103 protein-coding genes and 1 pseudogene (2 of these 104 cut by a window edge) are annotated in these 114,610 nt (G+C 70.1%); 38 read left to right on the top strand and 66 right to left on the bottom strand.

Annotated elements, in window-relative coordinates; genetic code table 11:
• Positions 1-209, top strand: partial view of a BTAD domain-containing putative transcriptional regulator gene (locus HDA39_RS40460; RefSeq protein ID WP_184804718.1) — the end only. Its footprint begins 1,144 nt before the window's first position; the window shows 209 of its 1,353 coding nt (coding positions 1,145-1,353); its start codon lies off the left edge, out of view; its stop codon occupies positions 207-209.
• Here the strand turns inward: HDA39_RS40460 and HDA39_RS40455 are convergent.
• From HDA39_RS40455 to HDA39_RS40440, 4 genes are all read right to left on the bottom strand, one after another.
• A complete protein-coding gene (locus tag HDA39_RS40455; protein WP_184804715.1) occupies positions 206-2,590 on the bottom strand; it encodes a glycosyl hydrolase in 2,385 nt (794 codons plus the stop codon). The two genes, HDA39_RS40460 and HDA39_RS40455, sit on opposite strands and share 4 nt — an antisense overlap.
• A 138-nt stretch (positions 2,591-2,728) precedes the next feature.
• Positions 2,729-5,203, bottom strand: coding sequence for a X2-like carbohydrate binding domain-containing protein (locus HDA39_RS40450; RefSeq protein WP_184804712.1), 2,475 nt, complete (start codon positions 5,201-5,203; stop codon positions 2,729-2,731).
• A 126-nt stretch (positions 5,204-5,329) separates the two neighbouring features.
• Positions 5,330-5,803 (bottom strand): DinB family protein, encoded by a 474-nt coding sequence (locus HDA39_RS40445; protein WP_184804709.1) that lies wholly within the window; start codon positions 5,801-5,803, stop codon positions 5,330-5,332.
• Positions 5,800-6,426 (bottom strand): class I SAM-dependent methyltransferase, encoded by a 627-nt coding sequence (locus tag HDA39_RS40440; protein WP_184804707.1) that lies wholly within the window; start codon positions 6,424-6,426, stop codon positions 5,800-5,802. The genes HDA39_RS40445 and HDA39_RS40440 overlap by 4 nt, the downstream gene beginning before the upstream one ends.
• 66 nt (positions 6,427-6,492) lie before the next feature.
• On the opposite strand from HDA39_RS40440, the gene HDA39_RS40435 reads away from it, so the two are divergent.
• Positions 6,493-7,068 (top strand): helix-turn-helix domain-containing protein, encoded by a 576-nt coding sequence (locus HDA39_RS40435; protein ID WP_184804705.1) that lies wholly within the window; start codon positions 6,493-6,495, stop codon positions 7,066-7,068.
• Here HDA39_RS40435 and HDA39_RS40430 read toward each other — a convergent pair.
• From HDA39_RS40430 to HDA39_RS40420, 3 genes are all read right to left on the bottom strand, one after another.
• The gene (locus HDA39_RS40430) at positions 7,016-8,047 is read right to left on the bottom strand and encodes an acyltransferase domain-containing protein (RefSeq protein WP_184804702.1); all 1,032 of its coding nucleotides are present in this window, start codon (positions 8,045-8,047) and stop codon (positions 7,016-7,018) included. The two genes, HDA39_RS40435 and HDA39_RS40430, sit on opposite strands and share 53 nt — an antisense overlap.
• An 80-nt stretch (positions 8,048-8,127) precedes the next feature.
• Positions 8,128-8,775, bottom strand: a complete 648-nt coding sequence (locus HDA39_RS42900; RefSeq protein ID WP_202893270.1) for a transglycosylase SLT domain-containing protein — start codon at positions 8,773-8,775, stop codon at positions 8,128-8,130.
• 159 nt (positions 8,776-8,934) lie between these two features.
• The gene (locus tag HDA39_RS40420) at positions 8,935-10,275 is read right to left on the bottom strand and encodes an FAD-dependent oxidoreductase (protein ID WP_184804696.1); all 1,341 of its coding nucleotides are present in this window, start codon (positions 10,273-10,275) and stop codon (positions 8,935-8,937) included.
• A gap of 260 nt (positions 10,276-10,535) precedes the next feature.
• On the opposite strand from HDA39_RS40420, the gene HDA39_RS40415 reads away from it, so the two are divergent.
• On the top strand, positions 10,536-11,396 hold the full coding sequence (locus HDA39_RS40415) for a TolB family protein (protein WP_184804693.1): 861 nt from the start codon (positions 10,536-10,538) through the stop codon (positions 11,394-11,396).
• A gap of 49 nt (positions 11,397-11,445) precedes the next feature.
• On the opposite strand, the gene HDA39_RS40410 is transcribed toward HDA39_RS40415, so the two are convergent.
• Positions 11,446-12,306 (bottom strand): LysR family transcriptional regulator, encoded by an 861-nt coding sequence (locus HDA39_RS40410; RefSeq protein ID WP_184804691.1) that lies wholly within the window; start codon positions 12,304-12,306, stop codon positions 11,446-11,448.
• A gap of 74 nt (positions 12,307-12,380) precedes the next feature.
• Between HDA39_RS40410 and HDA39_RS40405 the strand changes: the two genes are divergently transcribed.
• A complete protein-coding gene (locus HDA39_RS40405; protein WP_184804689.1) occupies positions 12,381-13,010 on the top strand; it encodes a LysE family translocator in 630 nt (209 codons plus the stop codon).
• Between the two features lie 31 nt (positions 13,011-13,041).
• Positions 13,042-13,554, top strand: a complete 513-nt coding sequence (locus tag HDA39_RS40400) for a GNAT family N-acetyltransferase (protein WP_184804687.1) — start codon at positions 13,042-13,044, stop codon at positions 13,552-13,554.
• Here the strand turns inward: HDA39_RS40400 and HDA39_RS40395 are convergent.
• From HDA39_RS40395 to HDA39_RS40380, 4 genes are read right to left on the bottom strand one after another with little or no spacing between them, the layout of a single operon-like run.
• Positions 13,534-14,124: a hypothetical protein gene (locus HDA39_RS40395; protein WP_184804685.1), complete on the bottom strand. Its 591-nt coding sequence runs from the start codon at positions 14,122-14,124 to the stop codon at positions 13,534-13,536. The two genes, HDA39_RS40400 and HDA39_RS40395, sit on opposite strands and share 21 nt — an antisense overlap.
• Positions 14,124-14,729: an RdgB/HAM1 family non-canonical purine NTP pyrophosphatase gene (rdgB, locus tag HDA39_RS40390; RefSeq protein WP_184804683.1), complete on the bottom strand. Its 606-nt coding sequence runs from the start codon at positions 14,727-14,729 to the stop codon at positions 14,124-14,126. The genes HDA39_RS40395 and rdgB overlap by 1 nt, the downstream gene beginning before the upstream one ends.
• A complete protein-coding gene (gene rph / locus HDA39_RS40385) occupies positions 14,726-15,442 on the bottom strand; it encodes a ribonuclease PH (RefSeq protein WP_184804680.1) in 717 nt (238 codons plus the stop codon). The genes rdgB and rph overlap by 4 nt, the downstream gene beginning before the upstream one ends.
• A 10-nt stretch (positions 15,443-15,452) precedes the next feature.
• A complete protein-coding gene (locus HDA39_RS40380) occupies positions 15,453-16,277 on the bottom strand; it encodes a GDSL-type esterase/lipase family protein (protein ID WP_184804677.1) in 825 nt (274 codons plus the stop codon).
• A gap of 146 nt (positions 16,278-16,423) precedes the next feature.
• On the opposite strand from HDA39_RS40380, the gene HDA39_RS40375 reads away from it, so the two are divergent.
• Entirely contained in the window at positions 16,424-17,596 is a 1,173-nt protein-coding gene (locus HDA39_RS40375) for a Gfo/Idh/MocA family protein (protein WP_184804675.1), read from the top strand.
• Positions 17,597-17,662: 66 nt separating this feature from the next.
• Here HDA39_RS40375 and HDA39_RS40370 read toward each other — a convergent pair whose 3' ends face one another.
• Both HDA39_RS40370 and murI read right to left on the bottom strand, forming a co-directional pair.
• Positions 17,663-18,409, bottom strand: coding sequence for an MBL fold metallo-hydrolase (locus tag HDA39_RS40370; RefSeq protein WP_184804672.1), 747 nt, complete (start codon positions 18,407-18,409; stop codon positions 17,663-17,665).
• A 135-nt stretch (positions 18,410-18,544) separates the two neighbouring features.
• Positions 18,545-19,348 (bottom strand): glutamate racemase, encoded by an 804-nt coding sequence (gene murI / locus HDA39_RS40365; protein ID WP_184804669.1) that lies wholly within the window; start codon positions 19,346-19,348, stop codon positions 18,545-18,547.
• Between the two features lie 180 nt (positions 19,349-19,528).
• Here murI and HDA39_RS40360 point away from each other — a divergent pair, with 180 nt between their 5' ends.
• Together HDA39_RS40360 and HDA39_RS40355 are read left to right on the top strand one after the other, a co-directional pair.
• The gene (locus HDA39_RS40360) at positions 19,529-19,885 is read left to right on the top strand and encodes a hypothetical protein (RefSeq protein WP_184804666.1); all 357 of its coding nucleotides are present in this window, start codon (positions 19,529-19,531) and stop codon (positions 19,883-19,885) included.
• A gap of 101 nt (positions 19,886-19,986) precedes the next feature.
• Entirely contained in the window at positions 19,987-22,230 is a 2,244-nt protein-coding gene (locus HDA39_RS40355; protein ID WP_184804663.1) for an ATP-binding cassette domain-containing protein, read from the top strand.
• 15 nt (positions 22,231-22,245) lie between these two features.
• Here the strand turns inward: HDA39_RS40355 and HDA39_RS40350 are convergent, their stop codons facing one another.
• Together HDA39_RS40350 and HDA39_RS40345 are read right to left on the bottom strand one after the other, a co-directional pair.
• On the bottom strand, positions 22,246-23,295 hold the full coding sequence (locus HDA39_RS40350; RefSeq protein ID WP_184804660.1) for a dihydrodipicolinate synthase family protein: 1,050 nt from the start codon (positions 23,293-23,295) through the stop codon (positions 22,246-22,248).
• Entirely contained in the window at positions 23,295-24,311 is a 1,017-nt protein-coding gene (locus HDA39_RS40345) for an NAD-dependent epimerase/dehydratase family protein (RefSeq protein ID WP_184804657.1), read from the bottom strand. The genes HDA39_RS40350 and HDA39_RS40345 overlap by 1 nt, the downstream gene beginning before the upstream one ends.
• A gap of 191 nt (positions 24,312-24,502) precedes the next feature.
• Between HDA39_RS40345 and HDA39_RS40340 the strand changes: the two genes are divergently transcribed.
• Both HDA39_RS40340 and HDA39_RS40335 read left to right on the top strand, forming a co-directional pair.
• A complete protein-coding gene (locus HDA39_RS40340; protein WP_184804653.1) occupies positions 24,503-25,822 on the top strand; it encodes a helix-turn-helix domain-containing protein in 1,320 nt (439 codons plus the stop codon).
• Between the two features lie 93 nt (positions 25,823-25,915).
• Positions 25,916-27,733, top strand: coding sequence for a polysaccharide deacetylase family protein (locus HDA39_RS40335; protein ID WP_184804652.1), 1,818 nt, complete (start codon positions 25,916-25,918; stop codon positions 27,731-27,733).
• Positions 27,734-27,778: 45 nt separating this feature from the next.
• Here HDA39_RS40335 and HDA39_RS40330 read toward each other — a convergent pair whose 3' ends face one another.
• A complete protein-coding gene (locus HDA39_RS40330) occupies positions 27,779-29,029 on the bottom strand; it encodes an aminotransferase class V-fold PLP-dependent enzyme (protein WP_184804649.1) in 1,251 nt (416 codons plus the stop codon).
• 104 nt (positions 29,030-29,133) lie between these two features.
• On the opposite strand from HDA39_RS40330, the gene HDA39_RS40325 reads away from it, so the two are divergent.
• Genes HDA39_RS40325 through HDA39_RS40315 form a run of 3 tightly spaced genes read left to right on the top strand, consistent with a single transcriptional unit; the run spans position 29,134 to position 32,375 of the window.
• A complete protein-coding gene (locus HDA39_RS40325; protein WP_184804645.1) occupies positions 29,134-30,372 on the top strand; it encodes a DegT/DnrJ/EryC1/StrS family aminotransferase in 1,239 nt (412 codons plus the stop codon).
• Positions 30,373-31,401: a Gfo/Idh/MocA family protein gene (locus tag HDA39_RS40320; RefSeq protein ID WP_184804642.1), complete on the top strand. Its 1,029-nt coding sequence runs from the start codon at positions 30,373-30,375 to the stop codon at positions 31,399-31,401. It begins immediately after the preceding gene.
• Positions 31,398-32,375 (top strand): Gfo/Idh/MocA family protein, encoded by a 978-nt coding sequence (locus tag HDA39_RS40315; protein ID WP_184804640.1) that lies wholly within the window; start codon positions 31,398-31,400, stop codon positions 32,373-32,375. Before HDA39_RS40320 ends, HDA39_RS40315 begins: the two co-directional genes overlap by 4 nt.
• A gap of 1 nt (position 32,376) precedes the next feature.
• Here HDA39_RS40315 and HDA39_RS40310 read toward each other — a convergent pair whose 3' ends face one another.
• The 5 genes from HDA39_RS40310 to HDA39_RS40290 are packed head-to-tail and all read right to left on the bottom strand — an operon-like array spanning position 32,377 to position 37,839.
• Positions 32,377-33,171, bottom strand: coding sequence for an ATP-binding cassette domain-containing protein (locus HDA39_RS40310; RefSeq protein ID WP_184804637.1), 795 nt, complete (start codon positions 33,169-33,171; stop codon positions 32,377-32,379).
• Positions 33,164-34,147, bottom strand: coding sequence for an ABC transporter ATP-binding protein (locus HDA39_RS40305; RefSeq protein WP_184804634.1), 984 nt, complete (start codon positions 34,145-34,147; stop codon positions 33,164-33,166). The genes HDA39_RS40310 and HDA39_RS40305 overlap by 8 nt, the downstream gene beginning before the upstream one ends.
• Positions 34,144-35,097 (bottom strand): ABC transporter permease, encoded by a 954-nt coding sequence (locus HDA39_RS44015; protein WP_337926103.1) that lies wholly within the window; start codon positions 35,095-35,097, stop codon positions 34,144-34,146. Before HDA39_RS44015 ends, HDA39_RS40305 begins: the two co-directional genes overlap by 4 nt.
• Positions 35,075-36,052 (bottom strand): ABC transporter permease, encoded by a 978-nt coding sequence (locus HDA39_RS40295; protein WP_337926102.1) that lies wholly within the window; start codon positions 36,050-36,052, stop codon positions 35,075-35,077. Before HDA39_RS40295 ends, HDA39_RS44015 begins: the two co-directional genes overlap by 23 nt.
• Positions 36,053-36,054: 2 nt before the next feature.
• A complete protein-coding gene (locus HDA39_RS40290; protein WP_184804632.1) occupies positions 36,055-37,839 on the bottom strand; it encodes an ABC transporter substrate-binding protein in 1,785 nt (594 codons plus the stop codon).
• Positions 37,840-38,004: 165 nt separating this feature from the next.
• Between HDA39_RS40290 and HDA39_RS40285 the strand changes: the two genes are divergently transcribed.
• Positions 38,005-38,922, top strand: a complete 918-nt coding sequence (locus HDA39_RS40285) for a Gfo/Idh/MocA family oxidoreductase (protein ID WP_184804629.1) — start codon at positions 38,005-38,007, stop codon at positions 38,920-38,922.
• On the opposite strand, the gene HDA39_RS40280 is transcribed toward HDA39_RS40285, so the two are convergent.
• From HDA39_RS40280 to clpS, 6 genes are all read right to left on the bottom strand, one after another.
• Complete coding sequence (locus HDA39_RS40280; RefSeq protein WP_184804626.1) at positions 38,919-39,866, bottom strand: PLP-dependent cysteine synthase family protein; 948 nt, start codon at positions 39,864-39,866, stop codon at positions 38,919-38,921. The two genes, HDA39_RS40285 and HDA39_RS40280, sit on opposite strands and share 4 nt — an antisense overlap.
• A gap of 5 nt (positions 39,867-39,871) precedes the next feature.
• Complete coding sequence (locus HDA39_RS40275; protein WP_184804623.1) at positions 39,872-40,150, bottom strand: MoaD/ThiS family protein; 279 nt, start codon at positions 40,148-40,150, stop codon at positions 39,872-39,874.
• A gap of 1 nt (position 40,151) precedes the next feature.
• Positions 40,152-40,604 carry a Mov34/MPN/PAD-1 family protein gene (locus HDA39_RS40270; RefSeq protein ID WP_184804621.1) on the bottom strand — a complete coding sequence of 151 codons (453 nt, stop codon included), beginning with the start codon at positions 40,602-40,604 and terminating at the stop codon, positions 40,152-40,154.
• A gap of 64 nt (positions 40,605-40,668) precedes the next feature.
• Positions 40,669-41,646 carry an aldo/keto reductase gene (locus tag HDA39_RS40265; protein WP_184804617.1) on the bottom strand — a complete coding sequence of 326 codons (978 nt, stop codon included), beginning with the start codon at positions 41,644-41,646 and terminating at the stop codon, positions 40,669-40,671.
• Between the two features lie 399 nt (positions 41,647-42,045).
• Positions 42,046-42,603 carry a DUF2017 family protein gene (locus tag HDA39_RS40260; protein ID WP_184804613.1) on the bottom strand — a complete coding sequence of 186 codons (558 nt, stop codon included), beginning with the start codon at positions 42,601-42,603 and terminating at the stop codon, positions 42,046-42,048.
• A complete protein-coding gene (clpS, locus tag HDA39_RS40255; protein WP_184804610.1) occupies positions 42,600-42,887 on the bottom strand; it encodes an ATP-dependent Clp protease adapter ClpS in 288 nt (95 codons plus the stop codon). The genes HDA39_RS40260 and clpS overlap by 4 nt, the downstream gene beginning before the upstream one ends.
• Positions 42,888-43,005: 118 nt before the next feature.
• Here clpS and HDA39_RS40250 point away from each other — a divergent pair, with 118 nt between their 5' ends.
• Entirely contained in the window at positions 43,006-44,295 is a 1,290-nt protein-coding gene (locus tag HDA39_RS40250; RefSeq protein ID WP_238357327.1) for a nicotinate phosphoribosyltransferase, read from the top strand.
• A gap of 154 nt (positions 44,296-44,449) precedes the next feature.
• Complete coding sequence (locus HDA39_RS40245; protein WP_184807020.1) at positions 44,450-45,481, top strand: substrate-binding domain-containing protein; 1,032 nt, start codon at positions 44,450-44,452, stop codon at positions 45,479-45,481.
• Here HDA39_RS40245 and HDA39_RS40240 read toward each other — a convergent pair.
• From HDA39_RS40240 to HDA39_RS40225, 4 genes are read right to left on the bottom strand one after another with little or no spacing between them, the layout of a single operon-like run.
• Complete coding sequence (locus HDA39_RS40240) at positions 45,457-47,406, bottom strand: beta-galactosidase (RefSeq protein ID WP_184804604.1); 1,950 nt, start codon at positions 47,404-47,406, stop codon at positions 45,457-45,459. The genes HDA39_RS40245 and HDA39_RS40240 overlap by 25 nt on opposite strands.
• A 52-nt stretch (positions 47,407-47,458) precedes the next feature.
• Positions 47,459-48,406: a carbohydrate ABC transporter permease gene (locus HDA39_RS40235; protein ID WP_184804601.1), complete on the bottom strand. Its 948-nt coding sequence runs from the start codon at positions 48,404-48,406 to the stop codon at positions 47,459-47,461.
• Positions 48,403-49,386, bottom strand: coding sequence for an ABC transporter permease subunit (locus tag HDA39_RS40230; protein WP_184804598.1), 984 nt, complete (start codon positions 49,384-49,386; stop codon positions 48,403-48,405). Before HDA39_RS40230 ends, HDA39_RS40235 begins: the two co-directional genes overlap by 4 nt.
• Complete coding sequence (locus HDA39_RS40225) at positions 49,370-51,037, bottom strand: extracellular solute-binding protein (RefSeq protein WP_184804595.1); 1,668 nt, start codon at positions 51,035-51,037, stop codon at positions 49,370-49,372. Before HDA39_RS40225 ends, HDA39_RS40230 begins: the two co-directional genes overlap by 17 nt.
• 157 nt (positions 51,038-51,194) lie before the next feature.
• Here HDA39_RS40225 and HDA39_RS40220 point away from each other — a divergent pair, with 157 nt between their 5' ends.
• Positions 51,195-52,409 carry an ROK family protein gene (locus tag HDA39_RS40220; protein ID WP_184804592.1) on the top strand — a complete coding sequence of 405 codons (1,215 nt, stop codon included), beginning with the start codon at positions 51,195-51,197 and terminating at the stop codon, positions 52,407-52,409.
• 267 nt (positions 52,410-52,676) lie between these two features.
• Positions 52,677-55,529, top strand: coding sequence for a glycoside hydrolase family 3 protein (locus tag HDA39_RS40215; protein WP_184804589.1), 2,853 nt, complete (start codon positions 52,677-52,679; stop codon positions 55,527-55,529).
• Here HDA39_RS40215 and yicI read toward each other — a convergent pair.
• A pseudogene (gene yicI / locus HDA39_RS40210) lies at positions 55,526-57,747 on the bottom strand (alpha-xylosidase). The gene HDA39_RS40215 and the pseudogene yicI sit on opposite strands and share 4 nt — an antisense overlap.
• Before the next feature lie 126 nt (positions 57,748-57,873).
• A complete protein-coding gene (locus HDA39_RS40205) occupies positions 57,874-59,106 on the bottom strand; it encodes a D-arabinono-1,4-lactone oxidase (RefSeq protein WP_184804587.1) in 1,233 nt (410 codons plus the stop codon).
• 151 nt (positions 59,107-59,257) lie between these two features.
• Here HDA39_RS40205 and HDA39_RS40200 point away from each other — a divergent pair, with 151 nt between their 5' ends.
• From HDA39_RS40200 to HDA39_RS40190, 3 genes are read left to right on the top strand one after another with little or no spacing between them, the layout of a single operon-like run.
• Positions 59,258-60,166 carry a phosphatase PAP2 family protein gene (locus HDA39_RS40200; RefSeq protein WP_184804584.1) on the top strand — a complete coding sequence of 303 codons (909 nt, stop codon included), beginning with the start codon at positions 59,258-59,260 and terminating at the stop codon, positions 60,164-60,166.
• On the top strand, positions 60,163-61,161 hold the full coding sequence (locus HDA39_RS40195) for a YdcF family protein (protein ID WP_184804582.1): 999 nt from the start codon (positions 60,163-60,165) through the stop codon (positions 61,159-61,161). The genes HDA39_RS40200 and HDA39_RS40195 overlap by 4 nt, the downstream gene beginning before the upstream one ends.
• Before the next feature lie 18 nt (positions 61,162-61,179).
• A complete protein-coding gene (locus tag HDA39_RS40190) occupies positions 61,180-61,941 on the top strand; it encodes a hypothetical protein (protein WP_184804580.1) in 762 nt (253 codons plus the stop codon).
• On the opposite strand, the gene HDA39_RS40185 is transcribed toward HDA39_RS40190, so the two are convergent.
• Together HDA39_RS40185 and HDA39_RS40180 are read right to left on the bottom strand one after the other, a co-directional pair.
• Positions 61,934-62,695 (bottom strand): TSUP family transporter, encoded by a 762-nt coding sequence (locus HDA39_RS40185; RefSeq protein WP_184804578.1) that lies wholly within the window; start codon positions 62,693-62,695, stop codon positions 61,934-61,936. The genes HDA39_RS40190 and HDA39_RS40185 overlap by 8 nt on opposite strands.
• The gene (locus HDA39_RS40180) at positions 62,692-63,429 is read right to left on the bottom strand and encodes a FadR/GntR family transcriptional regulator (protein ID WP_184804577.1); all 738 of its coding nucleotides are present in this window, start codon (positions 63,427-63,429) and stop codon (positions 62,692-62,694) included. The genes HDA39_RS40185 and HDA39_RS40180 overlap by 4 nt, the downstream gene beginning before the upstream one ends.
• Positions 63,430-63,530: 101 nt before the next feature.
• On the opposite strand from HDA39_RS40180, the gene HDA39_RS40175 reads away from it, so the two are divergent.
• From HDA39_RS40175 to HDA39_RS44010, 3 genes are read left to right on the top strand one after another with little or no spacing between them, the layout of a single operon-like run.
• Positions 63,531-64,847 carry an SLC13 family permease gene (locus HDA39_RS40175; protein WP_184804575.1) on the top strand — a complete coding sequence of 439 codons (1,317 nt, stop codon included), beginning with the start codon at positions 63,531-63,533 and terminating at the stop codon, positions 64,845-64,847.
• A gap of 4 nt (positions 64,848-64,851) precedes the next feature.
• Positions 64,852-65,997 (top strand): CaiB/BaiF CoA transferase family protein, encoded by a 1,146-nt coding sequence (locus HDA39_RS40170; RefSeq protein WP_184804573.1) that lies wholly within the window; start codon positions 64,852-64,854, stop codon positions 65,995-65,997.
• Positions 65,985-67,415: a carboxyl transferase domain-containing protein gene (locus tag HDA39_RS44010; RefSeq protein WP_337926101.1), complete on the top strand. Its 1,431-nt coding sequence runs from the start codon at positions 65,985-65,987 to the stop codon at positions 67,413-67,415. The genes HDA39_RS40170 and HDA39_RS44010 overlap by 13 nt, the downstream gene beginning before the upstream one ends.
• On the opposite strand, the gene HDA39_RS40160 is transcribed toward HDA39_RS44010, so the two are convergent.
• The 4 genes from HDA39_RS40160 to HDA39_RS40145 form a co-directional block, all read right to left on the bottom strand.
• The gene (locus tag HDA39_RS40160; RefSeq protein WP_184804570.1) at positions 67,412-69,334 is read right to left on the bottom strand and encodes a protein-arginine deiminase family protein; all 1,923 of its coding nucleotides are present in this window, start codon (positions 69,332-69,334) and stop codon (positions 67,412-67,414) included. The two genes, HDA39_RS44010 and HDA39_RS40160, sit on opposite strands and share 4 nt — an antisense overlap.
• Positions 69,335-69,424: 90 nt before the next feature.
• The gene (locus tag HDA39_RS40155; RefSeq protein WP_184804567.1) at positions 69,425-70,369 is read right to left on the bottom strand and encodes a ring-cleaving dioxygenase; all 945 of its coding nucleotides are present in this window, start codon (positions 70,367-70,369) and stop codon (positions 69,425-69,427) included.
• 14 nt (positions 70,370-70,383) lie between these two features.
• On the bottom strand, positions 70,384-70,860 hold the full coding sequence (locus HDA39_RS40150) for a copper resistance protein CopC (protein ID WP_184804564.1): 477 nt from the start codon (positions 70,858-70,860) through the stop codon (positions 70,384-70,386).
• A 14-nt stretch (positions 70,861-70,874) separates the two neighbouring features.
• A complete protein-coding gene (locus HDA39_RS40145) occupies positions 70,875-71,609 on the bottom strand; it encodes an SDR family oxidoreductase (RefSeq protein WP_184804560.1) in 735 nt (244 codons plus the stop codon).
• Between the two features lie 295 nt (positions 71,610-71,904).
• Between HDA39_RS40145 and HDA39_RS40140 the strand changes: the two genes are divergently transcribed.
• Positions 71,905-72,378 carry a hypothetical protein gene (locus HDA39_RS40140; protein WP_184804558.1) on the top strand — a complete coding sequence of 158 codons (474 nt, stop codon included), beginning with the start codon at positions 71,905-71,907 and terminating at the stop codon, positions 72,376-72,378.
• Positions 72,332-72,907: a nicotinamidase gene (locus tag HDA39_RS40135; protein WP_184804555.1), complete on the top strand. Its 576-nt coding sequence runs from the start codon at positions 72,332-72,334 to the stop codon at positions 72,905-72,907. The genes HDA39_RS40140 and HDA39_RS40135 overlap by 47 nt, the downstream gene beginning before the upstream one ends.
• Before the next feature lie 7 nt (positions 72,908-72,914).
• On the opposite strand, the gene HDA39_RS40130 is transcribed toward HDA39_RS40135, so the two are convergent.
• From HDA39_RS40130 to HDA39_RS40115, 4 genes are all read right to left on the bottom strand, one after another.
• Positions 72,915-74,450, bottom strand: a complete 1,536-nt coding sequence (locus tag HDA39_RS40130; protein WP_184804552.1) for an AbgT family transporter — start codon at positions 74,448-74,450, stop codon at positions 72,915-72,917.
• Between the two features lies 1 nt (position 74,451).
• Positions 74,452-75,423, bottom strand: coding sequence for a CE1 family esterase (locus HDA39_RS40125; RefSeq protein ID WP_184804550.1), 972 nt, complete (start codon positions 75,421-75,423; stop codon positions 74,452-74,454).
• 126 nt (positions 75,424-75,549) lie between these two features.
• Complete coding sequence (locus tag HDA39_RS40120; RefSeq protein WP_184804547.1) at positions 75,550-76,299, bottom strand: creatininase family protein; 750 nt, start codon at positions 76,297-76,299, stop codon at positions 75,550-75,552.
• The gene (locus tag HDA39_RS40115) at positions 76,299-76,991 is read right to left on the bottom strand and encodes a FadR/GntR family transcriptional regulator (protein ID WP_337926100.1); all 693 of its coding nucleotides are present in this window, start codon (positions 76,989-76,991) and stop codon (positions 76,299-76,301) included. Before HDA39_RS40115 ends, HDA39_RS40120 begins: the two co-directional genes overlap by 1 nt.
• Positions 76,992-77,114: 123 nt before the next feature.
• On the opposite strand from HDA39_RS40115, the gene HDA39_RS40110 reads away from it, so the two are divergent.
• Together HDA39_RS40110 and HDA39_RS40105 are read left to right on the top strand one after the other, a co-directional pair.
• Positions 77,115-78,593 carry a M1 family metallopeptidase gene (locus tag HDA39_RS40110; RefSeq protein WP_184804543.1) on the top strand — a complete coding sequence of 493 codons (1,479 nt, stop codon included), beginning with the start codon at positions 77,115-77,117 and terminating at the stop codon, positions 78,591-78,593.
• Complete coding sequence (locus tag HDA39_RS40105; RefSeq protein WP_184804540.1) at positions 78,593-78,820, top strand: PLD nuclease N-terminal domain-containing protein; 228 nt, start codon at positions 78,593-78,595, stop codon at positions 78,818-78,820. The genes HDA39_RS40110 and HDA39_RS40105 overlap by 1 nt, the downstream gene beginning before the upstream one ends.
• 39 nt (positions 78,821-78,859) lie before the next feature.
• On the opposite strand, the gene HDA39_RS40100 is transcribed toward HDA39_RS40105, so the two are convergent.
• Positions 78,860-80,716 carry a bifunctional metallophosphatase/5'-nucleotidase gene (locus HDA39_RS40100; protein ID WP_184804537.1) on the bottom strand — a complete coding sequence of 619 codons (1,857 nt, stop codon included), beginning with the start codon at positions 80,714-80,716 and terminating at the stop codon, positions 78,860-78,862.
• A 103-nt stretch (positions 80,717-80,819) separates the two neighbouring features.
• Here HDA39_RS40100 and HDA39_RS40095 point away from each other — a divergent pair, with 103 nt between their 5' ends.
• Positions 80,820-81,599, top strand: coding sequence for a polysaccharide deacetylase family protein (locus HDA39_RS40095; RefSeq protein ID WP_202893266.1), 780 nt, complete (start codon positions 80,820-80,822; stop codon positions 81,597-81,599).
• Here HDA39_RS40095 and HDA39_RS40090 read toward each other — a convergent pair.
• The 4 genes from HDA39_RS40090 to HDA39_RS40075 all read right to left on the bottom strand — a co-directional run bounded on the left by HDA39_RS40090 (position 81,596) and on the right by HDA39_RS40075 (position 85,586).
• On the bottom strand, positions 81,596-82,222 hold the full coding sequence (locus tag HDA39_RS40090; RefSeq protein WP_184804534.1) for a hypothetical protein: 627 nt from the start codon (positions 82,220-82,222) through the stop codon (positions 81,596-81,598). The two genes, HDA39_RS40095 and HDA39_RS40090, sit on opposite strands and share 4 nt — an antisense overlap.
• A gap of 279 nt (positions 82,223-82,501) precedes the next feature.
• A complete protein-coding gene (locus HDA39_RS40085; protein WP_184804531.1) occupies positions 82,502-83,323 on the bottom strand; it encodes an SCO6745 family protein in 822 nt (273 codons plus the stop codon).
• A 97-nt stretch (positions 83,324-83,420) separates the two neighbouring features.
• A complete protein-coding gene (locus HDA39_RS40080) occupies positions 83,421-84,308 on the bottom strand; it encodes a phosphotransferase family protein (RefSeq protein ID WP_184804528.1) in 888 nt (295 codons plus the stop codon).
• Between the two features lie 87 nt (positions 84,309-84,395).
• Entirely contained in the window at positions 84,396-85,586 is a 1,191-nt protein-coding gene (locus HDA39_RS40075; protein WP_184804525.1) for a homogentisate 1,2-dioxygenase, read from the bottom strand.
• A gap of 74 nt (positions 85,587-85,660) precedes the next feature.
• Between HDA39_RS40075 and HDA39_RS40070 the strand changes: the two genes are divergently transcribed.
• Positions 85,661-86,509, top strand: a complete 849-nt coding sequence (locus tag HDA39_RS40070; protein WP_184804522.1) for a hypothetical protein — start codon at positions 85,661-85,663, stop codon at positions 86,507-86,509.
• A 14-nt stretch (positions 86,510-86,523) separates the two neighbouring features.
• Positions 86,524-87,726: a fumarylacetoacetase gene (gene fahA, locus HDA39_RS40065; RefSeq protein ID WP_184804519.1), complete on the top strand. Its 1,203-nt coding sequence runs from the start codon at positions 86,524-86,526 to the stop codon at positions 87,724-87,726.
• Here fahA and HDA39_RS40060 read toward each other — a convergent pair.
• From HDA39_RS40060 to HDA39_RS40050, 3 genes are all read right to left on the bottom strand, one after another.
• Entirely contained in the window at positions 87,719-89,008 is a 1,290-nt protein-coding gene (locus HDA39_RS40060; protein WP_184804516.1) for a lanthionine synthetase C family protein, read from the bottom strand. The two genes, fahA and HDA39_RS40060, sit on opposite strands and share 8 nt — an antisense overlap.
• Positions 89,005-91,827: a thiopeptide-type bacteriocin biosynthesis protein gene (locus HDA39_RS40055; RefSeq protein ID WP_184804513.1), complete on the bottom strand. Its 2,823-nt coding sequence runs from the start codon at positions 91,825-91,827 to the stop codon at positions 89,005-89,007. Before HDA39_RS40055 ends, HDA39_RS40060 begins: the two co-directional genes overlap by 4 nt.
• A gap of 103 nt (positions 91,828-91,930) precedes the next feature.
• A complete protein-coding gene (locus tag HDA39_RS40050) occupies positions 91,931-92,107 on the bottom strand; it encodes a hypothetical protein (protein ID WP_184804510.1) in 177 nt (58 codons plus the stop codon).
• 221 nt (positions 92,108-92,328) lie between these two features.
• Between HDA39_RS40050 and HDA39_RS40045 the strand changes: the two genes are divergently transcribed.
• Positions 92,329-96,114, top strand: a complete 3,786-nt coding sequence (locus tag HDA39_RS40045; protein ID WP_337926099.1) for an endo-alpha-N-acetylgalactosaminidase family protein — start codon at positions 92,329-92,331, stop codon at positions 96,112-96,114.
• Positions 96,115-96,167: 53 nt separating this feature from the next.
• Here the strand turns inward: HDA39_RS40045 and HDA39_RS40040 are convergent, their stop codons facing one another.
• From HDA39_RS40040 to hppD, 7 genes are all read right to left on the bottom strand, one after another.
• A complete protein-coding gene (locus HDA39_RS40040) occupies positions 96,168-96,590 on the bottom strand; it encodes a hypothetical protein (RefSeq protein ID WP_184804504.1) in 423 nt (140 codons plus the stop codon).
• Between the two features lie 83 nt (positions 96,591-96,673).
• The gene (locus tag HDA39_RS40035) at positions 96,674-97,942 is read right to left on the bottom strand and encodes an ATP-binding protein (protein WP_184804501.1); all 1,269 of its coding nucleotides are present in this window, start codon (positions 97,940-97,942) and stop codon (positions 96,674-96,676) included.
• Positions 97,943-98,014: 72 nt separating this feature from the next.
• Entirely contained in the window at positions 98,015-98,713 is a 699-nt protein-coding gene (gene cseB / locus HDA39_RS40030; protein WP_337926098.1) for a two-component system response regulator CseB, read from the bottom strand.
• 6 nt (positions 98,714-98,719) lie between these two features.
• Positions 98,720-99,337, bottom strand: coding sequence for a hypothetical protein (locus HDA39_RS40025; RefSeq protein WP_184804498.1), 618 nt, complete (start codon positions 99,335-99,337; stop codon positions 98,720-98,722).
• 166 nt (positions 99,338-99,503) lie between these two features.
• Complete coding sequence (locus HDA39_RS40020; RefSeq protein ID WP_184804495.1) at positions 99,504-100,880, bottom strand: FAD-binding oxidoreductase; 1,377 nt, start codon at positions 100,878-100,880, stop codon at positions 99,504-99,506.
• 225 nt (positions 100,881-101,105) lie between these two features.
• On the bottom strand, positions 101,106-101,576 hold the full coding sequence (locus HDA39_RS40015) for a DUF2690 domain-containing protein (RefSeq protein WP_184804492.1): 471 nt from the start codon (positions 101,574-101,576) through the stop codon (positions 101,106-101,108).
• Positions 101,577-101,720: 144 nt separating this feature from the next.
• Complete coding sequence (gene hppD, locus HDA39_RS40010; RefSeq protein ID WP_184804489.1) at positions 101,721-102,923, bottom strand: 4-hydroxyphenylpyruvate dioxygenase; 1,203 nt, start codon at positions 102,921-102,923, stop codon at positions 101,721-101,723.
• A 155-nt stretch (positions 102,924-103,078) separates the two neighbouring features.
• Between hppD and HDA39_RS40005 the strand changes: the two genes are divergently transcribed.
• Complete coding sequence (locus HDA39_RS40005; RefSeq protein WP_184804486.1) at positions 103,079-103,549, top strand: Lrp/AsnC ligand binding domain-containing protein; 471 nt, start codon at positions 103,079-103,081, stop codon at positions 103,547-103,549.
• Between the two features lie 64 nt (positions 103,550-103,613).
• Here HDA39_RS40005 and HDA39_RS40000 read toward each other — a convergent pair whose 3' ends face one another.
• Entirely contained in the window at positions 103,614-104,258 is a 645-nt protein-coding gene (locus HDA39_RS40000) for an IclR family transcriptional regulator (RefSeq protein ID WP_133977902.1), read from the bottom strand.
• A gap of 55 nt (positions 104,259-104,313) precedes the next feature.
• Here HDA39_RS40000 and HDA39_RS39995 point away from each other — a divergent pair, with 55 nt between their 5' ends.
• On the top strand, positions 104,314-105,063 hold the full coding sequence (locus HDA39_RS39995; protein ID WP_337926097.1) for a hypothetical protein: 750 nt from the start codon (positions 104,314-104,316) through the stop codon (positions 105,061-105,063).
• A gap of 3 nt (positions 105,064-105,066) precedes the next feature.
• On the opposite strand, the gene HDA39_RS39990 is transcribed toward HDA39_RS39995, so the two are convergent.
• Positions 105,067-106,302 (bottom strand): MFS transporter, encoded by a 1,236-nt coding sequence (locus tag HDA39_RS39990; RefSeq protein ID WP_337926096.1) that lies wholly within the window; start codon positions 106,300-106,302, stop codon positions 105,067-105,069.
• 82 nt (positions 106,303-106,384) lie between these two features.
• Here HDA39_RS39990 and HDA39_RS39985 point away from each other — a divergent pair, with 82 nt between their 5' ends.
• Positions 106,385-106,567, top strand: a complete 183-nt coding sequence (locus HDA39_RS39985; protein ID WP_184804481.1) for a hypothetical protein — start codon at positions 106,385-106,387, stop codon at positions 106,565-106,567.
• Here the strand turns inward: HDA39_RS39985 and HDA39_RS39980 are convergent, their stop codons facing one another.
• Positions 106,568-107,296 carry an SDR family NAD(P)-dependent oxidoreductase gene (locus HDA39_RS39980; RefSeq protein WP_184804478.1) on the bottom strand — a complete coding sequence of 243 codons (729 nt, stop codon included), beginning with the start codon at positions 107,294-107,296 and terminating at the stop codon, positions 106,568-106,570.
• Positions 107,297-107,616: 320 nt separating this feature from the next.
• Here HDA39_RS39980 and HDA39_RS39975 point away from each other — a divergent pair, with 320 nt between their 5' ends.
• Positions 107,617-108,462: an MmyB family transcriptional regulator gene (locus tag HDA39_RS39975; RefSeq protein WP_184804475.1), complete on the top strand. Its 846-nt coding sequence runs from the start codon at positions 107,617-107,619 to the stop codon at positions 108,460-108,462.
• Positions 108,463-108,774: 312 nt separating this feature from the next.
• Positions 108,775-109,773, top strand: coding sequence for an IS481 family transposase (locus HDA39_RS39970; RefSeq protein ID WP_184804472.1), 999 nt, complete (start codon positions 108,775-108,777; stop codon positions 109,771-109,773).
• A gap of 1,312 nt (positions 109,774-111,085) precedes the next feature.
• On the opposite strand, the gene HDA39_RS39965 is transcribed toward HDA39_RS39970, so the two are convergent.
• Both HDA39_RS39965 and HDA39_RS39960 read right to left on the bottom strand, forming a co-directional pair.
• Positions 111,086-112,885 carry a DEAD/DEAH box helicase gene (locus HDA39_RS39965; protein WP_184804469.1) on the bottom strand — a complete coding sequence of 600 codons (1,800 nt, stop codon included), beginning with the start codon at positions 112,883-112,885 and terminating at the stop codon, positions 111,086-111,088.
• Between the two features lie 51 nt (positions 112,886-112,936).
• Positions 112,937-113,521 (bottom strand): Uma2 family endonuclease, encoded by a 585-nt coding sequence (locus HDA39_RS39960; protein WP_184804466.1) that lies wholly within the window; start codon positions 113,519-113,521, stop codon positions 112,937-112,939.
• A 129-nt stretch (positions 113,522-113,650) separates the two neighbouring features.
• On the opposite strand from HDA39_RS39960, the gene HDA39_RS39955 reads away from it, so the two are divergent.
• Positions 113,651-113,920, top strand: coding sequence for a DUF3039 domain-containing protein (locus HDA39_RS39955; protein WP_184804463.1), 270 nt, complete (start codon positions 113,651-113,653; stop codon positions 113,918-113,920).
• A 24-nt stretch (positions 113,921-113,944) separates the two neighbouring features.
• Here the strand turns inward: HDA39_RS39955 and HDA39_RS39950 are convergent, their stop codons facing one another.
• The gene (locus HDA39_RS39950; RefSeq protein ID WP_184804460.1) at positions 113,945-114,502 is read right to left on the bottom strand and encodes a YqgE/AlgH family protein; all 558 of its coding nucleotides are present in this window, start codon (positions 114,500-114,502) and stop codon (positions 113,945-113,947) included.
• 7 nt (positions 114,503-114,509) lie between these two features.
• Positions 114,510-114,610, bottom strand: the 3' portion of a protein-coding gene (locus tag HDA39_RS39945; protein WP_337926095.1) for a VanZ family protein. 253 nt of this gene lie beyond the right edge of the window; only the last 101 of its 354 coding nucleotides appear in the window; its start codon lies beyond the right edge, outside the window — the gene reads right to left on this strand; it ends in the stop codon at positions 114,510-114,512.

Here is a 114,610-nt window from a genome sequence, read left to right as displayed (position 1 = left end):
TCGAGGAACTCTTCTCGGCCGTTGCCCTAGGCCCCGACATCACCATCGTCCCGAGCGCCTGCCGCGAGCTGTACCCGCGCCCCGACCTCACCTACATCGAGGTCCTCGACATGGAGCCCATCGTCGTCGCCCTCGCCTGGCTCCCCGGCCCCGAACGCCCCGCTCTGAACGCCCTGGTCGACCAAGCCCGCAGGATGCGCGGGGCTTAACCCAGCTGTAGCACCACGGGTGGGCTGAGCAGGCCGGAGTGCAGGAAGTCGGCGGCGTGCTCGATGTCCTGCAGGGCGAAGCGGTTGCCGTACTCGGCGGTGACGGACTCCACCAGCGGCGCGAGGTGTTCATCGCCGGCCAGGGCGTTCGCGCCCGTGTTGTGGACGACGACGCGCAAGGTGTTCCGGCCGGCTCGGGCGGCCTCAGTCACCTCCACCCGGTACGGCGGCGCCCACAGGCTGCCGCAGCGAACGTCGTTGAGCCAGACCTCGGCGGCTGCCCCGACAGGCGGGACCAAGCGGGCATGGAACGAGTTCGACGGCAGGTACTCCTCGGAGTCGGCCACCTCGCCCGGACCGAAGTCCAGGAAAGTCCGCGCGGCCTCAGGCAGGTCGACCTCCGTCAGGTAGGAAGCCGATCCCGAGTACGTCGGCCGGCGATCCTCCCACCGGTCCGGCAGCTCGACCGGCTCCGGACCGTCGCCGAAGTCCACCCGCCACGGTCCTGCGACCGGACCCAGGACCTCGGGTTCAGCCGCGGACTCGGCCTCGGCGTCGACTGGCACCAGCACGACAGCTTCGTACGGATGCAACGTCACGTCCTGGCCGACGACCGTCGTCGCGCCGGTGGCGGCATCCCAACGCTCGAAGGCGGATGAGACCTCGAAGCGAAAGCTGCGCGCCTGGGGGCCGGTGTTCGCCAGGAAGTACACGTCACCGTCGTCGAGCCGCCGATGCACGATCCCGACGTCCTGCACCCAAGGCTCCGGCAACCGCCGAGCCAACTGCTCCAAGTCGGTCACCACCTCAGCGGCGTCCAGCCACTCCTGAGTCCGCGCGGGAACGATCGCCCCGTCCGGTACGACGACCAGCCCGCCCGGCTCCAGTACGTCGACCGCGTCGTCGTCGACCAGGTCGAAGTCCAGCCCCGACTCGCGAATCACCCGCGGAATCTCCTCACCGATCCGGTCTCGCACGGCCCGGTACAGGTTCACCGAACCCCGCGCGGCGGCGTACACGTCGGACGCCGGCACGTACACCTTGACCGTCCGGACCGGTGTCCCCTGCTGCAGCAACCAGGACAGCCGGTGCAACGACCCGAACAGCTCCCGCGCGACCGGCCACCACGGATTGCGGTCGTCCAACGCCCCGGCGGCGTAGAAGATCCAGCCGACCCCGGGACCACCCGACGGCGAGTACGGCCAGCCGTGGCCGATCAACTGGTTCACTCCCGACAGGAAGTGCTCGTGCGCCTCGCCCTGGAGATCGAGCGGTGTCGCGCGGAACGACGGCGAGTGCACCCACGTCCACACCTCGGCCGACACGACCTGCTGCCCGTACGCCGCCGCGGCCGACGCCGCCCACCGCGTCTCCGGCAGGCGCGTCCAGCCCCAGCCCTCGCCCTCGAACAGGTCGGCGTGCCGATAGCTGCTCACCGTCGCGCCCGGTTCGCCGTAGCTCTGGATCCGGAACGGCACGCCGTGCCCGGCCGCCCAGCGCTGGAAGACCGCCACGAAGTTCTGCTCGTACAACTCCGCCAGCGTCCGCTGGACGTCGATCCGCACCTGCGCCGACCCGGCCGTGTCGACCAGCAACCCGGACAGCAACGACCGCAGCGCATAACCCCGTCTCGCCGCGAACTCCTCCACCAGGCGAGGCGTCCAGTCCGCGTCGTAGACCTCGACGCTGTCGCAGAACACCGACCCGACCAGCTCCGGCCCGGCCGCCCGCAGCAACGGAGCGGCGACCGCCGCGATGTGCTGCTCCGCCGCCGCCTCGGAGTAGTGGTCGAGCACCGGCCCCTCGGCGCCCGCCGCGGCCCGCTTCACGTTCTGACCGGTCAACCGCGAGGTCGCGATCAGCACCTCCCGCGGCCCCTGGCCCGCCGGCACGTGAATCGTCCCGTCGCTCACCACGAGTTCCTCGTACGCCGTCGGCGCGGCTCCCTCGCCGACGAACGCGGCGACGAACTCGTCCCCCGGCCAGGCCTCGACCACCGGTACGTCGTACGCCGCAGCGCCGATCTCCCGCCGGTCCCAGCTCAGCCCGCGCGCGGCGTGCTCCGGCCCGATGTGCCCACCGCCGTACGACCAGCCGCTGCCCAGCGTCAGATCGAAGCGCAGCCCGAGGTCACGCGCGGTCCGCGCGGCGAACCCCAGATCCTTGAGGAACTCGTCCGAGCCGAACCGCGCGGTCGGCGGGCCCATCGGGTAGACGAAGGCGACCTCGACCCCGCCCAGCCCGGCCGCGGCCATCGCGCGCAGCTGCCGTTCGAGCTCGGGCCGTTCGACCGAGGGGCCGAACCACCACCACCGCATCATCGGCCGGCCCTCCGCTGGCGGGGTCCGGAACTGGCGTCGTACGTCGTCCAGGGTCGCCATCGAGTCGGCCTTCCCAGTCGCCCACGGTGCTCGTACTCCCACCCCATCCCGCGGGGCCGGTCGCAGTCAACGAAGGTGTCCGGGATCGGTCACCACGACAATGGGGGCCCGGGCGACCCCGGGCCCCCATTGCTGTCGTTACTTGGCGATCGTGTAGCGGAGCTGGTCGGAGCGGAGGACGTCTCCGGAGACCTTCACGATGCGCAGGGTGTGGTTGGCGTCCTTCAGGTCCGACTTCGCGAAGACCCGCTGGAGCGTGGTGCGCTCCGCGTTCTGCAGGTTCACCCGCTGGACGAGCTTGCCGTCGACGAAGATGTCGGCGTTGCCCTGGTCGGGCGCCTTGGCGGTGATCCACTCGACCGACGTACCGCGGAAGGTGAAGCTGACCGAGGCGCCGTTGGCGGTGGTGGAGTGGATGTCGTCGCGGTAGTCGCCGCGGAAGGTGAAGTCCAGGGCGCTGTCACCGGTCGCGAGCTTGGCCAGGTACTCCTTCTTCAGCGTGATGTTGCGTCCGGCAACGGTGTAGTCGGTGCCCTTGACCAGCGCCGTACCGGCCTTGGCGATCGACGCCAGCTCGCTGGAGTCGCGGGCCATCTCGACCGTGACGTCGGCCGGGGACAACTTGTCGAAGGCCACCGCACTCGGGTTCAGCAGGCTGATCTGCCGGACGTCGAGCTTGTCGACCAGCATGAACTGACCCGACTTCTTCACACCCCGGATCGTGTGGGTGCCGTTCGGCAGGTCGGAGATGCTGAACACCTTCTGCTGCACGCCGCGTCCCTCGGCCTGGTGGGTGTCGACGGTCTGCTTGAGCTCGCCGTCGATGTAGATCTCCACCTCGCCCTGCGACTCGTGCGTCTCGGTGTAGTAGTCGACGCCGGTGCCGACGAACGTGTGCGTGAACGCGTCGCCGTTGGCCTCCGTGTACTGGACGTCGTCCTGGTAGTCGCCCATCCCGCGCCCGGTACTGCGGCTCCACGAGCCGGTGTAGTTGATCTGCGCGTCGTCGTTGTTCAGCGTCACGGTCCGGACACCGGCGTTGTTCGCCGGCGGCGGCGTGGCCGTCCCGGTGTCGGTCACCTTGACGGTCAGCGGCTCGGAGACCGCGGCGACCTCCTTGTTGCCGTTGCGCTGCCACTCGCCGTCGTACTGCGCGCGCAGGTCGTCGTCGTTGACCCGGATCGAGGCCTTCTTCTGCGGCGTCACCTTGAACAGCCGGGCGCCGTGCGGCGGCACGACCTGCGCGGTGTAGCCGGTCTTGAAGTCGCCCAGGTTCTTGTTCGCCCACAGGTCGCGCACCGAGGCGCTGCCGTCCAGTCCGAGGTCGGCGAAGTTCGCCGTCATGTTCGCCTCGGTGGTGCCGAGGTTGAACAGGGCCACGGTGTACGAGCTGTCCGCGTTCAGCGAGTACCAGACCTGGCGGTTGGTCTTCGTCGACACCGGCTGCGCGGGCCGGCCGGCCTGGTTCACCGCGATCACCTCGCGGTTGGTCAGCAGGTCCAGGCCGTACTGGTCGAGCTTGGTCATGTCGTTGCCGACGTAGAACGGCGCGGCCGAGACCGCCCACAGCGTGGCCGCCGTACGGCGCTCGTCCTTGGTCAGGCCGTCCATCGTGCCGTTACCGACGTTGAGCGAGTCGAGGTCGTTCCAGCCGCCGGGCCCACCGTGGCGCCACCAGTCGGCCACCTTGGGGAACAGCCGGGAGATGTTCGGCCACGCGGTCAGGGCCTCGTTGGTGCAGTAGCACTCGACGTCCCAGTCGACGCGCCAGCCGTTCGCGACCGACTTCCAGTAGTCGGCGTACCGGATGTCGAGCGCCCAGGAGAGCTCGAACCAGATCTTGTGCCGGGTCAGCGCCTTCGACCAGCCCGCGACCTCGTCCCGCGCGTCGAGCGACAGGTCGTTCTTGCCCGAGCCCGGCGTGACGCTGTCGAACTTGAGGAAGTCGATGCCCCAGCTCGCGAACAGGTCCGCGATCGAGTCGATGTACTTCTGCGCGCACGGGTTGTCCATGTCGATCCGCCAGCCGAAGCCCCAGTAGTCGCCCTGCTGCTTCGGCTCCTTGGCCAGGTTGCCGGTGGTGCAGCCGGGGGCGCCGTAGATCGGCAGGTTCGCCTTCAGCACGGCGTCGGAGATGCCCGGGATGCTGTAGATCCCGATCTTCTGGCCGTTCTTGTGCACGTGGTCGATGACTTCCTGGAAGCCGTTCGGGTACAGCGTCTTGCTCGGCGTCGGCCGGCCGTACGCGTCGATCCCGTCGTTCCAGGCGGCGTCGATGTTGATGTACTCGTAGCCGAACGGCTGCAGCTTCTTGTGCATCGCGTCGGACTGGGCCTTGATCTGGGCCGCGGTGATCCACTTGCCGCCGAGCGGAGAGTAGACCTCCATGCTGTAGCTGCTCCAGCCCATGTAGGGCTTGGCCGCGACGGCGCCCGCCGGCGCGAGCGGATCGGCGGCCGGCGGGGTGGTGGTCGTCGTCAGGTCGGCCTGGCCCACCGCGGTGGTCGTGCCCGGCGTGATCGGGGCGGCCGACGCCCCCAGCGGCAGCAGGACGGAGACGGCAAGCCCCGTGATCAGGCCTCGAATAGCCCGCGCTCGACGGGATCTGGTCATGAGCAGTGACCTCTCTGTGGACTTCGAAGGAGGCCTATCGATCAGACGGATCAAATAGGATATTGGAACCCTGAAGGCTGCTCCCAGCGATGTCAAGACTTAGTGTCCTGTGGAAAGAAATTAGCGTCAGCGCCCGGTCGTGCCGTCGAGCTGTTCCCGGAGGATGTCGGCGTGCCCGGCGTGCCGGCCGGTCTCCTCGATCAGATGCACCAGCACCCACCGCCGCGACGGCTTCGCTCCCTTGCGCGGCGGCCCGGGCGCGGGTGACTCCAGGTCCGCCCAGCCCGCGATCGTCTCGTTCGCCCGCTCGACGACCTCGCGATAGCTCGCCAGCACCCCGTCGACGGTCTCCTGAGTCGTCGGCCGAAACGTCTGCTGCCAGTTCCGGACCGGCTCTCCCAACAGGTAGAAGCGCTCGACCGCCGTCACATGCTTGACCAGCCCGAGCAGGTTGGTCCCCGACTCGACTCCCGCGGTCCTCACCTGCGGCTCGGGGACACCGACGACCTTGCCCGCGATCGCCGCCCGCAGGTAGTCGAGGAACCCTTGGAGCGTCGCCTTCTCGTCCGCCCCGGTCCGCGGCAGCCCGACGTCCTTCATCGGTCGGCCCGCTGGATGACCAGCACGGTGTCCGTTACCGTCGCGGTCTCGCCGCCCGGACCGACGGCCTCGCGTTGCGGGCTGTCGGCCCGGCGTACGGGCCACTGCTCGGGGTCGAGGTCGAGCTCGGCCGCGAGGTCGCCGGCGGTGGGGAACTGGGCGTTCTTGTCCTGGTTCCACGACCAGGGCGCGATGGAGCCGTGGTCGACGAGCAACAGGAGACCGCCGGGGCGCAGGGCTTGCGCGGCGGTTCGGAGGACTGTGCTGCGAGGGAAGTCGAAGCGAGTCTGCAGGTACTGCGCGGAGACGAGATCGAAGGTTCCGTCGGGGAAGGTGTTGGACAGGTCGTGCTGTACGGCGGTGACGCTGCCCCGCAGCCCAGCGGCTTCGAGCTCTCGCGCGAGCGCGCCGACCTTCGCGACGGCGGTGCTGGAGATGTCCACCGCGGTGACCTGCCAGCCGCGGCGCGCGAGCCAGATGGTGTCGCCGCCGGCGCCGCAGCCCAGATCGAGTGCGGCGCCGGCGGGCAGCGGCTCGGCGGTCTCCATCAGCAAGGGGTTCACGCGGTCGCCCCAGGTCGGGTGGTCGTCGTACTGGGTGTTCCAGAAGGTCTCTGCGGTCATGTTCGCCAGCATCGGCCGAGGACTTCCGGTCTTGCAAGGAATGTTGCGGATCCGCATGATGTGGCTATGGGCAACATGGAGAACGACGTACTGGCCGGCGTCGGTGGGCGGTTGCGCGGGTTGCGCCGGGCACGCGGGACGACCTTGGCCGCACTGGCGACGGAGACCGGGCTGACGGCGAGCACGTTGTCGCGGCTGGAGAACGGGAAGCTGCGGCCGACGCTGGAGCAGCTGCTGCCGCTGGCCCGGGCGCACGGCGTACCGCTCGACGATCTGGTCGCGGCGCCGCCGACCGGTGATCCGCGGATTCATCTCCGGCCGGTACGCCGGTCCGGGTTGACCATCGTGCCGCTGACTCGGAGGGCGGGCGGAGTGCAGGCGTACAAGGTCGTCTACCCGCCCGCCGGCCGGGCCTCGACGACGAAGCGGCAGACGCACGAGGGGTACGAGTGGTTCTACGTGCTCACCGGGAAGGTCCGGTTCGTGCTCGGCGACGAGGAGTACCTGCTCGGCGAAGGCGAGGCCGCCGAGTTCGACACCCGGGTGCCGCACTGGATCGGCAGCGCGGACAAGCGATCGGCGGAACTGCTCACGCTGTTCGGGCCGCAGGGCGAGCGGGCGCATCTGGCGCCACGCACCTGAGGCCGGTGCGCTTCTGCCAGTGGCGGCCGGAGCGCAGGTGGGTGACGAAAGCGCGTTGCAGCGTGGTCTTCTGGGGCACGCGAGCGAGGTCCTCGGCCAGCACGGGACCGTCCGGTGCGAAGACGCTCAGGCCGGTCCGCATCATGTCGCGGTCGTCGTCGTGCGGATCCTCGGACGCGACCGCGGGGAGCAGCGTGAAGCGGCGCTGGAAGCGCAGGATGTTGGAGTCCTCCGGCAGGTACTCGGCCAGCTGCGGATCGAGCAGCCACGACCGGCAGATGAACGACGAGACCGGTTCCTCCGGGTAGCAGCGCTCGAACATCCGCGCGGCCTCGGCGATCGACTGCTCGGAGGTCTCGGGGTCGAGCGGGCCGATCGGCGGTACGTGGACCATCAGCACGTGCCCGGCGACACCGTCGCCGAGGCCGAGCTGCGTCCGCGTGAACGAGTGCCGGCCGATCTCGAAGTCCGCACCGCGGAACCGCAACGGCGGCCCCCACAGCGGGATCAGCCCGACGCCCGGCCGCCCGGCGATGTGCCGGTGCGAGCCCATCACGCCGCCGAGCGCGGAGACGGTCGCACGCGTGACCGTCTCGGGCACTCCCCGTCGTCCGTGGACGTCGACCAGCCGCGGCAGGCTCGAGAGCAAGGCCCAGGCGCCGGCGAACATCCCCACCGGCGACGAGTCCGTCGGCACCATCGGCCACCCCTGGAAGCCTGTCGACGGGACTGGTTGCTCGAGGTCCCGCTCGAGACTGCCCGCCAGCGCGGACACGATCGTCCACCACTCGGGGTCCTTGTCCGGGTCCGGTCGCGCGGCGAGCATCGCCCGCCGATCGTCGTCCACCACCCCGCAGTACTCCATCAGGCTTTCGGGATCGTCCGGAAGCTGTACGCCGTCACGGGCCGGCAGTTGCCGCACCCACTGACGTCCCACGGTCGAGAACCCCACGTGCTGGGCGGCTCGGTCCAGGTCCATCGTTCGCGTCCCCTCGTCGAAGCTGTCGCTTCGACCACACCACGGGCCGTGCGGCCCGCGCACGACCTACATGACGCAGGTCACACGCGAACGGCGTCGCCGGACTTGTCCCAGTTGTCGCGCAACCGGTCGAGGTACGACTGCGCCTGCGACCCGGGCTTGCGGCCGTTGGCGAACAGCCGCATGTTGCCCCGGCCGGCGTTGTAGCCGAGGGCAACCAACTCGTCCTTGGTGAGCTTCGTCCGGAGGCGGTCCGGCAGTCCCCTCGCGAGATCGCTCAGGTGCCAGGCGGCGGCTTCGATGGCCAGCTCGGGGTGGTCGGGCAGCTCGTTCCAGGTCCGGCCGGGCATCCGGCGTCCGCGCTGGGTGTCTTCGAACGCGGCCTCGTGCATGTTGGCGATGCCGAGCGCCGGGTTGGAGTCGATTTTCTGCCAGGAGCGCTCGAACTCCGGGTCGTGCGGTTTGTACGACTCGTTGTAGAGGATCGCCATCAGCAACTGCGGATTGACCTTCGCCGCGGCCGCCGACTTCCGGACCTGGACGGCGAAGTGCGCGGGGTCGTAGTCCGTCCACCAGTCGGTGGAGGTCGGCGTCGGCTTCGGCGCGGGTTTGGTTGCCGACGACACCGGAGCACTGGGCTTGGCGTCACCGTCCGGCTCCGGACCGCGCGCGACACACGCCGCGACGCCCACCGCGCCGACGACGATCAACCACCAGCCCTTGTTCACCCACACCCCTCATCCCCGTGGCGTCAGGCCACCAACCCTACCGACCGGGCAGCCCCGCGGACCTCCAGCACTCAGTAACCCCACCGAAACCAGCCGAACCAAGCGAGTCCGCGCTCAGCTCGGACCGGAACGCGAGGTTACTGAGTGCTGCAGGTTCGCTCAGCCCTGGGAAGCCTTCAGCATCTCGTCGCGGTCGACGACCTTGATCCGCTCGCGGCCCGCCGCCTCGCCGAGGGACTGCTCGTGGGCGTCGAGGCGGGTCCAGCCCTCGGCGTCGACGACCGTCGCACCGCGACCGGTCAGGTGGGCGACGATCGCGTCGGGGTCGGTGATCTCCGGCCGCGGCAGGCTCTCGACGTCCTCCAGCAGGCAGGCGATCGTCTCGGCCGCATCGGACTTCGTGTGCCCGATCAGCCCGATCGGGCCGCGCTTGATCCAGCCGGTCACGTACAGACCGGGCAGCGGCACCTCGTCGATGTCGAGCACGCGGCCGCGCTCGTTCGTCATCACGCCGGCCTGGTGGTCGAACGGCAGCTCGGGCAGGTGCGACGACAGATAACCAACAGCGCGGTACACCGCCTGCACCGGCGTATCGACGTACTCGCCAGTGCCCCGAACCGTCCCGTCGCCCTGCAGCTCGGTCTTCTCGGTCCGCAGCCCCTCGACGCGATCCGTGCCGAGCACCTCGACCGGCGCGTGGCACAGGTGGATGTGAATGCGATGCGCGGCGCCGGTCGGCTCGGCCTCGAGGTACTTGAGCAGCGTGTCGACGACCAGCCGGGTGCCCTTGCTGGCGTTGATCGCCTTCTGGCTCGCCTCGTCGATCTCGAAGCCCTCGGGGTGCACGATCACGTCCACGTCCGGCGAGTGCGACAGCTCGCGCAGCTCCATCGGCGTGAACTTGATCTGCGCCGGGCCGCGGCGCGCGAACACGTGCACGTCGGTGGCCCGGTTCGCCTTCAGGCCCTGGTACACGTTGCCGGCGATCTCGGTGGTGAGCTGCTCGTCGGCCGGCTTGGCCAGCATCCGCGCGACGTCGAGCGCGACGTTGCCGGCGCCGATCACCGCCACGTGCTCGGCCTCGAGCGGCCACTCCCGCGGTACGTCGGGATGCCCGGCGTACCAGCTGACGAAGTCGGCGGCGCCGTGACTGCCCGGCAGATCGACGCCCGGGATCGCGAGCTCGCGGTCCGCCATCGCCCCGGTCGAGAAGATCACCGCGTCGTAGTACCGGCGCAGGTCCTCGAGCTTGAGGTCGACACCGAACTCGACGTTGCCGAAGAAGCGGATCCGCTCGCGGCCGACGACCCGGTGCAGCGCCTTGATGATCTCCTTGATCCGCGGGTGGTCCGGCGCGACGCCGTACCGGACCAGGCCGAACGGCGCGGGCAGCCGTTCGATCAGGTCGACGTGAGCCCCCTCGTACTCCTTGGTCAGAATGTCGGCGGCGTAAATACCGGCCGGTCCAGCACCGACAACGGCGACTCGGAGCTCTCGCACGATCTCCCCAGACAATAGGTAAGGCTAACCTAAGCAACTTTACCGGCCCGAGACGGCGATCCCAACTTTCGAGACCCACTTCACACGCCCCGGCCGGCCCCGAAATCATCGCCGGGATCGCCGCCGGCGCCCACCACTGCCCGCCGTACGAGACACGTCGGAGACAGCCGTTCAGCCTTCTATACTGCGGATCCCGCAACCTTCGCCTCGGCGTCGGCATCAAGCTCTGTGACGCCCGCCGAACCCTGGGGAGAGCACCGATGAAGGCGAAGAAGACCCTGCTGACCACCATTCTCGCACTCGCCCTGCTGGGCGGATCAGGGACGGTGGCCGACGCCGTTCCGCCGCCCGGTGGACGGTTGCTCTACCTCGAGTTCCCCACCACGACGGTCGATCCCGGCCTGCTGAAGAGCGCCCGGCCGAACGGTCAGGGCGTCCAGGACTTCGGCAAGACCTTGACCTGGTACGCCGGCCCGGACTACTCGCCGGACGGCACGAAGATCGTGTACGCCGACGGCTGGTCGGTGAAGACCGCCGACGCCGACGGCACCGACGAGCAGTGGTTCGTCGACGGGCCGTCCGTACCGGCCTTCCCCCGCTGGTCGCCCGACGGCCAGTGGATCGCCTACGAGGCCGGCGGCATCTTCGCCCGGCGTACGGACGGCTCGGTCACCACGCAGCCGACGTCCGGCTTCGAGGACATCGCAATGGCCTGGGCTCCCGGCGGCCAGCGCATCGCGACCGTCACGAACACCGACCAGGTCCGCATCTTCCAGCTCGGCACCACCGAACCGGTGAAGTCGTTCCCGCTCGCCGCCCCCCGCCAGGTCGACTGGAGCCCCGACGGCAAGACGCTCGCCGTCCAGGCGTCCGGCGACCTGTTCCTGATCACCGTGCGGACGGGCGCGATCAAGCGGGTCACCAACACCCCGGACCTGTACGAGAGCAGCCCGGTCTGGTCACCGGACGGCCGCTGGATCGCCTACGGCAGCGGCACAACCGGCTCCGACGAGTTCGGCAACCCGCACACCGTGGCTCCGGTCGTGCACCTGATGACGAGGACCGGCACCAACCAGCACGCCACTTCGATCGCAGGCGTCCCGACGAGCTGGCGACGCTGACTTTCGCCGGGGATCGACGCCCAGCCGTCACCACGGGAGGACCGGAGCGCTAGTACGCCGCACTGAGTGCTTCGACTACGGCGGCCACCGCGGGTGGGTCGGGCGGGTCGCCGTACGTCGCCGCGTGGATCTGGCGGTGCAGGCCTTTGAGTTCGGTGGTGTGGACGTCCGTACGCCGATGCGCCTGCAACGCCAGCCCGGGCAGCAACGCGACGCCCAAGCCTGCGGCGACCAGCGCCTGGACGACGATGATGTCGTCGCTGTGCGAACCGATCGTCGGCGTGAAGCCGGCCCGTTGGCACACCGCGAGCAGCTCGGCCTCGCAGCGGGTGCACCCGCCGATCCACGCGGCGTCGCGACGGTTCGCGAGACTGTCGTCGGGCTGCTGGCTGATCAGGTGGATCGGGTCGTCGCCGAGGTGGACCAGGCGGAACTCGTCCCGCTCGGCCGGCGCGTTGGCGTACTGGAAGACCAGCGCGACATCGATCTCGCCGTGCCGCAGGAGTTGGAGCGACTCGACCGGGTGGTGGTCGGTCAGGCTCAGCTCGATGCCCGGGTACTGATGGGCGAGCGCGGCGGCGGCTTTCGGCACGATCGTGCTGAGCGCGGACGCGTTGGCGGCCAGCCGGACGCGGCCTGACTGCAGGCCGACCTGGGCCGCGAGTTCATTGCTGGCCGCGTCGACGCGACCGAGGATCTCGGCCGCCCGGTTGGCCAGGAGCTGCCCTTCAGGCGTGAGCCGGATCCCGCGGCCCACGCGCTGGATGAGCTTCACGCCGGTGGCCGCTTCGAGGCGCGAGAGGTGATGGCTGACCGACGGCTGCGAGTAGTGCAGCTCGTGGGCCGCCTCGGTCACCGATCCGTGCCGGGCGACCGCGGCCAGGACGCTGAGCTGGGTCAGGTTGAGCATGCATCAACTTTATCAATGCGTTGGCGCCGATATTGGCATTAGACGTCATACGACTTTCGCCTGATGCTCGAAGCATGAACCCACAACTCTTCGCCGCATTCCTGCTGGCCGCACTGATCATCAACCTCACGCCCGGACCCGGGATGCTGTTCATTCTGGCCCAGGGCCTCACCGGCGGCCGCCGAGCCGGCCGCGCCGCGGCCACCGGTACCGCGACCGGACTGCTCGTGCACACGAGCGCCGTCGCCCTAGGCCTGGCCGCCGTCCTCCGAGCCGCCCCGATCGCCATGGACGGCCTCCGCTTCGCCGGCGCCGCCTACCTGCTGTGGATGGCGTTCCAGTCCCTCCGCAAGTCCGAGCTCACGCCGGTCGTCGCCGGCGAGCCCGTGCCGGACCGGTTCGGCCCGGTCTACCTCCGAGGCGTCGTCAACAGCCTCACCAACCCGAAGATCCTGCTGTTCTACTTGGCCTTCCTGCCCCAGTTCGTCGACCCGACCCTCGGCCGCCAGGCCTTGCAGCTCTTCGTCCTCGGCCTCACCATGCTGCTGATCGGCCTCGCCGTCGACCTCACCGTCGGCAGCGGCGCCGTCCGCGTCGGCCGCTTCCTCCGCCGGCACCGTGCCGCCAACCAGTGGCTCCCCCGCGCCGCCGGTACGGCGTACGGCGTACTGGCCGCCGGCCTCATCCTCGGCGCCGCCTCCTGAACTGTCGGCGCGATCTCCTACGGTCGAACCCATGATCGAGGTACGCCGAGCAACCCCCGCCGACGGCACCGCGGTAGGCGAGATCCACGCCGCCTCCTGGGCCGCCGCCTACGCCCCCTTCTTCACCGAGGCCTTCTCAGCCGGACAGATCCAAAGCCGCCGCACCCGCTGGCACGACCGCCTGCTCAACCCCCAAGGCACCGTCCTCCTGGCCCTCGTCGACACCCACCCCGCAGCCATGACCTGGCTCAACGAATCCGAGACCCGCCCCGGCGTCGCCGAGATCCTCAGCTTCTACGCCCACCCCAACGCCTGGGGCACCGGCGCAGCCCCCACCTTGATGACCCAAACCCTGCAAACCCTCAGATCCCAAGGCTTCCCCAAGGCCCACCTCTGGACCCTGCAAGCCACTCCCCAGTCCCGCCGCTTCTACACGAGATCAGGCTTCACCGAAACCGGCCGAACCCAGTCCCGCGACTTCGGCGACGGCAACCCGTTGGCCCAGGTGGAGTACGAACGCCAGTTAGTTGCCCAGGGCGTCTAGATACGCCTTGCCGCGCGGGCTGAGTTCGTAGCCGACTTCCAGGCTGTGGGTGAGGCCGAGGTTCTTGAGTTTGCGGACGTCGATCTTGAAGCCGGGGGTGTCGCGGTCGAGGGTCGGGGCGAGGTCGCCGGCGCGGGTGGCGGGCTTGGACTGGATGAGTTCGAGGGTCTGGCGGGTCCAGGCGCCGTGGCGGCTCAGCTCGTCCAGGTGGGTGAGCTTGGCGGTGAGTTCCTCGACGTCCGCCGGGGTGAGGTCGGCGTTGTTGGCGAGTTCCTCGCGCGGGTCCGGGCCTTCGAGGAGGTGGAAGCGGATCAGCCAGGTGGGGAGGGTTTCGTCGCCGCGGAGGCGGCGGCGGGCGTCCTTGGCGTTCATCCGGCCGGCCAGGTGCAGCATCTCGTCGTAGTCGGAGATCAGGTCGGGGTTGACCTGCTTGATGCTGTCGATCTCGATCCGGCCCGCGTTGGTGCGGTAGACGCGGCCCTGGATCACCCGCGGTTCGGCCCAGCGCCGGTACGCCGCGGTGATGCGGCCCTCGGCGACGCCTTCGGTGTCGGTTCCGGCGAAGAGCATCAGGCCTCCAGGGCTTTGGCGACGAGCGGAGCGAGCGCGCGCAGCGACTTCCCGCGGTGGCTGATCGCGTCCTTCTCCTCGATGGTCAGCTCGGCCGTCGTGCGGTCGTAGCCCTCGGGAACGAACAGCACGTCGTACCCAAAGCCACCGGTCCCGCGCAGCTCACGGATCACCGACCCGCGCATCTCGCCGCGCAGCACCTCCTCCGAACCGTCGGGCTGCACGAAGGCCACGGCCGCGACGAAAGCAGCACCGCGCCGCTCGTCCGGCACGTCCTCCAGCTGCCCGAGCAGGAGCACGTTGTTCGCGTGGTTGTCCTTCAACGGCCCCGACCACCGCGCCGACAGTACGCCGGGCATGCCGTTCAGCGCGTCGACGCAGATCCCGCTGTCGTCCGCGACCGACGGCAGCCCGGTTGCCGCGACCGCGGCCCGCGCCTTCAGCAGTGCATTGCCCTCGAACGTCGGCTCGGTCTCGGCCGGTTCGTCGTACGCCGGTACGTCGCCCAGCCCGAGCACCTCGATCCCCGGCACGATCGGCGCCAGGATCCGGCGCAGCTCCTCGAGCTTCTTGGCGTTGTTCGACGCGAGCAGCACCTTGCTCATGCCAGCGCCTCCAGCTGCAGCTTCGTCAGCTCCTCGCAGCCGGCGGTGCCCAGCGAGAGCAGCGCGTCCAGCTCGGCGCGGTCGAACGGCGCGCCCTCGGCCGTGCCCTGCACCTCGATGAACTTCCCGTCGCCGGTCAGCACCAGGTTCATGTCCGTCTCCGCGCGCACGTCCTCCTCGTAACAGAGGTCGAGCATCGGAGCGCCGTCGATGATGCCGACCGACACCGCCGACACCGAGCCGGTCAGCGGCTCGCCCTTCAGCGCCTTGCGGTCCCGCAGGTACGACACCGCGTCGGCCAGCGCGACGTACGCGCCGGTGATCGCCGCGGTCCGCGTCCCACCGTCGGCCTGCAGCACGTCGCAGTCGAGCAGGATCGTGTTCTCGCCGAGGGCCTTGTAGTCGACGACCGCGCGCAGCGAGCGCCCGATCAGCCGGGAGATCTCGTGCGTCCGGCCGCCGATCCGGCCCTTCACCGACTCCCGGTCGGACCGCGTGTTGGTCGAGCGCGGCAGCATCGCGTACTCCGCGCTGACCCAGCCCAGGCCAGAGCCCTTGCGCCAGCGCGGAACGCCCTCGGTGACCGACGCCGCGCACAGCACCCGGGTCCGGCCGAACTCGACCAGCACCGAGCCTTCCGCGTGGTCCAGCCACTTTCGCGTCAGGGTCACCGGCCGGAGCTGATCAGGGGTGCGTCCATCGATACGAGCCATGCGGACGAGCCTAAGCCCGAAGGCGTTGCACCCCCGCATCGGCCGGTGGACGGAACTGGCCGAGGACCATCCGGGCCGCCCACGGCGTCAGGTCCCCGGCCCGCCGTCCGAGCCACGGAACGCCCTCCTTCACCATCCACACCGCGTCCGCCCACCGGCTCGGCGGCTCACCGGCACAGGAAAGATCAGGCGGTACGTCGATCCGTACGCCGCGCGCCGCCAGCTCGTCGGCGAACGACCGCGCGAGGCGCCGGTGACCGCGTTCGCCCGGGTGCAGGCGGTCGACCGACCAGAAGTCCCGGCGGTACACCTCCGGGTAGTCGGCCATGTCGAGCCGGATCCCGCCGTACCGCAGGAACAGGTCGTCGTACACGGCGTTGACCTGCTCGATCCGGTTCCACAGCGGCCGGCGCAACCAGCTCGGCAGCCCGAACACCTGCCCGTGGTCGTGGAACCGGACGGTGAGCAGCAGCGCGCCCCGCGCCGTCAGCTGCGCGGCGCACTGGTGCAGGCAGTCGCGGATCTGGCCCGCGTCGAAGGTCGAGCGCAGCGTGTCGTTGACGCCGACGATCAACGAGGCCAGGTCGATCGGGCCATCGCCGGTTTCCGGCATCTGGTCAGCGGTGACCTGGGAGACGGTCGCGCCGCTGGTCGCGTAGTTGGAGAACGTCACACGGTGGGAACTGCCCAGGGAGTCGGCGAGCAGCGAGGCCCAGCCCCGCCACCCCTCCCCCGGACGCGCTCCGGCACCGGAAAGGTCGGTCGTGCTGCCGTACAGCGGATCCCCGACACCCACGGTCGTCGAGTCGCCGAGTGCCACGTAGTGGAGGCTCACGTTCCGTCATGGTGACGACACCGAACGGGTGCTGGGTGAGAGCGAGATGACCGGTCGGGCAACACGGCGGGAGCAAACAGGTGTTGAGGATCGCAAGTGTTCGGACATAGGCTCTTACAAACAACTACGTGCAGGAGTAGTGAACGATGACTGATCTTCGGTTCGGTGTGGTCGGACTCGGCGCGCGCAGCAGCCTGGCCCGGCACGCACACAGGCCGGGCGAGGGCGCCGAGATCGTGGCGGTCTGCGACCCGGTCGAGCAGCAGCGCCAGGCCACCCTGGAGACGTACCCGGACGCCACGGCGTACGGCGACCACCGCGAGCTGCTGGACCTCAAGCTCGACGGGGTCTTCCTGACCACGCCGGACGACCTGCACGAGGACCCGGCGATCGACTTCCTCCGGGCCGGGGTCGCGGTGTTCGTGGAGAAGCCGCTGGCGATCACCACGGCCGGGTGCGACCGCGTGCTGCAGGCGGCGTACGAGAGCGGGACCCGCCTGTACGTCGGCCACAACATGCGGCACATGCCGGTGATCCAGACCATGCGCGAGCTGATCCAGTCGGGTGCGATCGGCGAGGTGAAGGCGATCTGGTGCCGGCACTTCGTCGGGCACGGCGGCGACTTCTACTTCAAGGACTGGCACGCCGACCGGAGCCGGACCACGAGCCTCCTGCTGCAGAAGGGGGCCCACGACATCGACGTGATGCACTGGCTGGCCGGCGGGTACACCACGCACGCGACCGCGCTCGGCGGGCTCGTCCTGTACGGCGGGATCGAGGACCGCCAGGACCGGACCGGGCAGCGGTTCAGCGAGTTCGTGTCGAACGACAACTGGCCGCCGCTGGAGCAGAAGGGCCTGGCGCCGGTGATGGACGTCGAGGACCTGTCGATGGCGAACTTCCAGCTCGACAACGGGGTCTTCCTCAGCTACCAGCAGTGCCACTTCACGCCGGACTACTGGCGCAACTACACCGTCATCGGCACGCACGGCCGGCTGGAGAACTTCGGCGACACCTCCGGCAGCGTCGTCAAGGTGTGGAACAGCGGCCGCTCGGGCTACCGCCTGGACGCCGACCAGGTCGTCGAGGTCGCCTCCGAGGACGAGGGCCATGGCGGCGCGGACCCCAAGCTGGTCGACGAGTTCGTCCGCTTCGTCCGCGACGGCGGCGCGACCCTGACCTCCCCGATCGCCGCCCGCGCCGCGGTCGCGGCCGGCTTCGCGGCGACGACCTCGCTGCGCTCCAACGGCACGCCGATCGACATCCCCGCGCTGGACCCGGCACTGGTCAGCTACTTCGACGGCGGCCAGAACCGCTGAGAGTCCCTGCGGGAGAAGCCACTCGCTGCAAAGCGAGTGGCTAATGGATGCCGTCGGCAAGCAGTTTCAGATCTCGTACACCGCGCCGGGGGTGGCGGTCAGGACCTCGCCGGGAAAGGTGCGGCGGGCGTTCTCGGTCTGCGTGACGCGGTCGTACCACGGCGGCACGTGGGTGATGACGAGTCGCTTGACCCCGGCCCGTTTCGCCTGCTCGCCGGCGTCCGACGGGGTGAGATGCAAATCGCCGGGGTTGTCCGGATTGTTGTCTTGCAAGGCCGCCTCGGACAGCAGGAGGTCGGTGCCGCGGGCCAGTTCGACCAGGGCCTCGTTCGGGCCGGTGTCGCCGGTGTAGGTGATCGACTTGTTGCCGTGCTCAACCCTGATCGCGTACGCCGGGACCGGATGCACCATCGGCGCCGTGCGGACCGTGAACGGCCCGATCTGCTGGCACTCCTGCCAGGTGTGGAACTCCAGCTCCTCCTCCATCCCCGGGTCGTCGGGCAGGTCGTAGGCCAGCGCCATCCGCCCGGCCGCGCCGGGCGGGCCGTAGACCGGGATCCGCGGGAACGGCGACGACGGCGAGTACTTCAGCGCGACGTACAGGCCGCACAGGTCCATGCAGTGGTCGGGATGCAGGTGGGACAAGGCGATCGCGCCGATCTCGTGCGCGGCCAGGTGCCGCTGCAGCGCGCCGAGCGCGCCACTGCCGAGGTCGAGCACCAGGTCGAACCCGTCCGCGGAGACCAGGTAGCTCGACGCAGGCGAGTCCGGCCCGGGGACGGACCCGGAGCAGCCGAGCACGGTGAGCTTCATACCTTGAACATTACCGGCGGGTTGCCGACTCTGCAGGCCACCCCGGAACGTCGCAGAACAGTTGTCTGGCGGGGATAACGCGCGGAACCGGTGCCGTCGACAACATCAGCTGCGACCTGCGTCACACCCGGATCGTCAACGCACCCAGGCGAACTGGTCGACGGTGGTGATGACCGGGCCGAGGAAGCGGGAGCCGATGGTGGCGAAGTCGGACGGGTTGCCGGTGGTGACGAAGCGGTGCTGGGGGTCGGGCAGGGTGTTGTCGCGCAGGAGGCCGGCCTTCGTCAGTACGCCGTACACGTCCTTGGCGCCTTCTTCGGCGCTGCTGACGAAGGTGACCTCGTCGCCCATCACGTACGAGATCACGCCGGTGAGCAACGGGTAGTGCGTGCAGCCGAGGATCAGGGTGTCCACGCCGGCCTCGACCAAGGGGTCCAGGTACTCGTGGGCGGCGGCGAGCAGCTCGGGCCCCGACGTCACGCCGGACTCGACGAAGTCGACGAACTTCGGGCAGGCCTGCGTGGTCAGCTCGACCTGCGGGGCGGCGGCGAACGCGTCGTCGTACGCGAGCGAGGCCGCGGTCGAGCGTGTGCAGATCACGCCGACCTTCTGGTTCCTGGTCGCGGAGACCGCGCGCCGGGCCGCGGGCAGGATGACCTCGACCACGGGTACGTCGTACCGCTCGCGGGCGTCGCGCAGCATCGCGGCGCTGGCAGAGTTGCAGGCGATCACCAGCGCCTTCACACCGGCCTCGACCAGGTGGTCCAGGCACTCCAGCGAGTACTCCCGGACCTCGGCGATCGACTTCGGGCCGTACGGCTGGCGGGCCGTGTCGCCCAGGTACAGGATCGGTTCGTGCGGCAGCTGGTCGAGCACCGCCCGCGCCACCGTGAGCCCGCCGAAGCCTGAGTCGAAGATGCCGATCGGTGCGTCTGCCACACTCCGAAGATTAGCTCCACGCTCCGGCAAGTCCGGCAGCGGGCAGTTCTGAAGTAACCCTTACCTAAGACCGCAGAACGACACGCCGGAGTTATCCACATCTTTACTCTCCGGAATTGCAATATGACGTGACGCGCGCCACTCTGGAGCGATGTATTTGCAACCGCCCCTCGCGACGCCATGAACCTGGCAGTCCACATCGCGGTGGCACTGGGCTCCACCGCCGCACCAGATCCGCAACCGACGAACGCCACTCAGGCGGCCGGACAGGTTGCCGATGCCAACGCCGACACCACCGCCGCCGACATCGCCGGAGCCCTCGGGCCCACCGGGATGCTGATGGTGCTGCTGCTCGCCGTCTGTGCCGCGTATGTCATCTCGCTGTCCCTGCATCCGAACGCCAAGTGCGGTCGTTGCAAGGGCGCGGGCCGGCACCGCGGCGGAATCTTCAGTTACGCCCAACGCCCCTGCACCAGCTGCAAGGGCCGCGGCGTCCATCCCCGGCTAGGACGCAAAGTGCTCTTCAAACAACCCTGATTCCCTGAACCCGGCCGTAGCGCGCTTCCCGCCCGGCGCACCACCCCTGTCAGCCACGCGCGGCCGGAAACTGTCGGAGGCCGCGGGTAACTTCGTGCTGCATGAGCGTGATCCGGATCGTGAGGGCGCGGGAGCACAACCTGCGCGACGTGTCGCTCGACCTGCCCAAGCACCGGCTGGTGGTGGTCACAGGAGTCTCCGGCTCCGGCAAGTCGTCACTGGTGTTCGACACCCTGGCGGCCGAGGCGCAGCGTCAGCTGAACGAGACCTTCAGTACGTTCATCCGCAACCGGCTGCCCAAGTACGGGCAGCCCGCGGCCGACGCGATCGAGAACCTCTCGCCCGCGATCGTGGTCGCCCAGCGCCGGATCGGCGGCAACGCGCGCTCCACCGTCGGCACGGTGACCGACATCCATCCCCTGCTGCGGCTGCTGTTCTCGCGCGCGGGCCAACCGTCGGCCGGCTTCTCGAACCGGTACTCGTTCAACGATCCCGAAGGCATGTGCCAGGACTGCCACGGCACCGGGGTCAGCGCGCGGCTCGTCGAGAGCGAGCTGCTCGACCGGTCCCGCTCGCTGAACGAGGGCGCCTTCCGGTTCACGACCTTCGCCGTCGGCACCTGGTACTGGGAGTACTACGGCGACAGCGACCTCTTCGACAACGACAAGCCGCTCGGCGACTACTCGGCCGCGGAGTGGGAGACTCTGCGTCGCGGGAGCAAGGCCGCCGATCCCCTGCCCGGCACGCCGAACGACTTCGAAGGCGTGGTCGACCGGTTCAACCGGATCTTCCTGCGCAAGGACCTCGGCAAGATGTCACCCAAGCGCCGGGCGGAGTTCGAGCGGCTCGTTCACTCGGGCACCTGCCCGACCTGCGACGGCAACCGGTTGAACGCGGCGGCGCTCGCCTCCCGGATCGGCGGGCACAACATCGCCGAGCTGGCCGCGCTGCAGGCCGACGAGCTGCTCGACGTACTGGAGACCGTCGACACCCCGGAGGCCGCGTCGGTCGTCGAGAGCCTGCGCGACCGCCTGGGCAACCTGGTCACCATCGGCCTCGGGTACCTCAGCCTCGACCGGCCGACCACGACGCTGTCCGGTGGCGAGTCGCAGCGGATCAAGATGGTCCGCCACCTCGGCAGCAGCCTCGGCGACATGCTCTACATCTTCGACGAGCCGACCGCCGGCCTGCACCCGAGCGATGTCCAGCGGTTCAACCAGCTGCTGCGCAAGCTGCAGGAGAAGGGCAACACGGTGCTCGTCGTCGAGCACGACCGGGACGTGATCGAGATCGCCGACCACGTCGTCGACGTCGGCCCGGGCGCCGGCCCGGACGGCGGCGAGATCCTGTACGAGGGACCGGTCGACGGCCTGCGCAGGGCCGGTACGCCGACCGGCCGGTGCATGAACCGGGAGCTCGACCTCAACCGCAAGCCCCGCCAGGCGACCGGCGTCCTGACCGTCGCCAACGCCACCGCGCACAACCTCCGGGACGTCACGGTCGAGTTCCCGACCGGGGTGTTCACGGTCGTGAGCGGTGTCGCGGGCTCGGGCAAGAGCAGCCTGGTGAACGACGAGCTCCGGCGGCGCTACCCCGAGGTCGTGGCGATCGACCAGAGCCAGCTGTCCGGCAACAGCCGCTCGACCCCGGCGACGTACACGGGACTGATGGACGAGATCCGCACCCTGTTCGCCACGGCCCACGGCGTGAGCCCGTCCCTGTTCAGCGCGAACTCCGACGGCGCCTGCCCGAACTGCCGCGGCCTCGGGTTCGTCACCACCGAGCTGGCGTTCATGGACGACCTGAAGTCGCTGTGCGAGGAGTGCGGCGGCAAGCGGTACACGCAGGACGTGCTCGACTACCAGCTCGACGGACGGAACATCACCGACGTCCTCGACCTGACGGTCGGCGAAGCCGCCGGGGTGTTCGCCAGCGAGGTGATCGAGCGCGTCGTCCGGTCGCTCGGCGACGTCGGCCTCGGCTACCTCAAGCTCGGGCAGCCGCTCACCACGCTGTCCGGCGGCGAGGCCCAGCGGGTCAAGCTCGCCACCGAGCTGCGGACGCCGGCCAAGGTGTACCTGATGGACGAGCCGACCACCGGTCTGCACATGGCCGACGTCGACCAGTTGCTCGGCATCGTCGACCGGCTCGTCGACGCCGGCAGCACGGTGATCGCGATCGAGCACAACCTCGACGTCATCGCCGCCGCCGACTGGATCGTCGACGTCGGCCCCGGGCCCGGCCACCACGGCGGCCGGATCCTCTTCGCGGGCACCCCGGAGGCGCTGCTCGACCACCCGGACTCGGCGACCGCCGAGCACCTCCGCGGTGCCCTTGCCCGCTGAGCCGCGAGACGCGCCCTAACCGAGCCAGCGGTCGACGTTGGCGGTGATGAAGTCGTCGTCGCGCAGATGCGGGTACGCCGCCCAGATGCGGTCGATCTCGGCCATCTGGCCCGGCGACAGGTTCTCGCCCGGGTCGAGACACCAGCGGCCCTCGAGCAGCCCCTGCCGGCGAAGCACCTCGTGAATGCCGGGTACACAGCCGTGGAAGTCGTTCGCCACGTCGAAGACCGCGGAGTTCGCGTCGGTCAGGTCCGGCTCGATCGTCAGCAGCCGGCGCAGGGCTTCGTCGTCACCGGAACGGGCCAGCTCGGCATCGTTCAGTACGTCGACCGCGCCGCGCACCCAGACCGCCCACTGGCCGAGCAGCCCGCCGACGAAGGCGAGGTCCGGTTCGGTGACCCCCGGCGAGCGGAACGACGTGATCAGGTCGAGCACGATGTGGTCGTCGTTCCCCGTGTAGAGCGCGATCCGGTCGGCCCGCCCGGACTCCCGGACGCCGAGCACGACGTCGAGCGTCGCGTACCGGTCGAACGGCGCGACCTTGATCCCGGCGACACAGTCGAGTGCGGCCAGCCGGCGCCAGAAGTCCCGCGACAGCACGCGGCCGCCGACCGCCGGCTGCAGGTAGAAGCCGATCACCGGCAGCACCTCGCCCACGGCCCGGGCCCGGTCCAGCAAGGCGTCCTCACTGTTGTCGCCGGCGTCGTACGGCGTGAGCAGTGCCAGGTGGTACCCCAGCTCGGCCGCCAGCTCAGCCTCCTGAACGGCCTGCGCCGTCGGCCCGGTGATGCCGGCCACCAGGACCGGCGAGTCATCCGGGTACTCGCGGGCGACCTCCGCCGCCAGGCCGAGGACCGGTGCCAGCAGACCGCGACCGGGCTCGTGCAAGGCGAACTGGGTCGTATGGACCGCGACCGCCAGTCCTCCCGCGCCGGCCTCCAGGTAATAGCGGCTCAGCGCGCGCTGGCGTCGTTCGTCCAGGCGGAGGTCCGCGTCGAGCGCCAACGGGTGGGCCGGGATGACGCACCCGTCATGGAAGCGCTTGAGAGCTTCGTCGCTCGTCATCAGAACCTGCCGTCGCGGCGCTGGAACTTGGTCGGCTTGCCGTGCCGCGGCAGACCGGCGCTGACCCACGCCGCGACGTCGTCGATCATCGCGCCCAGCGTCTCGTCGGGGTAGCCGAAGAGCTGGTGGCACTTCGAGGCGTTCGAGAGCAGGGCGGTGGGCAGCTCGGTGCCGGTGACGATCGGGTCCTGCTCGAGAATCTGCCCGAACCGCTCGGCCAGCTGACGCACCGAGACGGTCTCCGGACCGGTCACGTTGAGGACGAACGGCGGGCTGGCCGCGTGGTGCAGCGCGCGCAGCGTCACCTCGTTGGAGTAGCCCTGCCAGACGACGTTGGCGTGACCGGTCGTGACGTCGACCGGCTCGCCGTGCCAGACCGCCGACGCGATGTCGAGCAGTACGCCGTACCGCATCTCGACCGCGTAGTTGAGCCGGATCAACGCGACGGGAGTGCCGTTCCGGTCGCTCGCGTCGGCCAGGATCCGTTCGCGGCCGAGGCACGACATCGCGTACTCGCCGACCGGTTCGAGCGGGGAGTCCTCGACGGCACCCCCGCTGCCGACCGGGACGAACGGGTAGACGTTGCCGGTCGACAAGGCCACGATGCGCGCGTCCGGGAAGCGCGCGGCGACCCGGCCGGGCAGGTAGGTGTTGGTGGCCCAGGTGGCGTGCTCGCGGCCCGCCGTACCGAACTTCGCGCCGACCAGGTACACCACGTTGGCCGCATCCGGGACCGTGGCCAGCTCGGCGTCGGAGGAGATGTCGGCGACGTGCACCTCCGCGCCGGCCGCCCGCAGGGAGTCCGCCAGCCCCGGCTCGGTGAACCGCGAGACCGCGGTGACCTTCGTCGGTACGCCGGCGGCCTCGACCGCCCGCAGGGCGAGCCGGACCAGGCTCGGCCCCAACTTGCCCCCCGCTCCCAGGACGACGAGGTCGCCCTCCAGCTTGCCGATGTCCGCCACGAGTTCCGGACGGGGGACGGACAGCCGCTCCTCGAGCTCAGCCACAGTGCGCACGCATGCTCCTGCCCTGGTAGGTCTAATACCGGGCGACCGTAACTGCCATTACGGCTGTCCGTCAATCCTCGACGACCGGCCGGTCGTAACCGCCGGGACGCGCAGCCGCGCGGTAGCAGGCGTCCCGGAGTGCGCGGACGCTAATATAGGTGCGTGATTCTCTCCCTAGCGGCCAGCCGAAATCCCTGATCATGCCTTCAGCCCACGAGGAGGTCACGGTCGGCGTGATCGGCGCCGAGCAGATCGTCCACCGGACGATGGCCCTGGCCCGCGAGCTCGACAACCCGTCGCTGCGGCTGGTGACCGCGGTGTACGACGACGAGCACGACGCGCACGCCCAGGCGAGCCGGATCGCGTCCCGCGTCGACGTCTGCCTGTTCGCCGGTCCGCTCCCGTACGACATGGCCCTGGCCGCGGGTCAGCTGCCCGTTCCGGCGACGTACGTGCCCTCCGGCGGGCCCGCACTGTTCTCGACCCTGCTCCGCGGGGTGCTGGAGAACGTGTTCGACCCGGCGCGGATCAGCGTCGACACCATCTCGCAGCGCGACCTGCAGCACGCCTACGAGGAGATCGGCGTGAAGGTCGCCGGCGTCCGGCTGACCGAGTACGTCGGCCCGGAGTCGGCGGACAGGTTCTTCGACTTCCACCGCAAGCTGTACGAGCGGGGCAAGACCACCGGTGTCGTCACCACGGTCCCGAGCGTCGAGGCCGCGCTGCGCAAGGCGGACATCCCCTGCCTGCGGATGGCGCCGTCGGCGACGACGATCCGCGACGCGCTGACCACCGCGATCCTGATGGGCAGTGGCGCCAAGCTCGAGGAGTCGCGGATCGTCACGATGATCATCCAGGTCCCAGGCTCGGCGCTGCCGGCCCACGCGAGCCCCAGCAACTACTGGTACCAGGAGCTCAAGCTGTCGCTGCACCGGGAGCTGCTGCGCGACGCCCGGCCGATGGACGCGGCCGTGGTTCCCCGCGACGACCACAGCTTCCTGATCGTGATGACGATGGGGTCGTTGCGCCTGGCCACGAACAACCTGTCGATGGCACCGTTCCTCGGCCGGATCCACGAGGAGCTCGGCATCCTGCTGGAGATCGGCATCGGGCTCGGGCGCTCGACCCGTGAGGCCGAGGTGAACGCCCAGTCGGCGGTCGACAAGGCCGCCGCGGACGGCGGGCGGACCGCGTTCATCGTCGGGCCGCGGGACACCGTGCTGCAGCTCCCGGGCGACCGCTCCCACGTTGCCGAGCGGTCGGCGGCGGCACCGGACACCAAGGGCGCGCAGGTGCTCGTCCGGCTGGCCGAGCGACTGGACGCTCTGGGCGACACCGAGCGCGTCGTCGACGCCGAGAAGGTCGCCGAGCTGCTCGGGGTGACCCTGCGGACCGCCCGGCGGTCGCTGCACACGCTGGTCGACGAAGGGCTCGCCTGGCCGATGCCGCCGTCGCACTCGAGCAAGGTCGGCCGGCCCCCGCGGCCGTACCAGCTCCTGGTCGAGAAACTCCCGCGCTGACGATTGCGGTCAGACCCTAACTCCGATTAGTGCTTGCCATATTCCCGGCTGGTGGGGCAGGGTGGCTGGACGCCGTCCATCGCAGGAGGTCTTGTGCCCGCACGTCATGCCGTAGCAGTCGTGATCGACGATGCCGCGACGCAGCGCAGCCAGGAAGGTGGCGCTGACGCCTGGTGGCTCTACGTCACCGAGGTCCTCGGCCACGCCCGGGTTCCGTTCCGGTCGCTGACGCCGGACGAGGCAGCCACCCCGCCCGACGACGTCGCCGTCCTGGTCTTCGCCGGACCGCCGACGCTCGACCCGGCCGCGAGCCCCGGCTTCGAGCGCTGGGTCCGCGCCGGCGGGACCTTCGTCGTGGTGGGCGACCCGGGTCCGCTCTCGGCCGTCGCCGGGGTCACCGCCGGCGGCACTGTCGACGACGGCCAGGTGACGATCCTCGACAGCCCCGTCTGGTCCTCACGCCCGGACGTCGGCCTGCACGCCGTCGGCGGGGTCCGGCTGACGCCGGGCGAGGACGTCGAGGTGCTCGCGCAGTGGGAGCCCACCGATGAGGCCGGCGCGCATCCGGCCGCCGTACTACGCCGGCTCGACGCGGGGCTTGCGGTGACGCTGGGCATCGACGTCTGGCAGAGCATCGTCCGCATCCAGCAGGGCTACACCGTCGACGCCGACGGCGCGCCCGCGGCCGACGGCACCGCGCCCATCGACGACGGCATCCTCAAGTGCGAGGACGGTATGGCGCTCAGCTTCGAGCACGACCGCGCGATGCCGCCGGGCGAGCCGGAGCTGACCGGCCGGTTCGAGCACACCTATCCCCCGCCGTCCGCCGTACCGATGTTCGACCAGCCGCACGCCGACCTGTGGCGCTCGGTCTTCCTGCAGACCGTGTGGTGGGCCGCCGAGCACGCCGCCGCCGTCGTGCCCTGGCTCGGCTACTGGCCCGCGGGGGTCGCCGCCGTCGCCCACATGTCGCACGACTCCGACGGCAACGTCGACGAGCACGGCCAGGCGGCGCTCGACGCCTTCGCCGCGGCCGACGTCGAGGTCACCTGGTGCCACGTGTTCCCCGGCGGCTACTCGCCGGACATCCTCGCGGCGATCACCGCGGCCGGGCACGAGAACGCGCTGCACTACAACGCGATGGGCGACGCCGACCTCGCCACCTGGGGCTGGCCGCAGATCCGCGCGCAGTACGCCTGGGCCCAGGCCGTGACCGGCACCGAGGACATCGTGTCGAACAAGAACCACTACACCCGCTGGGAGGGCTGGACCGAGTTCTACACCTGGTGCGAACGGCTCGGCCTGCAGATCGACGAGTCGCGCGGGCCCAGCAAGCAGGGCAGTGTCGGCTTCCTGTTCGGTACCGCACACGTGTCGTTCCCGATCGCCGACGCGACGCAGGGCAACCGGTACTTCGACGTCCTCAACCTCCCGTTGCACACCCAGGACCTCGCCTGGGCCGGGCACGAGTCGGTCCGCGACGTGATCCTCGACGGCGCCGAAGCGGTCCACGGCGTCGCCCACTTCCTGTTCCACGGGCCGCACCTGCACCTGCGTCCGCTGACGCGCGCGGCATGCGTCGCGGTGGCCGAAGAGGCCCGGCGGCGCGGCATGCCCTGGTGGACGAGCCGCCAGATCAACACCTGGGAGCGCGGCCGTCGCGGTGTCACGCTGTCCGCGGAGGCCTCTGCCGATCAGGACGGCTGGGTCGTCCGGGCGCAGGCGGCGGACGCGATCCCGAGCGCGTCGGTGCTGCTGTCCCTGCCGGGCCTCGACGCCAACGCGGAGCCGGTGGTCCGCGACGGCAAGGGGTCCGCGCGCGTGGTCACCAGGCACGGCCGGTACTTCGTCGAGCTCGAGGTGGATCTCGTGGCCGGCGACAACAACTGGACCGTGGCACTGTCTCGTTGAGTCCCGACCGGCGCCGAGTTCGGCTCGGCGCCGGTTCTTCTCACCTCAGCTGGTGAAGGCGGCGTGCACCTTCCGGAGCGCCGCCGCGATGTCCGCCACGTCGTCGGCCGTGTAGCGCTCGTTCCACGAGATCACCAGCAGTCCACCCCCGGTGATCAGCTGCTCCGTCCGCGGGCACAACCCCTCGGCGTAGCTCGGGGCCGTTGCCAGGGTCAACGGGTAGCCCGACATGCCGTACGTCCGCTGCTCCGTGAACAGCGGCGTGAGGTACAGCGGCCGCTGGATGTACCCGCCGTTGGCCGGGATCCCTTCGGCCCGGAGCGCCTCGCCGTACCGGTGACCGTTGCTGCCGGCAACTGCCTCGTCGACGAAGACCGGAAACTGCCAGTACGCCGTACCAGCAGCCAGCGCCGCGGTCAGGCCGGCCAGCGGCGCGACAGCCTCGGTCAGGATCTCCGCGCTCTTGCGGCGGTCCTCGACGACGCCGGCCAGCTTGCCGAGCTGGGCCCGCGCGACGGCCGCCTGCAGCTCGGTCATCCGGTAGTTGAGCCCGAGGAAGAGGTGCGTGCGCTCGTCGGTGTCCCGCGGCCAGGCCTTGTCGGCGAACAGCCGGGCCCGGCGGGCCAGCGCGGGATCGGCGGTGATGGTGAGCCCACCGTCCCCGGCCGTGATGTGCTTGGACTGCTGCAGGCTGAAGCAGCCCAGGTGCCCGACGGTGCCGGCCAGGGCGCCGTCCGGCGCGCAGCGCGTCAGGTAAGCCTGGGCGCAGTCCTCGATCAGTAGCAGGCCGTGGGCGTCCGCGATCGCCCGCAGCTCGGCGACCGGCGCCGGGACACCGAAGAGGTGGACGACGATGATCGCCTTGGTGCGCGGCGTGATCAGGGCCCGGACCGCGGCCGGGTCGAGGTTTCCGGTCAGCGGGTCGACATCGGCGAAGACCGGCACCGCGTTCTGCGCGAGGATCGGCAGCACGGTGCCCGCGTCGGACAGGCCGGTGGTGATGATCTCGTCACCCGGGTCGGGATCGACGGCCGCGACCGCCAGGTGCAGCGCCGCCGTACCGGACGACGATGCCACGGCGTGCGGCATCCCGTAGTACTGCGCGAACTCCCGCTCGAGGTCGGCCGTCTCGGTCCCGACGGTGCTGTTGAGCTGTCCGCTGCGGATCACGCGGGTGACGGCGGCCACCTCCTCGTCGCCGAGGGTGCGGCCGGCGGCGCTGCCGACGCTCGGGAACGGCCGGGTCCGGACTGGCGATCCGCCCTGGAGTGCGAGCGGCGCGGATGGTTGCGGCACGAGGACCTCCCAGCAGGTGGTCTCCGCCGGCACTCTCGACCGGCGGAGTTTTCTACAGTAACGTAATCCAAGATCCGGTTGACCGAAATAGATGAGGTGCCGACATGCCCGCGGATTTCCCAGCCCTGGCGATCAACGGCGGCCCGGCGGCCGTGCCGGCCGACGACCCGGCCCCGGAGTGGCCGACGTACGACGACGCCGAGGAGAAGGGACTGCTGGACGTCCTGACCTCGCGGAACTGGGGCAGCACCCACGGCGATGTCGTCGCCACCTTCGAGCGGGAGTTCGCCGACTACCAGCAGGCGGCGCACGGCACCTGCCTGACCAACGGGACGCTGGCCATCTCCGCCGCCCTGCGCGCCGCGGGGGTCGGGGTCGGCGACGAGGTCATCGTGCCGCCGTACACGTTCATCGCGACGGCGTCGGCCGCCCTGTTCATGGGGGCGGTGCCCGTCTTCGCCGACGTCGACCCGCTGACGCACCTGCTCGACCCCGACGCCACCGAGGCGGCTGTCACCGAGCGCACCAAGGCCGTCGTCCCCGTTCACCTGGCCGGGCGGCCCGCCGCGATGGACGCGTTCGTCGCGCTCGGCGCACGGCACGGCCTGACGATCGTCGAGGACGCCGCGCAGGCCATCGGAGCGGCGTACCAGGGCCGGCCGGTCGGCGCGATCGGTGACCTCGGCACGTTCAGCTTCCAGACCAGCAAGAACATGACCGCCGGCGAAGGCGGCGTGGTGCTCACCGACGACGAGACGCTGGCCGCCGCGGTCTACTCCACCGTCAACGTCGGCCGGGTGCGCGGTGGAGGCTGGTACCAGCACGACTCGGTCGGCCTCAACCTGCGCCTCACCGAGTTCCAGGGCGCCGTACTGCGGGCGCAACTCGCCCGCTTCCCTGCCCTGCAAGAGATCCGGGAGCGCAACGCGACGCTGCTGACGACCCTCCTCGGCGACGTCGACGGCCTGCTGCTCGCCCCCGAGGACCCGGCGGTGACCGCCCACGGCCGGCACCTGTTCCTGATGCGGATCCCCGCCCTGGCCGCACCCGGACGACGCGACGCCGCCTTGCGTGCGCTCGCTGCCGAAGGGCTCGCGGAGGTCTCCAGCGGGTACGTGCCGCTGCACCGCAACGGCGCCCTGATTGCCGAGAGCAAGGACATCGCCGGCCGGTTGAGCCAGCCGTACCCGGTCGCGGACTGCCCCAACGCGGACCTCGTGTCGCAGGACACCATCTGGCTGAACCAGCGAACGCTGCTCGGCAGTGAGCAGCGGACGCGGGCGGTCGCGGCCGCCATCGCCAAGGTCGTGGCCGCCGCGGACGACCTGGTGGGAGACGAGTAGGTGGGATCCGCGCGGCCCCGCGTCGGCATCGTCGGGCTCGGCAGCATCGGCCGGACCCACGCCAGAGTGCTGACCCAGTTGTCCGACCAGGCCGTCGTCGTCGCCGTCAGCGGCGGGAGCCCGGCGGTCCTGACCGAGCTCGGCCTGGACGCCGCCGCGCACCTGCCGGCGGACGAGGTGCTGACCCACCCGGACGTGGACCTCGTCGCCATCACGAGTCCGAGTGGCGCCCACGGCCCGCAGGCCCTCGCCGCGTTGTGGGCCGGCAAAGCCGTGGTCGTCGAGAAGCCGCTCGCGGTCGACGCCGCGACGGCCGAGGAGATCGTCCGGCTGGGCGACCAGCGGGGGCTGATGGTCGCTGTCATCGCCCAGCGCCGGCTGGAGTCGCAGAACGTCGCGGTCAAGCGGCTCCTCGACGCCGGCGCCCTCGGCCGCCCGCTCCTCGGCGAGACGTTCGTGCACTGGTACCGCGACGCGGCGTACTACGCGCACGCGGACTGGCGCAGATCGCTTGCGGACGGCGGCGGGTCGCTGATGAACCAGGGCCTGCACAACCTCGACCTCCTCCAGTGGTTCCTCGGCCCGGTCGGCGCGGTCACCGGGCAGTACGCGACGCTGGGGTCCGGCATGGACGCCGAGGACACCACCGTCGCCACCCTGCGGTTCGCGTCGGGCGCTCTCGGGACGGCCGTGACCACGACGGCCACCCGGCCCGGGGATCCGGCGCGGCTCACGATCTTCACCAGTACAGGCGTTCTCGAGATCACCCACACCGAGATCACCCGCTGGGAGTTCGACGGCGTACGACGGCCCGCGCAGGTCTCGGCCGTCGCGGCCGGCTCGTCCGACCCGGCCGCGATCGGCGACGCCGGCCACCTCGACCAGTGGCGCGACATCCTCGGCGCCTGGCGGGACGGCCGCGATCCCGCCGTCACCGGCCACGACGGACTGCGCACCGTGCAGCTGCTGTGCGGGATCTACGAGGCGTGCCGGACCGGGCGCGCCGTCACCCTTCCGGAGCCTCGATGATCCGCCTCGCCCTCGCGGGGACCGCACATCCCCATGTCGACTACGTCCTGTCCGAGCTGCCCCACCAGCCGGACGTCGAGCTCGTCGGAGTCAGCGAGCCGGACCCGGCCGCGGCCGCGCGGTACGCCGCCGGTCTCGGCGTACCGGTGTACGCGTCCCACGAGGAGCTGCCCGACGTCGACGTGATTGCGGTCTGCGGTGAGTACGGCGCCCGGGCGGACGTCGTCGTCGCGGCCCTGCACCGAGGCGCGCACGTGCTGGCCGACAAGCCCTTGTGTACGACGCTCGCCGACCTCGACCGGATCACCGCGGCGGCGCAGGCGGCCGACCGCACGGTGTCGGTCATGTTCGAGAAGCGCGGGTACCCGGTGACCGTCGCCGCCCGGCAATTGGTTGCCGACGGCATCCTCGGCGACCTGGCCCTGGTCGCGTCGACCGGACCGCACAAGCTCAACTACGCGTCCCGGCCGGACTGGTTCTTCGACCGCGCCCGGTACGGCGGGATCCTCGGCGACCTCGCCGTCCACGACATCGACCTCGTCCTGGCGCTGTCCGGCGCGAGCGCCGGAACCGTTGCCGGGCGGGCCGGAAACTGCTCATTGCCGGACCGTCCCGGCTTCTCCGACAACGGCGCGGTCCTGCTCGGGGCCGGCGCCGTGACCGCGACGATCGAGGCGCACTGGATGTGGCCGGCGGCCTCGGCGTACCACGGTCACTACCGGATGCGCCTGACCGGTACGGCGGGCACGGCCGAGCTCGACTGGGCCCGGGGAACGCTCGACGTGGTGACCCACGACCGCGACGTCTGGAGCCCTGCTCTGGGGCGTCCCGTCCGGCCGGCCGAGGAGTTCCTGACAGCGCTGGCCGAGGGCCGCCGCCCGGAGGTCGGCACCGCGGAGAGCCTGGCAGCGACCCGGATCGCGCTGCTGGCCCAACTCAGTGCCGACACCGGCGGGGAACCTCAGACCTGGTAGCTCAGACGTCACGCCGTACGGGAAGTACGGCGTCCAGGAGCTGCTTGGTGTAGTCCTCCTGCGGGCTGCTGAACAGCTCCTCGGTCGCGCTCTCCTCGACGACGCGGCCGTGGTGCATCACCGCGACCCGGTCGGCCAGCCGCTCGACCACCGCGAGGTTGTGCGAGATGAACAGGCAGGTGAGCCCGAGCTTCGCGCGCAGGTCCATGAACAGCTCCAGGATCTGCGCCTGGATCGAGACGTCGAGCGACGACGTCGGCTCGTCGCAGACCAGCAGGTCGGGCTCCAGGGCCAGCGCCCGGGCGATCGCGATCCGTTGCTGCTGGCCACCGGAGAACTGCCGCGGGTACAGGTCCGCGTGCCGCGGGTTGATCCCGACCAGCTCCAGCAGCTCCATGCCCTTGTCCCGGCGTACGGACTTGTCGTCGCGGCCGTGCAGCCGCAACGGTTCGGTCACGTTGGCGATCGCGGTGAAGTGCGGGAGCAGGGAGCCGTACGGGTTCTGGAAGACCATCTGCAGCCGCGGGCGCACCTCCCGCAGCTCCCGCGCCGGGAGCGCGGCCAGGTCCTGGCCGTCGAACAGCACGCGGCCGCTGGTGCAGGCCTGGAGGCCCATCACGATCCGCGCCATCGTCGACTTGCCGCTGCCGCTCTCCCCGACCAGCCCCAGGGTCTCGCCGCGGCGGATGCCGAGACTGACGTCGTCGACGGCGCGGACGTCACCCGCCCGGGTCGAGAAGACCTTCGTGACCGACTCGGCGCGGACCAGCACCGGGCTCGGACTCTGTTCAGGCATCGGACGTCACCTTCCAGCAGGCGGCCTGGCGGCCGGGGCCGATGCTGAGGATCTCCTGCTCGGTGTGGCACCTCGGCCGCTCGGCCCGCGAGCACCGCGGATGGAACGAGCACCCCTCGGGCCTTCGGCTGAGGTCCGGCGGGCTGCCCGGGATCGGCGCGAGCGGCAGGCCGCGCCCACCGACCTCCACACTCGACCCGATCAGCCCGACCGTGTAGGGATGGCGTGGTTCGTCGAGCAGCTCGCGGGTCGGGGCCCGCTCGACCACGCGGCCGGCGTACATCACGACGGCGTCGTCGCAGAACGAGCGCGCGACGCCCAGGTCGTGGGTGATCATGATGATGCCGGTCCCGGACTCCTTCAGCCCGGCCAGCAGCTCGAGGATCTGCCGCTGCACGGTGACGTCGACCGCGGTGGTCGGCTCGTCGGCGATCAGCAGCGCGGGCCGGGTCACCATCGCCATCGCGATCATCGCCCGCTGCCGCATCCCGCCGGACAGCTGGAACGGGTAGGTGCGGATGCGCTTCTCGGGCTCGGGGATGCCGACGTCGCCGAGGGCCTGCACGGCCCGCTTCCGCGCCTCCGCCTTGGTGCACAGGCCGTGCCAGAGCAGGTGCTCGGTCAGCTGACGTTCGAGCGTCAGCGTCGGGTTCATCGCCTCCATCGCGCTCTGGAAGACCATGCCGATCTCGCGGCCGCGGATGCGGCGCATCTCCTTCTCGCTGAGCGTCAGCAGGTCGCGCCCACCGAAGTGCGCCTCGCCACTGGTCACCCGCGCGGTCTTCGGCAGCACGCGCAGCACGCTGCGAACGGTGATGCTCTTGCCGCTGCCGCTCTCCCCGACGATGGCCAGCGCCTGGCCGGGACGGACGTCGAAGGTCACGCCGTCGACCGCGGTCAGCGGCTCCCCGTCGCTGCGCTGGAACGCCGTCCGCAGATTCCGTACGCCGAGCAGCACGTCGTCCCGCCCGGTCATCGCTGCTCCCCACTCGAGTCGAACGCGTCCCGCAGCCCGTCGCCGATCCAGGTGAAGGCGAGCAGGGTGAGGGCGAACAGGACGGCCGGGGCCACCAGCATGTGCGGTGCCGCCAGCAGGTACCGGCTGCCCTCGCTGATCATCGCTCCCCAGGACGGCGTCGGAGGCTGTACGCCGAGCCCGAGCAGCGCCAGGCCGGCCTCGGCGGCGATCGCGGCCGGAATCGCGAAGCTCGTGGTGACGAGGATCGGGCCGATCGCGTTGGGCAGGATGTAGCGGACGGCGATCGTCGCGCCCTTCGCGCCCATCGACCGGGCCGCCTCGACGTACTCGCGCTGTTTCAGCGTCATCACCTGCGCGCGCACCAGGCGCGCCTGGGTGACCCATGAGGCGATGCCGATCGCGACCACCAGCGCGAAGACGCTGCGGCCGAGCACGGTCACCATCACGACGGCGAACAGGTAGCTGGGGAACGCGTACATCACGTCGGTGCCCGCCATCAGCACCGACTCGACCCGCCCGCCGAGGTACCCCGCGGCCAGACCGATGATCAGGGCCAGCGCGAGCGCGGTCAGTTCGGCGCCGAAGGCGACGGTCAGCGCGGTGCGCAGACCGTAGATGAGCCGGCTGAGGATGTCGCGGCCGAGCAGGTCGGTGCCCAGCAGGTGCCCGTCGAAGCCCGGCCCGGCCAGCTTGTTCGCGACGTCGGTCTCGCCGTAGCCGTACGGCGCGATCAGTGGCGCCGCGAGTGCCACCACGACCAGCAGCGCGGCGAAGATCAGGCTGCCGAACGCCAGCCGGTGCTGCCGGAACCTGCCCCAGGCCCGGGCCCACGGCCCGCGGGCGCGGGTCGCCTGGGGCCCGGCGGCCGCCACGACCGGCTCCTCGACAGTGTTGCCGATGGCAACTTCTGCGGCCTTGCCGCCGTCAATGTCCGTGATGGGACCCACCTCCTTCGCTGCGAATGCGGGGATCGAGAACGCCGTACACCAGATCGACCACCAGGTTCGTGACCATCAGGATCAGCGCGAAGAACAGCGCGGTGCCCATCAGCAACGGCATGTCCCGGCTGGCCGCCGCGTTCGCGAAGTACAGGCCGAGCCCGGGGATGCGCAGCAGCGCCTCGACGAAGACCGTGCCGGTCATCAGGGCCGCCAGCAACGGTCCGACGACGGTGACCAGCGGGATCAGGGAGTTGCGCAGAACGTGCCGCACGATCACGGTCCGCGGCGGACCGCCCTTGGCCAGCGCCGCCGTGACGTACTCCTCGCGCAGGGTCTCGAGCATGCTCGACCGTACGTACCGCGCCAGCACGGCGGCCGGCCCGAGACTCAGTGCCAGGACGGGTAGCACCAGGTTGGCCGGCCCGCTCCAGCCTCCGGACGGCAGCCATTTCAGCGTCGCGGAGAACAGCAGGATCAGGAACGCCGCGGTGAGGTAGCTCGGCAGCGCGTGGCCCAGGGTGACCAGGAACATCGTGCCGTGGTCGGTCTTGGAGTTGTGCCGCAGCGCCGCGAACACACCGATCGGCACCGCGATCAGCAACGCCAGCACCACCGCGATCAGGGCCAGCGTGGCCGAGACCGGGAAGGCCTCGGCGATGATGTCCTGCACGTCCCGGCTCGCGTACTTGTACGACGGGCCGAAGTCCCACTGCAGCGCGCCCTTCATGAAGATCAGGTACTGCTTCCACATCGGTACGTCGTCGCCGTACCTCGACGCCAGCTCGCCGACCACCGACTCGGTCCCGACGCCGCCGAAGTTGGTCGCTCCGCTGTTCACCCGTTGCAGGTCCGCGAAGTTGCCCGGGGCAAGTTGCAGCAGGGTGAAGGTGAGCACCGAGACCGCGAGCAGCGACAGGACCAGCCGGACTATCCTCTTGCCGAGGTACGCGGCGAATCCCACTCTCAGCTCCCTACGCCCATCGACTTGAAGTAGAAGTAGTCCGGGTAGGCCCGCAGCTTCAGGCCTTGGACCTTGGGCTTGACCGCGTGGTACAGGCTCTGCCAGAGCACCGGGAGGTAGAGGTACTCCTCCTCGCGCAGCTTGGCCGCCTGTTTGTAGAGGTCGATCCGCTTCTTGTCATCCGGCTCACCGGCCGCCTTGGTGACCAGTGACGCCATCTCCTTCGCGGCCGGTGAGGACTGGCCGTCCAGGATCGTCTGCAACTGCGCCGACCGCTCGGCGGGCTTGAGGTCCTTGTTCTGCTGGATCGCCTGGTACTTCTGCCACTGGTCGCTCGGCAGGCTGAGCTCCTGGACGTTCTTCGGCGACCAGAGCGAGCCGACCATCGTGGGCCAGGTCGGCAGTCCGGCGAACGTGCCGTAGTAGTAGCCGATGTAGTCGCCCTTCTGGACCGCCCACCGGCGTTCGACGTACACGCCGGACTCGACGTGGTCGAGGCTCGCCTTGATGCCCAGCTGCTTGGTCCAGACGTCGATGATGGCGTCCGCGAGCGTGGTGTCGGTGACGCCGATCAGGATGCGGACCGGCGGCAGCCCCTGCCCGTTGGGGTAGCCGGCCGCGGCCAGCAGGGCCTTGGCCTCGGCGACGTTCTCCTTGATGGCGATGCTGTCGTCCCAGCCCGCGGTCCGGCTGGTGACGAGCGAGACGCCAGGCTCCTGGCCGGGTGAGACGCCGGCCAGGGTCTTGCGGTCCAGGGCCAATGAGAGAGCCTTGCGAACCCGTACGTCGTCCAGGGCCTTGTGCTGGCTGCGCAGCTTGGCCAGGTACAGGATGCTGTAGTTCTCGGTCTGCTGCAGCTCCTTCGACAGGTTCGCGTCCTTCTGGAAGCGCAGGACGTCGGCGCCGGTGACCTGGGTCAGGTCGGTCTCGCCGTTCTCGTACGACACGGTCGCCGTCGCGGCCGCGCTCGGCTCGACGAGGTTGACCTGGATGCGGCTGAGCTTCACCTTGTCGCGGTCCCAGTAGTTCTCGTTCGGGACCAGGACCAGCCGGGAGTTCGCCACCCACTCGGTCACCGTGAACGGCCCGTTGGAGACGAAGTTCGGCGGGTTCTGCCAGTCCTTGGGCTTGCTCTCGACCAGGTTCATCGGCAGCGGCAGCAGCGCCGGGTGGGTCAGCGCGAGCAGGAAGTCGGGGTTCGGGTTGGCCAGCGTCAGGACCAGCTCACGATCGCCGGTCGCCTTGACCCCGACTTGCGCCCAGTCCGTCAGGACGCCGGACAGGAACTGCTCGCCGCCCTTGATGGCGGTCGTCGTCTGGTAGCTGTTGGCGCCGAGCGTCGTCCCGCCGGCCGACGACGCGGCCGGGGTGAAGAGCCGCTTGTACGAGCGCTCGAAGTCCGACGCCACCACCGGATCGCCGTTCGACCACTTCGCGTTGTCGCGCAGCGTGAAGGTGTAGGTGAGCCGGTCGTCGGACAGCTTCCACTCACTGGCGACCCCGGGCACCACGTCGTCGCCCTTGTCGTTCTGGACGACCAGGCCCTCCGAGATGCCCCGGCTCAGGATCCACATGCCGTTGGTGATCAGCTGCGGGTCCAGCACCTCGACGGGGACGTAGTCGATCGTCAGCTGCTGCTGACCGGCCACCGCCTCGTTCCCGTCGCTGCCGAACAGCCCGCAGCCGCTGAGCGCCGAGGTCCCGCCCAGCGCCAGCGTGGTCAGGCCCGACAGCCGCAAGAAGTCCCTCCGCGACGGGCCGGCCGGTGGCACCGAGATCGAAGTCACGCGCTTACCCATCTGCGGTGCCCGCCTTTCTGACGTCCGGAACTCGACTTATGGTCGTGACCGTAGAACGCGGAGAGCGCGCTGTCAACGACTTCCGGGAACAGCTTTCCAACTTCGGGGCGCACTGTTGTGGCAACTCGCTTGTCCGTAATACAGTCGCTGGCCATGCGCATCGGCGTCGTCGATCTCGACACCTCCCACCCGGCAGCCTTCCTGCCGCTCCTGCGACAGCGCGGCCACGAGGTGGTCGCCGTGTACGGCGGTCAGACCGTGGTCGACGACGACTACACCCGCGGGTACGCCGCGGAGCACGGACTGTCGGTCGTCGACGACCCCGAGGAGCTGGTCGGCGCGGTCGACGCCGTGTTCATCCACAGCGTCGACTGGGACAAGCACCTGGTCCGCGCCCGGCCCTTCGCCGAGGCCGGAGTCCCGATCCATCTCTGCAAGCCGTTCGCCGGCCGCGCCGCCGACCTGCGCGAGCTGATCCGCTGGGCGGACTCCGGCGTGCGCCTGAGCGGCGGCTCGGCGCTGCGCTGGTCGGCCGCCGTCGCCGACTGGCAGGAGACCGGTCACGAGGTGGTGACCGCGTACGCCGCGACGTACGGCCATCCGCTCGACTACGGGATCCATGCCTACTCGTTGCTGTCCGGACTACTGGGTCCGGATGTGGAGGCGGCCCGGTCGCTCGACGACGAGGGCCGGCGGGTGGAGCTGCGCTGGCGCGACGGACGCACCGCGGTGGTCGCCGTGGCGCCGGCCGGGACCGGCGGGTACGGATTCTTCGCGACGCTCGTCCACGGCGGCGGGGTTCACCACGTCGAGGCCGGCGGGACCGACCTCTACGCCCGGTTCATCGACGTCACCGTCGGCCATCTGAGCGGCGAGCGCGACCAGCCGGTCAGCTTCGCCGAGCTGGTCGAGCCGGAGCTCGCGGTGATCGCCGGGCTGGCCTCGGCCAAGCACGGCGGGAGCTGGATCGCGCTCCACGACGATCCGCGGATCGACGACGTGGCGTTCGACGGGCAGGCCTTCGCGGCGTCGTACCGGGTCACCCGGCGGAAGGCACTCGGGCTGAGTTAAGCCCAGAGCTGGCCTTCGAGGCGGTCCTCGGCCTCGTCGATGGTGCCTTCGTAGGCACCGGTCGACAGGTACTTCCAGCCGCCGTCGGCGACCACGAACGCGATGTCGGCCTGCTCGCCGTCACGCACGCACTTGGCCGCCTGGCCGAGCGCGGCGTGCAGGATCGCGCCGGTCGAGATGCCGGCGAAGATCCCCTCGTTGTCGAGCAGCTCACGCACCCGCCGGACGGCGTCGCGCGGACCGACCGAGAAGCGGCCGTCGATCAGCGTCGCGTCGTACAGCTCGGGCACGAAACCCTCGTCGAGGTTGCGCAGGCCGTAGACGAGCTCGCCGTAGCGCGGCTCGGCGGCGACGATCCGCACCTCGGGCTTGTGCTCGCGGAAGAACTTGCCCGCGCCCATCAGTGTGCCGGTGGTGCCGAGCCCGGCGACGAAGTGGGTGATCGACGGCAGGTCGGTGAAGATCTCGCGCGCGGTGCCGTCGTAGTGCGCCATCGCGTTCGAGGGATTGCCGTACTGGTAGAGCATCACCCAGTCCGGGTGTTCCTCGGCGACCTGCTTGGCGACCCGGACCGCTTCGTTCGATCCGCCCGCGGCGGGCGAGGAGATGATCTCGACGCCCCACATCCGCAGGATCTGGCGGCGCTCCTCGGACGTGTTCTCCGGCATCACGCAGACCATCCGGTAGCCGCGCAGCTTGGCCGCCATCGCCAGCGAGATGCCGGTGTTGCCCGAGGTCGGTTCGAGGATCGTGTTGCCCGGCCGGAGCCGGCCGTCCTTCTCGGCGTCCAGCAGCATCCGCAGCGCCGCCCGGTCCTTGATCGAGCCGGTCGGGTTGTGGTCCTCGAGCTTGGCCCACAGCCGGACGTCGGCCGACGGCGAGAGCTTCGGGAGCCCGACCAGCGGCGTACCGCCGACGGAGTCGAGCAGGCTGTCGAAACGCATCGGGGTCAGCCGCCGGCGACGGCCGGCAGTACGACGACGACGTCGCCGTCCTTGACGCCGGTGGTCAGCCCGCCGGTGAAGCGCACGTCCTCGTCGTTCACGTACACGTTGACGAACCGCCGCAGCTCCTCGGGCTCGCCCTCGACGATCCGCTCCTTCAGGCCCGGGTGGGCGCCGTTCACGTTGTCGATGAACTCGGCCAGCGTGCTGCCGTCGCCGTTCACCGCCTTCTCGCCTCCCGTGTAGGTCCGCAGAATGGTCGGGACGCGAAGCTCGATCGCCATCTCAGTTGTCTCCTGGTTCGGTGTAGTCCGCCACGATCTTCACTTCTTCCTCGGTGACCGCGCCGTCGATGATCCGGTAGGACCGGAACTCGACCGGGCCGTCGTACGACGCCCGGTCCGCGCCGTCGCGGGTGGAGACCAGCACGTAGTGCGCGTTCGGTTCCTGCGCGAGGTCGATGTCGGTCCGCGACGGGTAGGCCTGGGTCGCGGTGTGCGAGTGGTAGATCACCACCGGCTCCTCGTCGCGCTCGTCCATCTCCCGGTAGAGCCGGAACAGGTCCCCGGAGTCGAACTCGTAGAACGTCGGCGACATCGCCGCGTTCAGCATCGGAACGAACCGGCTCGGCCGGTCCGACCCCTCCGGCCCCGCGACCACACCACACGCCTCGTCCGGATGATCCTTCCGCGCGTGCGCCACGATCGCGTCGTAGGTCGCCTGGTCGATGGTGAGCACGGTTCCACGATACGGAGCGCGCCCGGGGCTCCCGGCCAACCCGGGATCCCGTCCAGCATGTGGACTACCAGCGGCCGTGAACCTGGGTGCGGATGAGGTCGTCGTACGTCGCTTGCACGGTGGCGAGCTGGTCGGCGCTGAGCGGCGCAAGGGACGCGGCGCCGATGTTGCCGGCGACCTGGTCGGGGTTGCGGGCGCCGGGGATGACGACCGACACGCCGGGCTGGTCGATGATCCAGCGCAGCGCGAACTGGGCCATCGTCGCGCCGGCCGGGACCTCCGGGCGGAGGCGCTGGACCGCTTCCAGGCCGGTCGTGAACTCGACGCCGGAGAACGTCTCGCCGACGTCGAAGGCCTCGCCCTGGCGGTTGTAGGTGCGGTGGTCGTCGGCGCCGAACGTCGTGTTCTCGTCGTACTTGCCGGACAGCAGACCGCTGGCCAGCGGGACGCGGGCGATGATCCCGACCCCGGCCTCCGCCGCGGCCGGCAGGACCTCGTCGAGCGGCTTCAGGCGGAAGGCGTTCAGGATGATCTGCACCGACGCCACGTTCGGCCGGGCGATCGCGGTCAGCGCCTCGGCGCAGGTCTCAACGCTCACGCCGTACGCCGCGATCCGCTTCTCGGCGACCAGCTCGTCGAGCGCGTCGAACACCGCGTCGGTGGAGTAGACCGAGGTCGGCGGGCAGTGCAGCTGGACCAGGTCGATCGTCTCGACGTCCAGGTTCTCGCGGGACCGGTCGTTCCAGGCGCGGAAGTTGTCCAGCGTGTAGTTCTCGGGCTTCTGCTCGACCCGGCGACCCATCTTGCTGGCGACGGTCAGGCCGTCGTACTCCTTGAGCACCTGCCCGACCAGCCGCTCGCTCCGCCCGTCGCCGTACACGTCGGCGGTGTCGATGAACGTGACGCCACCGTCCACAGCAGCCCGCAGTACGCCGAGCGCCGCGTCCTCGCCGACCTCACCCCAGTCGGCTCCCAACTGCCAGGCCCCCAGCCCGACCACGCCGACATCCCGCCCCGTACGACCCAGCGTCCGCTTCTCCATGCCGCCAACACTAGGCGCCCGCCCCCGAGCAACCCACCGCAATGCCCCTCCCCGACCACCAACCGCACTTTGAGCACGACCCAGTCACATTTCCACCGCCCCGACGACTGACCGGTGCACAAAGTGCGTCTCTGCTGACGACCGCGCCTCGGCGGCCCGGCGGTGACGCCGCTGCCGAGAACGGCACTTTGTGCACCGGCCAGTCGTCGTAGGGCCGGAAACGTGGTTGAGCCGTGCTCAAAGTGGGTCCGGAGACTGGCGACGGAACCTGGCGGAGTAGCGCGAGGCCGGGGCAGCGCAGGGCGGCGGGGTGATGCGCGGTGCAGCGGGGCGAGGCGGCGGGTGATGGGCGGTACGGCGGGCGGAACGTGGCGGGTGGGGTGTGCGGCGGCGGGCGGGTCAGCGCATGTTGTGCAGCAGCGCCGACTGCAGGTAGCCCAGCCAGTCGTACAGGTCGTACGTGAGCCGGCGTGGGTCGTCGTCGGGGAGCTTCTCCCAGACGGCGTAGTCGTCGTCCTCCTTGATGTCCAGGCGGGTGCCGATCGCCAGCCGGAGGTCGTTGAGCGCGCGCAGCCAGGCGAGCTGGTCGTCGGGCTCGAGCGGGATGCCGTCCTCGGCGGACTCGTCCTCCAGCGCGGTCAGGACGCGCTTGGCGTCGTTGGCCTTGCCGTCGCGCAGGCCGCGCTCGGTGAACCGGCGGAACTCGGCCGCGGCCATGTCGTCACCGGAGTACGCGTTCGGCAGCAAGCGCTGCAGTACGACGTCCTCCGGCGGCGCGGTCGGCCCGTCGGAGTCGAGCAGCGCGGCCAGCGGGTCGTCACCGGCGGCGGTGGCGCGCGGCGGCATCCCGTCGTACAGGAGCTCGACCAGGTTGCGCAGGAGGTTGGACAGGATGTCCGCCTCGTGCTCGGCGAAGCTGACGACGACGGTCTTGCGGCGTTTGCGGAACCGGGTCACGACTTCTCACAGGTGGCCCACAGGCCGTAGGTGTGCATGGCTTCGACGTCGCGTTCCATCGCCTCGCGGTTGCCGTTGGACACGGCCGACTTGCCCTCCTCGTGGACCTGCCTCATCAGCTTCTCCGACTTCTGCTTGGAGTAGCCGAAGTAGGTCTGGAAGACGAACGTGACGTAGTCCATCAGGTTCACCGGGTCGTTCCAGACGATCGTCACCCACGGTGGGCTCAGCTCGATCGCCTCGTCGACTTCGGGGCTGGCGAGCTCGCTCGGTGCGGTGGTCACGGGCCCATTCTCTCCACTACGGGTTCTCGTCTCACAATAGGCTGCCCTTGTGACTAGCACCGGGACCAGCTCAGTGGAGCCTACGACCGCCCTGCTCACCGACCACTACGAGCTCACCATGCTGCAGGCCGCGCTGGCCGACGGCACGGCGCACCGCCGGTCGGTCTTCGAGTTGTTCGCCCGCCGGCTGCCCGACGGGCGCCGGTACGGCGTGGTGGCGGGCGTGAACCGTCTGCTCGACGCGCTGGAGCGGTTCCGCTTCGACGCGGCGACGGTCGAGTTCCTCCGGGAGCGGGGTGTCGTGGACCAGGCGACCTGCGACTGGCTGGCCGGCTACCGCTTCAGCGGGGACATCTCCGGCTACGCCGACGGCGAAATCTTCTTCCCGGGCTCGCCGGTGCTGGTCGTCGAGTCGTCGTTCGCCGAGGCCGTGCTGCTGGAAACCGTGTTCCTGTCGATCCTGAACCACGACTCGGCGGTCGCCTCGGCGGCGTCGCGGATGACCTGGTGGGCCGGCGGCCGGCCGTGCATCGAGATGGGCTCGCGGCGTACCCACGAGGAGGCCGCGGTCGCGTCCGCGCTGGCGGCGTACATCGCGGGCTTCGCGACCACCTCGAACCTGGAGGCCGCGCGGCGCTTCGGCATCCCGAGTGCCGGTACGGCGGCGCACTCGTTCACGCTGCTGCACGACACCGAGCGGGACGCGTTCGTCTCGCAGGTCGACGCGCTCGGCAAGGGCACGACGCTGCTGGTCGACACGTACGACCTGACCGAGGCGGTCAGGACAGCGATCGAGGTGACCGGGACGGAGCTGGGCGCCGTACGGCTGGACTCCGGCGACCTCCCGTCGCTGGCCGGCCAGGTCCGCGAGCAGCTGGACGCGCTCGGCGCGACGAAGACGCGGATCATCGTGACGAGCGACCTCGACGAGTACCAGATCGCCGCCCTCGCGCCTGCGTCCGTCGACGGGTACGGCGTGGGCACGTCCCTGGTCACCGGCAGCGGCTACCCGACCTGCGGATTCGTCTACAAACTCGTCGCCCGCGAGGACGGCGACGGCACGATGGTCCCGGTCGCGAAGAAGAGCCCCGACAAGATCTCGATCGGCGGCCGCAAGTACGCGCTGCGCCGCCGCAACCGCCTGGGCGTCGCCGAGGCCGAGGTGATCGGCGTCGGTGAGGCCCCCGTCGACGACGGCGACGACCGCGTCCTGCTCAGGTCCCTCGTCGAGTCCGGCAAGATCGTCGGCCGCACCACCCCCGAGGAGTCCCAGGCCCACCACCTCAAGGTCCGCGACGAACTCCCCCGCAGCGCCAGCCAACTCAGCCGGGGCGAACCGGCGATCCCGACGGACTACACGGGCGACCTGAACACCCGCAACCCGTACGCACCCCGCAGCACGATGTGAGGACGGTGCACGTCCCAGGTCTGACCGCCGACGGCAACGCACCGGCGCGGGTCCCGACCGTGTTTCGGCCTTGACAGATCCCGGGCGTCGCTCGACGCTGTGAGCGGACAGTGGTCGAAGCGCTTCGACCACTAGTGCGACCGAGGAGGCAGCCATCGTCACGATCGCCGATGTCGCGCGGCACGCCGGCGTGGCCGCCAGCACCGTGTCCTACGTGCTCAGCGGCAAGCGGTCGATCTCGTCCGAGACGCGCGACCGGGTGCAGGAGGCCGTTCAGGCGCTGGGCTACCGGCCCAACGCGAGCGCCCGCGCGCTGGCCTCGAACCGCTCCAACGTCCTCGCCCTGGTGATTCCGCTGCGAGCCGGTATGCACGTCCCGGTCCTGATGCAGTTCGCGACAGCTGTCGTGACCACCGCACGCCGCTTCGACCACGACGTACTGCTGCTGACCGCCGACGAGGGACGATCCGGACTCGAGCGGGTCTCGCAGAGCGCGCTCGTCGACGCGCTCGTGGTGATGGACGTCGAGCTGCACGACGAGCGGGTGCCCTTGCTGCGGGAGCTGCCGATGCCGTCGGTGCTGATCGGGATCCCGGCCGACACCGACGGCCTGACCTGTATCGACCTGGACTTCTTCGCGGCCGCCGAGCAGTGTGTCGACCACCTGACCGACCTGGGTCACCACAGCATCGCCTTGCTGGGGACGCCATCGGCCGTCTACGCCCGGCAGACCGGCTTCGCGCACCGCACGCTGGCCGGCTTCCGGGCCGCGACCGAACGCCGCGGCGTCGTCGGCATCGAGACCCCCTGCGAACCGGCCTTCGACGCGGTGCTCGGCACCGTCGGTGAGCTGCTCGAGGCGCATCCCGGGATCACCGGCCTGGTGGTGCAGAACGAGCCGATCATCGGCCCGCTGCTGGACGTCCTGCGCCGGCTGGGCCGCCGCGTCCCCGAGGACATGTCGCTGATGGCGATCTGCGCCGACGACGTGGCCGAGCGGCACGTTCCGCAGCTGTCGTCGGTCACGCTGCCCACCGAGGAGATCGGTCAGCAGGCGGTCGAGGCGCTGATCGGCAAACTCGAAGGCAGCGGAACGTCGACGGTCACCTTGGTGCCCGCGCGACTCACCGCCCGCGCGAGCACCTGCGCCGCTCCGGAGACTCAGTCGGACCGGACCACCGCCTGACCGCCGGCGGGAAGGACGAGCTGTCCACGCACCTCCGTGCCGGACAGCAGGTCCAGCCCATCAGCCGGTACGACGGCCTCCGCGTCCCCGTGGTTGAGCAGAAAGTCCCACGTCGTCCCGTTCGCCTCACGCCGTACCAGCTCGACTCCCGCGGGCAGGCCGGGCAGCTCGATGCCCGCTGCCCGCATCGCCTGCTCCAGCAGAGTCCGGTACGCCTCGTCGTCGAGCTGAGTGGAGACGTACCAGGCGACGCCCTCGCCGTACGCGTTCCGTGTGACGGCCGGCGATCCGTCCAGCACTCCACCGGCGTACCGGTCGATCACCTCGGCTCCGGTGAGCTGCACGTCCTCGCTCCACACCCGCCCCTGCCCGCCGGACGCGAGCCGTACCTCGGCGACCGGATGGAACTCCTCGACCTGGACTCCGAGCAGCCCGGCGAAGGCGCCGGGGTAGCCGTCCGGCCAGACCTGCGCGTCCTCGTTCACGATCCCGCTGAAGCACGTGACCAGGACGTGTCCACCGCCCTCGACGTAGCGCGCGATCGAGGCCGCCGCCTCGGCCGGGACCAGGTACAGGCTCGGCACCACGACCAGCCGGTACGACGTCAGGTCGGCCGCGGGCCCCGGCAGATCGACCCCGACCCCAGCGGCCCACACCTGCCGGTGCGCCGCCTGCACGGCCGCGAGATAGTCGAGCTCGGCGGACGGCAGGTGGGTCGCCTGCATCGCCCACCAGGACTCCACGTCCCACAGGATCGCGACCTCGGCCCGCACCGCGCCGGCCCCGGTCTCGGCGAGCCGCGGCAACATCTTGCCTAGAGCAACCACTTCACGGAACCTGCGGGTCCCGGGGCCGGAGTGCGGGACCAGCGCGGAGTGCCACATCTCGGCGCCGCCGCGCGACGCGCGCCACTGGAAGAACAGCGCACCCTTCGATCCACGGGCGACGTGCGCCAGACTGTGCCGGGTCATCCGCCCCGGTTCCTTGGTGTGCAACCGGGTCTCGACGTTCACTGACCCGGCCGCCTGTTCCATCAGCAACCAGGGCCGGCCACCCGCCCACCACCGCGCGAGGTCCGCCGCGAACGCGGTCTGCTCCTCCGCGCCGAGGCCCGCATCACCCGGATAGTGGTCGATCGCGACCAGGTCCACCTCGGCGGCCCAGCGGGCGTGGTCGACCGGCACCCAGGCGCCGAAGACGAAGTTGGTGGTCACCGGAAGGTCCGGAGTGAACCCGCGCAGGATCGCCTTCTGCTCCTGGTAGGCGGCGAGCAGCTCGTCCGACCAGAACCGCCGGAAGTCCAGCGCCTGCGTCGGATTCACCAGGTACTGCGTGGCACGCGGCGGCCGGATCTCCTCCCAGCTCGAGTACCCCTGGCTCCAGAACGCCGTCGTCCAGGCCTCGTTCAGCCGGCCGAGGTTTCCGTACCGTTCCCGCAGCCAGCGCCGGAACGACGAGGCCGCGTGGTCGCAGTGGCAGACGGTGCCGTACTCGTTGTGCACGTGCCACATCGCCAACGCCGGATGCCCCGCGTACCGCTCGCCCAGCGCCCGCGCGATCCCCACGGCCGCCTCCCGGTACGCCGGGGCACAAGCGCAGTACGTGTCTCGGCTACCGTGCGACAACCGGACGCCGTCCGCGTTCACCGGCAACGCGTCGGGATGCCGCAGGCTGAACCACGGCGGGGGCGAGGCGGTCGGCGTGGCCAGGTCGACCTGCACGCCACCGTCGGCGAGCAGGTCCATCACCTGGTCGAGCCAGCCGAACTCGTACCGCCCGGGCTCGGGCTCCAGGCTGGACCAGGCGAAGACACCGACGGTCGCCAGATTGACACCAGCCCGACGCATCAGCGCGACGTCGTCCTTCCAGACATCCGGCGTCCACTGCTCGGGGTTGTAGTCGCCGCCGAAGTACAACCCCGTCATACCGGTTCTCCGGACCGGAAGTGCCTGCGCTCGATCGTCATCTCGTTCCGCCCTAGCCCTTGACCGCGCCGATGATGACGCCCTTGGTGAAGTGTTTCTGGATGAACGGGTAGACCAGCAGCACCGGGATCACGGCGAGCACCACGATGGCCATCTTGATCGCCAGGCTCGGAGCCGGCGCCAGGCCGAGCGCGGGCGAGGCGGTGACTCCCCCGGCGCCGCTGGGCAGCACCTGGGCCTGAACGATGTACGTCCGCAGTACCAGCTGCAGCGGCCACTTGGAGTTGTCGTTGAGGTAGAGCAGCGCGGTGAAGAACGAGTTCCAGTAGCCGACCGCGTAGAACAGGCCGACCACCGCGACCACCGCCTTCGACAACGGCAGCACGATCCGGGCCAGCACGGCGAACTCACCGGCGCCGTCGATCCGCGCGCTGTCGATCAGCTCGGTCGGGATCCCCATGAAGAACGCCCGCATGACGATCAGGTTGAACGCCGAGATCGCGGTCGGCAGGATCAGCGAGGCATAGCTGTCGATCAGGCCCAGCGAGCTCACCAGCAGGTAGCTCGGGATGATGCCCGGCCCGAACAGGAACGTGAGCAGTACGACGAACAGCAACGGCCGGTGCCACAGCGATCCCGGCCGGGACAGCCCGTACGCCGCGAGCACGGTGATCAGCAGGCTGAACGCCGTACCGACGGTCGTGATGACAGTGCTGATCACCAGGGCCCGGGTGACCACGCCACCCGACAGCAGCTGGACGTACGCGGCCAGGGTCAGCTCCCGGGGGACGACGACCAGTCCGCCCGCGCGGGTCACCGCTTCGGTCGAGGAAAGGCTGGTGACGACCACGACGTACAGCGGGAAGGCGATGATCAGGAAGACCAGCGCCAGCACGACCGGCTTGCCCAGCCGGCCGATCAGGGTCGGCTCCTCCTCCCAGATCGGTCGGTCCGGGTGGCGCGCCGGCCGGGACAACGGCTTGACGGCATGTGAGCTCATGAGCGCGAATACACCCCCTGCTCGCCCACCAGATGGGCGAACTTGTTGGCGGCCAGCACCAGCACCAGGCCGACCAGTCCCTTGAACAACCCGGCGGCCGCGCCGTAGCCGAAGTCTCCGACCAGCAGGCCCTCGAAGTAGACGTAGGTGTCCAGCACCTCGGCCGCGCCGGCGCCGACGGCCTGGCGTTGCAGGATGAACTGCTCGAAGCCGACGGTGAGCGCGTCGCCCAGCCGCAGGATGAGCAGCAGCACGATGACCGGACGCAGACCTGGCAGCGTGATGTGCCACAACCGGCGCCACCGGTTCGCGCCATCGGCCGCGGCGGCCTCGTAGAGCGCCGGATTGATGGTGCTCAGCGCGGCGAGGAACACGATCATGCCCCAGCCCGCGTCCTTCCAGACCGCCTGGACGGTGACCAGCAGGATGAAGCTGTCAGGATTCGTCATCAGGTCGACGGCCTGGAAACCGTTGGCGCGCAGGCTCTGGGCGAGCAGGCCGGCGCCGCCGATCATTTGCTGGAACAGCGACACGACCAGCACCCAGGAGAAGAAGTGCGGCAGGTAGACCACACCCTGGATGAAGGTTCGCACCCGCACGGACAGCACGCTGTTCAGCAGCAGCGCCAGCAGGATCGGGATCGGGAAGAAGAACACCAGCTGGAAGGCGGTGATCGTCAACGTGTTGGCCAGCGCCGACCAGAACGCGCCGTCGCCGAACATCCGGCTGAAGTTGGCCAGTCCGGTGAACTCGCTGTCGCGGATCCCGACGTACGGCGAGTAGTCCTGGAACGCGATCACGTTGCCGAGCGTCGGCAGGTAGTGGAAGAGCAGCAGCAGGACGATCACCGGCGCCACCATCAGCAGCAGCGGCCAGTCGCGCCGCAGCCGCAGCCGCCAGTGCGGCCGGGACCGGCGCGGGACGGGGGCCGGAGTCTGGTGCGGAGCGGTCGGCGTCCGCACCTCATCGACCGTTGTCACTGAGTACCTTCGCGTAGAAGTCGCGACCCTCGTCACCACCGCCGGACCGCCAGGCCTCGACCGCCGCCTTCAGCTCCGAGACCGGCCGGCGACCCCGGAAGATGTCCTGCAGCTTGTCGTCGAAGGGCTGGTTCAGCCCGGCCAGCTTGGACGGAGCCTCGACCCGGATGCCCTCGAACGGGTTCTTGTCGAACCGCTTGCAGGACTCGTTCTGCCAGGTGTTCATCGCCTCCACGTAGCCCGGGTACTGGCTCTGGGTGATCGCGTCCGGCCGGCCGCCCAGGAAGATGTAGGTGTTGGCGACCTCTTTGGTCCCCAGCGCGGTGAGCTTGGGAGCGCCCGAACTCTCCTTGGTGTAGTGCTTGCCCTCCTCGCCGTACGCGGCCAACTGGTACTCCTCGGTGCCGAACGGCGCGGCCGTGTAGTTGAGCACCCCGAGCAGCTCCTTGATCCGCTCCTGTCCGAGTCCCTTCTTCACGAACGTGAAGATGCCCGCCGGGTCACCGGCCCAGACGATCGCTTCCCCGCCGTCGTGCGCGAACGGCATCACCGCCTGCATGTCGAACGCCGGGTTCAGCGGCAACTGCCGCTGCAGCGCCTCGGCCCACGAGCCAGGGCCGTCCTGGTAGACCAGGATCTGGCCGCCCTCGAACAACGGCTTCTGGTCCGCGGCGGCGTTGCCGACCACGGTGGGGTGCACGTAGCCCGACTGGAACAGCGTCCGGGTGAACGCCACGGCCTCCTCGAACTCGGGCGTCTCGATCTTGTGCACCAGCTTGCCGCTGGAGTCCTTGCGCCAGTTGGCCGGGGCCCGGAAGGCCCGCGCCATCTCGTCGATGATCGAGCCGAACGCCCACCGGCCCGCCTTGGCGTCGGTCAGCTCCTTGCCCAGGGCAAGTACATCGGCCGTGGTCTTCGGCGGCTCCGCGCCCAGCTTCGTGAACAGGTCCTTGCGGTAGTACAGCGCCCAGGGCAGGCCGTTGCCCGGGAACGGCACGGCCTTCAGCTGGGAGTTCCACACGCCGTACGCCCAGGCCCGGGTCGGCAGGTTCGCGAGCATCGGGTACGCCGCCGCCTTGTCGCCGGCCAGATACGGGGTGAGATCCTCGAAGAGCTTGTCCGCCGCCTGCCCGAACCGGGTCTGCCCGGAGATCTCCCAGCCCGGGATGCAGAGCAGCTCCGGCACGTTGCCGGCCGCCAGCACCGGGCCGAGCTTGTCGCCGTACTCGTTGCCGTTGACAACGTTGAAGCGCACCGGTGCACCGATCCGCTCGTTGTTCGCGTCGAAGTAGGAGTTGTTGCCCAGGCCGGGCGGCAGCGGGCCCCACAACGGGGTCATCGCGCTGACCTCCTTGCCACTGGTGACCGCCTTGTCCGGCACCGCCCGCTTCAGCTCGGCCGGGTACGCCGTGAATCCCGGCGACGCGCCGTTGCTGCCCGGCAGGTCCGGCTTGACGGCTTCGTAGGCGATGTACGCCGGCAGCAGCGCGGACAGCTTGTCCTCGGTCTCGGCCCGGCCGCTGGTCGACGAGCCGCTGCCGTCGTTCGAGCAGGCGGTGAGGGCGGTGCCGCCGGTCGCGACGGCCGCCCCGGCGCCGAGCAGGGAGAGAAAGGTCCGGCGGCTGGTCGAGCCGCCTGCGGGTGCGATCACGGTGGGATCCCTTCCGGCGGGGAACGGGTGGCCGTTCCGGGGTAGAATTAGTTGGGCTAGTAGCCAAACAAATTAGCTCAGGACCGATCGGGCCACAAGGTGTAGAACTGACCCAGGCGCACCCACCGCGCGCCGACCGAGCCGAAGAGGACGGACCTTGACCCCTCACACCGCGGACCACACCGACGTCCGCGCCACCAACCTCGCCGCCGTGCTCGGCCACCTCCGCGCCGACGCGCCCTGCTCGCGCGCCGCGATCGCCACCGGCACCGGGCTGAACAAGGCCACCGTGACCAGCATCGTCGCCGACCTGATCACCCGGCGGCTGGCCCGCGAGACCGAGCAGACCCAGAACCACGTCGGCCGGCCGGCCACCTTGCTGGTGCTCGACGGCTCGGCGTACGCCGCGATCGGGATGGAGGTCGGCCTCCGGGGGCTGACCGCGATCGCCTACGACTCCGCCGGTGGACAGCTGCTGCGCTGGCACCGGTCCGGGCCGGGCGTGGGCGCGACCCCGGCCAAGACGATCGCCGCACTGGCCGCTTTGGCCCGCCGCGCGATCTCGGCGGTGCACGCCTCGGGCCGCGACGTGCTCGGGCTCACCGTCGGCGTACCGGCGCTGGTCGACCGCGACGGGACCGTCGTCCTGGCGGCCGGGCTCGGCTGGCGTGACGTGCCGTTACGCCAGGACCTGGTCACGGCGCTCGGCCGCCCGGCGTTCCCGGTGATGGTGGACAACGACGCGAACCTCGGCGCCCTGGCCGAGCACCGGTACGGCGCGTTCGCCGGCACCGCGGACCTGATCCAGTTGTCCGGCGACACCGGTGTCGGAGCGGGCGTGATCAGCGACGGCCGGCCGCTGCGCGGAGGTCACGGGTACGCCGGTGAGATCGGGCACCTGCGGATCCAGCCGGACGGGCCGTTGTGCGGGTGCGGCCGCCGCGGATGCCTGGAGGCGATGGCCTCGCTGCCGGCCATCCTGGCCCGGCTCGATCAGGCCGACGGGCCGGAGACCGATCCACAACTGCGGACCGACCAGCTGGTCCGGCGCGCCGAGGACGGCGACACGGCGACGCTGAAGACCCTCACCGAGGTCGGGGGCCTGCTCGGCCAGGGCATCTCCGTCCTGGTCGACCTACTCGATCCCGAGCTCGTCGTCCTCGGCGGTTCGTACGCGGCGCTCGGCCGCTGGCTGGCGCCGGCCATCGAGCAGGAGCTGACCGACGGCGCGCTGGTCGCGGTCAACGGGCGCTGCCAGGTCGTGGTGTCGGCCTTCGGCCACGACGCCCCGTCGATCGGCGCCGTCGCCCGCTCCCTGGACCGCCTCGACTCGGGCCACCTGCCGGCCCCACCCGTTCACCCCCAGCCGTAACGTCCGAGGAACCGCGATGCGTCCGAAGAACCCGAGGTTATAGCGCACCCCTCTTCGGACGCATCGCGGTTCTTCGGACGCTGCGGTTCGGTCGCGCGGGCCGGGCCGAGATCTTGACCGTCCGCCCCGGGGGTGCGACGCTCTCAGACACCCTTGATCGAAGCGCTTCGATGAATGCTTCCGACAGACGTGCACGTCCTTCGTTCGTCGAAGCGCTTCGACCGCCGTCCGTCGGCAGACGGCCCAACGCCCCGGAGCCCGATTGCGATGAACACCTCCCCACCCGGTACGCCGTCCAGCGCTGTCCCGCCCGCGTTCCGGGACCCGGCCCGCAAACTGCCGGAGCGGGTCGGCGACCTGCTCGACCGGCTGACGCTCACCGAGAAACTGGGGCTCCTCCATCAGCACCAGGGCGCTGTCCCGCGGCTGGGGCTGGCGCCGTTCCGGACCGGGACCGAGGCCCTGCACGGCGTCTCCTGGCTCGGACCGGCCACGGTGTTCCCGCAAGCGATCGGTCTCGCCGCCAGCTGGAACACCGAGCTGATCGAGGCCGTCGGCTCCGCGGTCGGTGACGAGGTGCGGGCGTTCCACCACCGCGATCCCGCCGCGGTCGGCCTCAACGTCTGGGCCCCGGTGGTGAACCCGCTGCGCGATCCACGCTGGGGCCGCAACGAGGAGGGCTACTCCGAGGATCCCTGGCTCACCGGCGAGCTGGCGGTCGCCTACGGCCGGGGCCTGACCGGAACCGCGCCGGGTCCGTTGAAGACCGCGCCGACCCTGAAGCATTTTCTTGCCTACAACAACGAGACGGACCGGTGCACGACTTCGAGCAACCTGCCGCCGCGGGTGCTGCACGACTACGAGCTGCCGGCCTTCCGGGCTCCGATCGAGGCCGGCGCGGCCGTCGCGGTGATGCCGTCGTACAACCTGGTGAACGGACGGCCCGCCCATCTGAGCCCGCTGATCAACGACGTTCTGCGGGGCTGGACCGAGGACGACCTGCTGGTCGTGAGCGACGCCGGCGCACCCGCGAACCTGGTCGGGCTCCAGGGCTACCACGCGGACGGCCCGTCGGCGTACGCCGCGGCCCTGACGGCGGGGATCGACAGCTTCACGCAGGACGACGACAACGCCGGCCCGTCGGTGCAGCACCTGACCGCCGCGCTGGAGCGGCGTCTTCTCACCGAGGCCGACGTCGACGAGGCCGTTCGGCATGCGCTGGCGGTGCGGTTCCGCCTGGGTGAGTTCGACCCGCCCGAGCTCGATCCGTACGCGGACCTCGGCGAAGCCGTCATCGGCTGTCCGGCGCACCGGCAATTGGCCCAGGAGGCCGCCCGGCAGTCGATCGTGCTGCTGAAGCACGAGTGCCACCTGCTGCCGCTGGACTCCGCGACCACCCGCCGGGTGGCGATCGTCGGGCCGCTGGCCGACACCCTGTACGAGGACTGGTACTCCGGCACGCTGCCGTACCGGGTCACTGCCCGCGACGGCCTGGTCGAACGCCTCGGGGCCGATGCGGTCGACTTCTGCGAAGGTGCCGACCGGATCGAGCTGCGCACGCCCGGCGGCTGCCTGAGCGCAGGCGAGGACGGCGTGCTGGGGCTCGGGCCGGCCGGCGGCTTCGACCTCTTCGACTGGGGTGGTGGCGCCTGGACGCTGCGATCGACACAGACCGGGTCGTTCGTCACGGTGACCGGCAGCGGTTCCCTGCGGGCCGACCATCCCGGCCCGAGCAGCTGGGTGGTGAACGAGACCTTCGAGCTGCTGTTCGCCACCGAGACGAACGTGATCCTGCGGCACCGCGCCGGTGACCGGTACGTGGTCGTGAACGCCGACGGGTCGGTCACCGCGACCGCCGACGACGCGAGCTCGGCGACCACCTTCGCACTGGAGACGCTGGTCGACGGCACCGCCGAGGCGGCCACGCTCGCGGCCCGGGCGGACGTCGCAATCGTTGTCACAGGCAACCATCCGTTGGTGAACGGGCGCGAGACCGAGGATCGAACGTCGCTGGACCTCCCGGCCGGCCAGGAGCGCCTGGTCCGGGCGGTCCAGGCCGCCAACACCCGCACGGTCCTGGTGATGTCCAGCAGCTACCCGTTCTCGGTGGAGTGGGCAGACCAGCAGCTCCCAGCGGTGCTGTGGTCGGCCCACGGCGGCCAGGAGTACGGCCGGGCGCTGGCGGACGTCCTGTTCGGCGACGCGGATCCGGCCGGACGGCTGCCACAGACCTGGTACCGGTCGGCCGCGGACCTGCCCGATCTGCTCGACTACGACATCGTCGCGACCGATGCGACGTACCTGTACTACCGGGGAACGCCGCTGTACCCGTTCGGCCACGGCCTGAGCTACGCCACCTTCGCGTACTCCGACCTGCGGCTCAGTTCCACGTCCGTGCCGTCCGACGGCGAGCTCCTGGTGAGCCTGACCGTCACCAACACCAGCTCCCGCGCCGGCCAGGAAGTAGTGCAGCTGTACACCCACCAGCAGCGGTCCCGGACGAAGCAGCCGTTGCGGCAGCTGCGCGACTTCCGGCGGATCTCCCTGGCGGGCGGCGAAAGCGTCGAGGTCGAGTTCGCACTGCCGGCACCGGACCTCGCGTCCTTCGACGTCACCAGGAACCGGCGCTGCGTCGAAACGGCCAGGTACAACGTCCTGGTCGGGCGATCCTGCACCGACACCCGGCTGACGGCCTCCTTCGACGTGCACGGCGAGCGCATCCCGCCGCGGGATGTCAGTGCCGGGCCACTGGCCGCGACGGCGTTCGACGAGTACTGCGCGATCACGCTGACCGACACGACGCCCGTCCGCGGCGACGCCGTACGGTCGCTGGAAGCCGGTGCGTGGCTGCTCTTCGAGGACACCGCCCTCGCCGCCGGAATCGGCCGCTGCACCGCGACGGTCGCGTCGGAGCAGCCGGGGCCGGCGTCACTCGAGCTCAGGCTCGACGACCCGCTGCACGGGATGCTGCTCGGCGTTGTCGACGTACCACTGACCGGTCACCGCCACACCTGGACCGACGTCGACGTCTCCCTCGCCGCGGCCGACGGCGTCAGAGCCTTGTACGTCGTCTTCTCCAGCGCGGCGATCTCGCTGGAGAAGCTGACGTTCACGCCCTAGACAACGGTGACGGTGAACCGGTCGCAGGTGCCCTCGAGCACCCGGGCGACCGGCCGCCCGTCGGTCAGGGTCACCTCGATCGTCGCAACCGTCGCGCCGCCCGGACCGGGAAGGCCGATCCGCCGCGACTGCCCTTCCGACGGGGCGAACCACCGCAGCTCGACGCCGTCGGCCCAGTCGTAGTCCGGGCGGTCGTCCACCGCACCGACCGCGATCACGGCCCCTTCCCGGACCAGCACCGGCAGGCTGTCGAACCCGTGCGTCTCGGTCACCCAGCGGCTGCCGGCCACTCGCTCGCCGGTCAGCAGGTGCGTCCAGTTCCCGTCGGGAAGGTAGAAGCGCACCTCGCCGTCCTGGCTCATCACCGGCGCCACCAGCAGGTCGGGGCCCAGCATGTACTGGCGCTCGAGATAGGCGACACCGGGGTCGGCCGGGAATTCCAGCACCATCGGCCGCATCATCGGCGTACCGGCGGTGTGAGCCTCCTCGGCGGCAGCCGCCAGGTACGGCATCAGGGACAGCTTCAGCTTGGTGAACTTGCGCAGTACGCCGACAGCTTCCTCGTCGAAGGCCCACGGCACCCGGTACGAGCTCGATCCGTGCAGCCGGGAGTGTGACGACAGCAGGCCGAACGGCACCCACCGCTTGAACACCGCGGCGTCCGGGGTCCCTTCGAAGCCACCGATGTCATGACTCCAGTAACCGAATCCCGACGACGCCAGCGAGAGCCCGCCGCGCAGGGACTCGGCCATCGCTTCGAAGGTCGACTCGCAGTCGCCACCCCAGTGGACCGGGAACTGCTGGCCGCCGACCGTCGCCGAGCGGGCGAACAGGACGGCGTCGCCGTCGCCGCGCTGCTCGGTCAGCAGGTCGAAGACCGCTCGGTTGTAGAGGTGCGGGTAGTAGTTGTGCATCCGGCCGGGGTCCGAGCCGTCGAACCAGACCACGTCCTCGGCCGGGATCCGTTCGCCGAAGTCGGTCTTGAAACAATCGACGCCGAGGTCGGTCAGCACCTGCAGCTTGGACCGGAACCAGGCCGTCGCCGCCGGGTTGGTGAAGTCCACGATCGCCATTCCGGCCTGCCACAGGTCCCACTGCCAGACCGAACCGTCGGGCCGCTTCAGCAGGTAGCCGAGCCGTCGGCCCTCCTCGAACAGCACCGACCGCTGGGCGATGTACGGGTTGATCCACAGACTCACCCGCAGCCCGCGGTCCTTCAGCCGGCGCACCATCCCGGCCTATCGGGGAACGCGACCGGGTCCCAGAGAAAGTCGCACCAGTGGAACTGGCGCATCCAGAAGCAGTCGAAGTGGAAGACGCTCAGCGGCAGGTCGCGCGACGCCATCCCCTCGACGAAGCTGCTCGTCGTCTCCTCGGTGTAGTCGGTGGTGAACGAGGTCGAGAGCCACAGGCCCATCGACCAGGCCGGCACCCGGGCCGGGCGCCCGGTGAGTGCGGTGTAGCGACGCAGGACGTCCTTCGGTTCCGGGCCGCCGATCACGAAGTACGTCAGCTGCTGGCCCTCGACGCTGAACTGGTTGCGGGAGACGACCTCCGAACCGACCTCGAACGACACGTGCGCCGGCGTGTCCACCAGTACGCCGTACCCGGCACTGCTCAGGTAGAAGGGCACGTTCTTGTACGCCTGCTCGCTGGACGTCCCGCCGTCGGCGTTCCAGATGTCGACGACCTGGCCGTTCTTCACCAACGGGCCGAACCGCTCGCCGAGGCCGTACACCGTCTCTCCGACTCCGAGGGCCAGCTGCTCGTGCAGGTACTGCCGCCCTTGCTGGTCGGTGATCAGCCCGACGCTGCGGGCGCTGGAGTCGGTGAGTGCCTTGCCGTCACGCTCGAAGCGCAGGTTCCACGGGCCCTCCAGCCGGACCACGGCGGTGAGGTCACCGCTGGTCAACCGCGCCGTCTCCTGATCGATCTCGACCTTCACCGGATGGTCGTCGCCGGTCGCCAGCCCGAACGCCGGCCGGGCCGGCAGCCCACCGCTGTGGTGCTCGATCGTCACACCGATGACGTCGGGCGCGGGCGAGCTGAGGGTGACGGTGAACAACGGCTGGTTCAACGTGTCGCCCCGGCCGGCGATCTGCTTGGCCGGCGCGTAGACGACGAGGGATCGTTCGGTCGCCTCCACGCTCTCGACCGCGGCCGGACGCAACCGGGTCAGCCCCGGCCGCAACTGCCAGTAGCCGTCAGTGAACTTCATCGACTGCCTCTCTGCCTGGCCGCGGCTCGGCCGCGCAGCCGATTGTCGAAGCGTTTCGACAAACCGTAGGAGAGCGCTCCGGCGGCGTCAATGCCCCGCCCGCTCAGCGGGCAGAAGGCAGGCCGGTCATCCGCGCGGCAGGTAGGTGCTCAGGTAGTCGTTGCGGAACTTGCCGTCGGGGTCGTGGCGGGCCGCCAGGGCGATGAAGTCCGGGACCTTCGGGTAGCACGTCGCGAGGGTGGCCGCGTTGGCGGTGAAGACCTTGCCCCAGTGGGGGCGGGCGCCCAGGGGCAGGAGTGCGTTCTCGAGGGCCTCGACGACCGGGCGGACCGCTGTTTCGTCCTGGATCCAGGTGAAGTGGAAGGCGACGGTGTCGCGGCCCTGGCTCGGGCTGAGCCAGAGGGTGTCGGCGGCGATCGTGCGCAGCTCGGAGACCTGGATGACGGAGGCCATTTCGTTGCCCAGAGCACGCATTTGGTCGATCGCGGCGGCGGCCTGGGTGCGCGGGACGAAGTACTCCGACTGCAGCTCCTCGCCGTTCGACGGTGTGAACTCCAGGCGGAAGTGTGGGAGCCGCGCGTTCCACGGGCCGGGGACGCCGCCTTGCTGGGTGGCGAAATCAGCCGGCATCGTCTTGATCGGGTGCCGTGCGCCGTCCGCCAGGCGGGCGCCGAGCCATTCGGGGTCGAGGGAGATCTGCTTGGCCTTGCGCCACACCATCACCTCCGGATCGACCCAGTCGGTGAACGCGCTCACGCTGTACGCGCTCGCGAACACCTCGTCGAACGACGAGCCCAGCCGCTCGACCGGCAGGCCGTCGTACACCACCTGACTGATCTCGTACGACGGCTCGACCGCGAGCGTGAGATGCGTCGTCACACCCAGCGCCCCGAGCGCGATGATCGCCCCGTCGAAGTCGTCGTCCGACCGGTCGAGCGACACCAGCGCCCCGTCCGCGCCGACGAACTCGATCCGTACGACGGCCGACGCGAGCGTCCCGTTCGTGTCACCCGAACCGTGCGTCCCCGTCGAGCAGGCGCCCGCGACCGAGATGTGCGGCAGCGAACCGAGGTTGTGCAGCGCGAGCCCGTCGGCCTGGAGCGCGGCCGTCACCTCGCCGTACCGGAGTCCGCCGGCGACCCGCACGCTGCGCCGGTCGGCCGCGATCTCGATCGTCTTCGGCAGGTCGAGCACCGAGACCAGCGTGCCCGCGGTGTCGGCGATCCGGTTGAACGAGTGGCCGGTGCCGAGCACGCGGACCCGCTCGCTGCCGCCGACCAGTTCCTGCAGCTCCTCCACCGACCGCGGCCGCCGCAGGTCCTGCGCGGAGAACGTGATGTTGCCTGCCCAGTTCTTCATCCGGTTCCTCTCGCCGAGATCCACCCCGAGCCTTCCACACCCGATCCCGGCAAGTTTCCGTCACCGGCGGCGAGCCAGCACGAGCCGACCAGCACCGTCCATGGTTTGATACGAGCGCTCGCATCCGCCGGTGATCAAGGAGACACGTAGCGTGGCACCCCCTCGGCGCTGGTTGCTGATCGCGGGGGCCTGCGCGGTGACCCTGGTCGCGACCTACCTGCTCGCCGTCCGCACGGCCACCGGTCAGGAGCTGGAGAACGCCGCCCTGCGCGGCGCCGACGACTCCGCGAACCGCAGCGAGTTCGTTGCCGCGAACAACGCTCTCGACCAGATCACCCTCTACTCGCTGATCGGCGCCTGCGTGCTGATCGGCCTGATCGGGCTGCTGCGCCGCCGGCTCGACCTCGCGGTCGCCGCGGTCGGCGTGATCTTCGCCGGCCAGGTCGTCACCCAGGGGCTCAAGCGCTTCCTGCTGGTCCGCCCCGAGCTGGTCGACGTCACCGGCGACTTCAAGGGCAACAGCCTGCCGAGCGGCCACACCACGATCGCGATGACCGTGCTGTTCGCCGCGCTGATCGTGGTCCCGTACCGGTGGCGCGGCGTCGCGATGTTCTTCACGCTGACCTGGGCGACCGGGATCGGCGCCTACACGCTGACCGCGAAGTGGCACCGGCTCTCCGACACGATCGCCGCCGACGCGGTCGCGCTCGGCCTGGCCTGCCTGGCGTCGTGGTGGCTCGCGCGCCGCGGCGCGGTTCAGCCGTACGACGGCAAGCGGCACCCCCTCCGCGTCGCCTTCGTCGTCCTCATCTGCTTGTACGTCGCCGCGTGGCTCGTACTCGGCGGCATCCTGTGGGGTGGCCCGCTGGTCGCCGAAGGCCTGCAGCAGGCGGTCGCCGAGAGCCAGTGGCCGCTCTACCTCGGCGCCGGGGCGCTGGCGTCGGCCGGGTCGGCGATCAGCGCGCTGATCTTCTGGGCCAGCTGGCGCCGCCTCGAGATCCCGCCCGTACGGCGGCCGGCCGCGGCCGTCGTACCGGAGAGTGTGCGGGCGCGCGGATGATCTTCGGGTTCGGCATCGCGGCGTTCTGGTTCGTGCTGTTCGTGGTCAGCTTCCTGCGCGACCGGCGGGTGCTGCGCAACGGCATCTACCTGGTCCTGACCGTGCTGTTCGCCGGGATCGGCACGGTCTTCGCGCTGGCCGAGATCAACGACCGGGCCGCCAGCCTGCTGATCGCGCTCGTGCTGCTGGGGCTCCCGCTGACCATCGTCGTGCTCGCGTTCGCCCTGGTCGGCAACGGGGTCGTCATGCTGCGCCGCGAGGGCCGCCGGCCGGCGAACCTGCTGTCGCTGGCGGCCGGTGCCGGGTTCTTCGCCTTCGTCGTGTTCACCCTGATCGTGCAGCAGACCGGCTCGTCGTTCCTGGCCGCCGTGAACACCGCCCTGCTCGGCGTGATCGGCTACGTCTCGTTCCTGTTCGTCTGCTTCCTGGCGTACGCGTTCGTCTACGCCAGGATCCGCTTCTTCCGCCGGCCCGACTTCGTCGTCGTCCTCGGTTCGGGCCTGCGCGGCCGCCGGGTCCCGCCGCTGCTCGCGAGCCGGCTCGACAAGGCGCAGACGGTCTGGCAGAAGGAACGCGACAAGGGCCGGACGCCGCTGCTGATCACCTCGGGCGGCCAGGGTCCCGGCGAGGAGGTCGCCGAGGCGGTCGCGATGGCCGACTACCTGGTCGACCACGGCGTACCGGCGGACGCCGTCCTGCGGGAGGACCGGTCGACGACGACGTTCGAGAACCTCACCTTCAGCGCCACGCTCATGGCGGAGCGGAAGCCGAAGTACCGCTGCCTGATCGTCACCAACAACTTCCACGCCCTGCGCGCCGCCTTCACCGCCCGCAAGGCCGACGTCAACGGCCAGGTCCTCGGCTCCCCCACCGCGTTGTACTTCTGGCCCAGCGCCACGATCCGCGAGTTCATCGCCGTCCTGGCCGACCACAAGCTCGCCAACGGCATCATCATCGGCCTGATCCTCCTGAGCTCCTTCGCCCGGCTGTTCTGAGTTCGTTAGGGTGAACGGGTGAGTCTTACCTCTGGTGGTCCGCGGCGTGAGGATTTCTTCAAGGTTCCCGGCAAGGGGGCCGGTGCCCCGGTGAAGCCCGGGGAGAAGGCGCCGGTGGACCGGACGGCCGCGTTGTCGGTGGGCGCGTTCCAGCCGGTGATCGCGGCGGTGCCGATGCCTCGGCGGTTGTTCGAGCACGAGGCGGAGCGGGCGGCGGCCCTCGCGGCGGGCTCGGACGGTGAGCGCGAGCTGAAGAACGTGGTCGCGGACCTGGACGTCGCCCTCACGACCGCCGTCCTACTGCTACGGGGTGTCGAGCACGCGAAAGCGCGGGAGCGGGTCGTCGAGGCGGTGCCGGTACTGGTCGACACGGCGGAGTACAAGCCGCTGGATGCCGCGGCCGGCTTCCTCGATCTCGACGGCGAGGACGTGGTCGAGATCGTCGACGAGCTGACCGACCGCGGGTACGCCGGGCCGACGGAAGAGGCGATCGCGCAGGCGGAGGAGTTGCGCGAGCAGCTTCGGCAGGTCGACCACGAGCAACTCGACGCCTTTCTCGACTCGGCGCTGCGGATCGTCGTCCTGGTGTCGATCGCGGGTGCCGCGGCGCCCCTCGGTGCGTTGACCGAAGGCGACCCGAAGCTCGCCGAGGCGGCGAAGGCCGGCGTCGTCGGGCTGGCCGCGGTCGCCCTGCAGGAGTTGCGGAACAGCAAGTACGAGAAGGTCGAAACCGACGAGGTCGCGGACCTGACGACAGGGCTGACTCCGCCGGTCAGGTGAGCATCGTCACCGCGGCGATGATGCCGGCCAGCACGATCAGGATCCGGAGCAGCGTCGGCGGGAGCACGCGGCCGAGGTGGGCGCCGGTGTAGCCGCCGACGACCGAGCCGATCGCGAGCAGGCCGACCGCGGTGTAGTCGAGGTCGGCGACGAAGACGAAGATCAGGCCGGCGACGATGTTCGCCGCCAGCACGGCCAGCGTCTTGAGCGCGTTGACGATGCGGAGCTCGAGGTCCAGGCCGAGGCCGAGCACGGCCATCATCATCACGCCGGAGCCGGCACCGAAGTAACCGCCGTACACGCCGGTCAGCGCGGCGAAGAAGGTCGTCAGCGGCGACATCTTCGTCCGGGGTGCGACCTCGTCGGGCTGGCGGGAGCGCAACCACTTGGAGATCGTCGGGGTCGCGCCGACCAGCAGGCAGGTGAACAGGATCAGCCAGGGCACGATCGCCTCGAAGACGCCGGGCGGCAGGGCGAGCAGCAGGACGGCGCCGCCGATCGAGCCGAACGCGCAGGTCGCGACGACCAGCCAGGTGACAGCGGGTTGCTCTTTCAGTTCACGGCGATAGCCCAGCGATCCGCCGAGGCCGGCGGGGATGAGCCCGACGGTGTTCGACGCGTTGGCGACCACCGGCGGGATGCCGAGGGCGATCAGGACGGGGAAACTCACCAGCGAGGCGACCCCGACGGTCGACGTGAGCAGCCCGGCGCCGAGCCCGGCAGCGATGACGATCAGATGCTCGGCGCCCGTCACGACTGCTCGACCCGTTGGTCGGCGGTCCCGCGGTCCTGCTCACGCAGCAGCGCGACGTCGCTGACCAGCATCACGTGCTCGTGCATCGCCTGCGCCGCGGCGGCCGGATCGCCCGCGATGATCGCCTCCGCGACCTTGCGGTGCCCGGCCAGCGAGTCCTTCGGCCGGCCGGGCTGCGACAGCGACTCGATCCGCGTCTCCCGGATCAGGTCGTGGATCGCCGCCATCATCTGCCCCAGCAGCTCCGACCGGGCCGCCGTGGTCACCGCGCCGTGGAACTGCTCGTCCGCCTCGACACCGCGCCCGCCGGCCGCGATGTCGCGCTCCATCGCGGCCAACGCCGCCTGGATCGCGACCACATCAGCATCAGTACGCCGTACGGCGGCCAAGGCCGCGAGCTTCGACTCCAGCGCGTCCCGCGCCTCGATGATCTCCGGCAACCGGTCGGCGTGCGCCCGGATCGCCTCGATCACCGGCGCGGTCCGGGCCCGCTCGGTCAGCACCGTCCCGTCCCCGTGCCGTACGACGACCACGCCGATCACCTCCAGCGCGACCAGCGCCTGGCTCAGCGTCGCCCGGCTCACCCCGAGCCGGACGGCAAGCTCACGCTCGGGCGGCAGCCGATCACCGGCCCTCAGCCCGTTCTCCGCGATCCACCCGGTGAGCTGCTCGGCGACCTGCTCGTAGAGGCGGGTCCGCAGAACGGGACGGGGAAAGCGCGGCGAGTCGTCCATGAGAACCAATGTATTGACAACCGGCTCACTGAGCTATTGGCTAGGCCACTGAGCCAACTGTGATTGTGATCTCGTTGCCCCACATTTTTGGAGAGAACACGATGGGTCCCGAATGGGTAGCGATCCTGGCGCTGGTCGCCTTGTTCGTGATCGGCACGCTGCTGCCGATCAACATGGGAGCGCTCGCGTACGTCGCGGCGTGGCTGGTCGGCATGTTCTCGCTCGACCTGAGCGAGAAGGAGATTCTCGGCGGGGTCAGCGGTGACCTGATCCTGACGCTGATCGGCGTCACCTACCTGTTCGCGATCGCCAAGAACAACGGCACCGTGGACCTGATCGTCAGATCGGCGGTCCGCGCGGTCGGCGGCCGGGTCGCGCTGATCCCGTGGGTGATGTTCGCGGTGACCGCGCTGCTGACCGCGATCGGCGCCGCCAGCCCGGCCGCCTGCGCGATCATCGGCCCGATCGCGCTCGGCTTCGCCGCCCGGTACAAGATCAACCCGCTGATGATGGGCATGTTCGTCGTGCACGGCGCCCAGGGCGGCGGGTTCTCCCCGATCAGCATCTACGGCACGATCACCAACTCGGTGATGGAGGACAACAACCTGCCGTCGAGCGAGATGACGGTGTTCCTGGCCAGCCTGGCCGTCAACCTGGTGATGGCGGCGATCCTGTTCGTGCTGTTCGGCGGCCGCCGGCTGATGGCCCAGCGGGTCGACCCCGACGACGACTCGTTGACCGAAGACCTCCATCGTGGCGGTGCGACGGTGCCGGCGCGCGGCCAGGGCGCGTCCGCCCCGACCGGTACGCAGGCGCTCGGCGTACGGCGGGACCAGGTGCTCACGCTGGTCGCGTTCGTCGGGGTCGCCGTGGTCGCGCTGGCCTTCGACAAGAACATCGGCTTCGTCGCGATCACCGCCGCGGTGATCCTCGCGATGCTGGCGCCGAAGGAGCACAAGGACGCGGTCAAGCAGATCGCCTGGCCCACCGTCCTGCTGGTGGCCGGCGTCAGCACGTACGCCGCGATCCTGACCGAGGCCGGTTCGCCGGAGTTCGTCGGGAACTGGGCGGCCGGGCTGGGCGCGGTCGCGATCGGCGCGCTGGTGCTCTGCTACGTCGGCGGGGTGGTGTCGGCGTTCGCGTCGTCGACCGCGCTGCTGCCGGTGATCATCCCGATCGCCGTCCCGCTGATCGCGAACGGCGGCATCAGCGCCGGCCTGTTCGTCGCCGCGCTGGCGATCGCGTCGACGATCGTCGATGTCAGCCCCTTCTCGACCAACGGCGCCCTGATGCTGGCGAACAGGCCGGACACGATCAGCGAACCCGCGTACTACAAGCAGATCCTGACCTACAGCATGATCGTCGTCCTGGCCGGTCCGCTGCTGGTCTGGGCCGCGCTGGTCCTGCCGGGATGGTGAGCCGATGAGTGGCCCGCTGGACGGCGTACTGGTGGTCGATCTGTCGCGGGCGCTGGCCGGGCCGCACGCGACGATGATGCTCGGTGATCTCGGCGCGCGGGTGATCAAGGTCGAGGCGCCGGGGCGGGGCGACGACACCCGCGGGTGGGGACCGCCGTTCGCCGGTGACGAGTCGACGTACTTCCTGTCGGCGAACCGGAACAAGGAGTCGATCGCCCTCGATCTGAAGGATCCCGCAGATCGGGAGGTGCTGCTGCGGCTGGTCGACCGGGCCGACGTACTGGTCGAGAACTTCCGGACCGGGGTGCTGGAGCGGCTCGGGCTCGGCCTGGAATCGTTGCAGGCCAGGAATCCGCGGCTGATTGCGCTGTCCATCACCGGGTTCGGGCACGACGGGCCGGAGGGTGGGCGCGCGGGGTACGACCAGATCGCGCAGGGTGAGGCCGGGTTGATGTCGCTGACCGGGTCCGGGCCTGCGGATCCGCAGCGAGTCGGGGTGCCGATCGGGGATCTGCTCGCGGGGATGTACGGCGCGTACGGCGTACTGGCGGCTTTGCGGGAGCGGGACCTGACCGGGGTCGGTCAGGTGGTGCGGACCTCATTGCTGGCGGCGGTGGTCGGGGTGCACGCGTTCCAAGGGACGCGGTACACGGTGGCCGGGGAGGTTGGAGTCGCCCAGGGCAATCATCATCCGTCGATCGCGCCGTACGGGTTGTTCCACTGCGCTGACGGTTCGGTGCAGATCGCGGTCGGGAGTGAGGGCCTGTGGCAACGATTGGTCACGGCGTTCGGGTTGGACGAGACGGGGCTGGAGACGAACGCGTTGCGGGTGGCCGATCGGGGCCGGGTGATCGCGGTGGTCGAAGGGGCGTTTGCCGAGTGGTCCGCGGAGCGGTTGCTGGCTCGGCTGGACGAGGTCGGGGTGCCCGCGGGCAAGGTGCGGGGGCTGGACGAGGTGTACGAGTGGGAGCAGACGGCGAGCCAGGGGCTGCTGATCGACGTCGAGCATTCGACGCTCGGGGCGGTGCGGTTGCCGGGGCCGCCGTTGCGGTTCTTCGGTGCTGACGGGGAGGAGAGGACTCGGCGGGATCATGGGGCGCCGCCGACGCTGGATCAGCACGGGGAGGACATCCGGAGGTGGGTCTCGTGAGCGGCGCGGCCTCGGGGCGCGGGCGGCCGAGTGCGCGGGAGTTGATCGAGGTCGTGCTCGATCCGGGATCCTTCGAGTCCTGGGACGAGGCGGCCGACCTGAGCGGACATTCGCCGGACTACGTGCAGCAGCTCGCCGTCGCGGCCGAGCGGTCGGGGGCCGACGAGTCGGTGCTGACCGGGCGCGGGCTGATGCGGGGCCGGCCGGTCGCCGTGCTGGTGAGTGAGTTCGCGTTCCTGGCCGGGTCGATCGGGCGCGCCGCCGCGGCGCGGATCACGTCCGCCGTACGCCGTGCGACCGCGGAAGGCTTACCGATCCTCGCGTCGACGGCGTCGGGCGGAACGCGCCTGCAGGAAGGCGCCCCGGCGTTCTTCGAGATGGTCCGGATCTCCCGCGCCCTGATGGCGCACAAGGCCGCCGGCCTGCCGTACCTCGTCCACCTGCGTCACCCGACCACCGGCGGGGTCTTCGCCTCGTGGGGATCGCTGGGCCACGTCACCGTCGCCGAGCCCGGCGCGCTGGTCGGCTTCCTCGGCCCGAAGGTCTACCAAGCCCTGTACGACGAGCCGTTCCCCACCGACGTACAAACCGCGGAGAACCTCGCCGAGCACGGCGTCATCGACGGCGTCGTCGAATCCGTAGATCTCCCCGTCCTCCTCGATCGAGCCCTCGGCATCCTGGTCGATCCTCCAACGCTTCCACAACTCGTACGCCGCACTGAACACTCAACTGCAGTGAACGGTTGGGACGCAGTGCTCTCGACCCGAAGTGACGATCGCGCCGGCGTCCGCGAGTTCCTCCGCTTCGCCTGCACCGGCACCGTCCGCCTGACCTCCGCGGACGCGAGCGTGCTGGTCGCCCTCACTCGCGTCGACGGTCGCCCCTGCGTCCTCGTCGGCCAGGATCGCGAGTCCGACCGCCCCCTCGGCCCCGCCGCCCTCCGATCAGCCCGCCGCGGCATGCGCCTGGCCGAAGACCTCGGCCTCCCCCTCGTCACCCTCATCGACACCGCCGGTGCGGAACTCTCCCGCGCCGCGGAAGAAGGCGGCCTGGCCGGCGAGATCGCCCAGTGCATCGCGACCATGAGCACGCTGACCGTCCCCACCGTCTCCGTCCTGCTCGGCCAAGGCACCGGCGGCGGCGCACTGGCGTTGCTCCCGGCAACAACAGTCCTTGCCGCCGGCCACGCCTGGCTCGCGCCGCTGCCACCCGAGGGCGCCAGCGCGATCATGTACGGCGACACGACCCACGCGCCGACGCTCGCGACCGCCCAACGCATCGCCGCCACCGACCTCCGCGACGCCGGCATCGTCCACCACGTCGTACCGGAACTCCCCGCGGACACCGCCGAGTCACTCACCACAGCCCTCGCGGCCGAGATCGCCCAGCACCTCTCCAGTCGGCCTCTCGGCAGCTAGCTTCCCGTCCACCACCGTGTGCTGAGCGAATCCCGCAACGTATTCGTCGCACAGTGGATCTCCCCCTCGGAGACGTGCTCCGACGTGAGATCGTCGGCGTACGCGACCTGGTAGCCGATCCCACCCAGCGCCTTCGAGATCGCCGTCGCGAAGACGTCCTTGCCGTTGACAACAGGTCCGTACGGCTTCGGCGCGACGTACCGGCCGCCGTTCAGCACCAGCCCGTTCACCGGACCCGGGATCTCCGCCACCGCGTCCCGCATCGCGTGCAGCTTCGCGATCGCCTGGTCCTTCTCCGGCCCGGGCTCCAGCTGACTGATCTCGGTCTCGAGCATCCCGTAGTCCATCGACTTCGCCGTGAACAGCGACGGCACCCGGACAAGCTCCGCGTCGGTCAGCCCGGCCTGCGCCTTCAGCACCTCGACGTTCGCCTGGATCTTGGCCGCGGCCCGCTCGTTCGTCTCCACGAACTGCCGGTCCGCGAGGAACTCGGACGTGCTCCGCTGATCGATCCGCAGGTCGTACGGCCACTCCAGCTTCGGCAGCCCGCCGTGCATGATCTCCCCGCCGCGCCCGCTCTTCTGTACGCCGCGCAGCAGCTCCAACCCAGCGGCGGGATCGGCAACCAACGCCTTCCATCCCAGCCGGCTCCCCGGCACCGCCACGAACTGCAGGAACTCGTCGACATGCCCAACCGTCAGCCACGACGTGTCGAGCCCCAGCGGATCCTGCATCCCCTGCGACTTCAGCAGCGTCACCATCTCCGGTGCCGGCCCGGTCTTCCCGTGGTCGAACCCGTCACCCCCGATCACGATCCGCCCCACCGGATGCGCGGGCGTCGGCGGAATCGTCTCCAGGTTCCCCATCGAGTCGTAGCTGTCGTTCTCCTCCGGCACCGGCACGTGCTCCACGTGCACCGCCGCGACATCGGCACCGGCCAGCTCGGTGAAGATCACCCGCGACCCCACGCGCCGCGAGTCGTTCACCGACCCGAGCAGCACCTTCATCCCCTGCGGCTTGCCACCCGGCCCAGGGATCGACATGTACGCCGGCTCGAACAGATCCTGCGTCCAGCTGTCGTCCCCCTGATCGAGCAGCTGCACCCCGCCCGGTACGCCGGTCTGCTTGACCACCTTGTCGACCTGCTTCCGCCAAGCCGTCCCCACCTTGTCGCTGTCCCCCGCGACTCCCGCGAAAACCTTCTGCACCCGCTGCGTGTTCGGCTGCGTCAGCACCGGCGCCTCCTTCAGTGCCAGCGAAGCGGTCGCCGTCGATCCGTTGCCGCTGACAACCAGCTTCAGCGACGCCGTACCGTCCCAGACAGCCGAGTTCCGGACGATGTCCCGGCCCTCGATCCCCAGCTCGACACCACGCCGTACCTCATCGGCCGTCAGTACGGTCGAGGCCGACCATCCCGAACCCCGCTTCACGAACACCCGCACCCGATCGGTCGACACCGTGATCCGGCCAGTCGCACCCGCCGGCGCACCGACCCACGGCTGCGTCCGCACCCGGGCCAGGTCCTTCGCGTCCTGAGCCCCGTTGACCACCGCGTCGGCCGCGTCGTTGCAGGCGGCCATCGTCCGGTCCGCCGCGTTCTTCTGCCGCTGGTACGTGCGAACGAGCTCCTGGTAAAGCTTCTCCGCCTTCTCCTTGTCCGGCTCCTTCTCCAGCTCGGCCTTGCGCTGGTAGAAGGCATCGTCGTACGCCGCCTCCTGCGCGACCGCGTCCTTCGCCACGGTCCGCGCCTTGGCCCGGCACCGCTCGGCGTCGTCGTCCAGGTTGGCGAGGAACAGCACGGGACCACTCAGCTGGTCCCCCTGCAGCGCGGCCACCGGCCCACCGACGGCTCCGGCTGGAAGGGCACTACCGAACAGGCCGGCGGCCACCGCGCCGGTCAGGAAGAGAAGGCGTGACATGCGGTTCCTTATGACTCGGGAATGGATCGAGTCACAGGCTGGCGAAGACTTTTCCGGATCCTGTCAGGATCCGGTCCGCAGCCGGTCCTTTCAGCTGGGCAGCTCCAGGGACGGCAGCGAGTTCTCGATCTGTTCCCGGTCCGGCTCCAGCCACGGCGGCAGCTTGAGCTTGCGGCCCAGCTCCAGCAGCGGTTCGTCGACGGTGAACCCCGGCTGGTCGGTCGCGATCTCGAACAGCACGCCACCGGGCTCGCGGAAGTAGATCGACGTGAAGTACTGCCGGTCCAGGATCTCGGTCACCTCGGACCCCGCCTCGATCATCTGCTCGCGCCACAGCGCCTGGGTCTCCCGGTCGGGCGCCCGGAACGCGACGTGATGGACCGTACCGCCCGCCTGCAGCCCCTTGTCGCCCGCGCCGGCGGCGACGTCGACCACCGTGCCCGGGTTGTCTCCCGGCATCGTGAACCGGGCCCGCCCGCCACTCTCTTCACCGAGCGTCATCCCGAGCATCCCGGCCAGCAGCTCCGCGGTCGGCTCCAAGTCCGCCTCGGTCACCGTGATCGCGTGCAGCCCGCGCACCGCGTGCTCGGCCGGAATCCCGGCCGCGCCGTCCCAGCCCGACCGCGCGTCGCCCTCGGCCGCGACCAGCTCGATCACCAGCCCGTCGGGGTCACGGAACGCGATCACCTCTTCGTCCGTACGCCGGACCGGCGCGTCCGCGTCGACCTTGAGCCCGGCCAGATGCTGCTGCCACCACCCGAGGCTCTCCGGCGGGATGCTGAACGCGGTCGCCGTCGCCAGCCCGGTCCCCTGCTTGCCGTCCGGCGCCTCCGGCCACGGGAAGAAGGTCAGCAGCGTCGACGGCCGCCCGGCCTCGTCCCCGTAGTACAGGTGGTACAGCTCGGGCCGGTCGAAGTTGACCGTCTGCTTGACCAGCCGCAGGCCCAGCACCGTCGTGTAGAAGTCGAGGTTGCGCTGCGGATCGGTCGCGACCGCGGTGACGTGGTGCAGGCCGTGCGGCGTGATCGGGTTCATGTTTCAATCATCCCTCAGCGGCGTGCGTGGGTATAGGTTCCGGCGAGCGCGGCGCCGGTGACGAGTGTCAACAGCCCGATGCCGACGATCGCGGCGTTGCGCACCTGGTCGATCCCGTGCGGCGTGATCACGTCGTCGAACGGGTTCCCGTCGTCCGGGACGACCCCGACACGGAACCGCAGGACGCCGTTCAGCGGCGTACCGTCGTCGGTCACCGCCGACCAGCGCGCGAGGTAGTTCCCGTCCGCCAGCCTGGCGCCGACCGCCCGCTCGAGCAGCACGCCCTCGACCCGGACCGCGCCGGCCGACCAATCCTTGCCCAAGGCATCTTCCAGCACCAGGGTCCCGCGCACGACCGGGACGGTGAACTCGACCCGCACCTGGGAGGGCGCATCGGCGAGCCGCGAACCCGCCCCGGGCGTCGTTCCCGCCACTCCGCCGTGCGCCGAGGCGGTCAGTGGCCAGCCCATCACCACAACGGTCAGGAGCACTCCGGCGATCCATCTCATCGCGCTTGCAGGTACTGCTCGAACATCTGTTGCCCGTACGACGACCCGGGCGCGAGGTGGTACCCGGCAGCGAACGCCGCCGACATCTTGCCCGGCGGCTTGAAGATCACGCCGCGCCGTTTGCTCCCGGTCACCCGCTTCCAGATCGCGTGCAGCTCACGCACCGTCTGCCGGACCGGCCCGCCGATGTCGTCGGCGCGGCCCTGCGGCGCGCCCGTCGCCAGCTCCGCCATCCGCGCGCCGACCTCCTGCATCGCGATCGGCTGGTACGGCCAGTCCGGGCCGAACACCACCGGCAGGAACCTCTGCGCCGTGAACACCTGCTCGACCAGCGAGTGGAACTGCGTCGCCCGCTGGATCGTGAGCGGTACGCCGGACGCGAGCGCGATCTCCTCGAGCTCCACCCGCTGCCGGTAGAAGCCGAGCGGCACCCGGTCGCACCCGACGATCGAGACCATCACCAGGTGCTTGATCCCGGCCTCGGCGGCCGCGGTGGTCAGGTTCCGCATCATCGGCAGGTCCCGCTTGTTGTTGCCCGCGGCAAGGTGTACGACGGTGTCGACACCGGCCAGCGCCCCGGTCAGGCCCTGCCCACTGACCAGGTCGGCCGCCACCGCGCCCGGTCCGCCGCGCCGGGTCAGACCGACCACCTCGGCCCCGGTCGCCCGCAGAGCCTCAGTCGCCGGCCGCCCGACCTGCCCGGTCGATCCCGTCACCAGGAACTTCGTCATCACAGTCCTCTCCTCCGGTCCTCTGCGGTGATGACCGGACAGCCGCGCGATTCGTGACACCGCCGACCGTGTCACGAATCAACGGGCTGCGCGGTCAGGACTAGGGCAGGTCTCCGAATCCCTCGCCGTAGCGAGCAGGTGCCCGGTGCGGTAGCTCGGAGTGCTGGAGTGAAGGCCTCGATGTTTTTCCATCGTGGTCTTTGCTCCAGTGCTTCGAGGTGCCGTGCCGGGTGCCGCGCAGTAGGCGAGGGATTCGGAGACCTGCCCAAACAACCACCCGAAGGAGAGAGTTCTGATGACCCGCGCCATTCGCCTTGTGCTCGGCCTGCTGTTCCTCGAGGTCCTCGTGGTCGGCGGCTGGACCACGGTCGCGCCCAGGAGCTTCTACACCGACTTCCCGACCGTCGACCTCAACCCGCCGTACAGCGAGCACTTCGCGCGCGACTTCGGCGCGACGATGCTCGGGCTGGCGATCATCTGCGGGATCGCACTGGTCAGGCCGCGTGCCCACTACCTGATCCCGGCCGGGCTCGCCTACACCGCGTTCGCGATCCCGCACTTCTTCTTCCACGTCACCAACCTGGAGAACGCGACCGTCGGCGAGGCGGTCCTGCTGACCACCGGCAACGCGCTGTTCGCCGTACTGGGCCTGCTCGTGCTCCTCCTCACGGCGATCCGGGACCGCGGCTTGTACCGTGGGGGCAGGAGAGAGGAGTCCCGCGATGACACGGGCGCTGATCGTGGTCGACGTGCAGAACGACTTCTGTGAGGGCGGCAGCCTGGCCGTCGCCGGAGGCGCGGACGTCGCGTTCCGGATCGGGCAGCTGCTGCACGACTGGCACGAAGCCGACGCGAAGGACCGCCGGTACGGGTACGTCGTCGCCACCCGCGACCACCACATCGAGCCGGGCGACCACTTCTCCGACACCCCCGACTTCGTGAACTCCTGGCCCAGGCACTGCGTGGCCGGCACCGACGGGGTCGGCTTCCACCCGAACCTGGATCCCCAGCCGTTCGACGCGATCTTCGACAAGGGCGAGTACGCCGCGGCGTACTCGGGCTTCGAGGGCAAGTCGCACGACGGCGACGGGCTGGCCGCCTGGCTGCGGGACCAGGGCGTCACCGACGTCGAGGTGTGCGGGATCGCAACCGACTACTGCGTCCGCGCGACCGCGCTGGACGCGCACCGCGAGGGCTTCACGACGACGGTGCTGACCGGGCTTACCGCGGGGGTGGCACCGGCCAGCACCGAGCAGACGCTCGTCGAGCTGCGCGCGGCGGGAGTGGTGCTTACCTGACCGGCGCTTACCTGACCGGCGCTCCGGGACCGAGCGGGATGCCGAGCGCCCACCAGGCCAGGAAGAGCAGCGTCCAGGCGATCGTCATCGCGACCGCCAGCGGCACCGTGTACGACGCGAGCGTGCCGACGCCGGCGTCCTTGCGGTAGCGCTGCAGGAACCCGAGCGCCATCACGAAGTACGGGCTCATCGGCGTGATCGCCGTCGACCCCGAGTCCGCGATCCGGAACAGCGCCTGCGTCGTCTCGGCCGGGACGTTCAGCAGCAGCATCATCGGCACCAGGATCGGCGCGGTCAGCGACCACATCGCCGAGCCGCTGGTGACCAGGATGTTGATCAGCGTCAGCAGCACCAGGATGCCGAGGAAGATCACCACCGTCGGCGCGCCGATCTCACCCAGCCAGCGGGCCGACTCGGCCGACAGCAGGTCGCCGATCTTGCTCCAGCTGAAGTAGGCCAGGAACTGCGCGATCGCGAAGAACAGCACCAGCACCGGCGCCATCTGCTTGATCCCCTCGGCCATCAGCTTCGGGACGTCGCCGCCGGTCTTGATCGCGCCGACGGTGACGCCGTACGTGATGCCGACCAGGCCGAACAGCACGGCGACCACCATCGCGATGCCGTCCAGGAACGGCGACTCGACGATGCTGCCGTTCTCACCGCGCAACGGCGAGTTGTGCGGCAGCAGCATCGCGACGATCGCGACCGCGGCGACCAGGAACACGATCCCGGCCCGGCGCAGACCGGTCCGCTCGCGGTCCGCCAGCTGCAGTGCGTCCGGGTCGTCGCCCGGCGCGTCCGGGTCGGCGTCCAGGTCGGTCCGCTTGCTCAGCACCAGGCGGACCACCAGCGTGATCACCAGCGACAGCAGGATCGACGAGGCGATGTTGAAGAACCAGTTCGACAGCGGCGAGATCGACGCGTCCGGGTCGACCGTCTTGGCGGCCGCCTCGGTGATGCCGGCGAAGATCGCGTCGTTCGGGGTCGGGATCGGGCTGGCGTCGTACCCGGAGGCGATCGCGGTGTAGGCCACCACGATGCCGAGGATCGGCGACCGGCCGACGGCCCGGAAGGCCAGCCCGCCGAGCGGGACCAGGATGATGTACGCCGCGGCCGACGCGACGTGCGCCATGGTGCCGGCGAAGGCGACCGCGAACACCACCATCGAGGTCGGCACCCGGGAGACGCTGACCTTCATCAGCGACTGCAGGAACCCGGTCCGCTCGGCCAGCGCGACGCCCATGATGACCACCACGATGGTCGCCATCGGCGGGAACTCGGCGAAGTTCGAGATCGCCGTCGAGACCGCCATCTGCAGGCCGTCGCCGGACAGCAGGTTCTGCACCGCGACGGTCTTGCCGTCCTTCGGCGAGACCACCGACACGTCCAGCACCGACAGGATCCAGCTGACCACCGCGAGGATCGCGGACAGGATCCAGAACAGCCAGAACGGGTGCGGCAGCGCGTTGCCCGCCTTCTCGATCACCGCCATCGCCCGAACCAGGCGTGGCAGCTCCTTGGTCTGGTCGGTCGCCGTACTCATCTCAGCTCCTCAGCTTGTGCGCGCGGAAGAACGAACCGATCAACTCGTGCGCCTCGAAGGTCTGGGTGACGTAGCCAGGACCGGACGCCGCGTCCGACCCCGGCCAGCTGTGCCCGCCGTCGGTCACGGCGACGTGCACGACATCGGCCTTGCAGCCCTTGTACGTCGCGGTCAGGACGTCGTCGCCCTTGGTGCTCAGCCGCGGCTCCGGGTCGCAGTGGTCGCGGACGGCCCAGTCGCGGACCCAGGTCTGCACGCTCGGCAGGTCGCGCGAGCCGTCGCCACCGTACGGGATGGTGGTGTCGCCGGTGCCGTGGATCGCCAGGACCGGGACCGGCCGGCTCGGGGCGCAGCGGCCACCCTCGATGTAGAACGCGCCGGCCACCGGAGCGATCGCGGCGAAGCGGTCGGCCATGGTGCAGGCCAGGATCCCCGTGAAGCCGGCGCCGTTGGACTTGCCGGTCGCGTAGACCGCCTTCTTGTCGACGCAGTACGACGCCTCCAGGCTGTCCAGCAGGTCAGCGGTGAACTTTACGTCGTCGACCCCCTTCTTCGCGTACGGCGCACCCTGCCACGCCTGCTTGTCCTCGTCGCCGAGCACACCGTTGGGGTAGGCAACGATCGCGTCGAGCTTCGACAGGTCGGAGAAGCCCTCGGTGAACTCACCGGTCTTGCCCCGGCCGTGGTAGACGACGATCAGCTGCTGGGCCTTCTTCGCGTCGTACTTGGCGGGCAGGTGCAGCCGGTAGGTGCGCTCGATCCCGCCGCTGACCAGCGTGTAGTCGGCACCGGTCCCGGGCTGCTGCGCTGCTTGCTTGAAGCAACCAGTACTGCGGTCGGCCGCGGCGTCCTGCTGTTCCTGGGCGTTCCCGGCCGCCGGGGCGGCGGTGGCCGGAAGCAACGGCGAGCTGGCCACGGCGGTCACCAGGCCGGCCGTGACCAGGCCGGCGAGGGCAAGGCGATGGAGATTCATCAGGGGTGCCTCCTCGGGCGTGCGGCCTGCGGGCGGGCAGGCTCGCGCCTGGAACGCATCGGGCGTGTCCAGTGAGTGTGCGGATTCGGCCGGTCGCGGCGGTGCCGGACCGGTGCGGTGGTGCGGTCAGGCCGAGAGGAGCTCGTCGGCGAAGGCTGCGATCCGGTCGGCGGCCGTCTCGACCAGGAGACGACCCTGCTCAGCGGTGGCGCGTCGGGGATCTCCCAGGACGCCACGCTTGTGGTACACGTCGAACCCGACCGACATCCGTGGTCCCTGCTTGGTGCGGGACAGGCGGGCCGGGGTGCTCAGTTCGTCGAACGTCAGGGCGCCGGGCTCCAACTGCTCGGAGTGAACCAGCTCGGGCGCCAGGTACAGCATCTGCGAGGTCTCCGCCTCACCTGCGTGGCCGTGCACCTCGCTGACGTCGGTGATCAGGTCGGAGACGATCTCGGTCAGCGGGGTCCAGGCGAAGGTGAGGTCGCTGTGCACGTACTCCTGGGCCAGCACCGACAGCGCGGCGTTGTTGCCGCCATGCCCGGTGACGACCAGGAACTGCCGCCAGCCGTGCTGGTACAGGCTGTCGACCAGCTCGCGAACGACGGCCGCGAAGGTTGCCGGGGACAACGTCATCGTGCCGGCGAACGCCATGTGGTGCGGCGAGACGCCGTACGTCAGCGGTGGTGCGACCACGGCCCGTCCGGCGAGCCGCTCGGCGACCAGCTCGGCCACGCCGACCGCGCGAACGGTGTCGGTCGACATCGCCATCCCGCCGCCGTGCTGCTCCTGGGCGCCGACCGGAATGATCGCCAGCGGCGCCGTACGGACCGCGTCCTTGGCCTGGTCGGTGGTCATCTCGGCGAGTCGGTTGGTCATCAGAGGCCTTCCGGGAAGGTGGCGGACTGGACCGCGGCGCGGATGTTGTCGAGGTGCTCGCGGGTGAGGCGCTCGGCCTCCGCGGCGTCCTGCGCGCGGACGGCGTCCAGGATCGCGCGGTGCTCCTCGTGGTCGCGGTTGCGGTTGTCGTACAGCTGCCGGATCTGCTGCTGCTCACGCAGCCGGACCTTCAGCAGGGAGGCCAGGACCTCCTCCAGCAACGGGTTGCCCGAGGCAGCGGCCAGCTCGACGTGGAAGTTCAGCGCGAACGCCGGCCCGCCGGGCGGCACCAGCGCGTTGGTCACCGCGGCTTCGAGGCGCTCCAGGTTCTCCGCGCCACGCGCGAGCGCCGACTGGCGCGCGACGGCCGGCTCGATCACCAGGCGGGCGCCGATCAGCTGCAGCACCGACTCCTTGGTGATCGGCGGACGGTGCGGGTTGGCCAGGACGACGTTGTTGATCGTCGGCCCGACGTACGTCCCGGACCCGTGCCGGAACTCGACCGCACCGGTCGCCTCCAGCTTGCGCAGCGCCTCGCGAATGGTCGGCGTGGTCAACTCGAACCGCTTCGCCAGCTCCCGGGCAGACGGAATCGCGTCCCCCGGCCCGAGGTCCTGGTCCCGGATGATCCCCAGGATCGCCTCGGTCAGGCGATCGGACAGGCTCGGAGTCTCCGCGGTTGAGTAAGTCACAAAGTGACTAAATCACTTAGCCTTTCGACCCGTCAAGACCTCGGCGGCGTACCACTTCCGTAGGGCCCCGGCCGGGTCCTGGGACCGATGTGCGGTCCAGGCCGGTTCGGCGAGGGTGGGTTCATGTCCACTCCTCACCGCATCACGGCGTTGCTGGCAGCAACCATCGGACTCACGCTGACCACCGGCGTCGCGGTTGCGACCCCCTTCACCCCGGGCGCCCAGAGCGCCGGCGACCGGCTGTTCCCCACCCTCGGCAACGGCGGCTACGACGCCCAGGACTACGACCTCAGCCTGCGGTACCAGCTCGACCGGACGACGATGGCCGCCTCCGTCACCGTGCGCGCTCTGGCCACGCAAGCCCTGTCGTCGTTCAGCCTCGACTCGGTCGCCCAGCAGATCACCGCCGTCCGCGTCGACGGGCGCGCGGTCCCGTACCGGCTCGACCCCGCGGCCGAGAAGCTGATCGTCACCGCACGGATCCCTCGTGAAGCGATCTTCGCGGTTGCGATCGAATACGTCGTCGACTGCTCGAAGAACCCGGCGCCGCCCGGCACCACACTGCCGCCGGGCGTCGACTGGCCGATCGAGGCGTGGGTGAAGACTCCCGACGGCTTCGCGACGTTCGGTCAGCCGAACCGCGCCCACCAGGTCTTCCCGTCGAACGACTACCCGAGCGACAAGGCCCGTTACACCGTCCGTCTGACCGCGCCCAGCGACCGGACCGCGGTGTCGGCGGGACGCCTGCTGGCGTCGTACAAGCACGGCGGTGAGACGACCTGGATCTACCGGACCGACCACCCGATCAAGCCCGACGTGCTGCCGATCGCGGTCGGCCGGTTCCGCGAGATCGAGCAGACCGGCCCGCACGGACTCCCGGTGCGGAGCTACGTCACGCTCGAGAAGGCTCCGGACGGCAAGTACTACGCCGACGCGATGGAACGGACCACTCGCGAGACGCCGGCGCAGCTCAGCTGGCTCGAGCAGCAGCTCGGCCGGCCGTTCCCGTACGAGCGGTACGGCGTACTCGGCCTGATCAGCGCCTACAACGGCGTCGCACTGGAGACCGCGACCCTGTCCACCTTCGGCGGCGGCCTGTCGCTGCCGCCCAAGGACGAGGCGCCGACGCTGGTGCACGAGCTGGCCCACCAGTACTTCGGCGATTCCGTTGCCATCCGCAACTGGGACGACCTGTGGATCAGCGAGGGCCACGCCCGGTACTACGAACGCAAGTACGCCGCCGCCCGCGGTCTCATCGACCTGAACGCCGAGCTGCACGCTTCGTATGCGGCCGACCAGCGCAACCGCAACGAGCAGGGCCCGGCGGGCCGGTTGAAGAACGCCGGGTCGGTGCTGTTCGACACCGACGTCCCCGGCCAGCTGATGCTCACCGGCCTGAACACCCTCGTCGGCGAAGCCACCTTCCGGCGCATCGAGCAGACCTTCTACGACCGCCGCCGCGACGGCGTCGCTTCCACCGCCGACTACATCACGGTCGCCAACCAGGTCTCCGGCCGCGACCTCACGGCGTACATCGAGAACTGGATCTACTCCCCGACCACCCCGCCAATGCCCGGCCACCCCGACTGGAAGGCCTCCTGATGCTCACCCTCACCGTCTCGAACGACACCCTCGGAGCCCTCGGCGGCGCCGGCATCATCGCGATCCTGGCCGCCTACGTCCTACTCGTCCTCGGCGCGCTGTTCAGCTCCCTGACCGCTCCGCAGTCCGGCGGCATGAAGCTGGTCTGGCTCGTCTTCATCGTCGTGGCCCCGTTCATCGGCAGCCTGCTGTGGTTCCTGTTCGGCAAACGCAGCGCGTACGCCTGAGTTGACGGCCGCCGCCCGTCTGGGCGGCGGCCATCGTGCTTACGCCGTGACGACGATCGGTGCGCCGTTCGACACCAGCGACCAGTCGGTCGTCGCGAACGCGGCCGGGTCGACCGAGCCGGTGGCGGTGACGTAGTCGATCATCAGCTGGCGGATCTCGACCTGCTGGTTGTACAGGACCGGCGCCTTCGAGACGTGCGGGAAGTTGCCGCCGCCGGACTGGCGGTAGTTGTTGACGGCAACGACGAACTGCTGGTCCGCGGCGACCGGCGCGCCGTCGTACGACAGGCCGGTGATCCGCGAGCCGACCGGCTTGGCGAGGTCGATCTTGTAGACGAGCGGCTTGGTCAGGCCGCCGAGGATGTCGTAGTTGTAGTCCGGCGTACCGGTCGGCGCGGTCGGGGTCGGGGCGTTGGTCACCTGGTCCGGCGTGAACGGCCCGGTGCCGCTGACCTGCTTGAAGTACTGCGCGCTGAACTCCAGGTACTCCTGCACCTGCGCGCCGGTCATCTTCACCGCCAGCAACGTGTTGTCGAAGATGTACAGCCCGGCGACGTCGCGCACCGACACGTCGCCGGCCGGGATCGCGGCCGCGCGGTTGAACGGCGCCGCGATCGCGAGCACCGGCAGCGTCGCCTCCGGCGTACCGGCGATCGCCTTGGCGACGGCGTCGGCCTGGACGAAGTTCACGAAGTCGAGCGCGGCGGTGTCCTCCCAGGGCGCCGTCGCGGCCGACATCGCCGTCGTACAGGTGCCGATCTTGGAGTTCACGTACCCGACCACGGTGTCGTGGTCCTTCTGCAGCAGCCGGACCACCTTCGGGTCGGCCTCGACCGTGTTCGCGTTGAGCACCTGGCTGTGCCGCGCGACGACCTTCCACCGGCCGCGCTGCTGCCGTAGGTCGAGGTCGATCTGCGCCAGCCGCATGCCCCACTTCAGCGGCTCGACCAGCACGACCTGCTCGCCGGTCTGCTGGTTGGTGACGAACCGCTCGGCGACCTCCTGGTGCGCGTGGCCGACCAGGACGGCGTCGATGCCGGGCACCTGCTCGGCCATCGGGCCGGCCGCGTTCTCCGGCACCGGCAGCGCGTCGCCGTACGACGAACTAAGGTCGATGCCGCTGTGCGCGGACACGATGACGACGTCGGCGCCCGCGCGGCGGACCCGCGGCACCCAGTACTTGGCCAGCTCGACGATGCCGCCGAACTTGATCTTGTTCTCGACCGTCGCCTTGTCCCAGATCGCGATACCCGGGTTGGTCAGGCCGAGGATGCCGACCGTGATCGGCCGGCCGGCACCGGGGACGTGCACGCGCTTCAGCACGTACGGCGGGAAGACGGGCAGCCCGGTGGTCCAGTCCTGCGCGTTCGCGCCGAGCAGCGGGAACCGCAGCTGCCGCTGGAACTTGCGCAGGATATCGAGTCCGTAGTTGAACTCGTGGTTGCCGAGGGCCGCGGCGTCGTACCCGATCGCGTTCATCGCGGCGGCCATCGGGTGGATGTGCCCGCCGGTGATGGGCTCGATCTTCGCGTAGTAGTAGGCCAGTGGCGTGCCCTGGATGGTGTCGCCGGCGTCCAGCAGCAGCGGGGCCGGGCGGCGCCGGTCCTCGGCGATCTCGGCGCGGGCCGCCTTGACCAGGGTGGAGATCTTCGCGAGACCGATGTCGTTGTGCGCGGAGTCGTCGTACTCGGCGTTCTTGAAGTAGTCCCAGTTGAAGACGTTGCCGTGCAGGTCGGTGGTGCCGAGCACGCTCAGCCGCACGGTCTTGTGGCCGTGCCCGTGCTGCTCACCGGCGTACGCCGGGGCCGCCTGGTACCCCGCAGCCACCAGTGCGGTCGCCGCCGCGCCCGAGATCATCGTGCGCCTGCCCATCGTCCGGTCACCGTTGTCCGTCATCTCTCCGCCTCACGCGTCGTTGGTCACAACGCCCGCCACGATACGGGCGACACGCGCCGTGATGACGCCGGGTTGGCCCGGGGCCTGCGAGAGGATGCCGCTCATGCCCGTGCCGCCGCCCGGCAAGCTCCTGCTCGCTGCCGCCGTCCTCCTCGGGGCCGCCCTCGCCCAGGCCGCCCAGCCCTCCGCCCACCCGTCGACCGTCGCCGCCCCGCCGATGCGGACCGCCGCGGCCCACGGTCCGCTCGCCGTCCAGCTGCCGGCAGCTGAGCGGAAACCCGCCGCGAAGAAGCCGCCGGTGACGCGGAAGAACCAGCGGACCGATGCGCCCTGGACCGTCCCGGCCGGCGGGAAGGTGCTATACCTGACCTTCGACGACGGGCCGCAGCCGGTGTACACGCCGAAGGTGCTCGCCGTCCTGGCCAAGCACCACGCCCAGGCCACGTTCTTCGTGCTCGGCCGCGAGGCCGCCGCGCATCCGGCGCTGGTCGAGACGACCCGCCGGGCCGGCCACCACATCGGCAACCACACGTGGGACCACCCGATGCTCACCAAGCTGACGCCCACGCGGTTGCGCCAGGAGATCTCCACCGGCGTGAAGTCGAAGTGCTTCCGCCCGCCGTTCCGCGACACCAACGCCCACGTCGCGGCCGTCGCCGCGCAGTACCACCAGCACCAGGTCCTGTGGGACGTCGACACCCGCGACTGGGAGAAGCCCGGCGTACCGGCCATCGAACGCGCGCTGCTGCGCGGCGCCCGCCCCGGCGCGATCTTCCTCATGCACGACGGCGGCGGCAACCGCGCCCAAACCGTCGCCGCGCTGGATCGAGCCCTCACCAAACTGTCGTCGAAGGGCTACGTCTTCCGCTCGCTGCCCTGCTAGCGGAGCATCGCCGTCTTCCCACCGGAATAGTGCTGCAGCGCCTGGTCGATCACGTGGATCGGCTGGTCCAGCGCGTTGACCGCGAACATCCCCGTCGGCCGGAGCAGCGGATGCGGCTTCACCACGGCCCGAACGGCCGGCTGATCCAGCCCCCGCACCCCCGCGGTCGTCGCGCCCACGCCCGGCTGCAACTTCAGCTCCAGCACGTACTGCCCGAAGATCTTCACCTGCTGAAACCCCCGCACCGACGCCCACGGCAGCATCACGGCGTACGACGCTCCCTCGCACGCCAGCTCGAGCGCCTTCGGCGACATCCGCAGAGCCACCGGCTGCAGCTCGTTCGCCGCGAACCACTGCTCCCGCTCCTTCACCAGCCGCAACGCCAGCACCGAACTCGCCACCAACGGCGCCATACTCGCGACCAGCAGCAGCATGAACGGCCACATCCCCGACCCCTGGAACGCCACCAGCGCGTACACCGCGATCCCGATGCCCAAGGCCCCGATCCCGGCGGTCACCCAAGCCCCCTGCCGCAGCCCCGCCCGCACCCGCCCCCGCCGCCGCAACACCGCCTCCCGATCGATGCCGACCACAAACGTCTGCACCGGAACCTGCTCGCTCATCCCCCTAGCCTCCCAGGCCACCAGCCGACTCGCCTCCCGACACCTCTGAAGAACAGCCGAGGTGAGTGCCTGGCCCCTGGAACAGGCACGGCCGCACCCGGGACAGTGGACTGGGGCGGCCGACCTGCGCCGGTACGACGAGTGAGAATGCCGAGCTGGTCATGGCGCCGACGCGCACCACTGATCAACCTCCTCAGATGCCCTTCGCCGGCGCCTGGTTGAGCGTGATGGCCGCGGATCGGCAGGGGTTGACCAGTGGTGCATGTCGGCCGGCGGCGCTCAGAACGGTCGGGCGGCGTTGATCTTCGCGACGATCGGCCCGAGCCCGGTGATCAGCTCCTCGACCTCATCCGCCTCGAGGCAGGCGTACGCCGGGGCTGCGACCTCGTCCGTGAGCTCCTCGATCTCGGTCCGGAGCTTCCGGCCGGCGGGCGTGAACCAGCCCTCGTCGTTCACCAGCCCGCGGCTCCGCAGGCCGTCGACCACGGTCTCCAGTTGCTCATCGCTGAGCGGGTCGAGGCGGCCGAAGGCTCGGGGCTTCAGGTCCCAGAGGAGGGCCTGGAGTACATGCGACTCCTGACCGCTGATCCCGGCGGCGACCAGGGCGGCCAGATGCCCGTCCCCTCGATGCTCCCGCAGTAAAGTCGCCCCGTGCCACAAGCGGGCCATCGGCTCCTCGGGCACCGGCAGCGACCGGAGCCCGGCGAACAGCATTCGCCCCTCCACCGGCACACTGAACGCAGCCTTCACGAACAGCTCCCCCGCCCGCGCAACGACCGGGTCGTCGGCCAGATCCCCGAGGATCCCGCACAGCGCCTTGACGCAGCCGCGCTCACGGGCGGCGAGGACGGCTTCCGGTGTGGCGACCTCCCAGCAGCTCGGGACGCAAGCGGCGACCTCGCCCGGCGCGAAGTTGTAGAACAACGCGTCGACGACCTCAGCCGGCACCTTGCCCAACGGCGCCGACCGGGAGGCGAAGTACAAGGGCCAATAGCCCTCGTACCCGAGTGCCTGCAGCTCTTCGTCCGGCTCCTCGGCCATGTAGGCGACCTCATGGATCGGTACGAACAGGTCCTTGAGCTGCCGCGCCACGCTGTCCATCTGGTTGACTCCTCGTGCCGGACCGGCCCGTTGCCGGTCTCTCACCCTGTCTACGAACCGCCCGTCCAGCTTCCGACAACCGGCCCGAAGATTTCTGTCAGCCGAGCAGCGCCTCGAGCTCCGGCAGCCGGCCGAACAGATCAGGAAGACCGCGTACGCCGTCGCGCGCGGACTCGTGCGACAGCGCAAGGTCCGGCCCGGTACTCGCCTCGGCACCGGCGAGGCAGCGGAGGATGTTCCACCGCGTGAACCCCAGCCAGCCGCCGATCAGGAACACGAACCAGCTCGGCCCCGGCGGCGGCAGCACTCCGCCCCCGGCGACGTACCCGTCGAGGACCGAGCGGAAGATCGCGGGCTCGATGCCGTCGAAGCCAGGCCCCTTCGCGAGGCTCAGCGCGGTCGAGCCGAGCTCACCGGCCAGGTCGAGCGTCCCCGAGAGTTCCCAGTCGAGCACCACCGGCCGACCGTCGCGCACGAGCAGGTTCCACGGCTGGATGTCGCGATGGGTCAGTACAACGGGGCCCGGCCGTTCGCAGGTGTCGACGAAGCGGGCGATCGCGAGGAACGTCTCAACCTGGGACGCGAGCTCGTCGGCCCACGGCTGCCCGGTCGCCGTCGCCCGCTCAGCGAGCTCAGCCCAGTCCCGCGCCACCGGCTCCTCGCTCACCCCGCCGGTCCACTCGACGTCGAGCGCATGGAGCCGCGCAAGAATCTCCCCGACCTCGAACCCGTACGCCGCCGGCACGGGCGCCTCGGGCAGCTTCTCCCCCTCGACCCACCGATGGACGAGCGTGCCGTCACCGGCCGAGACCGGCTCCGGCATCGGAATCCCCGCGGCGAAGGCCGCCCGCTCGAGCCTGAACACGTCCTCAAGGTGGTAGGCCGAGCGACGGTCGACAAGGTTGAGCTCCTTCACCGCGAACGACCCCTGATCGGTGTCGAGCCGGTACATCCGATTGGCGAACCCGCCATCCACCCGAACCATCGGCCCAACCGGCACACCAAGCCCGGAGGGCACCTCTGCAATCACCCCAAGCAATCTAGGGCGCACGGTTCACCGATGCACCGGAATTTAGAGGCGTCGCCCGGCCCACGTCCAGGCATAGACGCCGTCGTCCACCGCCGTGCCGCCCTCGCCGAGTTCCAGCGGGCGGAAGGTGTCGACCATGACGGCCAACTCCTCGAAGGACTCGGCGCCCAGAGACGCTTCGATCGCGGACGGCTGGGGCCCGTGGGCGTAACCGCCCGGGTGCAGCGAGATCGAGCCAAGGCCGATGCCCGAGCCCTTGCGCGCCTCGTAGTCGCCGCCGCAGTAGAACATGACCTCGTCGGAGTCGACGTTCGAGTGGTAGTACGGCACCGGCACCGAGAGCGGGTGGTAGTCGACCTTGCGGGGGACGAAGTTGCAGATGACGAAGTTGTGGCCCTCGAAGACCTGGTGGACCGGTGGCGGCTGGTGGATCCGCCCGGTGATGGGCTCGAAGTCGCTCACGTTGAAGGTGTACGGGTAGAGACACCCGTCCCACCCGACCACGTCGAAGGGATGGGTCGCGTACGTCATCCGCGACCCGACGATCCCGCCCGGCCCGTTCCCCCGGTGCTTCACCAGGACCTCGACGTCCACACCGTCCACGACGTACGGCGTCGCCGGCGTCACCAGATCGCGCTCGCAGTACGGCGCGTGCTCCAGGAACTGCCCGTACCGCGACAGGTACCGCTTCGGTGCCGCGATGTGGCTGTTCGCCTCGATGCAGTAGGCGTGCACGCCGTCAGGACCCGGCAGCCACCGGTGCGTCGTCGCGCGCGGGATCAGCACGTAGTCGCCCTCGCGGGCCTCGAGCACGCCGAAGACCGTCTCGACCGTCGCCGACCCCTTCTCGACGTACACGCACTCGTCGCCGATCGCGTTCCGGTAGTACGGCGACGGCTCGGCCGCCGCGACGTACGAGATCCGGACGTCCCCGTTCCCGAGCACGAGCCGCCGGTGCTCGACGGCATTGAACCCGGCAGGCCCCGAGAACAGATCGTGCAGCTTCAGGTGCCGGGGCGTCAGCGGATGGTTGGCCACGGTCGACAGCTCCGGCAGGTCCCACACCTGGCTGTCGACGATCGCCGACGGCACGCCCGCGTGGTACAGCAGCGACGAGTCCGACGAGAACCCCTCCTCGCCCATCAGTTCCTCGTAGTACAGCGCGCCGTCCGGGTTCCGGAACTGGGTGTGCCGCTTCGGCGGGACCTGCCCGACCTGCCGGTAGTACGCCATGACTCCTGCTTCCGCATCGCCGTTTATCGGACACAACTGTCCGCTTACCGAAAGCATCCGTTAGGCTCGGAGCCATGTCAACCGTCCCCGCGCTGTTCCGGCACCTGGTCGACGACGCCTCGATGTTCCCGCCGGGCAACCTCCCACTGCCCGAGGCCGTGCCCGCTCACCGCGCTCACGCCGGTACGCCGTACGCCGACCTCGTCGGCGCGTTCATCACGTCCGACGAGGACCTGATGAAGGTCGCCGCGGAAACCTCGAAGGCAGGCGAAGTCCCGCTCACCGTCTCCGTGGTGATCACCGGAGGCGCCGGCGGCATCGAGCCCGCGGTTCGGTACGGCGACCGCTCACCCGACATCGACGTCACCGCGATCGAGGTCCGCCTCCGCGACGAGGACGACCTGTCCCGCAACGCACTCCGCGTCGTCCGCGCCTGCGACGACTGCCTCGACGAGGAGATCGCCTACGTCGAGATCGGCCTGGCCGGCGCCTGGGAGCGCGCCCTCGACGTCGTGGCCGACGCCGGTTACAACGCCAAACTCCGCACCGGCGGCCTCGACGCCTCCCTCTTCCCAACGAGCGACCAGGTCGCCGCGTTCATCACCGCCTGCCTCGACCGCGAGGTCGCGTTCAAGTGCACGGCCGGGCTGCACAACGCCGTACGGCACACCGCCGCCGGCACCGGCTTCGAGCACCACGGCTTCCTCAACGTCCTGCTCGCCACCCGCGCGTCCCTCGACGGCGCCGGTCTGGACGACCTCAGGGCCCTGCTCGACGAGCGCGACGGCGAAACCCTGGCCACCACAGCGAAAACCCTCACCGACCAGCAGGCCGAGAGCACCCGCCGCTGGTTCACGGCGTACGGCTCCTGCAGCATCACCGAGCCGTACGACGACCTGCACGCCCTCGACCTCCTCAGCTGAAACCGGAGCGCCCTGTGACCTGGATCGACCTTCCCGACGGCACGCCGTTCGGCCCGGACAACCTGCCGCTCGGCGTGTTCCGGCTCGGCGACGAGGAGCCGCGGATCGGCGCCGCGATCGGCGACCACCTGATCGACCTGGCGCCGGTCGCGTCGGCGCAGATGCTGGACGGGTCGCAACTGTTCAACCAGCCCACCCTGAACGCGTTCCTCGCGCTCGGCCGCCCGGCCTGGAAGGCGACCCGCGAGTGGCTGATCGACCTGGTCCGCAACGAGAACAACCGCGACGCCGTCGAGCCGCACCTCGTCCCGCGTTCGGCGGTGACGATGCTGCTGCCGTTCGAGGTCGCCGACTACGTCGACTTCTACGCCTCCGAGGTGCACGCGACCAACCTCGGCCGCCTGTTCCGCCCCGATTCCGAACCCCTGCTGCCGAACTGGAAGCACCTCCCGGTCGGCTACCACGGCCGGGCCGGCACGGTCGTTGCCAGCGGCACCGACATCGTGCGCCCGTCAGGCCAGCGCAAACCCCCGACGGCCGACACCCCGACGTACGGCCCGTCCCAGCGCCTCGACATCGAGGTCGAGCTCGGCTTCGTCGTCGGTACGCCATCGAAGCTCGGGACGCCGGTCTCCGTCGACGCGTTCGAGGACCACGTGTACGGCGTGGTGCTGGTGAACGACTGGTCGGCGCGCGACCTGCAGGCGTGGGAGTACGTGCCGCTCGGGCCCTTCCTCGGCAAGTCGTTCGCGACCTCGATCTCGCCATGGGTGGTGTCGCTGGAGGCGCTGAAGGACGCGACCGTCCCGCTCCCGCGGCAGGACCCGCCGGTCCTCCCCTACCTCCAAGGCGATCTCAAGAACCCGGACATCACCTTCGAGGTCCACTGGAACGGCCAGCTCGTCAGCACCCCGCCGTACAGCGAAATGTACTGGTCCCCCGCGCAGATGCTCGCCCACCTCTCGGTCAACGGCGCCTCCGTGCGCACCGGCGACCTGTACGCCTCCGGCACGGTCAGCGGCAACGCCAAGGACCAGCGCGGCTCGTTCATCGAGCTCTCCTGGGGCGGCCGCGAGCCGATCACCGTCAACGGCGAAGAACGCACGTTCCTCCAGGACGGCGACGAGGTCACCATCACCGGCTGGGCCACCGCCTCCGGCGGCGCGAGGATCGGCCTCGGCGAGGTCACCGGCCGGATCGCACCGGCGGTCAGCTGAGCAGCAGCAGGGAGTCCCAGCCGGTGATCGGGTCGGCGTCGCGCGCGTAGGAGTCCAGAGCGAGCGCGATCCCGGTCGCGCCCTCCATCAGACCGGGCAGGTCGAGCCAGAGGTCGGCCATCGGCTGGTAGTACCGGTACCCGAACGGCGCGGTCGGGTCGTACGACGACACCAGCCGCTCGGCGATCTCGTCGACCACCGGACCCACCGCTCCCGGCTGACGCCGATCGAGGCCGGCGAACATGTGCAACAACCCGGCCCACCCGTGACACAGCATGTCGTCGGTCACCGCCCAGTCGTCGACGGGCCGAGCCAGCAACGACTTGACCGCCTCCAGTCCGGCGGCGTTCAGGTCGGGACGCTCCAACGCCGTCGCTGCCAGCTCCAGCGCGCGGGCGATGCCGGGAGCGCCGTAGCACCAGGACGCTCGGGCCGGCTTCGGTTGCCTGCTCCGGTCCCGCCGCGCGTAGTAGTCCAGGTTCACGTACCCGGTCCAGTAGGGGCCGTAGGCATCGATCTCCCGCCACTCGACCAGCCAGTCGGCCATCGCCGCGATCGCCACGTCCTGACCGGGCACCCGCACACCCTGCGACCAGGCGAGCGACAGCACCCCGAGCGGTCCCGGGACCCCGTGCGCGAGCCCGAAGTTGAGCTGACCTCGCTCGAAACCCTCACCGACCATGGTCTTGGTCGTCCCGTCGTACCACCATCCGGGCACCTTCACCCCGCCGACCTCGACCGGCTCCAGCAACGTCACCAGGCTGCTGAGGACCTCCGGCAGTACGTCGGACCGCCGGTGCAACAGGTACCGCCCGATCCCGCTCAGCCCACCGATCACGTCGACCACCGCCGCGGTCGTCGGCCGGCCGTCGCGGCGCGCCGCCTCGTGCACGGCGATCAGGTAACGCGCCTGCTCGGCGACCCGGAGGTCGAGACGTTCGAGGACGGCGCCGTACTCCCCGCGGGCGCCCGCGACCCGGGTCGCGGACACGAGCGACCCGAGCCCCTCGAAAGGGCCGTCCAGCGGCAGACTCGCGCTGGCGGCCATCGCGAGCTGGAGATAGCGGTGCGCGTGCGCGCGGTGCTCGTCGCCGCCGAGCTCGGCGAACAGCATCGCCGGCGCTCCCGGCCCGCGCGACAGCGTCGGCGGATCCCACGGCGGGCACGGGACGTTGCCGATGTCGATCTGCGTCCCGTTGGCGGTCGTTGCCGCGATCACCTTCTCGGGGTCGGCCAGCCGCTCGGCCAGTTCCGCGACGATCTGCGCCGCCTGGGTCCTCATCGGCGGTGCTCCCGCGCGCCGACCTGCCGTCGTACGGCGGCTCGCAGCAGCCCGTACGCGCGCTGCTCGGCCGTCCGGTCCGTCCCGAGCAGCCGGTTCGCGTGCAGGTGCAGCACGGCGCCGATCGCCTGATGCTGTACCTCGTCGGTGCCGATACCGATCTGTACGCCGTACTCGCGGGCCGCCTCCCGGCGTGGACCAAGCAGCCCTGGCGGGAGGACCTCGCCCGACAAGTAGGGCAAGGCCTCCCGGCGAACCGCGGGCGGGACGTCGTTCGACAGGTCGATCGCGAAGGCGTCGAGGACCCAGCGCCGCCAGTCCCAGTCGCCGAGCGAGGCGAGCAGGTCCGCGCAGTTGACCGCGACCAGCGTCTCGATCGGCAGGTCGAGCTGCCGGGCCGCGCGGAGGGTGAGCTGGTCGATCACCGCGACGCTGTCGGCCTGGAACAACCGCTCCGCGACCGGCATCGCGTCCTCACCGCCGTACCGGGCGATCTCGGGGGCGTAGCCGTCGAGGACGACGGACCGGATCACGCCCGCCTCCACCGCGGCCGTCGTCCAGTCGTGCAGGACCGGCAGAATGTCCGCCGACGGCCCGTGGATGCGCAGCCGCAGATGGGCCTCAGGATCCTTGTAGCGCAGGAAGAACCAGCGATCCACTGAGACCGGCAACTGCTGGACCAGCCCGCTGACGCGCCGGACGAGCAGCGAGTCCTGCGTGTCCGGCAGGGCGTAGACCTTGGCGTAGAGCCACTCACCGCCGGGCTGGTGCCGACGGGCCGGCCGCGACCACGCGCGGGTGGAACGGATCGCGGGACGCGGCCGGTTGCTGAGCAGCGGTACGACGAGCTCGTTGGCGTGCTGGGCCGTGACGTCCAGGCTGCCGAGAGTCGTGGGTGCCTCGGTGACGATGCGGGAACGTCGCAACTGGTCGCGGAGCAGCCGCCGATGCAGCGGGTCGCGCAGGTCGAGATCGAGGTGGTGGTCGGCGATAGAGATCCGGAGCTGGTCGGGCACCTCGTGACGGTCCTGCCAGCGGGACAGTTCGTCGGACCAGCGCTTGGTGGAGAGGGTTTCGTCGGCCAGGGACCGCGGCGCTCGCCAGCGTGCGAGGGCCAGGACGGTACGACGGTGGCGGACGCGCGGCAGCTGGGCGAGCGCGTCGAGACGACCCCAGTGCCAGGGCGTCCACAGGCGGCGGCCGGCGAGAGCGAGTCCAGCGACGAAGCGGGCCGCGTTCGGCGCGGCGGTGGCCATGTTGACCATGTGCGGGCGGACCACCTGCAGCTCACGATCGATGCCGGGAGCAAACAGGAGGAAGCGTTCCCCGTTACTGCCGACCACCAGCTGGTCGATGCCGAGCGCACCCGGTCCCGGGAAGGTGCCGACAGCAAGGACATCCGGCAGCAGCCGCGGCACGCGCAGAACGTTGCCGAACCGCGGATCGGCGGGCAGGAAGTCGAGCTGGACCGGATGCGGGCCGTCCGGAGCGGTCTGCTGCAGCTCGGCCAGCTGCTCCTGGGCATCCAGCAGCTCGGCGAAGCGACCCGCCATCGCGCCCGCGCTCACGGCGCCCGCACCTCCGGCGGCGACCAGTGTGAAGTCTCCGCGGGTCACGGCGTCGGCCGACTCCGCGAGCAGCTGCAGGCACAGGTCCAGCGAGTCCGGCGGGACCTCGTCGTCGTCATCGGCCAGCTGATCGACCAGCTCGGGCGTCAGCCGCAGCTCACCGCCGTCCAGCACCTCACCGAGCAACTCGTCCCGCCAGGCAGGGTAGGGGTTTCCGGGCGTCGGGATCTTGTTGCGCTCGGTCGGTGGCTGCCGGTACTCCGACGGCGCGCCCAGGCCCAGGTGCGGATCCAGGAGCTCGCGGACTCCGACCACGTGGTCGACGCCGTACCGCTCGAGGAACTCGTGGTGGTAGGCCTTGAGGTTCGGCAGCGCGTCGCCGTGCGGAGCCAGTCGCCACAGCACTTCCCCGGCGCGGGCGGCCTCGTCCAGCACGTCCTGCGGCAGGACGACCTCGGCGTCGGCGCGGAGGTCGACCTGCACCGGCGGCCTGTCCGCGGGAGCGACGGCACGCATGGCGTGCGTCAGTTGCCGCCAGACAGGGAGACCTTGGCCGACCTCGGCTTGCGCGTAAGCGCCGAGCAGCTCGACGACGGGGCGGAGCGGATCGTGGCCGAGGGCATCGAAGTCGGTGAGGAGGATCTCGCGCTCGATCAGCTGGCCGAGCAGGGCGTCGACGTGTTCCGGCGTACCTTCCTCGAAGGCCGCGAGCAGCTGGGCGTGCAGTACGCCGTACGGGATCGGTTGGCGCGCGGCAGCCATCGCCGCCTGGACGACGGGTCCGTTGGCGATCGAGAGCGAGCGGCCGGACTCGTCGAGCTGCCGGAGGTACGTCAGGACGACGCGGTCCGCGCGGACCTCGCAGAGGTTGTTGACCACGACGGCGCAGCGGACGCGCAGGTCAGGGTCACGCAGGAGGTCGCGGGTCACCTGGTGCAGCCAGCCGGCGTCCGGCTGGACGACCTTCACCGAGTGGTCGCCGATGGCAACCTTCGCCGCGTCCCCGATCTCGACCAGGCCGACCCCGGCGAGCAGTCCGAACGGCGTTGGCCGGCCGCCCATCCGCAGCCGATAGCGGGTCGCCGAGAGCAGCGCCCGCTCGAGCTTGGACCGATCGAGTTCAGCGACCCGGTCGAGGCTTCGGGCCAAGGAGCCGCTGGAGACCTCGATCGCCTCGCGCAGCAGCGGATCGGAGCTCAGTTCGGCCACCGAGGCGCGCAGCTGCTCGGTGGTCAGCTCCGCCGGGTCCACGCCGGTGCCGGTGGGCGGCGTACCGGTGGACAGGCGGAGGACCGCGAAGCGTCCGGCCCGGAACAGGGACGGGCCGGACGGGGTATCGGTCAGGGCCGCCTCGTCAGCAGCACAGGTAACAGGCTGCGATGCCCACCGGATAGGTGTTCACCGTGCCGGGGGTGAGGCTGCACTTCTCGTCGACTTCCTTGGCCTCGTCGGGGCTGACCGCCTCCTTGTCCCGGGTCGGGTCGGAGACGGGGATGACGTCGAGGTCGAGATCGAACGCGGTCGGAGTCATAGGGTCTGCCTTTCGCTCAGGGATTGCCTTTGCTACAGGAAGTCGTCAGTCAAACACTGCCTGTCGCCAGATTTCAACACCTTGCGACGAATCGATAGGCGGTTTCTCACCAGTTGGGTTCTGCGACCATTTTGTTCATAGCTGTTCGTTTCTATTGACTCATGCTCGCTCTTGAGCAGAGAATCCGAGGCACACCCGCCCGTCGTCCGAGGAGTGCGCTCGTGATTCCCATCCGTCCAGCGGCCGCCACCGCTGCTCTCGCGCTGACCGCGGCACTGCTCGCGGCACCGTCAGCCGGTGCCACCGCGGCCCAGACCACCGGCCCGCTGACCCTCAGCTCCACCGAGCTGACCGTCACCGTCGCCGCCGACTTCCCCCGCGTCGTCCAGTACGCCGACAACGCCTCCGGCCGGATCCTCGGCGGTCAGCCGGACGCGATCTCGACCGTGACGATCAACGGCACGGCCCGGACGGCGCACCTCAAGAGCGCGCCCACCGTCGAGGGCGCCAAGGCCGTCTACCACCTCGCCTTCGACGCGCTGCCCGGCGTCGAGCTGGACGCCAGCCTCGCGCTCACCGGCCGCGTCACCACCTTCGCGATCGACGCCGTCCGCGACACCGAGGCCAGCCGGGTCGGCACGATCGACATCCCCGACCACGACCTCGTCTCGGTCGCGAGCACGGAGGCCGGCGCGACCACCGCGTTCACGACGCTCGACCCCGACTCCACCCGCACCGCCGACAAGATCACCCCGGTCACCGCAGCCACCCCGGCGGAGACCGCGCCCACCGGAGCGGCGTACGCGTTCGTCAGCACCAGCGGCCTGGCCGCCGGGATCGAGTCCAACTCGACGTACGACAAGCCGGCCGGTCAGTCCGTCGACGACGGCGCCCGGTTCTGGCACCGCGCCCGCAAGGCCGCCGACGGCAGTACCCGGGTCGGTGTGTGGAGCGGCCAGTGGACCTACCGCGCCGACACCTCGCCGTACACGGAGCCCTTGCCCTGGGCCAAGGTCGTGGTGACCCCGGACGCGAACAAGGACAAGACGGTCGACTGGCAGGACGGCGCGCTCGCGTTCCGCGCGATCATGACCGAGCCGAAGGGCGGTGAGCTGGTCAAGGACCGGGTGATCACCCACATCCCGTTCAACTTCGCCAGCCAGGCCACGCACCCGTTCCTGCGCACGCTCGACGACGTCAAGCGGATCTCGCTCGCCACCGACGGCCTCGGCCAGCTCGCGCTGCTCAAGGGCTACGGCTCGGAGGGCCACGACTCGGCGCACCCGGACTACGGCGGCAACTACAACCTTCGCGCCGGCGGTCTGACCGATCTCAACACGCTGCTGAAGAAGGGCAAGGGCTGGAACGCCGCGTTCGGCGTGCACGTCAACGCGACCGAGTCCTACCCCGAGGCGAACGCCTTCAGCGAGGACCTGGTCGACAAGGCCGGCAAGGGCTGGAACTGGCTGAACCAGAGCTACTACATCAAGCAGCGGCCAGATCTTGCCTCGAGCAACATCATCAAGCGCTTCCAGCAGCTACGGAACGAGACCGACAAGAACCTGCAGCAGCTCTATATCGACGTCTACTACCAGTCCGGCTGGCTGGCCGACGGCCTGACCCGGCAGCTCGCCGACCAGGGCTGGCAGATCTCGACCGAGTGGGCCGACCGGCACGAGCGCACCTCGCTGTGGTCGCACTGGGCCAACGACCTGGACTACGGCGGCGCGACCAACAAGGGCCTGAACTCCCGGATCATCCGCTTCGTCCGCAACCACGAGAAGGACGTCTGGAACGCCGACCCGATCCTCGGCCAGAGCTCGCTGGTCGAGTTCGAGGGCTGGACCGGCGAGACCGACTGGAACAAGTTCTACGCCAACGTCTGGCAGAAGAACCTGCCGGCCAAGTTCCTCCAGCAGCAGAAGATCACCGACTGGAACGCCGGCGACATCCGCTTCACCGGCGGCGTCCGCGGCACGGTCGAGAACGGCAAGCGGACCGTGTACGCCGGTGACGCCAAAGTCCTCGACGGCGACAAGTACCTGCTCCCCTGGGACCGCAACAAGAAGCTCTACCACTACAACCCCGAGGGCGGCCTGACCGCTTGGCGCGTCCCGGCCCAGCTGGCCGGCGCGACCAAGTTCACCGTCTACAAGCTGACCGACACCGGTCGCGTGAAGGTCACCACGGCCCCGGTCCGCAAGGGCGTGGTCACCCTCGACGCCGTCGCCGGGCAGCCGTACGTCCTGTACCCCGACAAGGCCCCGCAGCAGGCGGCCGCGAACTGGGGCGAAGGCAGCCACCTCAAGGACCCCGGCTTCAACGCCGGTGACCTGAAGGCCTGGAGCCCGACCGGTTACGCCAAGATCGATGCCCTCGGCACCGGCCAGCACGTCGCCGTGCTCGGTCCCGAGCCGACCTCGCTGAAGCAGCGGATCACGGGCCTGACCCGTGGAAAGACCTACAGCGCCTCGGCCTGGATCGAGATCGAACCGGGCAAGTCACGCCGTACGACGATCAGCGCGGGCGGTGTGAGCAACACGATCAGCCGCTCGACCGCCCAGAACCGGGTCGCCTCGGACGACAAGAGCGGCGCGTACTACCAGCGCGCCCGCGTCGTCTTCGATGCCACCGGCAACAGCACCGACCTGACCGTCGCGGCCGCGTCCGGGTCGGCGCGGGTCCGGATCGACGACGTCCGGGTCGTCGAGACCAAGCGCCCGGCCGCCGGGCTGGTGGACGACTTCGAGAACGTCGACCAGGGCTGGGGCCCGTTCGTGAAGGGCGACTCCGGCGGTACGACGGACCCGCGGACGAGCCTCGCCCGCAAGCACGCGCCGTACACGCAGGCGGGCTGGAACGGCAAGCTGGTCGACGACGTGCTCGACGGCGACTGGTCGCTGAAGTCGCACGAGGAGAACCAGGGCGTGGTCTACCGGACGACGCCGGCGACCGTGCCGTTCACGCCGGGGCACAAGTACAAGGTGAGCTTCGACTACGAGAGCGGCCAGGCCGGGCACTACGCCTGGGTGCAAGGTGTCGATCGCCCGACCTCCGTCGAGGTACCAGCTTCGATTGAGGTGAAGGCGACTCCGATCGGTGCCCAGCGGACCAAGGCGAGGTTCGACCAGGAGTTCGTCGCCGGTTGTGGTGGCGACTACTGGGTCGGGCTGCGCAAGCTCACCGGCGGCGGCGACCAGGCGGACTTCGTGATGGACAACTTCGCCGTCACCGATCTCGGCAAGTCGTCCGAGGCCGCGGACTGCACGTCGCTGGCGCTGACCGGCGTCAACGGCCTGGTCTCCGGCGAGGCCAACGACGTCACCTCGACCTTCACCAACAACGACACGGTCGCCGCGAAGAACATCACGCTCGCGCTGCAGGCGCCGACCGGATGGACCGTCGAGGCAACGACCCCGGCGACCCACGCATCGGTTGCCGCCGGCACCAGTGTGAAGACCGTCTTCGCGGTCACCCCGCCCACCGGTACGCCGGAGGGCAAGTACCCGCTGACCGCCACCGGCGGGCGCGCGACCACGGCGGCGGAGGCGACCCTGCTGCCGCCGGGGATCGTCCCGCAGTCGCGGATCAAGATCACCGAGGTCTCCAGCGAGGACCCCGGAACCGACGGCCCGGCGACCGCGGCGCTGGACGGAAACCCGAGCACGCTGTGGCACACCGCCTGGTCCGAGGTGCCGACGCCGGCGACGTACCCGCATCACCTGACGCTCGACCTCGGGACGTCGTACGCGGTGGACGGCTTCAGCTACCTGCCCCGGCAGTCCGGCACGAACGGGATGTTCAAGGGCTACGAGCTGTACGTCAGCACCGACGGGCAGAACTGGGGTACGCCGGTGAAGACCGGTGAGTTCCCCAACTCGACCGCCGTGCAGCGGCTCGAGTTCCCCGCGGTCACCGGCCGGTACGTGAAGTTCGTCGGCACCAGTTCGCTCAACGGCGCCGTGTTCGGCTCGGCCGCCGAGCTGAACGTGTACGGCACGCGCTAGTACGACGGCAGCGGCGCCACCTCTCCCCCGGGAGGTGGCGCCGCTGCGCGGGATCACTTGGTGACGTTGACGCTCACCGCGGCGCTGGCGGCCTTGGCGGTGACGACCCGGAACTTGTTCACGCCGACGCGGCCGCTCTGCACCCACACCGAGTAGGTGGCCTTCGAGGTCACCTTGGTGGTGGCCGGGAAGTTGACCCACTTGCCGTTCTCCAGCCGCTGCACCTGGACCTTGGTGTTCGCCGCGATCCCGGTGGTCTTGCCGGTGAAGGAAACCTTCGCCCACGCCTTGGCGGTGGCCTTGTCGGACTTGATGCTGATCGTCGGCGCGGCCGCGACGCTCGAGGACACCTGGGCACTCGGGCCGGACTGCGCGGCCTGGGCCTGAACGGTGCTCAGGGCAACGGCTCCGCCGGCCACGGTGAGGCCCGCGAGCACGGCGACGGAACGACGGACGAGCTGAGAACGAACGCGCATGATCTTCTGATTTCCCCTCGTATGGAACGGATTCCGGTGAACCCGACGTGAGAGGAGACGCTGCCCCGGCGGCAGAAGTTGTGTTAAGAATCCGTCTCAGGTGACGGCGGCAGCACCAGCCGGGCCAGCGCACCACCGGTCGGCGCGGCCCCGAAGGTCAGCTCGGCGCCGAGCACCTTCGCGTGCCCCGCCGCGATGGTCAGCCCGAGCCCGTGCCCGGCACCACGCTCGGCCATCCCGGAGCGGAACCGTCGGGGGCCCTCGGCAATCAGTTCCTCCGGGTACCCGGAGCCGTGGTCGACCACCTCGACGGTCCGGCCCTGCACGGTCACCTCGATCGGCGGCCGGCCGTGCCGCAGCCCGTTGACGATCAGGTTGGCCAGGATCCGCTCGACCCGGCGCGAGTCGGTCGACACCGTCGCGTCGGTCCCGGTCAGCCGTACGACGACGCTGTCCGGCGCGATCGCCTGCTGCATCCGCAGCCGGCCGACCGCCGACGCGACGAACGCGCCGAGGCCGATGTGCTCCAGATCGGCCTGCTCGACCCCGGAGTCGAACCGCGCGATCTCCAGCAGGTCCTCGACCAGGCCGCGGAGCACCTTGGCCCGGTCGCGCACCAGCTCGCTCGGTCGGCTGGGCGGCAGTAGCTCGGCCGCCGTCAGGAGCCCGGTGACCGGCGTACGGAGGTCGTGCGCGACGTCGGCGGTGAACCGCCGCTCGGCCTCCAGCTGCCCACGCAGCGAACTGGCCATCGAGTCGATCGCCGTCGCGAGCGCGTGCACCTCGTCCTTGTTGCGACTGCCCACCTTGCCGTCGCGCTTGCCGATCGTCTCGACCGCCGAAGCGTCCAGGTCACCACCCGCGATCCTGCGCGCCGAGCCCGCCACGGCGACGATCCGCCGCGACAGGCTGCCGGCCGCGACCACGCTCACCAGCGCCACCATCGCGACCGTCCCGATGCCGCCGATGATGAGGGCGCGCCGGAGCGCCCGCATCGAGGCGTCCTCGTTGTCGTAGTCCTGCACGATCGACAGGACCTTGCCCCCCTTGACGCCGACCGCGGCCCACATCTTCGGGTTCGGCGAACCGGTCTTGAACGTCGCCCGCTTGCCCTCCCGGACCGCCTCGAGCAACTGGTCCGGTACGGCGGGGTCGTCCAGCTGCGACCCGAGCACCTCGACCTCGTTGAGGTTGTAGGTGTCCGCCGCCGCCTTGATCCGTTCGTCGGCCAGCCCCCGGGTCCGGTCCAGCCGCGACGACTCGGCCTGCGTGTAGACCGCCACGCAGAGCACGAGGATCGCCAGCGAGGAGACCAGCAGGAAGATCAGGCCGAGCTTGCTCCGCAGCCCCACGGGTGTCCTCCGTCCTCGAGGTCAGGTGCGGTGGATGAGGGGGTGTCTCCCGGGGAACCGGGAGACACCCCCTCACGCGCGAAGCTTGTATCCGAACCCGCGGACGGTCTCGATGCGGTCGGCGCCGATCTTGGTGCGCAGCCGCTGCAGATGGACGTCGACCAGCCGGCCGTCGCCACCCCACTCGTAGTCCCAGACGCGCTGCAGCAGCGTGCTGCGGCTCAGGACCACACCCGGGTTGTTCGCGAACTCGATCAGCAGCTTGAGCTCGGTCGGCGTCAGCTGGACGGTGCTTCCGCCCCGGCGTACCTCCAGAGCCTCCCGGTCCAGCTCCAGGTCGCCGAACGACTCGATGCCGGCTCCCGTCGCCGGGCTTGGCCGCTCCGGGTCCGCCACCGCGCGCCGCATCACCGCACGCAGCCGGGCGACCAGGACCTGCGTGTCGAACGGCTTGGTCACGTAGTCGTCGGCGCCGGCCTCCAGGCCGAGGACGACGTCCAGCGCGTCACCGCGGGCCGACACCATCACGATCGGGACCAGGCTGGTCTCCCGGATCCGGCGGCACACGGAGATGCCGTCCAGGCCGGGCAGCATGATGTCCAGCATCACGGCGTCGGGGTGGATCTTCTCGAAACTCTCGATCGCCTCCAGGCCGTCCTCGGCCGTGGTGACGTCGTAGCCGTGCCGCTCGAGGGTCAACTGGGTCGCCTCACGGATCACCGCGTCGTCCTCGACCATCAGGATGCGCGCTGCCGGTTCTTCCGGTACCACTGAAGTTCAGTCTCCCTTTTGGTCCTGCGAGCTCTCCAAGATCATCTGCCGACCAGTCCAACGGTAGACCTGGATCCGGGTTACAGATGGGCAGCAAACTTTGTCGTCCGCGGCGTACACGCCCGACTCCACGACGAGCTTGCCGCTCTGGCTGGCACTGATCTTGGTCTGCTCGGCCCTGAGACCCCAAATCCGGCGCGGACCGGTGGGCTCGGCGGCCATCAGGACAGCACCGTAGTTGAAATCCAGGTCGGCCGTGTGGATGTAGACCACGAGTTGCGGGTACGCCGACTTGGTGACGTTCAGTGTCGGGCCGCGGCTCATGCAGCGCTCGACCAGTGTGCAGCTCTTGAGGATGTCCCGGAAGAAGGTTTCGAGCTTCTTGTCGGCCAGCAGCTTCAGCCGGACCTGGGCGAGGCTGACCGTCACCGGCGGTGTCCGGCGGGGGTCCGGTGTCTGGGTCTCGCCGAAACCCTTGATGCTCGGCGAAGCGGACGGCGCGGGCGACGGACCGGCGGCCGGCTCGGCACCCTCGACCCGCAGGCCGGTGCCGTTCGCGCAGCCGGCGGCAAGCGTCAGGGCGACCACGGCCAGCGCCGCCGGCAGGATCTGCCTAGCTCGCATGGGTCGCCTCCTGAAATGCCTCACCGAACAGCTTCTTTCCCCCGTGTCCCCGTGATTCGGACAACTACCTTCCATAGTGCGGCCCCGACGTCACAACCGGTGGCCACAATCGTCCAGTGGCCTCGGCAGTTCCGTTGCGGTTGAGTCACAAAAGGTGGAACAACTCTCAGCTCACGACCACCTTGCCCGGATTCAGCAAGTTCTGCGGATCGAGCGCGGCCTTGATCGAACGGTGCACCGACAGCGCCACCGGGCCGATCTCCTGGGCCAGCCAGTCGCGCTTCAGCACTCCGACGCCGTGCTCCCCGGTGATCGTTCCGCCCAGCTCCAGACCGATCTCCATGATCTTGTCGAACGCCACCTGCGCCCGCCGGGCCTGCTCGGGGTCGGTCGCGTCGAACACGACCGTCGGGTGCATGTTGCCGTCGCCGGCGTGGCCGAGCACACCGACGGTGATGTCCAGATCCCGCGCGACCTTCTCGGTCGCGCCGATGAAGTCGGCCAGCCGGGACCGCGGTACGCAGACGTCGTCGATCATCGTCGTGCCGAGCTCGTCGAGCGCGAGCAGCGCCGCCCGCCGGGCCTCCAGCAGCAGGTCGCCCTCGGCCTCGTCGTCGGCCTCGATGCACTCGATCGCGGCGTTCTCGCGGCACAGCTTGGCCACCGTCGCGATGTCGGCCGCGCCCGCGGCACCGCCCGCGTCGGACTGCGCGATCAGCATCGCCGCCGCGTCCTCCGGCAGGTCCATCCGCTTGTAGGCGTTGACCGCGCGGATCGTGGTCCGGTCCATGATCTCCAGCAGACTCAGCGAGACACCGGACCGGATGATCTCGACGATCGCCTCGCCGGCCGCGACCCCGGAGCCGAACAGCGCGGCCATCGTCCGCGGCTTGGCCGTCGCCGGCCGTAGCGCCAGCGTGGCCTCGGTGATGATCCCGAGCGTGCCCTCGCTGCCGACGATCAGCTTGGTCAGGTCGTACCCGGCCACGCCCTTCACGGTCCGGCGGCCGGTACGCAGGATCTCGCCGTTCGCGAGCACGACCTCGAGCGCGAGCACGTAGTCCGTGGTCACGCCGTACTTCACGCAGCACAGGCCGCCCGAGTTGGTCGACAGGTTGCCGCCGATCGAGCAGAACTCCCAGCTGGACGGGTCCGGCGGGTAGAACAGTCCCTGCTCGGCGACCGCACGCGACAACACGGCGTTGAAGACCCCGGGCTGCGTCACGACGTACCGGTCGACCGGCTGGATCTCGAGGATCTTGTCCATCTTCTCCAGCGAGATCACGACGCAGCCGTCCAGCGCGTTCGCGGCACCGGACAGGCCGGACCGCGCGCCCTGCGGAACCACGGGCACGCCGAACTCGGCCGCGGCTCGCACCGCGGCCTGCACGTGCGCCGTCTCCCGGGCCAGGACGACGGCCGCCGGCACCCCGGCCGGGCAGAACATCGCCCGGTCGTACCGGAAGCTCTCCATCCGGTCCGGATCGGTGACCAACGCCTCCGGAGGCAGGACCTGACGCAACCGCTCGACGACCTCACTCATGCCGTCGAGCCTAGTGGCCGTCCGGTGCCATGGCAGCTTGTCGCCGTGCGGTGGTGTCGGCCAGGGCGTGTCTCCCGCTTCCCGCCGTAGCGAGCAGGTGCTCGGTGCGGTAGCTCAGCGTGCTGGAGTGAAGGCCTCGATGTTTTTCCATCGTGGTCTTTGCTCCAGTGCGCTGAGGTGCCGTGCCGAGTGCCGCGCAGTAGGCGGGAAGCGGGAGACACGCCCTTAGCGGGTCCGGGCGGTCCGGTTCTCCGAGATCTTGCTCCAGCCGCTGCCGAAGTTGTGGTACTCCCGGGCGATCGCCGTGAACGTCGTACTCGTGTCCAGCGACTTCACCTTCGGAGTCCGGCAGGTGCGCTGCCCGGCCACCACCGCGCCGGTGCCACCGCTGCTGTCGCAGGTCAGTGTCCGGCCGTTGTTGGACCCGCCGGTCTGCACCAGGATCGCGGTACTCATCGCGTACCTCGGCAGCTTCGCGTCCATCACGACCTCGGCCCAGTACTGCGAGCAGTTGTCCCGCACCAGCTTGATGTCGCCCCAGCCGGGCGGCTTGTTGTCGCGAAAGATCTGCGCTGACGAGATCGGTCTGGCACCCGGGCAGTTGGCCTCTTCGACGGCCTGTGCTGGTGAGGCCAGAGCGATTGCGCCCGCTCCGGCCAGGCCCGCGGTGCTGAGCAGAATGCCCAGTGTCTTCATCGGAAACCCTTCCTGGACGTGCGCCCCGACGCCCGTCCACTGGGCAGCGTACGCGAACCGCCCCTGACCTGACAGTCAATCCGGTAATCGGACATTGAACGGTCGGTATCGGGGGCGGTACCCAGCGTGTCGGTCACCGGTGCCTTACAGGTTGCCGCGGCGCTCCTGCTCGCGCTCGATCGCCTCGAACAGCGCCTTGAAGTTGCCCTTGCCGAAACCGAGCGAGCCGTGCCGCTCGATCAGCTCGTAGAACACCGTCGGCCGGTCGCCGAGCGGCTTCATGAAGATCTGCAGTAGGTACCCGTCCTCGTCGCGGTCGACCAGGATCTTGCGCGACTGCAGCTCGTCGATCGGCACCCGGACGTGCCCGATCCGCTCCCGCAGCTCCGGGTCCTCGTAGTACGAGTCCGGCGTAGCCAGGAACTCGACACCGTTGGCCCGCATGATGTCGACGGTGCGCAGGATGTCGTTGGTGGCCAGCGCGATGTGCTGCGCGCCGGCGCCGTCGTAGAACTCCAGGAACTCGTCGATCTGCGACTTCTTCTTCGCGATCGCCGGCTCGTTCAGCGGGAACTTGACCCGGTGGTTGCCGTTGGCCACCACCTTGCTCATCAGCGCCGAGTAGTCGGTGGCGATGTCGTCGCCGACGAACTCCGCCATGTTCACGAAGCCCATCACCTTGTTGTAGAAGGTGACCCACTCGTCCATCAGGCCGAGCTCGACGTTGCCGACGACGTGGTCGATGGCCTGGAACAGCCGCTTCGGGTGTCCCTCGGGCCGCTGCACCTGCGTCTCGGCGGCCACGAAGCCGGGCAGGTACGGGCCGTCGTACCGGCTGCGGTCGATCAGCGTGTGCCGGGTGTCGCCGTACGCCGCGATGGCCGCGCGGCGGACCGTGCCGTGCTCGTCACTGACGTCGTGCGGCTCCTCCAGCACGGTCGCCCCCTGCTCGCGGGCGTGCTTGATGCACTTGTCCACGTCCGGCACCTCGAGCGCGATGTCGGAGACACCGTCGCCGTGCTTGCGGTGGTGGTCGTTCAGCGGGCTGTCCGGCGTGACGCCGCCGGTGATCACGAAGCGGCCGGAGCCGGCCTTCAGCACGAACGCCTTGTGGTCCTTGGTGCCGTGCTCCGGACCGGAGTACGCGACCAGGTCCATGCCGAAGGCGAGCTGGTAGTACTTCGCGGTCTGGGTCGCGTTGCCGACCACGAAGACGACGGCGTCCATCGCGGTCACCGGGAACGGGTCGCTGCTCTCGTCGTACGGGACGAGGCCGACGAGCTGCTTGAGCTGGTCCAGGTCCAGATCGGCGTCGAGCTCGGCGGGGGTGAGGTCGGTGCTGGTCATCGCGGGTCCTCCCGGTCGGTGGCTAGCTTGTCTGGGAGCCTCGCTGGTTGCGGACAGGTTGTGCAACCGTTCTTCGTTTGACTGGTCAGCTTGTGCAGTATTCTCAGGTTGTCATTGGACTATTTGGTCACCCTGACCACTGCTTGGAGGCTGCCGTGCCGGTCGACGCCCTGGACGCCGAGATCCTCGACCTGTTCGCCGCCGAGCCCCGGGTCGGTGTCCTGGAGGCGTCCCGCCGCCTCGGCGTCGCGCGAGGCACGGTCCAGGCCCGCCTCGACCGCCTCCAGCGCGACGGCGTCGTCCGCGGCTGGGGCCCGGACGTCGACACCGCCGCCATCGGCTACCCGGTCACCGCCTTCGCCACCCTGCAGATCGAGCAGGGCTCCGGTCATACGACGGTCGCCGCCGCGCTGGCCGCCATCCCCGAGGTGCTCGAGGTCCACACCATCACCGGCGCCGAGGACCTCTGGTGCCGCATCGTCGCCCGCTCCAACGCGGACCTGCAACGCGTGATCGACCAGGTCGTCATCGTCCACGGCATCCAGCGCGCGTCGACGGTGATCGCGCTCGCCGAACAGATCCCCCACCGGGTACTACCGCTGCTCCGGGCGGCAACTTCCAAGTAGTCGCCCGGGGCGTAAGGCCTACTTCAAGTAGCCGGCCCGGGGCACAGGACCTACTGCAAGTAGTTCACGCGAGGCGTTTGGCGACTTCGACCGCGGCTCGGGCGACTCTCGGCCCGACGAAATCCCGGTCGAGCTTCCCCAGAACGACCACACCGATGCTCGCCTCCACACCAGGCACCCCCAGCACCGGCGACGACACTCCCTGCGCACCCGCCTGCAGCTCACCCGCGGTGATCACGAACGGCCGCCCGGCCGGATCAGGCTTCCGGCGCCCCGCCAGGATCGCCTTGCCCGCCGCGCCCTGGTCGAGCGCGTGCCGCGAACCCATCCGGTACGACACGTGGAAGTCGGTCCAGCTCGGCTCGATCACCGCGATCGCGAGCGCCTCCTCACCGTCGGCGACGGTCAGGTGCGCGGTGGCTCCGGTGTCCTCGGCGAGCGACCGCAGCACCGGCAGCGCGGCGTCCCGCAGCGTCGGCTGGACCCGCCGGCTGTAGTGCAGCACCGCGAGACCGAGCCGGGCCCGCCCCTCGCTGTCCCGCCGTACCAGCCGGTGCAGCTCCAGCGTGTTGACCAGCCGGTACACCACCGTGCGGCTGACCCCGAGCGACGCCGCCAGTTCGGTGATCGACAGCCCGTCCGGGGCGTCCGCCAGTAGCTCGAGGACCGTCAGCCCCCGATCGAGCGTCTGGGACGTCTCTGCCGGCACAGCCGAAGCGTATCCGCTTTTCGGGCGCGGACCGATGGCGCCGTATCTTGCTCCCGTGCGAAATTACTGGTCACTCCTCCCGGCCATCGCCGTCGCGGTCGTCCTGATCCTGCTGTACGCCGTGCCGACGCTGATCAATCCGCAGTGGACGACCACCGTGCTCGGGCTGTTCCAGCAGCACCCCGAGGACGCCGATCCGGCCGGCCGCCGGATGACGCCCAAGCGGATCCAGTCCCGCCGGATGCTCGCCGGACTGCTCGTCGTGGTCGCGCTCGGGCTGGTCGGGTTCAACATCTCGCTCAACCGCGAGGCGAACGGCTGCTACCAGGCGGCCACCGCCTGGGGCGCGGTCGACCGCCCACCGGCCGGCAACCAGAAGCGCACCAGCGACGACCCGTGCATCTCGATGATCTACGGCACGTTCATCGGCGACGGCGCCGGCGCGGTCACCGGCGACAACCCGCAACCGGTGGCGGCGTACCAGCTGATGGGTGACAAGAAACCGAAGTACCTGAAGTGGGTCCAGAACCGGCCGTCGTACGACGACGGCGACCTGCTGATCGGCGTCGCCGGCGAATGTGTGCTCGACCTGAAGGTCGAGCAGGGCAAGGACAAGATCACCACGGTGATCGACATGGACCAGCCGTGCCCGGTCGACGACGACATCTCGCTGACCCCGATCAAGCTGAAGGAACCCCTCGGCGACCGCAAACTGGTCACCGTCGACGGCAAGGAACTGCAGCGGATCAACCCGGACCTGGACTCCTGGCCGACGGTCCTGAAGAAGCTCGTCACCGGAGGCTGAGCCTCAGCGCAGGGCGCGGACCTCGGCGTCGTACTCGCGGAACGGGCGGTTGCGGGCGAGCAGGATCAGCAGACCGACGATGCACACGCAGGCGCCGCCGGCGAGCGCGATCGTCGGGGTGGTCAGGTCGGCCGTCGTACCGGCCACGAAGTCGCCGAGCCGCGGTCCACCGGCGACGACCACGATGAACACGCCCTGCAGGCGCCCGCGCATCGCGTCCGGCGCCGCCGACTGCAGGACGGTGTTCCGGTACGCCGAGCTGACCATGTCGGCCATCCCGGACATCGCCAGCAGCGCGACCCCGAGCCAGATCGACCGGGCGAAGCCGAACAGCCCGACCGCCGCGGCGTACGCCGTGATCGCGACCACGATCGCGATCCCCTGCCGCCGGACCCGGCTGACCCAGCCGGAGAACACGACGCCGAGCAGCGCCCCGATCGCGGGCGCCGCCTGCAGCAGCCCGACCGTCTTCACCCCACCGGCGAAGAACGATCCGGCCACCGCCGGGAACAGCGCCCGCGGCTGCGCGAACACCATCGCGAGGATGTCGGCCAGGAACGTCGCCAGCAGCGCGGGTGCTGCCCGGAGGAACGTGAACCCTTCGAGCACCGAGCGGATCCCGGCCCGCCGGACCTCGCCGGTCGGCGGCACCGGCGGCAGCCGGAACAGCGCGTACAGCGCGGCCGTGAACGTGACGACGTCGACCAGGTACGCCGCCCCGAACCCGTGCCAGGCGATCACCGTGGCCCCGAGCAACGGCCCCGCGGTGAACCCGAGGTTGAACGCCGCCTGGCTCAGGGTATTGGCCGCCGGCAACAACTCGGGCCGGACCAGCCGCGGGATGATCGCCGAGCGCGCCGGGTTGTTCACCGCGAAACAGGCCGACTGCACCGCCACGACGGCGTACAGGACCCAGACCTGTTCCCACTCCAGCACCGACTGCACGACCAGCACCATCGAGAGCAACCAGAGGCCACCCGAGCTCACCAGCGCGAGCGTCCGGCGGTCGATCGCGTCCGCCATCGCCCCGCCGTACAGGCCGAAGACGATCAGCGGCACCAGCGCGAACAACCCCACCAGCCCGACCGCGAACGTCGACCCGGTCAGCGCGTACACCTGGATCGACACCGTCACCGCGGTCATCTGCTGCCCGAGCTGCGAAACCGTCGACCCCATCCACAGCCGCCGAAAGTCCGGCGACTCCTTGAGCGGTCGGAGATCGGTCAGCAGGCGAGGCACAGACGTAACCTATGTCACGACGTGACGTGCCTTACCAGGAGGTCGCGGGCACCGATCGCCGCGGCGCTGCGTCCATCTCCGTATGACGAACCAAGCCCCTTCGCTGACCTGTCCGTTGTGCAGCTGCCCCCAGTTCCAGCAGGAGGAGGCCCGCAGCGACTCCCGATGGGGCTTCACGTCCCACCGGATGACGCTGCTGGTCTGCCAGAACTGCCGGTACGTGCTGCACTTCTACGACAAGAACTCGATCTTCGACTTCGACTGATCACCAGGGCAGGCGGCCCTCTTCTGCATGGAGCTGGCCGGTGGGGGCATCGGCGGGCAGCGTCGCCAGGCGTACGGCGACCGCCGCGCCTTGGGCCGGCGTCCTGGGCGCGTCCCAGCCGCCCATGTCCGTGGCACAGTTGCCGGGGTCGGCGGCGTTGACCAGGATGCCCTCGGACCGCAGCTCGTTGGCGAGCATGACGGTCACCATGTTCACCGCCGCCTTGGACGTGTTGTACCCGGTGGTGAACACCGTCGACATCCGCGACTCGGGATCACCCACGCGGGTCATCGACGACAGCTCGGTCGACAGGTTCACGACCCGCGCGGCCTCGGCCCGCCGAAGCAGCGGCAGCATCGCCTGGGCCGTCGCGACCAGCCCAAGCACATTCGTCTCAAAGCCCGCCCGCAACGACTCGATCGACACCGCACTCACCGGCCCGTCCCCCTCGGGGATGATCGCCGCGTTGTTCACCAGTACGTCGAGCCGCCCGTACTGCTGCTCGATCCACTCCGCGGCCTGCCTGGCCGAGGTCTCGTCAGTCACCTCCACCCGCACCGCCGCCGCCTCGCCGCCGTCCGCCGCAAGCTCCTTCACCACCGTCTCGGCCCGGGCGAGATCCCGCCCACCGACGAGCACGATCCACCCAAGCTCCCCGAACTGCCGAGCGATCTCCCGCCCGATCCCCTTCGTCGCCCCGGTCACAAGCACGATCTTCTGCTGAGTCATGCCCCCAACCCTCAGCCGCAATCCCCACCCCTGGCAGAGCGGCTGAATCCAGGGACGCCCACTCCTCCCCAGCTGTCCCCGACTCCCTGGCCCGACGACCCCGCTCGCCAACCGCCCCCCACCGCACGCCCCACTCACCCACACCGGTTCCGGCCCGGCGAGCTCGCCAGCCGCCCCGCCCAATTCCCGGACCAGCCACCCCACTCGCCGGCCGCCCACACCAGCTCATCCCCTGTCGCCGGCGCCGGGCCGCCCTCGCCGTACCAGCCAGGGATCGGGCGTCCCTGGCTGGCTCCTCGGCGACCTGGGATTCTGGAGGTGTGGACAGGGCCCAGCTCGCAGACTTCCTCCGGATCCGACGCGAACGACTCCGTCCGGAAGACGCCGGTCTGCCCGCCGGGCTCCGCCGCCGTACGCCGGGCCTGCGCCGCGAGGAGGTCGCCTCGCTCGCGACCATGTCGACCGACTACTACACCCGCCTCGAACAGGCCCGCGGCCCGCACCCGTCGCGAGCGGTCCTCACCGGTCTCGCCCGAGCACTCCAACTCTCCACCGCCGAGCGCGACCACCTCTTCCGCCTCGCCGGCGAACAACCCGGGCCACCACCAGGCCCACCCACCGACGTCCGCCCCGGCGTACTCCGCATGCTCGCCCGCCTCGACGTCCCCGGTCTGGTCCTCGACGCCAAGTACGACGTCCTGGCGTGGAACCCACTCGCCGCCGCCCTCATCACCGACTTCTCCGCAATCCCCACCCGCGACCGCAACCTGCTGCGCCTGCGCTTCCTCAGCGGTACCACGCAGAGCGACCTCTTCGGCGAGGAACAGACCGCCGAGTTCGCCCGCGAAGCCGCCGCAGACCTCCGCGCCGCGACCAGCAGATACCCGGACGACAAGTCACTCCGGGCCCTCGTCACCGACCTCCGCGCCGGCAGCGAGGAGTTCGCCCGAATCTGGACGCTACACGAGGTCGGCACCCAACAGACGATGTGCCAAACCCTCCACCACCCACTGGTCGGCCGCATAGACGTCGTCTGCGAGGTCCTGCTGATCCCAGAACGCGACCAGCGAGTCATCCTCTACACCGCCGAACACGGCTCCCCCTCGGACCAGGCCCTCAGACTGCTCGAAGTCATCGGCACCCAGTCCCTAACCAGCCAGACCTAACCGACCGAGCCAGCCAACACCAGCTGGCCCGTGATGGGCCAAGGCACCCGAAGCCAACACCACTGGCCAGCTCGAGCAGGGACCGCGGCCGGCTGGCGGGCTTGAGCTAGAGACGCCAACCGGCCCGCCGCATAGGCCGACGCAGCTAGTCGGCCCGTCGGCCTATGCCGACGCCGCACGTCGGCTAACTGTACTGCCCAGGCAGGTTGGTTGAAGTTTTGTGATGACACGTTGTGAATGTGATTGATGGGTGAAGGCCTCCCGGCGTGAAGTGGAGATGTCGAGTAACCGCTTCACGGCCAGGAGGCCTTCGTGTCCCACGCTAACGCTGCATTGACCCCTCGCGCGCGCCTGCGGCTGGCGCGTCTGGTTGTGGATGAGGGCTGGTCGGTTTCGATGGCCGCCAAGATGTTCCAGGTGTCGTGGCCGACCGCGAACCGCTGGTCCAGCCGCTATGCCGCCGCGGGTCCGACCGCGATGTCCGACCGGTCATCGCGACCGCATCACAGTCCGGCCAAGACACCACCGGCGTCTGTGCGACAGATCGTGCGGTTGCGGTGGCGTATGCGGCTCGGCCCTGTCCAGATCGCCGGCCGACTGGCCATGGCATCCTCGACCGTTCACGCCGTACTGGTGCGCTGCCGGATCAACCGGTTACGCCACATCGACCGCGTCACCGGCGAGCCGATCCGCCGCTACGAACACCCGCACCCGGGCGCGATGCTGCACGTCGATGTCACCAAGTTCGGTCAGATCCCCGACGGCGGCGGCCACCGCTACCTCGGCCGAGCCCAAGGCAAGAAGAACGGCCTCACAACAGCTCACCGCACCGGACAACGCGGACACAACCACCGTGCGCTGGTCGGAGTAGCTCACATCCACACCGTCATCGACGACCACTCCCGCGTCGCCTACGCCGAAATCCACACCGACGAAAAAGCCGCCACCGCGATCGGCGTACTGCACCGAGCCGTCGCCTGGTTCGCCGCCCGCGGCATCACTACCGAACGAGTCCTGTCCGACAACGGCTCGGCCTACCGATCCCGCGCCTGGAACGACGCCTGCACCGAACTCGGCATCACACCCAAGAAAACCCGGCCCTACCGACCCCAGACCAACGGCAAGATCGAACGCTTCCACCGCACCCTCGCCGACGGCTGGGCCTACAACCGCTTCTACACCAGCAACCAAGAACGCAACTCAGCCCTCGCACCCTGGCTCCACTACTACAATCACCACCGACTCCACACCGCCATCGGAAACCAACCACCCATCAGCCGGTTAACCAACCTGCCTGGGCAGTACAGCTAACCGACTTGAGCCCCACGCCGCCGCCAGCGGCTGAGCGGCTTGGGCTGACACCGCTGGTCGGCTAACCGCCTCGGGCCGACGCCACTCGTCGACTAACCGGCTCGGGCAGGAGCCGCTGATCGGCTGGCCGGCTTGGGCTAGGTCCACTCGTCGGCTGGCGGCTTGGGCACGAGCCGCTGATCGGCTGGCCGGTTTGGGCTGGTACCTCGCTCCGATCGCTATACCCCGGTGACGCTAAGAGCGCGGGCGTCGGGATCGCATCAGGTGGGCCGCCTGATCGGCTGGGGCCGACGCCGCTAGTCGGCTGACCGGCCCGGGCCGGAACCACTCGTCGGCTTAAGCCGATGCTGCTCGTCGGCTGGCCGACTCGATCCGGGACCGCTCGCCGGTTCGCCGGCTTAGGTCGGGGTGCTTTTCGGCTGACCGCGCAGTGGCGGCGCTCGGTGGGCAGGCTCGCCTGGGTCGGACCTCGCGCCGCCAGCTGCGGGCTCGGCGGTCGGGTATGGGGAGGTGCTAGTGGATGAGGTGCTACCTGCGGCTTCGGTGGTCGGCGGGGGCTGGGTCGCCTGTGGGCCGACCGGGTGGGATTGCCTGTCGGCTAACCGGCTCGGACCGGAGCCACTCGTCCACTCACCGGCTTACTCACCTTGGCTTCGGTGGTCGGCGGCTGGGGCCGACGCCGCTCGTCGGCTTGCCGGCTCGGGCTGGGCCGCTCGTTGACTTGCTGGTTCAGCTGGAGGCTGTTCGGGCAGTGGCGGGCGCTCGGCGGGCAGGCTCGCCTTGGTCGGGCGTCGCGGCGCCGGCTGCGGGCTCGGCGGTCGGGTGCGGGGAGGTGCCAGCGGGTGAGTTGCTCACCTGTGGCCTCGGTGGTCGCGGCTGGGCTGAGGTTGCCAGTCGGCTGACCGGTTGGGGTTGTCCGTGGGCTGACCGGCTTGACTGGAGGCACTCGTCGGCTCACCGGCTTAGGCCGACGCCGCACGTCGGCTAGCTGGCTCGGGCTGAGTGCTGGTCGGCTGACCTGGCAGTGGCGGGGCGCTCGGCGGGCAGGCTCCCCTGGGTCGGGCCTCGCCCGCGGGCTCGGCGGTCGGGTGCGGGGAGGTGCCGGTGGGTGAGGTGCGCACCTGTGGGCTTCGGTGGTCGGCGGCTGGGTGGGGGCCTGGGGTTGCCTGTGGGCTGACCGGCTGAGGTTGCCTCTGGGCTGACCGGCTGAGGTTGCCTGTGGCCGACCGGCTCGGATTGTGGGGCGACTGGCCCGCTGGAAGTCGTCTGTCGGCTGACGGGGCTGGGGCTGCTGGGCGGTTGACGAATCCGGTCAGGCTCGGCGTTGGGTGGCCCAGTCGCGGATCAGTTCTATGCGTTCCTTCAGCTGGGTGGAGGAGGCGTGGGCTGCGGCGGGGCCGCCTAGTTTGCGGCGGAGGTCGTTGTGGATGACGCCGTGGGGCTGGCCGGTGCGGTGGTGCCAGGCGGCGACCAGGCCGTTGAGTTCGCGGCGGAGGAGGGCGACCTGTTCGTGGGTGGCCAGCTCGGGGGGAGTTGGGTCGGCGGTCGCGCCGGTTCCTCGTTGGGAGCGTTTTTGCTGGGCGATCGACTTGGCCTGGCGTTTGTTGAGCAGCTCGCGGACCTGGTCGGGCTCCAGCAGGCCGGGTAGGCCCAGGAAGTCCATCTCCTCGTCGGAGGCGAGGTCGCCGCCGGTGCCGTAGTCGCCGCCGTCGAAGACGACGCGGTCGAAGCTGGCGTCGGAGCCGAGGGCCTCGAACTTCGCGTCCAGCTCGTCGCTGGCGCCTTCGGCCTGGTTGGCCTGCTTGATCAGGTCGTCCTCGAGGGCGAAGATGTCGCCGTCCTCGGTGCTGTTCCGGCGGCCGAGGACGTGGTCGCGCTCGACCTCCATCTCGGCGGCGAAGCCGAGCAGCCGGGTCACCGACGGGACGAACACCGACGCGGTCTCGCCGCGCTTGCGGGCGCGAACGAAGCGTCCGACGGCCTGCGCGAAGAACAGCGGCGTCGAGGTCGGCGTCGCGTAGACCCCGACCGCCAGCCGCGGTACGTCGACGCCCTCACTGACCATCCGGACCGCGACCATCCAGCGCGACTCGTCGCCGGAGAACTTCGCGATCTTCTTGCTCGCCGCCTTCTCGTCGGACAGCACGACGGTCGGCGCCTCGCCGGTCAGCTCGCGCAGCACCTTCGCGTACGCGCGCGCCGTGTTCTGGTCACCGGAGATCACCAGTCCGCCCGCGTCCGGCATGTGCCGCCGGACCTCGGTCAGCCGCTTGTCCGCGGCGGCCAGGACGGCGGGCATCCACTCACCGGTCGCGTCGAGCGCGGTGCGCAGCGCCTGCGCGGTCAGGTCCTTGGTCAGCGGCTCGCCCAGGCGCGCCGCGACCTCGTCGCCGGCCTTGGTGCGCCAGCGCATCTCGCCGGAGTACGACATGAAGATCACCGGGCGGACGACGTGGTCGCGCAGGGCGTGCCCGTACCCGTAGGTGTAGTCGGCCTGGCTCCGGGCCGCGCCGTCGTGCCCGTGCTCGTAGGTGACGAACGGGATCGGGTTGTCGTCGCTGCGGAACGGCGTCCCGGTCAGCGCGAGCCGCCGCGTGGCCGGCTCGAACGCTTCCTTGATCCCGTCACCCCAGCTGAGCGCGTCACCGCCGTGGTGCACCTCGTCGAGGATCACCAGCGTGCGGAACCGCTCGGTCCGGACGCGGAAGGCCAGCGGGTTCACCGCGACCCCGGCGTACGTCACCGCGACGCCCTGGAAGTCCTTGTTGGTCCGCCCCTTGCCGCCGGAGAACGCGGGGTCGATCGCGATCCCGGCCCGGTCGGCCGCCTCGGCCCACTGGATCTTCAGGTGCTCGGTCGGCGTCACCACGGTGATCCGGTCGATCACCCGCCGGTGCAGCAGCTCGGCGGCGACGGTCAGCGCGAACGTCGTCTTGCCGGCGCCCGGCGTCGCGACCGCGAGGAAGTCCCGCGGTTGCTTGTCCATGTACTGCTGCAGAGCTTCCGCCTGCCAGGCGCGCAGCTTGCTGGCGGTACCCCAGGCTGCCCGGTCCGGGTAGGCCGGAGGAAGCACGGCTGGTGGTGCTGGCACGTGCGAATCCACGGACGGCATACTCCCCCGATACTCGACTGTCGGCCGTGCAGGAACGTTACCCGACAACGCTCAGACAATCAGATCGGCGGGCACCACCTCGACGTCGTACGGGCTGGTCAGCCGCGCGATCTCGTCACCGGTGACCTTCGCGACCTGCGCATATGCCCCGTCCTGCATCTCCCAGACGATCAGGGTCGGCGTGTCGGGATCGACCACCCAGTAGGACGGGCACCCGGCGGCTTCGTACCGGGAGAACTTCAGCATGAGGTCGATCCGCCGGGTGCTCGGTGAGAGAACTTCGACCGCCAGCAAGGGCGCCTTCGGCAGGTCCCGTTCGGTGAAGTCAGCCCGTGGCGCGACGAGGATGTCGGGCTGTACGAGGGTGTCCTCGGAGAGCGCGACGTCGAACGGCGCCGACAGAACGTACAGGTCGTCAGGACAGTTCAGCGTGAGGCGGCTGAACAGTCGCCCGGCCGCCAACTGGTGTCGCAGCGACGGTGCCGGCGTCATGACCAGGACCCCGTCGATGAGCTCGTACCGATGGCCGTCATTCGGCACCCGGTACAGATCGGCTCTGGTGATCGGACGGAACGGTGCCCAGGGCAGGGTGAATTCGGGGTCGGGATGGGTCTCGATGGGTTCCACGAGTGTCATGCTGCCTCCTTGAGTTGGTCACACCAAGAACATGCCGCGATCTGCCCCGGCCACGAGCGTTGTCCACAGGGCAGTTTCGTTGTGGAGAAGTTGCGGCGCCCGCTGGACCGGTCGTTCTACACTCGTGCCATGAGTACTCAGTTGAGCCCGGGTGCGGAGACGGTTGTCGACGAGCGCACGCAGCCGTCGCTGGACAACGGTGACCACGAGCGGTTCTCGCACTACGTGCCCAAGGACAAGCTGACCGAGGCGATGGTGATGGGCACGCCCGTCGTCGCGCTCTGCGGCAAGGTCTGGGTGCCGAGCCGGGACCCGCAGAAGTTCCCGGTCTGCCCGGAGTGCAAGGAGATCTGGGACTCGCTCAACCCCGGGGACGACGACGGGGACGACAAGGAGTAAGGCCGCCTCCCAGCGGGCCCCGGGTCAGTTCTGGCTCGGGTCGTCCGGGTACGTCGCCAGGTAGGCCATCTGGTCCTTCTGGCGGCGCAGGACGCGCCGCCACAGCCCCTCGGGCCGCAGGCTGAAGACGTCGTCGGGCTCGGACGGTACGACGTACCAGGCGCCCTCGGTGATCTCGCCCTCGAGCTGCCCACCGGACCAGCCGGCGTACCCGGCGAAGATCCGCATCCGCTGGATCGCGCCCTCGAGCAGCGCGGGCGGGACGTCGAGGTCGATCAGCCCGATCCGGCCGAAGCACTCGCGCCAGCCGGGCGGGTCGGCGGACTCGATCACCTCGGCGACCGCGAGCGCGCTGTCGGTGCCGACCGGGCCGCCCATGAACAGCACGCCCGGCTCGTTCACCGTCTCCGACCAGTCCGGCAGCACCTGGTCGACCTCGAGGTCGGCGGCCCGGTTGACCACCACGCCGAGAGCACCGTCCTCGTCGTGGTCCAGCAGCAGGATGACCGAACGCCGAAAGGGTGGCTCGTCGAGCAACGGGGTCGCCACGAGCAACGATCCGGTCAGGGTCGAGGCGGTCATGACCCCATCATGGCGTGCCACGGGACTTTTGTACTGCGCGAAACCCGAGCCACGCTCCGGTCGCCGTACCGAGCAGGTCCGCGAGCGCGTCGAAAGGATCGCCGCTGC

The organism is Kribbella italica (assembly GCF_014205135.1).
Taxonomy (GTDB): domain Bacteria; phylum Actinomycetota; class Actinomycetes; order Propionibacteriales; family Kribbellaceae; genus Kribbella; species Kribbella italica.
The sequence above is the reverse complement of the archived record's forward strand: the minus strand, read 5'-3'. Positions and strand labels throughout refer to the sequence as shown.

Coding starts and splice junctions, on each gene's coding strand:
- HDA39_RS40455 (WP_184804715.1), bottom strand. CDS start 2,590: ATGGCGACCCTGGACGACGTACGACGCCAGTTCCGGACCCCGCCAGCG.
- HDA39_RS40450 (WP_184804712.1), bottom strand. CDS start 5,203: ATGACCAGATCCCGTCGAGCGCGGGCTATTCGAGGCCTGATCACGGGG.
- HDA39_RS40445 (WP_184804709.1), bottom strand. CDS start 5,803: ATGAAGGACGTCGGGCTGCCGCGGACCGGGGCGGACGAGAAGGCGACG.
- HDA39_RS40440 (WP_184804707.1), bottom strand. CDS start 6,426: ATGACCGCAGAGACCTTCTGGAACACCCAGTACGACGACCACCCGACC.
- HDA39_RS40435 (WP_184804705.1), top strand. CDS start 6,493: ATGGGCAACATGGAGAACGACGTACTGGCCGGCGTCGGTGGGCGGTTG.
- HDA39_RS40430 (WP_184804702.1), bottom strand. CDS start 8,047: ATGGACCTGGACCGAGCCGCCCAGCACGTGGGGTTCTCGACCGTGGGA.
- HDA39_RS40415 (WP_184804693.1), top strand. CDS start 10,536: ATGAAGGCGAAGAAGACCCTGCTGACCACCATTCTCGCACTCGCCCTG.
- HDA39_RS40410 (WP_184804691.1), bottom strand. CDS start 12,306: ATGCTCAACCTGACCCAGCTCAGCGTCCTGGCCGCGGTCGCCCGGCAC.
- HDA39_RS40405 (WP_184804689.1), top strand. CDS start 12,381: ATGAACCCACAACTCTTCGCCGCATTCCTGCTGGCCGCACTGATCATC.
- HDA39_RS40400 (WP_184804687.1), top strand. CDS start 13,042: ATGATCGAGGTACGCCGAGCAACCCCCGCCGACGGCACCGCGGTAGGC.
- HDA39_RS40395 (WP_184804685.1), bottom strand. CDS start 14,124: ATGCTCTTCGCCGGAACCGACACCGAAGGCGTCGCCGAGGGCCGCATC.
- rdgB (WP_184804683.1), bottom strand. CDS start 14,729: ATGAGCAAGGTGCTGCTCGCGTCGAACAACGCCAAGAAGCTCGAGGAG.
- rph (WP_184804680.1), bottom strand. CDS start 15,442: ATGGCTCGTATCGATGGACGCACCCCTGATCAGCTCCGGCCGGTGACC.
- HDA39_RS40375 (WP_184804675.1), top strand. CDS start 16,424: ATGACTGATCTTCGGTTCGGTGTGGTCGGACTCGGCGCGCGCAGCAGC.
- HDA39_RS40370 (WP_184804672.1), bottom strand. CDS start 18,409: ATGAAGCTCACCGTGCTCGGCTGCTCCGGGTCCGTCCCCGGGCCGGAC.
- HDA39_RS40360 (WP_184804666.1), top strand. CDS start 19,529: ATGAACCTGGCAGTCCACATCGCGGTGGCACTGGGCTCCACCGCCGCA.
- HDA39_RS40355 (WP_184804663.1), top strand. CDS start 19,987: ATGAGCGTGATCCGGATCGTGAGGGCGCGGGAGCACAACCTGCGCGAC.
- HDA39_RS40350 (WP_184804660.1), bottom strand. CDS start 23,295: ATGACGAGCGACGAAGCTCTCAAGCGCTTCCATGACGGGTGCGTCATC.
- HDA39_RS40340 (WP_184804653.1), top strand. CDS start 24,503: ATGCCTTCAGCCCACGAGGAGGTCACGGTCGGCGTGATCGGCGCCGAG.
- HDA39_RS40325 (WP_184804645.1), top strand. CDS start 29,134: ATGCCCGCGGATTTCCCAGCCCTGGCGATCAACGGCGGCCCGGCGGCC.
- HDA39_RS40315 (WP_184804640.1), top strand. CDS start 31,398: ATGATCCGCCTCGCCCTCGCGGGGACCGCACATCCCCATGTCGACTAC.
- HDA39_RS40310 (WP_184804637.1), bottom strand. CDS start 33,171: ATGCCTGAACAGAGTCCGAGCCCGGTGCTGGTCCGCGCCGAGTCGGTC.
- HDA39_RS40305 (WP_184804634.1), bottom strand. CDS start 34,147: ATGACCGGGCGGGACGACGTGCTGCTCGGCGTACGGAATCTGCGGACG.
- HDA39_RS40285 (WP_184804629.1), top strand. CDS start 38,005: ATGCGCATCGGCGTCGTCGATCTCGACACCTCCCACCCGGCAGCCTTC.
- HDA39_RS40280 (WP_184804626.1), bottom strand. CDS start 39,866: ATGCGTTTCGACAGCCTGCTCGACTCCGTCGGCGGTACGCCGCTGGTC.
- HDA39_RS40275 (WP_184804623.1), bottom strand. CDS start 40,150: ATGGCGATCGAGCTTCGCGTCCCGACCATTCTGCGGACCTACACGGGA.
- HDA39_RS40265 (WP_184804617.1), bottom strand. CDS start 41,646: ATGGAGAAGCGGACGCTGGGTCGTACGGGGCGGGATGTCGGCGTGGTC.
- HDA39_RS40250 (WP_238357327.1), top strand. CDS start 43,006: ATGCTGCAGGCCGCGCTGGCCGACGGCACGGCGCACCGCCGGTCGGTC.
- HDA39_RS40240 (WP_184804604.1), bottom strand. CDS start 47,406: ATGACGGGGTTGTACTTCGGCGGCGACTACAACCCCGAGCAGTGGACG.
- HDA39_RS40235 (WP_184804601.1), bottom strand. CDS start 48,406: ATGAGCTCACATGCCGTCAAGCCGTTGTCCCGGCCGGCGCGCCACCCG.
- HDA39_RS40215 (WP_184804589.1), top strand. CDS start 52,677: ATGAACACCTCCCCACCCGGTACGCCGTCCAGCGCTGTCCCGCCCGCG.
- HDA39_RS40205 (WP_184804587.1), bottom strand. CDS start 59,106: ATGAAGAACTGGGCAGGCAACATCACGTTCTCCGCGCAGGACCTGCGG.
- HDA39_RS40195 (WP_184804582.1), top strand. CDS start 60,163: ATGATCTTCGGGTTCGGCATCGCGGCGTTCTGGTTCGTGCTGTTCGTG.
- HDA39_RS40180 (WP_184804577.1), bottom strand. CDS start 63,429: ATGGACGACTCGCCGCGCTTTCCCCGTCCCGTTCTGCGGACCCGCCTC.
- HDA39_RS40175 (WP_184804575.1), top strand. CDS start 63,531: ATGGGTCCCGAATGGGTAGCGATCCTGGCGCTGGTCGCCTTGTTCGTG.
- HDA39_RS40170 (WP_184804573.1), top strand. CDS start 64,852: ATGAGTGGCCCGCTGGACGGCGTACTGGTGGTCGATCTGTCGCGGGCG.
- HDA39_RS40160 (WP_184804570.1), bottom strand. CDS start 69,334: ATGTCACGCCTTCTCTTCCTGACCGGCGCGGTGGCCGCCGGCCTGTTC.
- HDA39_RS40155 (WP_184804567.1), bottom strand. CDS start 70,369: ATGAACCCGATCACGCCGCACGGCCTGCACCACGTCACCGCGGTCGCG.
- HDA39_RS40145 (WP_184804560.1), bottom strand. CDS start 71,609: ATGACGAAGTTCCTGGTGACGGGATCGACCGGGCAGGTCGGGCGGCCG.
- HDA39_RS40140 (WP_184804558.1), top strand. CDS start 71,905: ATGACCCGCGCCATTCGCCTTGTGCTCGGCCTGCTGTTCCTCGAGGTC.
- HDA39_RS40135 (WP_184804555.1), top strand. CDS start 72,332: ATGACACGGGCGCTGATCGTGGTCGACGTGCAGAACGACTTCTGTGAG.
- HDA39_RS40130 (WP_184804552.1), bottom strand. CDS start 74,450: ATGAGTACGGCGACCGACCAGACCAAGGAGCTGCCACGCCTGGTTCGG.
- HDA39_RS40125 (WP_184804550.1), bottom strand. CDS start 75,423: ATGAATCTCCATCGCCTTGCCCTCGCCGGCCTGGTCACGGCCGGCCTG.
- HDA39_RS40120 (WP_184804547.1), bottom strand. CDS start 76,299: ATGACCAACCGACTCGCCGAGATGACCACCGACCAGGCCAAGGACGCG.
- HDA39_RS40110 (WP_184804543.1), top strand. CDS start 77,115: ATGTCCACTCCTCACCGCATCACGGCGTTGCTGGCAGCAACCATCGGA.
- HDA39_RS40105 (WP_184804540.1), top strand. CDS start 78,593: ATGCTCACCCTCACCGTCTCGAACGACACCCTCGGAGCCCTCGGCGGC.
- HDA39_RS40100 (WP_184804537.1), bottom strand. CDS start 80,716: ATGACGGACAACGGTGACCGGACGATGGGCAGGCGCACGATGATCTCG.
- HDA39_RS40095 (WP_202893266.1), top strand. CDS start 80,820: ATGCCCGTGCCGCCGCCCGGCAAGCTCCTGCTCGCTGCCGCCGTCCTC.
- HDA39_RS40090 (WP_184804534.1), bottom strand. CDS start 82,222: ATGAGCGAGCAGGTTCCGGTGCAGACGTTTGTGGTCGGCATCGATCGG.
- HDA39_RS40085 (WP_184804531.1), bottom strand. CDS start 83,323: ATGGACAGCGTGGCGCGGCAGCTCAAGGACCTGTTCGTACCGATCCAT.
- HDA39_RS40080 (WP_184804528.1), bottom strand. CDS start 84,308: ATGGTTCGGGTGGATGGCGGGTTCGCCAATCGGATGTACCGGCTCGAC.
- HDA39_RS40075 (WP_184804525.1), bottom strand. CDS start 85,586: ATGGCGTACTACCGGCAGGTCGGGCAGGTCCCGCCGAAGCGGCACACC.
- HDA39_RS40070 (WP_184804522.1), top strand. CDS start 85,661: ATGTCAACCGTCCCCGCGCTGTTCCGGCACCTGGTCGACGACGCCTCG.
- HDA39_RS40060 (WP_184804516.1), bottom strand. CDS start 89,008: ATGAGGACCCAGGCGGCGCAGATCGTCGCGGAACTGGCCGAGCGGCTG.
- HDA39_RS40050 (WP_184804510.1), bottom strand. CDS start 92,107: ATGACTCCGACCGCGTTCGATCTCGACCTCGACGTCATCCCCGTCTCC.
- HDA39_RS40040 (WP_184804504.1), bottom strand. CDS start 96,590: ATGCGCGTTCGTTCTCAGCTCGTCCGTCGTTCCGTCGCCGTGCTCGCG.
- HDA39_RS40025 (WP_184804498.1), bottom strand. CDS start 99,337: ATGCGAGCTAGGCAGATCCTGCCGGCGGCGCTGGCCGTGGTCGCCCTG.
- HDA39_RS40020 (WP_184804495.1), bottom strand. CDS start 100,880: ATGAGTGAGGTCGTCGAGCGGTTGCGTCAGGTCCTGCCTCCGGAGGCG.
- HDA39_RS40015 (WP_184804492.1), bottom strand. CDS start 101,576: ATGAAGACACTGGGCATTCTGCTCAGCACCGCGGGCCTGGCCGGAGCG.
- hppD (WP_184804489.1), bottom strand. CDS start 102,923: ATGACCAGCACCGACCTCACCCCCGCCGAGCTCGACGCCGATCTGGAC.
- HDA39_RS39985 (WP_184804481.1), top strand. CDS start 106,385: ATGACGAACCAAGCCCCTTCGCTGACCTGTCCGTTGTGCAGCTGCCCC.
- HDA39_RS39980 (WP_184804478.1), bottom strand. CDS start 107,296: ATGACTCAGCAGAAGATCGTGCTTGTGACCGGGGCGACGAAGGGGATC.
- HDA39_RS39965 (WP_184804469.1), bottom strand. CDS start 112,885: ATGCCGTCCGTGGATTCGCACGTGCCAGCACCACCAGCCGTGCTTCCT.
- HDA39_RS39960 (WP_184804466.1), bottom strand. CDS start 113,521: ATGACACTCGTGGAACCCATCGAGACCCATCCCGACCCCGAATTCACC.
- HDA39_RS39955 (WP_184804463.1), top strand. CDS start 113,651: ATGAGTACTCAGTTGAGCCCGGGTGCGGAGACGGTTGTCGACGAGCGC.
- HDA39_RS39950 (WP_184804460.1), bottom strand. CDS start 114,502: ATGACCGCCTCGACCCTGACCGGATCGTTGCTCGTGGCGACCCCGTTG.